Source organism: Paenibacillus sp. J45TS6, assembly GCF_018403285.1.
Classification (GTDB): domain Bacteria; phylum Bacillota; class Bacilli; order Paenibacillales; family Paenibacillaceae; genus Paenibacillus.
The window spans coordinates 1-102,708 of the sequence record NZ_BOSJ01000016.1; the positions used below are offsets into that span (position 1 = coordinate 1).

95 protein-coding genes, 1 pseudogene and 1 riboswitch are annotated in these 102,708 nt (G+C 39.9%); of the genes and pseudogenes, 20 read left to right on the forward strand and 76 right to left on the reverse strand.

Going from position 1 to position 102,708, the window contains the following annotated elements:
* Positions 1-118 (forward strand): annotated as a pseudogene (locus KJS58_RS19310) (IS30 family transposase); the annotation flags it as partial.
* A 294-nt stretch (positions 119-412) separates the two neighbouring features.
* On the opposite strand, the gene KJS58_RS19315 reads toward KJS58_RS19310, so the two are convergent.
* The 3 genes from KJS58_RS19315 to nhaC all read right to left on the reverse strand — a co-directional run bounded on the left by KJS58_RS19315 (position 413) and on the right by nhaC (position 3,615).
* Positions 413-1,420 carry a phosphotransferase gene (locus KJS58_RS19315; RefSeq protein WP_213535001.1) on the reverse strand — a complete coding sequence of 336 codons (1,008 nt, stop codon included), beginning with the start codon at positions 1,418-1,420 and terminating at the stop codon, positions 413-415.
* Positions 1,417-1,998, reverse strand: a complete 582-nt coding sequence (locus KJS58_RS19320; protein WP_213535003.1) for a GNAT family N-acetyltransferase — start codon at positions 1,996-1,998, stop codon at positions 1,417-1,419. Before KJS58_RS19320 ends, KJS58_RS19315 begins: the two co-directional genes overlap by 4 nt.
* Positions 1,999-2,247: 249 nt before the next feature.
* Complete coding sequence (gene nhaC / locus KJS58_RS19325) at positions 2,248-3,615, reverse strand: Na+/H+ antiporter NhaC (RefSeq protein ID WP_213535005.1); 1,368 nt, start codon at positions 3,613-3,615, stop codon at positions 2,248-2,250.
* Positions 3,616-4,016: 401 nt separating this feature from the next.
* Here nhaC and KJS58_RS19330 point away from each other — a divergent pair, with 401 nt between their 5' ends.
* A complete protein-coding gene (locus KJS58_RS19330) occupies positions 4,017-4,562 on the forward strand; it encodes an NADPH-dependent FMN reductase (protein WP_213535006.1) in 546 nt (181 codons plus the stop codon).
* Between the two features lie 395 nt (positions 4,563-4,957).
* Here the strand turns inward: KJS58_RS19330 and KJS58_RS19335 are convergent, their stop codons facing one another.
* The 7 genes from KJS58_RS19335 to KJS58_RS19365 all read right to left on the reverse strand — a co-directional run bounded on the left by KJS58_RS19335 (position 4,958) and on the right by KJS58_RS19365 (position 12,151).
* Positions 4,958-5,155 carry a hypothetical protein gene (locus KJS58_RS19335; RefSeq protein WP_160035332.1) on the reverse strand — a complete coding sequence of 66 codons (198 nt, stop codon included), beginning with the start codon at positions 5,153-5,155 and terminating at the stop codon, positions 4,958-4,960.
* A gap of 224 nt (positions 5,156-5,379) precedes the next feature.
* Entirely contained in the window at positions 5,380-5,751 is a 372-nt protein-coding gene (locus KJS58_RS19340) for a hypothetical protein (protein ID WP_213535008.1), read from the reverse strand.
* 137 nt (positions 5,752-5,888) lie between these two features.
* Positions 5,889-8,273 carry a polyprenyl synthetase family protein gene (locus KJS58_RS19345; RefSeq protein WP_213535010.1) on the reverse strand — a complete coding sequence of 795 codons (2,385 nt, stop codon included), beginning with the start codon at positions 8,271-8,273 and terminating at the stop codon, positions 5,889-5,891.
* Between the two features lie 252 nt (positions 8,274-8,525).
* Positions 8,526-8,957 carry an NUDIX domain-containing protein gene (locus tag KJS58_RS19350; protein WP_213535012.1) on the reverse strand — a complete coding sequence of 144 codons (432 nt, stop codon included), beginning with the start codon at positions 8,955-8,957 and terminating at the stop codon, positions 8,526-8,528.
* Position 8,958: 1 nt separating this feature from the next.
* On the reverse strand, positions 8,959-9,975 hold the full coding sequence (locus KJS58_RS19355; RefSeq protein WP_213535019.1) for a phosphotransferase enzyme family protein: 1,017 nt from the start codon (positions 9,973-9,975) through the stop codon (positions 8,959-8,961).
* 23 nt (positions 9,976-9,998) lie between these two features.
* On the reverse strand, positions 9,999-10,937 hold the full coding sequence (locus KJS58_RS19360) for an NAD-dependent epimerase/dehydratase family protein (RefSeq protein ID WP_213535021.1): 939 nt from the start codon (positions 10,935-10,937) through the stop codon (positions 9,999-10,001).
* Positions 10,938-11,248: 311 nt separating this feature from the next.
* On the reverse strand, positions 11,249-12,151 hold the full coding sequence (locus tag KJS58_RS19365) for an SDR family oxidoreductase (protein WP_213535023.1): 903 nt from the start codon (positions 12,149-12,151) through the stop codon (positions 11,249-11,251).
* A gap of 329 nt (positions 12,152-12,480) precedes the next feature.
* On the opposite strand from KJS58_RS19365, the gene KJS58_RS19370 reads away from it, so the two are divergent.
* The gene (locus KJS58_RS19370; RefSeq protein WP_213535025.1) at positions 12,481-13,467 is read left to right on the forward strand and encodes a diaminopimelate dehydrogenase; all 987 of its coding nucleotides are present in this window, start codon (positions 12,481-12,483) and stop codon (positions 13,465-13,467) included.
* Positions 13,468-13,548: 81 nt separating this feature from the next.
* On the opposite strand, the gene KJS58_RS19375 is transcribed toward KJS58_RS19370, so the two are convergent.
* Positions 13,549-14,610, reverse strand: coding sequence for a branched-chain amino acid aminotransferase (locus KJS58_RS19375; RefSeq protein WP_249717653.1), 1,062 nt, complete (start codon positions 14,608-14,610; stop codon positions 13,549-13,551).
* Positions 14,611-14,747: 137 nt separating this feature from the next.
* Between KJS58_RS19375 and KJS58_RS19380 the strand changes: the two genes are divergently transcribed.
* Entirely contained in the window at positions 14,748-15,641 is an 894-nt protein-coding gene (locus KJS58_RS19380; RefSeq protein WP_213535035.1) for a LysR family transcriptional regulator, read from the forward strand.
* A 5-nt stretch (positions 15,642-15,646) separates the two neighbouring features.
* Here the strand turns inward: KJS58_RS19380 and KJS58_RS19385 are convergent, their stop codons facing one another.
* The 5 genes from KJS58_RS19385 to KJS58_RS19405 all read right to left on the reverse strand — a co-directional run bounded on the left by KJS58_RS19385 (position 15,647) and on the right by KJS58_RS19405 (position 19,807).
* The gene (locus KJS58_RS19385; RefSeq protein WP_213535037.1) at positions 15,647-16,198 is read right to left on the reverse strand and encodes a histidine phosphatase family protein; all 552 of its coding nucleotides are present in this window, start codon (positions 16,196-16,198) and stop codon (positions 15,647-15,649) included.
* 213 nt (positions 16,199-16,411) lie between these two features.
* On the reverse strand, positions 16,412-17,212 hold the full coding sequence (locus KJS58_RS19390) for an SDR family NAD(P)-dependent oxidoreductase (RefSeq protein ID WP_213535039.1): 801 nt from the start codon (positions 17,210-17,212) through the stop codon (positions 16,412-16,414).
* 199 nt (positions 17,213-17,411) lie between these two features.
* Positions 17,412-17,930: an NUDIX domain-containing protein gene (locus tag KJS58_RS19395; protein WP_213535041.1), complete on the reverse strand. Its 519-nt coding sequence runs from the start codon at positions 17,928-17,930 to the stop codon at positions 17,412-17,414.
* An 84-nt stretch (positions 17,931-18,014) separates the two neighbouring features.
* Complete coding sequence (locus KJS58_RS19400) at positions 18,015-18,590, reverse strand: GNAT family N-acetyltransferase (protein WP_213535042.1); 576 nt, start codon at positions 18,588-18,590, stop codon at positions 18,015-18,017.
* 299 nt (positions 18,591-18,889) lie between these two features.
* Complete coding sequence (locus KJS58_RS19405; RefSeq protein ID WP_213535141.1) at positions 18,890-19,807, reverse strand: methyl-accepting chemotaxis protein; 918 nt, start codon at positions 19,805-19,807, stop codon at positions 18,890-18,892.
* A 324-nt stretch (positions 19,808-20,131) separates the two neighbouring features.
* On the opposite strand from KJS58_RS19405, the gene KJS58_RS19410 reads away from it, so the two are divergent.
* A complete protein-coding gene (locus KJS58_RS19410) occupies positions 20,132-21,781 on the forward strand; it encodes a sensor domain-containing diguanylate cyclase (protein ID WP_213535051.1) in 1,650 nt (549 codons plus the stop codon).
* A 117-nt stretch (positions 21,782-21,898) separates the two neighbouring features.
* Here KJS58_RS19410 and KJS58_RS19415 read toward each other — a convergent pair whose 3' ends face one another.
* Entirely contained in the window at positions 21,899-22,798 is a 900-nt protein-coding gene (locus KJS58_RS19415) for an alpha/beta fold hydrolase (protein ID WP_213535053.1), read from the reverse strand.
* Between the two features lie 128 nt (positions 22,799-22,926).
* Here KJS58_RS19415 and glsA point away from each other — a divergent pair, with 128 nt between their 5' ends.
* Positions 22,927-23,865, forward strand: coding sequence for a glutaminase A (glsA, locus tag KJS58_RS19420; protein WP_213535055.1), 939 nt, complete (start codon positions 22,927-22,929; stop codon positions 23,863-23,865).
* A 145-nt stretch (positions 23,866-24,010) separates the two neighbouring features.
* Here the strand turns inward: glsA and KJS58_RS19425 are convergent, their stop codons facing one another.
* From KJS58_RS19425 to KJS58_RS19465, 9 genes are all read right to left on the reverse strand, one after another.
* Positions 24,011-26,620 (reverse strand): ABC transporter permease, encoded by a 2,610-nt coding sequence (locus tag KJS58_RS19425; RefSeq protein WP_213535057.1) that lies wholly within the window; start codon positions 26,618-26,620, stop codon positions 24,011-24,013.
* A complete protein-coding gene (locus KJS58_RS19430; protein WP_160035389.1) occupies positions 26,617-27,300 on the reverse strand; it encodes an ABC transporter ATP-binding protein in 684 nt (227 codons plus the stop codon). The genes KJS58_RS19425 and KJS58_RS19430 overlap by 4 nt, the downstream gene beginning before the upstream one ends.
* A 191-nt stretch (positions 27,301-27,491) precedes the next feature.
* The gene (locus KJS58_RS19435) at positions 27,492-28,493 is read right to left on the reverse strand and encodes a sensor histidine kinase (RefSeq protein WP_213535059.1); all 1,002 of its coding nucleotides are present in this window, start codon (positions 28,491-28,493) and stop codon (positions 27,492-27,494) included.
* Between the two features lies 1 nt (position 28,494).
* Entirely contained in the window at positions 28,495-29,178 is a 684-nt protein-coding gene (locus tag KJS58_RS19440; RefSeq protein ID WP_213535061.1) for a response regulator transcription factor, read from the reverse strand.
* Between the two features lie 204 nt (positions 29,179-29,382).
* Entirely contained in the window at positions 29,383-30,492 is a 1,110-nt protein-coding gene (locus tag KJS58_RS19445) for a phosphotransferase (RefSeq protein WP_213535063.1), read from the reverse strand.
* A gap of 91 nt (positions 30,493-30,583) precedes the next feature.
* The gene (locus tag KJS58_RS19450) at positions 30,584-31,168 is read right to left on the reverse strand and encodes a hypothetical protein (protein ID WP_213535065.1); all 585 of its coding nucleotides are present in this window, start codon (positions 31,166-31,168) and stop codon (positions 30,584-30,586) included.
* Between the two features lie 124 nt (positions 31,169-31,292).
* A complete protein-coding gene (locus KJS58_RS19455) occupies positions 31,293-32,081 on the reverse strand; it encodes an ABC transporter permease subunit (RefSeq protein WP_213535066.1) in 789 nt (262 codons plus the stop codon).
* Positions 32,078-32,983, reverse strand: a complete 906-nt coding sequence (locus KJS58_RS19460) for an ABC transporter ATP-binding protein (protein WP_213535068.1) — start codon at positions 32,981-32,983, stop codon at positions 32,078-32,080. Before KJS58_RS19460 ends, KJS58_RS19455 begins: the two co-directional genes overlap by 4 nt.
* Positions 32,980-33,219, reverse strand: coding sequence for a PLD nuclease N-terminal domain-containing protein (locus KJS58_RS19465; RefSeq protein WP_213535142.1), 240 nt, complete (start codon positions 33,217-33,219; stop codon positions 32,980-32,982). Before KJS58_RS19465 ends, KJS58_RS19460 begins: the two co-directional genes overlap by 4 nt.
* Before the next feature lie 133 nt (positions 33,220-33,352).
* On the opposite strand from KJS58_RS19465, the gene KJS58_RS19470 reads away from it, so the two are divergent.
* Entirely contained in the window at positions 33,353-33,892 is a 540-nt protein-coding gene (locus KJS58_RS19470) for a helix-turn-helix domain-containing protein (RefSeq protein WP_213535070.1), read from the forward strand.
* A gap of 188 nt (positions 33,893-34,080) precedes the next feature.
* Here the strand turns inward: KJS58_RS19470 and KJS58_RS19475 are convergent, their stop codons facing one another.
* The 10 genes from KJS58_RS19475 to KJS58_RS19520 form a co-directional block, all read right to left on the reverse strand.
* Positions 34,081-35,295 carry an MFS transporter gene (locus KJS58_RS19475; RefSeq protein WP_213535072.1) on the reverse strand — a complete coding sequence of 405 codons (1,215 nt, stop codon included), beginning with the start codon at positions 35,293-35,295 and terminating at the stop codon, positions 34,081-34,083.
* Between the two features lie 49 nt (positions 35,296-35,344).
* A complete protein-coding gene (locus tag KJS58_RS19480; protein WP_249717657.1) occupies positions 35,345-35,785 on the reverse strand; it encodes a MarR family winged helix-turn-helix transcriptional regulator in 441 nt (146 codons plus the stop codon).
* Positions 35,786-36,197: 412 nt separating this feature from the next.
* Positions 36,198-36,401, reverse strand: coding sequence for an MbtH family protein (locus KJS58_RS19485; RefSeq protein ID WP_213535074.1), 204 nt, complete (start codon positions 36,399-36,401; stop codon positions 36,198-36,200).
* 35 nt (positions 36,402-36,436) lie between these two features.
* On the reverse strand, positions 36,437-43,642 hold the full coding sequence (locus tag KJS58_RS19490; protein WP_213535076.1) for an amino acid adenylation domain-containing protein: 7,206 nt from the start codon (positions 43,640-43,642) through the stop codon (positions 36,437-36,439).
* A gap of 13 nt (positions 43,643-43,655) precedes the next feature.
* Positions 43,656-44,636, reverse strand: a complete 981-nt coding sequence (locus KJS58_RS19495) for an isochorismatase family protein (protein ID WP_213535078.1) — start codon at positions 44,634-44,636, stop codon at positions 43,656-43,658.
* 29 nt (positions 44,637-44,665) lie between these two features.
* On the reverse strand, positions 44,666-46,309 hold the full coding sequence (locus tag KJS58_RS19500) for a (2,3-dihydroxybenzoyl)adenylate synthase (RefSeq protein ID WP_213535080.1): 1,644 nt from the start codon (positions 46,307-46,309) through the stop codon (positions 44,666-44,668).
* Complete coding sequence (gene dhbC / locus KJS58_RS19505) at positions 46,309-47,628, reverse strand: isochorismate synthase DhbC (protein WP_213535081.1); 1,320 nt, start codon at positions 47,626-47,628, stop codon at positions 46,309-46,311. Before dhbC ends, KJS58_RS19500 begins: the two co-directional genes overlap by 1 nt.
* A 38-nt stretch (positions 47,629-47,666) precedes the next feature.
* Positions 47,667-48,452 carry a 2,3-dihydro-2,3-dihydroxybenzoate dehydrogenase gene (locus KJS58_RS19510; protein ID WP_213535083.1) on the reverse strand — a complete coding sequence of 262 codons (786 nt, stop codon included), beginning with the start codon at positions 48,450-48,452 and terminating at the stop codon, positions 47,667-47,669.
* Positions 48,453-48,653: 201 nt separating this feature from the next.
* Positions 48,654-49,415 carry an AAA family ATPase gene (locus tag KJS58_RS19515; RefSeq protein ID WP_213535085.1) on the reverse strand — a complete coding sequence of 254 codons (762 nt, stop codon included), beginning with the start codon at positions 49,413-49,415 and terminating at the stop codon, positions 48,654-48,656.
* A gap of 157 nt (positions 49,416-49,572) precedes the next feature.
* Positions 49,573-50,016, reverse strand: coding sequence for an NUDIX hydrolase (locus tag KJS58_RS19520; RefSeq protein ID WP_249717658.1), 444 nt, complete (start codon positions 50,014-50,016; stop codon positions 49,573-49,575).
* A gap of 197 nt (positions 50,017-50,213) precedes the next feature.
* Between KJS58_RS19520 and KJS58_RS19525 the strand changes: the two genes are divergently transcribed.
* The gene (locus KJS58_RS19525; RefSeq protein ID WP_213535087.1) at positions 50,214-51,206 is read left to right on the forward strand and encodes an iron-hydroxamate ABC transporter substrate-binding protein; all 993 of its coding nucleotides are present in this window, start codon (positions 50,214-50,216) and stop codon (positions 51,204-51,206) included.
* A 123-nt stretch (positions 51,207-51,329) separates the two neighbouring features.
* Here the strand turns inward: KJS58_RS19525 and KJS58_RS19530 are convergent, their stop codons facing one another.
* The 8 genes from KJS58_RS19530 to KJS58_RS19565 form a co-directional block, all read right to left on the reverse strand.
* A complete protein-coding gene (locus KJS58_RS19530) occupies positions 51,330-52,262 on the reverse strand; it encodes an EamA family transporter (RefSeq protein ID WP_213535089.1) in 933 nt (310 codons plus the stop codon).
* Between the two features lie 259 nt (positions 52,263-52,521).
* Complete coding sequence (locus tag KJS58_RS19535) at positions 52,522-53,880, reverse strand: LLM class flavin-dependent oxidoreductase (RefSeq protein ID WP_213535091.1); 1,359 nt, start codon at positions 53,878-53,880, stop codon at positions 52,522-52,524.
* Positions 53,881-53,919: 39 nt separating this feature from the next.
* A complete protein-coding gene (locus tag KJS58_RS19540) occupies positions 53,920-54,765 on the reverse strand; it encodes an ABC transporter permease (protein WP_213535146.1) in 846 nt (281 codons plus the stop codon).
* Positions 54,732-55,586, reverse strand: a complete 855-nt coding sequence (locus tag KJS58_RS19545) for an ABC transporter permease (RefSeq protein WP_213535092.1) — start codon at positions 55,584-55,586, stop codon at positions 54,732-54,734. Before KJS58_RS19545 ends, KJS58_RS19540 begins: the two co-directional genes overlap by 34 nt.
* A gap of 31 nt (positions 55,587-55,617) precedes the next feature.
* Positions 55,618-56,619 (reverse strand): aliphatic sulfonate ABC transporter substrate-binding protein, encoded by a 1,002-nt coding sequence (locus tag KJS58_RS19550; RefSeq protein ID WP_213535093.1) that lies wholly within the window; start codon positions 56,617-56,619, stop codon positions 55,618-55,620.
* Between the two features lie 35 nt (positions 56,620-56,654).
* On the reverse strand, positions 56,655-57,431 hold the full coding sequence (locus KJS58_RS19555) for an ABC transporter ATP-binding protein (RefSeq protein WP_213535095.1): 777 nt from the start codon (positions 57,429-57,431) through the stop codon (positions 56,655-56,657).
* A gap of 305 nt (positions 57,432-57,736) precedes the next feature.
* On the reverse strand, positions 57,737-60,553 hold the full coding sequence (locus KJS58_RS19560; RefSeq protein WP_213535096.1) for a DUF5689 domain-containing protein: 2,817 nt from the start codon (positions 60,551-60,553) through the stop codon (positions 57,737-57,739).
* A gap of 159 nt (positions 60,554-60,712) precedes the next feature.
* Positions 60,713-62,449 carry an ABC transporter ATP-binding protein gene (locus KJS58_RS19565; protein WP_213535097.1) on the reverse strand — a complete coding sequence of 579 codons (1,737 nt, stop codon included), beginning with the start codon at positions 62,447-62,449 and terminating at the stop codon, positions 60,713-60,715.
* Between the two features lie 144 nt (positions 62,450-62,593).
* Here KJS58_RS19565 and KJS58_RS19570 point away from each other — a divergent pair, with 144 nt between their 5' ends.
* From KJS58_RS19570 to KJS58_RS19595, 6 genes are all read left to right on the forward strand, one after another.
* Positions 62,594-64,048 carry an ABC transporter permease gene (locus KJS58_RS19570; RefSeq protein WP_249717671.1) on the forward strand — a complete coding sequence of 485 codons (1,455 nt, stop codon included), beginning with the start codon at positions 62,594-62,596 and terminating at the stop codon, positions 64,046-64,048.
* A gap of 13 nt (positions 64,049-64,061) precedes the next feature.
* Entirely contained in the window at positions 64,062-65,579 is a 1,518-nt protein-coding gene (locus KJS58_RS19575) for an ABC transporter permease (protein ID WP_213535098.1), read from the forward strand.
* A 43-nt stretch (positions 65,580-65,622) separates the two neighbouring features.
* Complete coding sequence (locus KJS58_RS19580) at positions 65,623-67,443, forward strand: ABC transporter substrate-binding protein (protein ID WP_213535099.1); 1,821 nt, start codon at positions 65,623-65,625, stop codon at positions 67,441-67,443.
* 439 nt (positions 67,444-67,882) lie between these two features.
* Positions 67,883-68,479: a hypothetical protein gene (locus KJS58_RS19585; RefSeq protein WP_213535100.1), complete on the forward strand. Its 597-nt coding sequence runs from the start codon at positions 67,883-67,885 to the stop codon at positions 68,477-68,479.
* A gap of 45 nt (positions 68,480-68,524) precedes the next feature.
* Complete coding sequence (locus KJS58_RS19590) at positions 68,525-69,148, forward strand: DedA family protein (RefSeq protein WP_213535102.1); 624 nt, start codon at positions 68,525-68,527, stop codon at positions 69,146-69,148.
* A 3-nt stretch (positions 69,149-69,151) separates the two neighbouring features.
* Positions 69,152-70,390: a cytochrome P450 gene (locus tag KJS58_RS19595; protein ID WP_213535104.1), complete on the forward strand. Its 1,239-nt coding sequence runs from the start codon at positions 69,152-69,154 to the stop codon at positions 70,388-70,390.
* Between the two features lie 155 nt (positions 70,391-70,545).
* Here the strand turns inward: KJS58_RS19595 and thpD are convergent, their stop codons facing one another.
* The 12 genes from thpD to KJS58_RS19655 form a co-directional block, all read right to left on the reverse strand.
* Positions 70,546-71,454: an ectoine hydroxylase gene (gene thpD / locus KJS58_RS19600; RefSeq protein WP_213535105.1), complete on the reverse strand. Its 909-nt coding sequence runs from the start codon at positions 71,452-71,454 to the stop codon at positions 70,546-70,548.
* Positions 71,447-71,860, reverse strand: a complete 414-nt coding sequence (locus tag KJS58_RS19605; protein WP_213535107.1) for an ectoine synthase — start codon at positions 71,858-71,860, stop codon at positions 71,447-71,449. The genes thpD and KJS58_RS19605 overlap by 8 nt, the downstream gene beginning before the upstream one ends.
* 3 nt (positions 71,861-71,863) lie before the next feature.
* Entirely contained in the window at positions 71,864-73,150 is a 1,287-nt protein-coding gene (ectB, locus tag KJS58_RS19610; protein ID WP_213535108.1) for a diaminobutyrate--2-oxoglutarate transaminase, read from the reverse strand.
* Entirely contained in the window at positions 73,147-73,680 is a 534-nt protein-coding gene (gene ectA, locus KJS58_RS19615) for a diaminobutyrate acetyltransferase (RefSeq protein ID WP_213535109.1), read from the reverse strand. Before ectA ends, ectB begins: the two co-directional genes overlap by 4 nt.
* 43 nt (positions 73,681-73,723) lie before the next feature.
* Positions 73,724-74,572 (reverse strand): ectoine/hydroxyectoine ABC transporter ATP-binding protein EhuA, encoded by an 849-nt coding sequence (ehuA, locus tag KJS58_RS19620; protein ID WP_283771309.1) that lies wholly within the window; start codon positions 74,570-74,572, stop codon positions 73,724-73,726.
* 12 nt (positions 74,573-74,584) lie between these two features.
* Positions 74,585-75,247, reverse strand: a complete 663-nt coding sequence (gene ehuD / locus KJS58_RS19625) for an ectoine/hydroxyectoine ABC transporter permease subunit EhuD (protein ID WP_213535110.1) — start codon at positions 75,245-75,247, stop codon at positions 74,585-74,587.
* A 3-nt stretch (positions 75,248-75,250) separates the two neighbouring features.
* The gene (gene ehuC, locus KJS58_RS19630) at positions 75,251-75,904 is read right to left on the reverse strand and encodes an ectoine/hydroxyectoine ABC transporter permease subunit EhuC (RefSeq protein ID WP_213535112.1); all 654 of its coding nucleotides are present in this window, start codon (positions 75,902-75,904) and stop codon (positions 75,251-75,253) included.
* A gap of 1 nt (position 75,905) precedes the next feature.
* Positions 75,906-76,760, reverse strand: coding sequence for an ectoine/hydroxyectoine ABC transporter substrate-binding protein EhuB (gene ehuB, locus KJS58_RS19635; RefSeq protein ID WP_374705838.1), 855 nt, complete (start codon positions 76,758-76,760; stop codon positions 75,906-75,908).
* A 347-nt stretch (positions 76,761-77,107) separates the two neighbouring features.
* Positions 77,108-77,251, reverse strand: a riboswitch (cyclic di-AMP (ydaO/yuaA leader).
* Between the two features lie 677 nt (positions 77,252-77,928).
* Positions 77,929-78,570, reverse strand: a complete 642-nt coding sequence (locus tag KJS58_RS19640; RefSeq protein ID WP_213535113.1) for a hypothetical protein — start codon at positions 78,568-78,570, stop codon at positions 77,929-77,931.
* 195 nt (positions 78,571-78,765) lie between these two features.
* Positions 78,766-79,041, reverse strand: a complete 276-nt coding sequence (locus KJS58_RS19645) for an HIT domain-containing protein (protein WP_249717661.1) — start codon at positions 79,039-79,041, stop codon at positions 78,766-78,768.
* 197 nt (positions 79,042-79,238) lie between these two features.
* Positions 79,239-79,835 carry a PEP/pyruvate-binding domain-containing protein gene (locus tag KJS58_RS19650; RefSeq protein WP_213535114.1) on the reverse strand — a complete coding sequence of 199 codons (597 nt, stop codon included), beginning with the start codon at positions 79,833-79,835 and terminating at the stop codon, positions 79,239-79,241.
* 163 nt (positions 79,836-79,998) lie between these two features.
* Positions 79,999-80,757, reverse strand: a complete 759-nt coding sequence (locus KJS58_RS19655; protein WP_213535115.1) for a PEP-utilizing enzyme — start codon at positions 80,755-80,757, stop codon at positions 79,999-80,001.
* 596 nt (positions 80,758-81,353) lie between these two features.
* Between KJS58_RS19655 and KJS58_RS19660 the strand changes: the two genes are divergently transcribed.
* Positions 81,354-81,764: a GNAT family N-acetyltransferase gene (locus KJS58_RS19660; RefSeq protein WP_213535117.1), complete on the forward strand. Its 411-nt coding sequence runs from the start codon at positions 81,354-81,356 to the stop codon at positions 81,762-81,764.
* On the opposite strand, the gene KJS58_RS19665 is transcribed toward KJS58_RS19660, so the two are convergent.
* A complete protein-coding gene (locus tag KJS58_RS19665) occupies positions 81,761-82,309 on the reverse strand; it encodes a hypothetical protein (protein ID WP_213535118.1) in 549 nt (182 codons plus the stop codon). The genes KJS58_RS19660 and KJS58_RS19665 overlap by 4 nt on opposite strands.
* 290 nt (positions 82,310-82,599) lie before the next feature.
* A complete protein-coding gene (locus KJS58_RS19670) occupies positions 82,600-83,145 on the reverse strand; it encodes a TetR/AcrR family transcriptional regulator (RefSeq protein WP_213535119.1) in 546 nt (181 codons plus the stop codon).
* Between the two features lie 81 nt (positions 83,146-83,226).
* On the opposite strand from KJS58_RS19670, the gene KJS58_RS19675 reads away from it, so the two are divergent.
* From KJS58_RS19675 to KJS58_RS19685, 3 genes are all read left to right on the forward strand, one after another.
* On the forward strand, positions 83,227-83,400 hold the full coding sequence (locus KJS58_RS19675) for a hypothetical protein (RefSeq protein WP_213535153.1): 174 nt from the start codon (positions 83,227-83,229) through the stop codon (positions 83,398-83,400).
* The gene (locus tag KJS58_RS19680; protein WP_213535121.1) at positions 83,397-84,368 is read left to right on the forward strand and encodes an alpha/beta hydrolase; all 972 of its coding nucleotides are present in this window, start codon (positions 83,397-83,399) and stop codon (positions 84,366-84,368) included. Before KJS58_RS19675 ends, KJS58_RS19680 begins: the two co-directional genes overlap by 4 nt.
* 313 nt (positions 84,369-84,681) lie before the next feature.
* Positions 84,682-84,924: a hypothetical protein gene (locus tag KJS58_RS19685; RefSeq protein WP_213535122.1), complete on the forward strand. Its 243-nt coding sequence runs from the start codon at positions 84,682-84,684 to the stop codon at positions 84,922-84,924.
* A gap of 556 nt (positions 84,925-85,480) precedes the next feature.
* On the opposite strand, the gene KJS58_RS19690 is transcribed toward KJS58_RS19685, so the two are convergent.
* The 3 genes from KJS58_RS19690 to KJS58_RS19700 all read right to left on the reverse strand — a co-directional run bounded on the left by KJS58_RS19690 (position 85,481) and on the right by KJS58_RS19700 (position 88,485).
* Complete coding sequence (locus KJS58_RS19690; RefSeq protein ID WP_213535123.1) at positions 85,481-86,125, reverse strand: DUF2711 family protein; 645 nt, start codon at positions 86,123-86,125, stop codon at positions 85,481-85,483.
* Positions 86,126-86,839: 714 nt separating this feature from the next.
* Positions 86,840-87,397: a hypothetical protein gene (locus KJS58_RS19695; protein ID WP_213535125.1), complete on the reverse strand. Its 558-nt coding sequence runs from the start codon at positions 87,395-87,397 to the stop codon at positions 86,840-86,842.
* A 173-nt stretch (positions 87,398-87,570) separates the two neighbouring features.
* Positions 87,571-88,485, reverse strand: a complete 915-nt coding sequence (locus KJS58_RS19700; RefSeq protein WP_213535126.1) for a phosphotransferase — start codon at positions 88,483-88,485, stop codon at positions 87,571-87,573.
* 152 nt (positions 88,486-88,637) lie between these two features.
* Between KJS58_RS19700 and KJS58_RS19705 the strand changes: the two genes are divergently transcribed.
* Entirely contained in the window at positions 88,638-88,856 is a 219-nt protein-coding gene (locus tag KJS58_RS19705; RefSeq protein ID WP_213535128.1) for a hypothetical protein, read from the forward strand.
* A gap of 462 nt (positions 88,857-89,318) precedes the next feature.
* Here KJS58_RS19705 and KJS58_RS19710 read toward each other — a convergent pair whose 3' ends face one another.
* The 8 genes from KJS58_RS19710 to KJS58_RS19745 all read right to left on the reverse strand — a co-directional run bounded on the left by KJS58_RS19710 (position 89,319) and on the right by KJS58_RS19745 (position 98,152).
* On the reverse strand, positions 89,319-90,098 hold the full coding sequence (locus tag KJS58_RS19710; protein ID WP_213535129.1) for a class I SAM-dependent methyltransferase: 780 nt from the start codon (positions 90,096-90,098) through the stop codon (positions 89,319-89,321).
* Between the two features lie 420 nt (positions 90,099-90,518).
* The gene (ltrA, locus tag KJS58_RS19715) at positions 90,519-91,919 is read right to left on the reverse strand and encodes a group II intron reverse transcriptase/maturase (protein ID WP_213535130.1); all 1,401 of its coding nucleotides are present in this window, start codon (positions 91,917-91,919) and stop codon (positions 90,519-90,521) included.
* Positions 91,920-93,312: 1,393 nt separating this feature from the next.
* A complete protein-coding gene (locus KJS58_RS19720) occupies positions 93,313-93,738 on the reverse strand; it encodes a DUF3139 domain-containing protein (protein ID WP_213535131.1) in 426 nt (141 codons plus the stop codon).
* A gap of 318 nt (positions 93,739-94,056) precedes the next feature.
* Positions 94,057-94,587, reverse strand: coding sequence for a phosphotransferase-like protein (locus tag KJS58_RS19725; protein ID WP_213535132.1), 531 nt, complete (start codon positions 94,585-94,587; stop codon positions 94,057-94,059).
* Between the two features lie 180 nt (positions 94,588-94,767).
* Positions 94,768-95,223: a GNAT family N-acetyltransferase gene (locus tag KJS58_RS19730; protein ID WP_213535133.1), complete on the reverse strand. Its 456-nt coding sequence runs from the start codon at positions 95,221-95,223 to the stop codon at positions 94,768-94,770.
* A gap of 414 nt (positions 95,224-95,637) precedes the next feature.
* Positions 95,638-96,132 carry a hypothetical protein gene (locus KJS58_RS19735; RefSeq protein ID WP_213535134.1) on the reverse strand — a complete coding sequence of 165 codons (495 nt, stop codon included), beginning with the start codon at positions 96,130-96,132 and terminating at the stop codon, positions 95,638-95,640.
* A 207-nt stretch (positions 96,133-96,339) separates the two neighbouring features.
* Positions 96,340-96,813, reverse strand: coding sequence for an HIT family protein (locus KJS58_RS19740; RefSeq protein WP_213535135.1), 474 nt, complete (start codon positions 96,811-96,813; stop codon positions 96,340-96,342).
* A 79-nt stretch (positions 96,814-96,892) separates the two neighbouring features.
* On the reverse strand, positions 96,893-98,152 hold the full coding sequence (locus KJS58_RS19745; RefSeq protein ID WP_213535136.1) for a serine hydrolase domain-containing protein: 1,260 nt from the start codon (positions 98,150-98,152) through the stop codon (positions 96,893-96,895).
* A 217-nt stretch (positions 98,153-98,369) separates the two neighbouring features.
* On the opposite strand from KJS58_RS19745, the gene KJS58_RS19750 reads away from it, so the two are divergent.
* A complete protein-coding gene (locus KJS58_RS19750; RefSeq protein WP_213535137.1) occupies positions 98,370-98,879 on the forward strand; it encodes an AAA family ATPase in 510 nt (169 codons plus the stop codon).
* A gap of 133 nt (positions 98,880-99,012) precedes the next feature.
* Here KJS58_RS19750 and KJS58_RS19755 read toward each other — a convergent pair whose 3' ends face one another.
* The 7 genes from KJS58_RS19755 to KJS58_RS25830 form a co-directional block, all read right to left on the reverse strand.
* The gene (locus KJS58_RS19755; protein WP_213535138.1) at positions 99,013-99,828 is read right to left on the reverse strand and encodes an undecaprenyl-diphosphate phosphatase; all 816 of its coding nucleotides are present in this window, start codon (positions 99,826-99,828) and stop codon (positions 99,013-99,015) included.
* A 252-nt stretch (positions 99,829-100,080) separates the two neighbouring features.
* Positions 100,081-100,566 (reverse strand): hypothetical protein, encoded by a 486-nt coding sequence (locus KJS58_RS19760; RefSeq protein ID WP_213535139.1) that lies wholly within the window; start codon positions 100,564-100,566, stop codon positions 100,081-100,083.
* A gap of 179 nt (positions 100,567-100,745) precedes the next feature.
* Positions 100,746-101,021, reverse strand: coding sequence for a GNAT family N-acetyltransferase (locus KJS58_RS25545; RefSeq protein ID WP_306433104.1), 276 nt, complete (start codon positions 101,019-101,021; stop codon positions 100,746-100,748).
* 198 nt (positions 101,022-101,219) lie between these two features.
* Positions 101,220-101,429 carry a hypothetical protein gene (locus KJS58_RS19770; protein ID WP_213535140.1) on the reverse strand — a complete coding sequence of 70 codons (210 nt, stop codon included), beginning with the start codon at positions 101,427-101,429 and terminating at the stop codon, positions 101,220-101,222.
* A 213-nt stretch (positions 101,430-101,642) separates the two neighbouring features.
* On the reverse strand, positions 101,643-101,846 hold the full coding sequence (locus KJS58_RS19775; protein ID WP_160037193.1) for a hypothetical protein: 204 nt from the start codon (positions 101,844-101,846) through the stop codon (positions 101,643-101,645).
* A gap of 156 nt (positions 101,847-102,002) precedes the next feature.
* Entirely contained in the window at positions 102,003-102,326 is a 324-nt protein-coding gene (locus KJS58_RS19780; RefSeq protein WP_160037194.1) for a hypothetical protein, read from the reverse strand.
* Positions 102,327-102,612: 286 nt separating this feature from the next.
* Positions 102,613-102,705, reverse strand: coding sequence for a DUF2691 family protein (locus KJS58_RS25830; protein ID WP_374705839.1), 93 nt, complete (start codon positions 102,703-102,705; stop codon positions 102,613-102,615).
* Positions 102,706-102,708: the final 3 nt, after the last annotated feature.

Below are 102,708 nucleotides of genomic sequence, written 5' to 3' on the forward strand. Positions count from 1 at the left end.
GGTATGTGATGAAGAATTGGAACATGCCCTCCATCTCATTAACAACAGACCAAGAAAATGTTTAGGATGGAAAACAGCCCACGAATCTTTTGAGTATGAAGTGTCGCACTTGGATTGACAATCCGTCGTAACATATAGATTTGTAAAATTGCGCGCAAGCGAATCCTACGGGTACATTATTCATTAAAGCTAATGCAACAAGCTCATTAGAATAAGATAAGTTTTCAATAACTTCTTCTTCTGTAATTCCCACTCCATTAAATTCGTTATTAAGTTTAACAAGGTCTAGTGCATCTTTTGCGGTTGCCCATCGAAGATGAATATTTGATTCCATCAAGTTTTTCACTCCTTAAGTAAAATGAATATTGCTGCTCCTTTAATTGCATTTGATGTAATCGCATTCAACTTTATTTTAAACTTGCAATTTTTTAAAAAAGTCTAGTTTCTCGCTAATAAAATCATCGTCAAAATCAATACTCCCATGAATATGAGAATCTCCTAGACATAATCCCATTAACCATAGCTGCCTTATTCCCACAAAGATTGGCACGGCTTGCAAATCCTTTTCGCTGAGTCTTCTTACCGATTCATAGCCCTCAATAAATGCATTCCATAGTCGCTCTAATTTGTCCGGATCATGACGAAGTCGTACTTCCCTGGCTAGACGAAATTCTGCAATATCGTATGCTCTCCATCCAAATCCACATAGATCGAAATCATAATGAGTGTATGACATATCTTCTTTGAAGCTAATATTTGTATTTCCGTGAAGATCACCATGACAGATTCCCCAGTCCAACTCTTCTAGTGGGAATTCAAGTAGTCTTTCTTCTAATTGTTTTGCAAACGTTCTAAGCCATTCAAAATCCACACTTCGATGAGTCATATAGGGTTCGATCGAGACGAGTGATTGGTGGATAAGATACTCCAAGTCTAATGGCTGTCTTGTAAATTCAGACTGAAAACCATCTGTTTTCATGTGAATATTAGCTACTGCTTTACCAAAAAGATGACTTATTTCTTCATCATCAATAGACCGCTCGGTCCCTTCTGCAAATGAAAAGAGCACGCCGAATCTGTTGCCTTCTGGAGCGTTCAGCGTTTGAATGAAATTCCCGCTCTGATCAGCTATGGGTAGAGATACCGGGATCTCTTTCCCATCTAAGTAGGTTAACAATTCAATTTCAAAAGCAACTTCGGAATACTCAGATCTTCGATCCGCTCTGTAAACTCTAAACACATAGTTATTTTTTGTTGTTTTAATATGATAGGTATCATTCATCCCGCGAAGCAAATAACGGAACTCCGTTATATCATTCAGACCATAAGTCATTCCTATAAATTCTCGTAGTGCCTTATGAGATAAGGTTGAATAAGAAACTGGAAAATACACCTGAGATTTCTCCCTCCTGTTATTCATGCTCCATCTTCCTTTAGTTTTTCAATAAATTCATCTTTCGTTAACCCGAACAATATAAAGTCTAAGTATTTACCATTTACATATACCACCTGGCGGCGGACCCCTTCTTGAATACAATCGAGTTTCCTCATCATCTGCGCCGAACCGACATTTCCTTCAAGAACATAATCATTAAATTTATTAAGTCTTCGTTCTAGGAATGCATATTTCAAAAGAATTTTCATGGCACTTGTTCCGTAACCCTTACCTCTATACTCTTTATCGATTACAATACCGATACTAAATGTTCCATTTCTCTCGTTGATGCTGTTTAGATTAATACCGCCAATACTATCGCCATCCAGGTTTTCAATAGTGAACATAATTCGTCCATTTGTGGATGTAAAGTTTGCATTATCTTCTACGAATTTTTTTGCCCCTAAAATGGTAGGCGGTAACTCCACAGCACATTCAAGTAAAATACGAGCAGGCGTGTCGAAATCACTGATATAACAACTCTCCCAGTCTTCTTCCTGTATTGCACGCAGCCTCACCTTTTCATCCTGCCAAAAGTAATCCGTGTAATCTATTTCTCTCATGATAACCTCCAAGATTTTATGTATTTAATAGATATCTCTAACTAATCTACTTATCTCAACGCTTCGCAAAAGTATTTCATCGTATTAACGAGCATACCGAATTATACTATATCCTTTATTTTTATGTAATATTTTACAAAATACTATTTGATTTAAACTCATTCTTTCCCACCAGTTATACGAAAAAAAAGCCGCGATCTACACGGCTTCTCAGAGTTGTTATTTAATTTAAAAACTTTTTTACTTTTACTATTCTAACGATTGTTTCTGCAACTTGGGAATCAGAACATAAGCAAACGTAATCATCGGACTTAACCATAGAAATGTTGCATATGGAATATATTCGATAACAGGAACCCCTAAGGTTGCTGCGAAAAAGGCCCCGCTTACCCCCCAAGGAATCAGTGGGTTAACAAGTGTCCCACAATCCTCAAGTGTTCGCGACAAGGTTCTGGCAGGAATCCCCCTGCGTGTATATTCATCCTTGAACATCTGACCTGGTAAGAGAATAGATAAATACTGTTCTCCTGTCATTCCGTTTACAGCGATGGATGAGGCACCCGTCATAAGAACGATATTGCTCTTACGTTTCAGCGGCTGAATCAACTTACGGAAAAAGGCTTCAATTACACCGCAATACTGCAATAATCCACCGAGCGATAAAGCGATTAAGATAAGGGATACAGATCCCATCATCGACTGAAGTCCACCCCTATTCACGATAGAAGCTACCGTCTCATTCGTAATCGAGCTGGTGTAACCACTCTGCATCACGCTGAACCAAAAACTAACAGACGCCTGCTGTTGAATAAGTGCAGTAATGAGTAATCCGCTGACGATCCCAACAACAAGTGTTGGAAGAATCGGCACCCGCTTGACTGAGCATACAATAACGGAAATCGGGGACAACAGGGTTAACCAATGAATATGAAATCCATCTTGTAATGCGAACTTGATTGCTTGAATGGACGATAAATCAATCGTGCTCGGCATTGGCAGAAATAGAAAAAATACGGTTGTAAGGATCAGTGCCGGCAGTGTGGTAAACATCATATTACGAATGTGAGTAAAAATAGAAATTCCCGCTACCGCTGGAGCAAAATTCGTCGTATCCGAGAGCGGTGACATTTTATCTCCAAAACACGCGCCGCAAATAACGGCTCCTGCAGCAATGGTTGGTGCAATACCAGTTGTTAAAGCAATTCCCATCAGAGCGACACCTACCGTGCTCACCGTAGTAAAAGAACTGCCGGTAAACATCGAGACAATGATTGTGATATATAATGCGCTCACTGCAAAAAAATGAGGTTTAATATAATCCATACCATAGTATAAAATAGTCGGCACGGTGCCGCTCATCATCCATACGGCAATCAGAATACCAATGAGTGAGAGTATGAGAATGGGCATAATCGCCGTTTGAATCCCCTGGATTATTGCGGACTCAAGTTTTTTCCAAGAAACTCCGAATATACGCAGCAATACAGCTGTACCTACTGTGGTGAAGAGAAGCGGGATATGCGGCTCTGCTTTTAATAGAAATATGGATACAAATAATAATGCTAGAATAAAAATAATAAGCGTCAAACTTTTTGAAAAACTAAGCTGTCTGTCCATGATGAAAGCTCCTTACATGTTCGGATATGATTTCATATCTTCTCGTTTTCAATATTTATAATACGTAAATCAAATTCACTTTTTTACTTTTAAGCTTTTTGGCTTTTGTGCATTGAAGTACTATCGTACTATAAACGAAAATAACGTATTACGTCAACGTAATAAACATACATATAAGGTTTATATAGTAAATACAATTAATCTTCATGTGATAATGAACATTTCATCAAACACGCTCCCCAAAAAAAATGTCCAGATCGAGTTAATATTTCCATTCATAAATATATAAACTTACTTTTATATATTACCTTGACATTAGTAATTAAAAGGAGTTATTATAAATACATAAAGAGTTACATACAACAAACAAAAAAATGATTAACCATTAGGAGGAAATCACAATGTCAAAACTAAACATCGGAATTATTTTAGGAAGCACTCGTCAAGGTCGTTTAAGTCCACAAGTTGGAGAATGGGTGAAAAGTATTGCTGATCAGCGCGGGGATGCTAATTATGAAATTATCGATATAGCTGATTACAAACTTCCACTACTCGGAGAAGAAGATGCTACGGAACAAGCAACTGCTTGGAATACGAAACTTGCAAGTTTAGATGGATTTATCTTTATCGTTCAAGAATACAACCACAGTATCTCCGCTTCATTAAAGAATGCGCTCGATTATGCACGCGAAGCTTGGAACAATAAAGCTGCTGGTATCGTAAGTTATGGTTCGGTTGGTGGCGCTCGTGCTGCTGAGCATTTACGTGGAATTTTGGGAGAGTTATCTGTGGCAGATGTTCGTGTACACCCAGCCCTTTCCCTCTTCACTGATTTTGAGAATGGAGCAGTATTTAAACCAGCAGACCTGCATCTTGTCAATGTGAACGGTATGCTTGATCAGGTAATCGCATGGAGCGGAGCACTGAAACCTCTGCGCCAAAATTAATTAAAAAGGTTAGATTCGCATCTAAGAAACGCCATCCATACGATTTATATAATAAAATACAGCCTTTGTTCGTATGACCGGACAAAGGCTGTATTTTATTCCAAACAAAAAACCGCGTTATCCGCGGCTCCTTATGTATTTGTTAAACCCAATATTTTGTTGTTATTACGTTCATGAGTGTTGATTTATTAATGGTCATCTTTTGCAAGTCTGAAGAACAAAGCTGATGCCCACCAACAACATAACAGTATAACTACAGCCATCATCGTAATGAATTCCATGTGATTGCTCCTTTCATCTGCCAATTCATTTATTGTAAAGTAAAAAGAGCACTAAATGGCGCTATAATCTTGACAACTATATGTCATTTTATAAATCCATACAATGTCGGTTTGCTAATCCATTAACAGCACCCACAAAATAATAAAAGCAATAATCGCAACTAGATAAAACAATACAATTTTGCCTATATTTTCTTTAGCTTTACTTTCATATTCGTGGTTTTGCTTTGCATTCTCTTTCGATAAACCTACAAGTACGGTACCCACTCCTCCAATTAATGCTACGACAATCACAATGATATACATAGCCATACAATCCCACCTTCCTCCGTCTTTTTTACATTAGCTTCTTAGTTTTGATTATATAGATGTTATCATAATTGTAAATGTTTTCATTTTTATTAACCTATCCCAGAATTCATTCACTTGAAATTCCACCACGCATTGGTATTTGCTTAAACAGGCTTTGATGTGACAACAAAAAAAACACCCGCGCTTCTTGTTACTTCAACAAGAAAAGCGTGGATGCTATCGTTTTACCAGAAGAGCAGCAAGATTCCTAATATAACGGAAATAGCAGCCAAAATCCTGGCAAGGACGTTCTTTCCCATTACTTTACAAATAACTGCAACAAAGGCCATTGCTCCAACAGCACCTACAGTGATTTTCTCTGTAGTTTCATTGCTTGGGAGTGCGGTAACATTTATTAATCCAATCACTAAACCAAGAATTACTGTAATAGAAAAAGCAATATTATTTACCTTTCTATCTTTTACTATAAACATTTGTGCGATACTAACGAGACTCAGTATTGATATAATAACAAACATAATAAATAATACGCCAAGCGCCATAGTCTCATACCTCTCGTTGTTTAATTTCTGTAAGCTTCCTTCATGATTCTTCATTGTGTGGTTATTTCTATATCATTACCACTTGCGAGTGATTTCTAAAACAAATTATGTTTTGTTTGATTTATGCAAAGAGAAAAAGTGTTGACATGAATGCCAACACTTTTGTTCATATGATAGGTTTTACGAGCATGCTAATGATCTCGATGGATGATATAGTCCAGTATATGCTTTAGAAAAACACTATTCCGAGGCATCTCTTTTAGAGCATCTACAGCAAGACAATAGTGTTCCCACATCGCTTGCGCTGCACCGTCCGCTCCAAGTACAGTTACGAATGTTGAGTTATTATTCTGAACATCTTTCCCTGTAGGTTTCCCAAGCAATTTCAAATCTCCTTGCAGATCCAGCAGATCGTCCTTAATCTGAAAAGCAATACCCGCATGATAAGCAAATTTTTTCAAAGTTGCGATTTCCTTTTCTTCCACGTTAGCAAGAATAGCCGGCATGATCAGGGAAGCTTCAAATGCAATTCCCGTTTTGTAAAAGCAAATGGTATTCAGTTCATCTAGCGTGAGCTCTTTTCCTTTGGACTCTAGATCCATCGCCTGACCCATGCACATCTCTCCTGCTTTTTGAGAAGAATATTGCATCAAAGCCAGGACAGATTTTGGGTCAAATGCATCTAGTGAAGATTGCTCCTGCGTTGCCTTTTGAATCAGAAAAAGCCCTGTTAATTCTGCAGTTGCACTATTGTACACTTCATGTAAAGTAGCGTGTCCTCTGCGGGTTGCCGCATTATCCTGTGTGGGCAGATCATCGAAGATCAGGGATGCCGTATGCATATATTCCAGGGAACGCAACAGCGGTGCAATAGCGGAAGAATGCAAGCCATATTCCTTCACTGCCATAACCCAAGCCATGACGGGACGGATTCGTTTGCCTCCGCCTGCAAGACTATAGTTGGCAGCATCCGTGAGCGGTTCTTTCAGCGATGAAGCCTGAGCCGGTTTTGATATTTTCAGCAGGCGGTTAATCTCTATTTGCGCTGTGTTTATCGTGTTTAAGAATTCTTCCTTTTCAAGACGCTCTTTTTTCATCACGGTCAGCAGCTGATCACGAAGCAGTTTATCAAAGAAATCCACATCTTCTGCTTTTCCAACCATCTGCTGAATTAGCCGGTTAAATTCAGGTATGCTAGATGTGAAAATATCCATAATCTCATTGTATTTGCTCGAACCTACACGTTTTTTGCAGCGTTTTAATCCATTAATAGCACGATCGAGGATTACTTCACGAGTCTTCGCATCCGAATGGTATACGTTACGAATTAGATTGGAGATAACGGCCCAGTACAGCTCAAAAGGATTAATTAAATCCGGCCGCTGGTGTCGGTATGTTAAATAATAAGTATAAGGCGTGACTGCTCCATCCCGCAGATCATCAAACATATCTGCAAAATCATCTGCCAACTGATTGTAGATTCCATAAGCAAAGGTTCGATTTTCAAATCCTTCATCCATAGGTTCACTAATAACGGATCTAACGATAAGACGCGACGATGATGATTTGATAATGATCGGTAGATAGATTTCTTCGTTCGTATAACTCCCATTGGATAGATCCTTGATACGATCTTGATCTTGAGATTGAAAAAACACATACGATTGTTCTAAGAATGTAGCCTGCGTATCTGCTCGCTGATAATCCCTAATGAATTCAAAAGCTTCTCGAAGCTCAGAATGAACATACTGAATCATTTCCAAGTTTGTTCCAGTCCATTCTTCCAGATCAGGAACAGATCCGGTAAGAAGCGAGATTCGTATCATCTCCGAATATTGCTCTTTCTCCTCGTTACTCAGTACATCCGAATCTAAAAGGTCGTCTATAAATGGATAAGTGAGTCCATAAGAATAACCCAAACGAATGGCTGCATCTAAACTCTCAGCTCGTTCTTCAGGCGATACCTCATCATCCATCTCTTCCATCACGTGAAGAACAACCCCGATAATGATCTTCATAAGTTTACGCTGTGCTTGTTCAGCGTCCATCTCTTTAGGGATATGAGCAGAGACACGCTTCAGTTTGTTCATCACCCAAATGGTTGCATTCTCTACTCTTTCTTTCTGTGCCCATCTATAAAATGAAGCGAAGTTAATGAAATCAGGCTCTTCACGATCACTCGCTGTTCCAGGAGTAAGCAGATACTTTTTAATATCTGTAATCAGACGCTGAATACGAATCTGCGTATGCGGATCATCGAGCGCTTTACCAAGATCCCTCATATAAATATAGGAGACGCTGCGATCTAAATAATCATCTAATTTCCCCGTATAATTCAGCCATTTCATGTACTGATAATAGTCATTCGAATTTGGAGTTTTCTTTCTTCGCTTTAGAAACTGAATAATAGAATTTTCACGAACATGATCTTTTTTCCATAACAAAATGTCTTCTGTTAACAAAGATACATAAGTTTTATCTATAAACTGCTTATAAAGTGTTTCATAATACGCTGCTGCTTTTCGCTCTGCTTCCTGATACCAATGATCCGCACGAACTGTCATTTCTTTATTCATCTAATGGATTACCTCAACTTCTTTATTGTTCATCATGTCTACGTATGCTTTGTAAGAGATTTCTCCATAAACATCAACAGATCTACATCATACCCAGTCCTGCCATTAAGACATGTTCATAGCATTAATACGGAATAAGGGCGTTTAGGTTACGGAAATGTGATAAATCTTCGTTTATCAAAAATCCCCATAAGAAAACCGCCTGTAATAAGGCGGCCATCTATATTTATTATACTGTTGTTAGACGAAGAATTATTCAATCCACTGTCTCGGTCCGATGGTATGGAATAATTGTTTGCGTTCGGTTCGGATTGCATCCTGGATACGTCTGTAGGTAAAATCACTAATGGGTTTCGGCAAGTCCGTAATATCGTAATATCCGCATTCTAGAATTTCGGGCGAAGATGGCTCAGGTTTTTGATCAGAAGAATGATCTGCGATAAATACAAAATGATGCATGTCAAAGTTAGGATCATAATAAACACCGGTTAACTGCTCCGTATGTACCGTAAGTCCAACTTCTTCTTGCACTTCTCTTATCGCTGTTTCCTCTGCTGACTCCTTCTCTTCGGACTTTCCTCCAGGAAGATCCCAATTGTTCTTGCCATAGCTGTGTTTTACTAACAAAATATGTCCTTCAGAATTCAAAATAACAGACGCTGCACCCATGTACTTCGTAGTCATATCAATTCCCCCATATATTCACAATTGGCTTCCCTGTTTCTAAACGGATCTTGCTTTCTCTAATCCAATCTTTAAACCACTGGTTATCCGAATGACTGAAGGTTTCATCGCCCTCAAAATTTCGAAAGGCTCCAATGTATACAATAAGTTCTCTGAGCCTTAAGAACAAAGGCATTTGTTTTAACCATTGATCTTCAAGCTGATTCTCTTCGCGGTACCCCTTTAGAAAAGGTTCCATAAATCTACTCGCTTGATCTTCTCTGAGTTTCTTTCCTTCCTCCCCGCCATATACATATACAAGATAATACAGCTGTATAGCGATGTCTTCCACAAACCAACTATACTGGGCTTCATCAAAATCAAACAATGTTATCTCGCCTTGTTCACTGACTAAATAATTTGCATTATTAATATCCCCATGAATCAATCCGTAAGCATCTTCACTGATTGGCAGCTTCTGAATCGAACGTACCAATTCTAAATATTGCTCCTTTACGCCTGTGTGCGAATCCGGCAGAATGCTGATATTCTTTATATAATAATTTTCAGACCAGTGATGTCTTCTGATCTTAACATCTGCAGGTTTATACGATTTCGATAATGCATGCATTCTACCCGTTAATCTCCCTAATCTCTCGTACAGTTCATGATCATTAAGACACTCAGGGTAATCTATTTTCTTTCCCTTGGCTTTGTCAAAGACTGCTGCTGTAAAATACATCTCTTCTAATTCTGCAGTTTCAGTCCACCTTCCGTGAATGGAGGGTACTGGTGCAGATACAGATATTCCATGATCAACCAAGTAAAGAATCCACTCTAGCTCTGCTTGCACTTCACTAAGGGTACGATGCGCACTTGGGGTGAATCTCATTATGTACTCTTTGTTATCAACATGGTATTCATAAATGAAGTTTTGAAAACCGCCGATATAATGTAAGTCTTCTGTTTTTATACCATAACGGCTCAAAATCTCTTCCCTGTTTACGTGATCAAAAACCGCTGCGATTTCATTTTCCATATTAATCGTTGTCCTCCTTATCATTATTTTTGTTGCTTTATGTACCAATCACTTGTCTCTCTGATCGCCTGTTCATGTGAGGTCGTATCAAAAGCAAAATGATTACTAAATTTGCTGGAATCGACAATAAAATTCTGATCTTGCTGATACATTAACTCTTTAAAATCTCTCATGAACGGATTAAATAAGCCTGTTACATTGACAATAAACTTATTTGCAATTCGATATTTCGGCACCTTAGATAAACGAGATGATATTTGTTCAACTAACTGCCGAGTAGTCATTGGTGCTGCATGAGGAATGTGCCATACTTCACCAACCGCTTGATCCTCATTACCTAGAATGGTTAAACCTCTCGCAAAATCTTTAACAAAGATGTGGGAATGCAAGGTGTCAGGGTTGCCGATCAGTTCAACTGGCTTTCCTTCTAGCAAATGTAGAAAAACTCTCTGACCCAGCATAGCGTTTAAGGCATAGGGACCATAGAAATCAGATCCTCTTCCAATGGTTGCTCTAAGTTTTCCCTGCTTTACAGCATCCATTAAAGTGGTAGCCAGTTGAGCGCGGACCCTCGTTTTTTCCCCAACAGGCTGGTAAGCCATGTTCTCGTGAAAGGGCTCTTTCTGAGGACCGTATGCGTATAGATTATCAGCGTATACTAACTTCACATCATTCTCAGCAGATGCTTGTATTAAATTATTCATGATGATAGGCAATACCGTCGGCCACTCCCGATATGGAAGACCCGTGGCATTATAGATAACCGATGCATTTTTCAGGATATTTCGGGTATTTTCCAGATCTGTCATATCTCTTTTGATGCATGGTACACTTTTAGGCACGAATGCTTTCCCGCTTCGATTTACAGCTTTTACTGACTTGCCTTGCTTTAATAATTCATTGATTAATGCTAGTCCCAAAGGACCTGTCCCTACGACAACGTGTTCGTTTTTCGATAACATTAATTTCCTCCTTACCACCTTCTAATTTTTAAAAATTTCATATAATTGAATTTATTTACATTATATAATACATTTTGACATCACCTACAGGGAAATTGCAACGATAAAAATATATCCATATTGGTTGCCATTCGATTACGAATTTCGTTTGCTTATATCGCGATATTATTCTCATTTTTCTCTAGCGCAGAATTCGAGAAATTCATCATAATAGTTACATAAAAGAACAAGAAAGCGACCTTAGAACGACTAAAAAGGAGCTAATTTCCACTTTGGAAACTAGCTCCTTTTTCTATAATCACTTATATAAATCAAGGTGAAGGAACGCCGCCATTTGCATTGAGGGTCTCGCCTGTCACATAACTTGATTCATGACTTGCCAAGAATACATAGGCTGGTGCCATTTCAGCAGGTTGACCAGGACGACCCATCGGTACATCCGCACCGAACTCTGCTAATTTCTCTGTAGGCTGTCCTCCTACCACTTGAAGCGGTGTCCATACCGGACCTGGAGCCACCACGTTCACCCGAATTCCTTTGCTAGCGACTTGCTGCGCAAGAGCTTTACTGAACGTATTAATGGCCGCTTTCGTTGTCGCATAATCTAGTAAGATGGGTGCTGGGGTATAGGCCTGAATAGAAGACGTATTGATAATCGAACTTCCCGGTTTCATGTGTTTAATCGCCGCTTTACACAACCAGAACGTGGAATATACATTTGTTTTAAAAGTCGCATCAAACTGTTCGGTTGTAAGATCTGCGATCTCTTCTACAAATTGCTGTTTACCGGCAACGTTCGCCAGTATATCAATACCGCCAAGTTCTTTGACTGCATCTTCTATTAACTGTTCGCAGTATCTCTCCTCTTTTAGATCACCCGGAATTGCAATTGCCTTTCTTCCTGCTTCTTCGATCCGCTGAACCACCTCTTTGGCATCAGCTTCTTCTTCAGGTAAGTATGACAATACAACATCCGCACCCTCAAGAGCAAAAGCAATGGCTGCAGCACGTCCAATCCCGCTGTCTGCTCCGGTTACGACTGCTTTACGCCCAGCTAAACGTCCGGTTCCGCGATAACTAGTCTCCCCAGCATCCGGCACGGGGGTCATTTCCTTCTGTAATCCAGGTTCAGGTTGTTTTTGTTTCCACTCACTCGTTGCTTTCGGATACTGAGTAGTTGGGTCCTGCACTTTGTATTGATCTTGTTCAGACATCGTTAATCCCTCCATTATCTTCTATGTGTGTTACATTAAGTGTGTTGGATATCTATTAACTCTTCTTTTTCTAGTAACCGGGATTGACCAAATTCAAACGGGTACTAAGTCGAATTTCTTTAAATGGGATATACTTATCAAGTTCAAAGTCTTTGTATAATTCAACATAGGTTTGCATTAATCGTACATAAGTTTACACTAAATGTTATATTTCTCGTTATATTTCGTGAAGATCTAATTAGGATTCGAAGTTTTAGTTTACATTTGATATCTGATCTTTATACTTATAAATATGCATTTGCTATTTTCAACTAGAGGAGGACTTTTTCTTGAGTAAAACTATTCAAATAGGTATCGTAGGATACGGAAATTTGGGCCGTGGTGTGGAACTTGCCATCAAGCAAAATCCAGACATGGAGCTTGTAGCTATCTTCACTCGTCGCCAGCCGGATCAATTAACATCTGCTAATGGCAGTGCGAAATTCGAACATATTTCTACCGTAGAACAGTATAAAGGTAAAATCGATGTGATGATTTTGTGCGGAGGTTCCGCAACCGATCTTCCTGAACAAACCCCTGCTATTGCAAGTATGTTCAACACAGTGGACAGCTATGATACTCATGCGAAAATTCCTGAGTTCTATGACAAAGTGAACGAAGCAGCAGTGAAAGGAAATAACCTTAGTGTCATCTCTACAGGATGGGATCCTGGTTTATTCTCACTAAATCGTTTGCTGGCTGAATCTATCCTTCCTGAAGGTAAAGATTTTACTTTCTGGGGTAAAGGCGTAAGCCAAGGTCATTCCGATGCTATTCGCCGTGTTCCGGGTGTAAAAGCAGGTGTGCAATACACAGTTCCTGTTGAAGAAGTCATTGAGAGCATTCGTTCCGGTGAAACACCAGAACTTACGACAAGAGATAAACATCTTCGTGAATGTTTTATTGTCCCTGAAGAAGGAGCTAATCTTGAAGCAATTAAAGAAGCAATCGTAACTATGCCGAACTATTTCGCTGATTACAACACGAATGTTCATTTCATTACGGAAGAAGAGTTGAAAGCAGAACATCAAGGCATGCCTCACGGTGGATTCGTTATTCGCAGCGGTGTAACAGGCAAAGGCACAAAACAAATCATGGAATTCAGTCTGAAACTTGAGAGCAATCCAGAGTTTACTGCGAGCGTTCTTGTCGCTTATGCAAGAGCTGCATATCGCCTCAGCAGTGAAGGACAAAATGGAGCTAAAACCGTTCTTGATATTCCACTGTCTTACTTGTCTCCTAAATCAGGAGCAGATCTTCGTCGTGAATTGTTATAATATACGAAATAAAAAAGAACCTTCATCTGCAGATGAAGGTTCTTTTATTTAGATTACAAGTTATTTTGAAAAGCTTACGAATTATTTGACTTCAACCATCCAATCAAGTACATCCTCTTGCTCACCATTCTGGATACCCGTAAGTGTATCATATAATCTAGCTGATAATTCACCGGTATTTCCCTCGTTAATGACCATCTTCTTATCTTGCCATTGCAGTTCACCAATTGGAGAGATCACCGCTGCTGTTCCTGTACCGAAGGATTCTTCCAAAGTACCGTTAGTGTACGCTTCATACAACTCATCGATAGAAATCAAGCGCTCTTCTGTCGGAATATTCCAGTGTTTTAGTAACTGAAGAATAGAGTTCCGAGTAACCCCATCCAAAATACTTCCCGTTAAAGCAGGTGTCACTACCTTCCCGTCAATCTTGAAGAAAACGTTCATGCTGCCTACTTCTTCAATATACTTCCGCTCAATACCATCTAACCATAGTACCTGAGCAAAACCGTTGCCAGCAACTCCGGAATGAGCTTTTAATCCGGAAGCATAATTACCCGCCGTTTTCGCCATACCTGTTCCGCCTTTTACAGCACGAACATATTCAGATTCAACATAGATTCTGACTGGCTTAATTCCTTCAGGGTAATAGGAACCGACAGGAGATAGAATGATAATAAATTGGTACGATGTTGAAGTGGATGCTCCCAGCGAAGCTTCCGTTGCAATGATAAATGGACGGATATATAAAGATGTTCCTTTTTCGGTAGGAATCCAATCCTGATCAATTTGAATTAATTGCTTCAATGCTTCCAGGGCGAATTCTTCATCAATTTGCGGAATATCAATACGATCATTCGACAAATTCAGGCGTTTAAAGTTTTTATGCGGACGGAATAATAGGATTCTTTCATCAGAAGTACGATATGCCTTCATTCCTTCAAATACGGTTTGTCCATAGTGAAACACTTTGGCCGCAGGATCTAGAGAGATCGGTTGATAAGGGATGATCCGCGGGTTATGCCAGCCTTCTTCCGGATTATCATAGTCCATCATGAACATATGGTCTGTATAATACTTACCGAAACCAAGCTCATTTGCAGCCGGCTTCTGTTTTTTTGTCTTCGTAAGTTCAATTTCCATTGATAATGACACGATTACCACCATACTTTCTCCAAACTATTATTGTGTTGAATTGTAGCACCTCTTAAAGTATATTGTAAATATCTTTTTTATAGATTATGCATACCTTTTAGGTATGATTGTTGGGAGAGAGAATCATGGACATTCGGCAATTGCGCTACTTTTTGGCCATAGCAAACGAAGGGCAAATCACTCGCGCTGCCAAAGTGTTAAATATGGAACAGCCCCCCTTAAGTCGTCAACTCAGACAAATGGAGCAAGAGTTAGAGGTTACCTTATTTGATCGCAGCGGACACAAACTCTACCTTACCCCTGCAGGAGAGATTTTGCGGCAAAAAGCAGAACTCCTCATTCAACAGTTCCATGAAACGATTCAGGAAGTGAAAGAGGTGGATGAAGGCGTTTTAGGGATTCTTTCCATCGGCGCAGTTGTATCATGTATTTCCCTTCTGCCACCAAAAATCAAGATGTTTCGTGAGCAATATCCTGAAGTAACCTTTAAAATCAGTGAAGGCGATCATTTTCTGTTAGCTAAACAATTAGAGCAAAGAACGATTGAACTCATTGTGGCTAGATTGCCATTTGAAGCGACTTCCGAAATGAGTCCCTATTCTGTTTTACATCTGCCTTCCGATCCATTTGTTGCCGTACTCCCAAGTGATTGGAGACTGGCTTCATCTCATGATTCAATAAGGATGCACGAACTAGCCGATATTCCCTTTCTAACATTAAAGACAGATGAAACGACTGCCATGCATAACCGGGTGATGAATGAATGTAAACGACACGGCTTTGAACCTGCTGTCATTTGCGAGTGTTCGAGTGTAGCCATCATTATTGCGCTTGTAGCATCAGGGATTGGAGGAACGATTCTCCCAAGATCGGTAATGGCCTCTTTCCCGTTACCTGTTATCAAAATGCTCCCCATCGCGGACATTAACTCTGAATCTGATGTAGGGATTGTCTGGTTAAAAGATCGCTATCTTTCTAAAAGTGCCCGGCATTTTATTGCCATGTTTCAAGAGGCTTAGCTACATCAACTATTATATATAGTTTCCTTCGATGCGAATTGATATGTTTTATATTTTCCATTCGCCGAAGCAAATTTTAATAAATTTCCGTCCTCTGGAGTACCCAAGAAGTATGCTCCAATACATCCTGTTGTACATCTGTGACCTGACAACAAAATATTCACTGGAGTGTTACCATACATCGATTCAAGTTCATTCATAAATTGAAATACTCTCTTGATATAACTGTTTACGTCTTCCACACCTTGATAAATCGCCGGATCAGGCGTTGACCCGCTCATTATCACTTCTTCTCTATGTAGTAGATCAGCATCTCCTAGATCAAACACATCTAGTCTTGCATCTATGGTTGCTTTCATTCCACTCACGATCTCAGCGGTTTGGATTGCTCTGATCTGCGGGGAAGAAAACACGTAGTCGAATTTCACACTATTCATTTCTTCTTTTGATATTTCTGCCTGTTTGATTCCATATTCGTTAAGCGGTAATCCTTTTCTTCCTTGGAGCCTGCCTTCTTTATTCAAATCGGTTTGTCCATGTCTAATCACGTATATCATATAAGCATCCCCTATCCCGTAATATATATATTTAGACTACCATATATCAAATATCAATTCACTTTTCCAGTTGTTAGATGCAATCTTATTTGATTCTAACTTAAAGTCAAAATAACATCATACTACTAAAAATGTTGAACTCATCAGGGTCAAAAAGCACTCCTCCACAGAAGTGGAAGAGTGCTATTAACCAGATATAAATAACTATATTTATTATTGATTTTTACTCATTGCAACGAAGTCCGGAACGGTTGGGTTAGCAAGATAATGTCCGCCTTCTACTTGAATCGTTTGTCCTGTGATGAATTTAGATTCATCTGAAGCAAGGAAAAGAACCGTATTAGCGATATCTTCTGGCTCTCCGTGGTAAGGAAGCGCATTATATTTCATAAAAGTATCTAATAGTTCAGGAGACAAGTTGTTTTTAGCTGCTGGCGTAAGGATAAGACCTGGTGCAACACCATTACAACGAATATTTTGTTTACCGTATTGTGTTGCTACATATTTAGTCAAATGTACGACAGCTGCTTTCGTTGTACCATATGCTGTACGAATAATATCAGATGCGAATCCAGCCATCGAAGCTGTGTTAATGATCGCTCCTCCACCAGCTTTAACCATATGAGGAATCGCATATTTACATCCAGCAAGTACACTCTTCAGATTTACGTTAACTAGGTGATCCCACTCTTCTAGATCCATGTTTACAACATCCAGATCTTTTCTCAAGTTTGTCAAACCAACATTATTGAAAAGAATGTTTATTGTACCGTATTTTTCAACTGTTTTATCAACTGTTTCTTTAATGGATTCTAATTTGGAAGCATCCAAGAATATTCCGTATGCTTCGCCGCCTTGATTTACGATTTCTTGAGCTGCCTCTTCTGCACCTTTTTGATTGAAGTCAGCAATAACAACTTTAGCACCTTCTTTAGCAAGAATCTGTGCAGTTGCAAGCCCGATTCCTGAAGCTCCACCCGTGATAATAGCTACTTTACCTTGTACGCGTTCCATGATTTATGTTCCTCCTGTATGTAAAATGATCTGTCACACGAGCTTCTGGGAACAAGTTTACTTATATGTTAGTAATCTCTCACATTAAATCTCGTAAACAGTGATTTTTAGCACAGAGAAGTATAACATTATGAGAATCATAAAATCAAGTCTCTCTTATATTTTAAAATTAAGATTTATTGTTTAGATATAAATGAATTTACATATCCTTGCAATACATCTTCACTTCCTGTAAAAAAAGAAAATCCCTTTTTTGAATAAACCGACCGACATAATCTTTTGGTTTATCATGTTTTATTAATGAAACAGCTTGCTCATAATCCATCCATTTCAATTGAAATCCATTTGCTTGTTCTTCTTTTGTAAAAGTTGGCGTATGGCTAATTTCTACCGCTCTAGCCAGAAAACAGTAGGATTGTTGTATTAAACGATGCTGACCTCGATGTTCAATAATGAATCCAAGATTAGAGATCATTTCTATCTTCGCCCCAACCTCTTCTTTTACTTCACGCAGTAAAGCTTCTGACCATGTTTCATTAGTCTCCACACCACCCCCGGGTAATTTATGATAGTTATTTTCCGACACATAAAGTAGAGCGATTTGATTAGATTCATTTAAGATGATTGCTCTTGCAGCCTTTCGTATGTGAACCTGATCAGGTAAGTTACTTCTCATTAAACCTATATCTATGTCAGAAATTTCAGCGATTAATTCCACTCTTACAGCTCCTTTAATCTATTTATCCCCTCTAACCATGGAAAGGGCTGCCTTATGGCAACCCTTAATCCTTTCGTCTTTCTCTTATTCTTTTTTCATTGTGTAATAGTGATACTTCTTTTCCTCAATCTCTATATCACGTTCAAACACAAATCCGGATTTATTGATCACCCGATTAGATGAAAAATTGCATATCTGTGCAATAGCAACGAGTTGCTCGGTATTTGTATTACAGAACAAGTAATGAATGAGTCCCTTCACTGCTTGCGTAGTATACCCGTTATTTCTATATTCGCTTGAAATCCCGTAGTAAATTTCTCTCATGGGTGGAGTAATTTTGTCTAGTACTCCTGTACCGCAGACACCAATGAACTTACCTGTCGCTTTCGAGATGATTCCCAGACGCAAACGAATTTCTCCTATATCACCATCTGTAAATACAGCTTGTAAGAATCGCTTATTCTCCGGGATTTCGTAATTATGAAACCATTCTTCTCTCTGCTCCTTAGACACATTCCAATCTACTAGAAACTCATGAAAATGTGGTTGCCAAGTAAGATCGTGAAGGGCATCTAAGTCCTCTGCCATATACTCTCTCAGCATAATATCTTTGCAATCTATCGTTAATATCTCATCACTTGTATTGATGACATGCTTCATGTGAACCTCCTCAAAATAGCAGGAGTACAAAGCAGATGACCTGGAAAGACATATCCGATAATACAGAAACTCCTCAAGGATTTACTGCATTATGCGATAAAATCAACACTTTGCTCTGCATCCTTGTAATGGTAATAATCCTTATTAGATAACCTATTACAAAGTTACTGGCATCGCGCTTTCCTCCTTCCATTTATATCCATAAAATTATAACAAGGTTTTCGTTCAACTTCAATCTCTTAAACTGGGATTCCACACTAAAAAGAGCATGAGAAATTCCTCATGCCCTTCATCTACATTTATACAATCGTTATCACTTGTCTTGCTTTGGAATCCAGCTCCTGTGCGGAGGAGAGTACCACTGTAAAATCCTTCATGGCAACCTCAATCTGCTGTTGACTTTGATCAATATAATTCTGAATTTCCATTGTCCCTTGAGATATATTTGAAATCTCTTTCGTTATGCCCTGTACACTGTCTCGTATCTCAACAATCGAATTCTCTACCATCGAAGACAGTTTCTTCACTTCTTTCGCCACAACATCAAACCCTCTGCCATATTCACCTGCATGGGCAGCTTCGATTGCAGCATTAAGTGCAAGGAGCTGCGTCTGGGAGGAAATGTTACGAATCGTTTTCACTACGTTTTGTATGGATTTAGCTTCCTGCTGTAAATCTGTAAGCGTTTGCGTATTTATGGCAGATACATTCGCAATGGAGAAGATACTTTTCAACAATTCTTCGCTGCGTTCAATACCCATTTCAGCTCGTTTGTTTAGGACCGTAGACATTTCCTTGAGCTCATCTACAACAGCCGTAAGATTATTTTGGCGATTCGTTATGTTGGTGGCTACCTTAGTTACAGCGAGAATTTTCTCGCCCTTCTCATCAAAAATTGGCATATAGGTAGCTTCGAGCCACATTTGATTCCCTTTAGCATCTTTACGTTCAATCTTATCCTGATAACTTTTCCCACAAAGGATATTGCTCCAGAACTCTTCGTATTCTGGACTATTAACAAATTTGGTAAAGCATAATTCCTTATGTGACATTCCATACATTTCTTCTCTCGAATAACCCATGCTTCTTGCAAATCCTTCATTCACATACGTTACACGGCGTTCAAGATCAAATCGAATAATTGCTAAGTTCTTCTCCATCGCCGAAATCACGGATTGATATGTCACGCCATCCTCCGTGCTGTTATTACTTATCATGTTCAATTACATTCCTCCGTACTCTTTACTCGAGCTTAACTAAAATAAGAAATAAAAATCGCACAGTACCAATGGGTCAACAAAGAAATATACAGGCTAAATGGTTGTCTGTCTGTATTAATACACACATCTTAACTCTACAGCTCATTTCTTGTGTTATCAATTAATTAATTACAATAGTAATACAAAATATAACAAATAGCGATAAAAACCGACAAATTCTATGGATTATTTTTCCTTTTCGTGTTATATTCACACTGTTCACTTTATATGAAAAAGCCTCGTTCTGTGAGTCTTAAAACATATTAGACGTGGGAGGCTATCATGATTAAATTACGTACGATTCTTGTTCTTACATTCACATCTTTTGTCATTTTATTAACTGCAATCATTGGGACACTCCTAAGCAATCGTTCAGCAGTGAGATTACAAAATGAGATCGGTCAATCCCTTTCGAGTATCGCTTATCAAATGTCGGACAAACTCGATAGTTTCATGTGGTCTCGTGCAGGTGAGGTTGAGATTTTGGCATCTATGATGGAAATGGAACAAACTCAAGAAGTAGATAAAACCCAAAAGTTACTTAATCAATTAAAAGCGAGCTTTCCCTCTTTCTCCTGGGTTGGATTTATGGACGACCACGGTGAAGTGCTAGCTGCAACTGACGGAATATTAGTAGGAAACAACATAGCTGAACGTCCTGTTTTTAAAGAAGGAATCAAAGGAAAGTTTATCGGAGATGTACATGAAGGTGTATTACTCTCGAAACTTCTTCCAAATCCCACGGGAGAACCCTTACAGTTCGTCGATATCAGTTTACCCGTCCAAGGTAAATCCGGAACTACAATTGGTGTACTTGCTGCTCACTTAAGCTGGGAATGGTCAAAGGAAGTTCAGAGAACGATTCTCGAACCTCAGAAGGACCATATAAAAGACTTAGAATTATTCATTATCAGTAAAGCAGACAGCACGGTACTGCTTGGCCCGAAGAATATGGTGGGTGAGAAACTTAATATTAGCAGCGTTACAAAAAGTCAAAAAGGAGAGAACGACTGGGAAGTTGAGGAATGGCCCAATGGAAAAAGCTACCTCACGGGTTATGCTTATGGGGATGGTTATCTGAATTATGAAGGCCTCGGCTGGACTGTACTGGTTAGACAACCTACCGATGTCGCATTTTCTTCTATGAGCCAAATGATGAACAATTTTATTTTTATTGGTATTATAGCATCCATCGTATTTGCCACCATCGGTTGGTTTCTTGCGGAGACGATTTCCAGACCCATTCGCGGAATAACAGCAGCAGCGAATCAGCTTCGTTCAGGTAGTAATGTTACCATTCCTGAATACAAGAGATTTGCTGAGATCCACAGTCTTTCTACATCGCTGCGAAGTTTAGTTGAATCGTTAAGTCGTTCTGAATCTGCACTCGGAGATATGAAACTTCTCGCTGAAAAAGATCAATTGACCGGACTTCCGAACCGTATCGCACTTGAACGTTATTTAGAAGAAACGATTGAACATCTCGATCTCCTCTTCGAGACACTTGCATTTATGTACATCGACTTGGATGGCTTCAAAAAAGTAAATGACACACTGGGCCATCAAGTAGGCGACTTGCTCTTACAGAAAGTTGCGCAAAGACTTCTAGTGGTTACGAAACCCGGTAACATTACCGTTCGATTGGGAGGAGATGAGTTTCTGCTTATTCTTCGATCATCACAAGCTGTTTCTTATCAAGAGTCTCTTGATTTAGCTGAGGAAATCATCACTTTCATGAACAAGCCATTTATTGTTGATTTCAATCATGTTTCCATTGGCTGCAGTATTGGTGTGGCATTCTATCCTTTGCATGATCCGAATGTCGGTAACATTATTCGAATAGCGGATGAATGTTTATATCGATCGAAGCAGTCTGGAAAAAATCGAGTTACATTTTATGAAGAGCATCAAGAAGAACAACACGATTCATAAAAGTATAGAATGCGGCAATAGCAGCCATTTCTGCTATTGCCGCATTTTTTAATATCAATGAGATTAGTGAGCAGAACATCGTTCCTATATCGTGGTCCATCCGTTCCTCAAAATGTTCTAGTTTTGTTTAATGAAACTTATGATCGCTTGCTTATATTTCTTCGGTTCTTCAAGTCTTGGAAAGTGAGCACTTTTATCAAAAGATACGATGGAATGATTAGGTATTTGTTGTCTATATGTTTCCTGTTGTTCTACCGTACATACGGGATCGAATACACCTGTAATTAACAGTGAAGACTGAGTAAGTTTGTGGAGCTTTGGAAGTAAACTTTTAAAAAATTCGCCCTCCTCCTGCAGTTTATTGATATGTATCTGACCCCTTTCCCAGAGTTCACCCGGTGGAACCAATCGATCTACCAATTCATTATATACTTCTGGGTTCATGCCTTTAAAGTAAAGACGATCACGATGCTCGCCTAATTGTTGCCCAATCTCCCCCCAAGCATTCCAAAGATCACTTGCTGAGAAATCTCCATCTACATACTGATTACACTTCTGGATGCCTTCTTGATGGTTCAAAGATTGAAAAATAGGTAATGCACTTTGAATAAAATTTCTCATTGAGCTTTTTATATCAAAAGAAGGGGTTTCAAATATTACTCTTTTTACGGTATTCGGATACTGAACCGCATAGTTAAATGCCACATATCCACCAAATGAATGACCTAACACAGTCCACTTACGAATCCCTAAATGAATCCGTAAAGCCTCACAATCTTCTATGATATCTTGTATGCCAAACGTTTCTCCTACTGATATAGGGTCAGATTTCAATACTCCTCTTTGATCAAAGGCAATCACCCTTACGGTTTCTGATAACTCCAATGCCTGATGATAACAAAAATCTAAGCAACTGGCTCCAGGTCCTCCATGTAAATATAATAATGCCTCTTCGCATGTGTTGTTGTATTCCTCAACATATAGCCGAGTACCACGAATGGGTAGTAAGGATTTCATTGTCTCCTCCTTTTTTCTTTACTCCTACTTAATTATCCCTCCTTCACTTATAATCCTTCCGATATGTGGGAAAAGTAAGATGATTCATATTCCTCCCCTAATTGTTTGATGAAAAGGAGCACCCGATGATGAATATCGAGATTGAAAAGTTACGAAAGCAACTTCCTGAATGGGTCAAGTCAAGTGTGCCCCACTCTTCTACTGGGAAAGTCGCTTCTTATATACCTGAATTAGCGAAAGCATCTCATGATGCCTTAGGGATCACTCTTTTAAACACAAAGGGAGAATTTGCTTCCGCTGGAAACTTTGAAATGTGCTTTACGATGCAAAGTATCTCTAAAGTGTACACACTGATTTTAGCTCTTATGGATAATGGAGAAGATATCGTATTTAGTAAAGTTGGTATGGAGCCGACAGGTGATAACTTTAATTCCATGCTTAAGCTTGAACTAGTTAGACCGGGTATTCCTTTCAATCCGTTTATTAATGCAGGAGCTATTATGGTCTCTTCTTTAATTCACGGGAACAGTCAAAAAGAGAAATCAGAACGGATTCTTCAATTTTTCAAAGAACTTGCGAATAATCATAACCTAAAACACGATGAGGATGTTTTTCACTCGGAACTTGAATCAGGACATTTAAATCGTTCCATAGCTTACTTTTTAAAAGGAAATGGTGTCCTTGATGGAGATGTCGAAGAGGTACTGAAAATTTACTTTTGTCACTGTTCTATTCTCGTCAATTGCGCTGACTTAGCACGAATGGCTTTAGTTCTTGCTTGCGATGGTACAGATCCTTTGACTGGAAAAGAACTGATTCCGCAAAGGGTTGTTCAAATAGCCAAGACATTCATGACAACTTGTGGAATGTATAATGCGTCTGGGGAATTTGCAATACAAGTAGGTTTACCTGCCAAGAGCGGGGTGTCTGGCGGTATTTTAGCACTGGTTCCAGGCCGCTATGGAATTGGTGTAATTGGACCATCACTGAATGACAAGGGTAATAGTCAAGCCGGAATTGAATTACTTGAGACGATCTCACAAGAGATGAAATGGAGCATCTTCTAACACACTTCTGCTTAAAGCAGCTAAAGGTGTTATGAAATTGATTCACATAAATATAGAAAAATGAAGCTCTGCCTATTCATTAGAACTAAATTTGAATAAGCAGAGCTTCTTTTATGGATTGAATGTCATGAGCAGCGTAACTGAATTAAATATTTTCTTGTTTTAATGCATCAATGATATTTTCTTTTTTCACTTTGGAGCTGGAATAGAGCATAGCAGCACTTACAATCAAAAACACAGCTAAGATAACATACAGTATACTAAGCCAAGGTAGTGAAAATCCGAACGTGAAGCTGTTCATCATAGATCGGTAAATGAGGTACATCGCCAGGATACTTATAGGAAGACCATATAGCAGGGACTTGATCCCGTAGAATATACTCTCATAATTGATCATTTTTCTAAAACCTTTTGGCGTCATTCCCATTGATTTCAGCATCGCAAATTCACGTTTCCGAAGCGAAATGCTGGTTGAGATGGTATTAAAAATATTAGCAACAGATATTAGGGTAATTAACGCGATAAAACCATACGTGAATACGGACATAAGTAAAACCATCTGTTCTTCACCTTGCCGGTTCTTATACACATTATAAATATAGATATTGTTCTCTTTCAATTCTTCAATAGAATATTGCAGTGCTAATGGATCTGAACTCGATAGGTAAAGTGAGTTTCTCATATTCTTTTTCATATTCTCACTGACCAGCTCTTTAAAAACCTGATCTGAAACAATGATATTCAGGTTACCCAGATAGGAAGGAGTAATACCTAAAGGTAACTCTTCTGTTAATGCAGCAATTTTCATAGGCTCCATGCTTGTTTCTTCTTCTGTATCCCAATCGGTATAAAATAGATCGATCTGATCTCCTTTTTCCAAATAGATGGCCTTTGTCTCCACATATTTTCTTGTTTCTTGATCTTCATATCTATTTTTGTTGATTACAATCGCAGCCGGTTCATCAAGATCAATTAACTGATCGTAATCGGCTCCTGCCTTTTCAGCGTATGCCTTTAGATTGATATCATCCAGGGCAGAAATTTGAATATAATATGGATATTTTCCATCTTTCAGAATACTATCGTCTTCCTTTAGAGTCTCTTTTAGTTCATCAGCAATGAAAGCTTTATCAACCAAAGAATTTACTTCTAACGATTGAATATAATTAGCATCTGTGACATTTGGAAGAGCAGTAATCGAGTTAACCAGCTCAGCAACTTCTTCCTCAGAATCAAGATAATCCATCTGAACTAAAATATCATAATTCACCCCGCTGGATGATAGTTCAATCGACTTTTGCATCATGGAAGTAAAAAAGGCAATGCTTAGAAACAAAATAATACTGATCACTAGTGAAAAGACAGTCGCTTGGTACCTGCGTTTATTTCTTTTTAAGTTCTTTAGACCAATCTCTGCTTCCATGCCAAATACCTTACGAACAAACTTTGAGGTTTTCACCGCTTTGCGAGTCAGCTTTACATCCTGGGTCTGACGAATCGCATCTATGGCAGAAATCTTAGAAGCTTTCCTGGCAGGTATATACGTTGAGATAAAGATCGTCAGCATCGAAACAAGACAAGTGATAAGAATAGTAGATGGTGTTACAACTACCGTCAATTTTGCTGTGACATCTAATACGCCTTGAATTAACGGATTAATACACATAAAGGTAATCGCGATACCAGCAAGTCCAAAAATGATACCAAGAGGGATACTAATGATTCCAATCACGAATCCTTCAAAGTACACCGAATTTCTTTTTTGTCTTTTTGTCGCCCCTACACTTGCTAACATTCCTAAATGTCTAGCTCGTTCAGAAACTGAAATTGCAAATGCATTGTATATTAAAGCAATCGAACCGACCATAATAATCGTCATGATGATGGCGGATAATGAAAGAAGCATAGTTCTCAAATCGCTGTTACTTGTAACGCCAGAATAACGCAGCAGAGAATTATTATAAACGATTTTTTCAATATGATTGTTCTTAGCTAATTCTTCGGCATGCGCGTACAGCGAATTATCCACCTTGTTTAGAACAACGGTCGCCGTAACCTTATCTCCTGCTGACATTAGATTTTCATCAAAATAACTTATCACCGTATATCCAGGCGCTTGGGCGGGTTCCCATTCAGGACGTTTTATAATCCCTACCACCGTATACTCCTGGGTTGTCTGGTTTTGAAGACGCTCTTCAATACGATCATTCATTCTACGTAATGATTCATTCTGATTCAGGACGTAGTTTTCAATTTCTTGACCATCAGCAGCAGCACGTTCCCCCACCTGTAAGGTTAAGGAATCTCCAATCTTATAATCCACTTTTGCATTTGAAGCTATTTCTTCAGAGATAACAAGTTCATTCTTTGCTTTCGGAAAGCGTCCTTCCATTAGTTCAATAGGAAACTGTTCAAAACCTTTCTCATTATATGACTTGATATATAGATAAGGCTTATTGTCATTCTGGCTTCCCTCTAAAGGAGCATATCCCAGATCTTTTGAGATGACTAGTTTTTTGGTAGCCTCATCTGCTTCAATCACATTAAGCTGAGCTTTATTTACATTGTGGTATTGTACATGCCATTCTCCTTCAGTTGCGATACTCTGTCTCTTCATGAGATCAATAAAAGAAACACCGAGAGACGCTACCGCAATAATCATGGCGACTGAAATAATGACGCCCAAAATCGTAACCAACGTTCTACGCTTGTTTAATCTTAAATGCCGTAATGTTAATTTATTGACGATATTCACGGACGGATCACCTCATCTTTAGCGATCCTTCCATCTTCTATCGTAATAATTCGATCTGCTTGCAGAGCGATCCGTTCATCATGAGTAATGACAATAAGTGTTTGATTGTAGGTTTTATTAAACATTTTTAGAAGATCAACGATTTCAGCGCTGTTCTTGCTATCTAGATTACCTGTTGGTTCATCTGCTAACATAATGGAAGGGTTACTGATGAGCGCTCTGCCAATGGACACGCGCTGCTGTTGTCCTCCTGACAACTGATTAGGTAAATGCCCTAGACGCTTTTCTAAATTTAACAGCTTCACCGTATCCGCAAACTGTTTCTTATCCACCTTATGTCCATCCAGCAGGAGAGGAAGCGTAATATTCTCTTCCACGGTCAATACCGGTATGAGATTATAGAACTGATAAATCAGTCCAATTTGTCTGCGCCGAAATATCGCAAGCTGTGTTTCGTTCAAAGCATAAATATCTGTATTATCCACATATACTTTACCGCTGGTTGGCTGATCTACACCTCCCAGCAGATGAAGAATGGTTGATTTCCCGGAGCCTGACGGCCCAATGATGGCGACGAACTCGCCTCTTTTCACCGAAAAAGAAACATCATCCAGCGCCTTCACTGCTGTATCGCCTTTTCCGTATATTTTAGTTAGATTTTCTACTTTTAAAATCTCCATATGGATGACCCCCTTTGTTCATGAGATCAGTATATCTACCTTCCATGACTTTCAGGTGACTCTTAAGTGACTTTTTAGTCACTTAAGGATACCTAGCAGAAGAAATGTTATGTTTGAGCTCAATGGTATAGCTCATACATTGTTGAATTTGAACTCTTAACTCATGTAACTATCGTTATTACGGAATTAATTCAAATGACATGTTTATAAAATTTGATGTGAAACTCGGTTCCCGCTCCAGGCTCGCTTTTTACATCAATCGTTCCATTTTGACTCGTAATAATACTTTGCGCGAGTGCAAGGCCAATTCCTACACTGTCTTCACTTGCCTGTTTTCCTTTAAAGAACCGCTTAAATAGATGAGGGATCTCATCCTTTGGTATTCCTTTTCCGTTATCCGAGATGATAATCTCCGTGAAAAGTACGTTTTCAGCGTATGATATGGTGATTTCTCCGCCTGCTTGCGTATGTTCAACACCATTTTTCAAAATGTTAACAATCGCTTCCGAGCTCCAGTTCAGGTCACCAAGAAAGAAAGTGGAGTCTTCTCCATGGATATTGAGTTTTTGTTCCTTAATATCCATCGGAACGAGTACAGGCTCAATTGACTTCTGAATTAGTTCGCTTACCTTAACACGTTCCTTCTTAAACTGAGCTGTACCTGCATCTATTTTCGAAAATTTCAGTAACGCAGAAATAAGCCAACCGATTCGATCAAGTTGGGTACTGATATTCCGTACGAACTCTATTCGTTTGCTTCGATCCAGATCTGGATCACTTAATAAATCGGTCATGACCGTCATGGAGGTAAGCGGTGTTTTGAGCTGATGAGATATGTCGGAGATCGCATTGGTCAGTTTTATTTTATCTTCTTGTAAAAGAGACCGTTGCTCCGATAACATGAGTGTTACTTTATAGATATCGTTCTTAAGAATACTGAGCTCGCCCTCCTCGTTATCACGTACATCCAGTGAATAGTTGCCGCTCGTAATTTCACGGAGATATCTTGATAACTTAGCAATCTCTCGGTACCGGTACCGAGTATATAATATACTGCAAGTGATGAGTACTGCTGCAGTAACGATGGTGATCCATGCGGTTTCCCTTGAAATCACTAGTGAAGTGATAACAGCAATTAGACTGAACGAAGACATGGTCAGTAGTAACATTCGAATTTCTTTATTTCGGAACATCCTAATCACCAACCTTATATCCTAAACCGCGCACGGTTTTAATCAGCTTCGGTTCTTGTGGATTATCCTCTAACTTTTCTCGCAACCTTTTAATATATACGGATAACGTATTATCGTTTACGAAATCCCCTGCTACATCCCATATCCGTTCTAGGAGCTGAGTTCTAGATAGAACTTGTCCAATATGATTCGTAAATATAAGTAATAAACGATATTCCAGTGCGGTCAGCAGAACCTCTTCTCCATTTTTATACACCTTTCCTTCAAGCGTATTAATTCTCACATTACCTAGTTCAATATAGGTTTGCGGCTTCGTTTGTTTTTGATAACGCCGTAAGACAGATTTAATCCGCGAGAGTAATTCCCGAATTCGGAAAGGTTTTGTTATGTAATCATCGGCTCCCATATCTAGACCCATTACAACATTGACTTCATCATCAATGGCTGTTAAAAAGATGACAGGAATATCACTTCGCTCTTTGACGATCTTGCACAGATCATATCCGCTGCCGTCGGGAAGGGATAGGTCAAAAATACATAACGTTAGCTCAGATAACTGATGCTGTAATACCTGCACTGCAGATGCCGCATCATAACAGAGTACTGTCTCATACTGATCCTGCTGCAAGGAATATTCTAGCCCAGATGCTATTGTTCTATCGTCCTCAACAAGTAAAATCTTCATTAGCGTTCATCCTAACTTCAATATAATTAGCCTTTTTCGATGTTTATTCTCTCATAATCAGCGCATATACCAAACTCAATTTTGTTACAAACTCGTTAAAACTGTGCTTCGTCACTTTAGCTTTTTTAGTAAAAAAATCAGACTCATAAAAAAAGCCGCGAGCTGCGCGGCATACGTATGTAGTCATCAGGCTTAGCATACCATTTATAGACTTCCAAGTCGCTCTGCTTGTTCTGCCGAGTCCATCTGAAGCTTAGTAATATATATCAAGCGCTTGCTCTCTGGTGAATCCTTATCTTGCTGGAGCTGTCTTAACATAAGAGGAATTTCCCATACAGAGCGGAAAGCAAAAGAAAGTAAGTAACCGAGTCTAGCAGTTTCCTCGTTCCCATTCCATCCATTCTTCCTAAGTCCACCTATGTATGATGTGAAAATTAGATCTCGATATTCGCTGAGCCTGTCAATCGGCACATTCCCTCGGCTCATCGATAGACCTAGAAAACGGCCTAGATCTTCTCCAACACCTGAAATACTGATAAATTGCCAATCAATAACAGCGAGCTTGTCTTCTTCTTGATACTTATCAGGATACAAGACATTAAACTCATCAAAATCTTGGTGTGATAATGTTCTCGGAAGACTTTCCAAAGCAATTAAGTATTCATTGCGTTTTCTTTCGAACTGCTCATATTTATCAATAATGTTCATTACTTCGTTGCTTAGATTCATCTGATTCATTTCTTGCCTTGAAGGCATATTACGGTATTTATCACATTCCTTAGTCCAGGAACGCATCCAATGTCTATTGATCCAAGCTTCCTGAGGCAGTGATCTCCCATTTAAATATGCAGCATGAAATGCCCCTAGTTTGGCAGCTGCGTAAGCATAATTCTCTTTCTCCCATATTCCCCTTTCACCTACCATATCTTCTAACCACAGCCAAACCGAACCATCGTCTTTTTCTTCCATCTCATAACACTCAGGTGCTATTAAATTACCGGGTAACTGATCCAGTAAACCCGATTCATATGCCAAAATTTCACGTTTCCAATAGTTATAATGACTTGGTTCATCTCGCGTAGAATCAGCAATAACGATTTTAATAATCAAAGACCATTGCCGCATATTTCCACTGCCTATTTCCGTTTCCCCTGCTACAAGGTAGACACCGCCAGTAACGAAATTAAGCTGATCTATCGTAATAGGCGTACATGTCCATTCTTTAAGTTCTCCTTGTTCCGTTTGAAGAATATGGTTTGTTATCTTATGGATCTTGTCCTGATCGATGCGAATCGGAGTCTCTACTGGAATCATCTTTATGTATTACCTCCCAAAAGAATAGGATAAAGTCATAACCTAATATATTCGTTTCGAGAGCTACTTCACCCTGCTATCTCTTCATTTCTTACGCCTGATCTATAAACAACAGATTTCGGTAAATGAATTTGGAAGATTTATATTTAAAATTAAGGGATATTCCGGGTCCGTCCAAATCCATTTTCACAGAAATGAGTGCCGGTGTACGTACGAAAGAGCGAATTAAACATCGAACAACTTTCTCATTCCCACTCCGTACTGCGTTCGATAAGCTCACTGCAAATGAACGATCCTTCGCAAGTTTATAATAAAAAGGGAGTACAGCGCGTGCGATGGCCTGGTGAATTCTTGGGTCAAATGTAAACTGGGCAGTTCCGGGAATGACCGTCGTACCATTAGAAAATTCGAGATAAGGATTTTTGACAGGGAATCCAATGAAATAACCGATGCCATTGGACCCAAGCGAAAGCCCTTTTGCTCTAGGCGAGACTTTGGTGAGCAGCCGAACCATTTTATCCAAATCTGGTGAAATCACTGCTTTACTCCACCCATCCGCATATCTCTTATGGAATGCAATCGCTCTGTAAAATGGATACATCACTTTTGCTGTATTTTGCAATACTCGTGCCGGTACAAATCCTTGCGCTCGTTTGGGGAGTTTCTTCTTTACCATAGATGTAACCCTCCTAAAAATACTAGGTTGATTCTTATCTATAGTTTATGTTTCCATATGTAAGCGGATTGGGCAGCAGTATACATAAATCAACCGAATAAAAGTTTCAAAGGCTTCCTTCACTTTATTTCGGATGATATCTTTTGCTAACAATCCAATAATGCATAACGTAGATCATCAATACAATCCAACATAGAGCGCCTATAGTGGCGGCAATTGCTTTCAGATTTATGGACCCTGTAATTAGAACCTCCATCGCATGCTTACTCATGCTGGCTGAATTCACAAATTCGGTAAGGGGACTAAACCCAACCATGATTCTGCAACCAATCAGAAAAACAATCGAAATGAGTCCAATTATACTCTGACTGTTACCTATCGTACTCACCACTGCAATAAAGGTAACAATAAAGAGCACCCACACAAGATAATAAAATAAAGCGATACACAAGTGTAAAAACGGAACATCCGTAAAAAGATAGCTGACATATAGGTAAGATGCAAAATAACCAATAGTTATGCTAACCACTGCTAATAAGTAATGAGATATTATTTTACCAGATAGGTATGAAACGACACTAACAGGTCTTGTAAGTATAAAAGCCAGCATCCCATTTGCTTTGTCTGCTTGAATCATTCCCATCATCGAAATGGCTAGTATGATAATTCCCAGCTGATCAAATTGAGATCCTAAGGTACTAGCTAATACTTCTCCGCCTTGCTGAAGAGTCATACTTGGATCAATCGTGATTCCCTTACCACTGCCTAATGACCCTATAATAGAAGGTAAATAAAAAGTTACGATAGGCTGAGTGATCCCTAAAAGGATAAACGCGATCGGCAGCCATATAATTTTATAATCACGTATCATTTGAACAAATTCTTTGTTAATAAGCACAATAAACGGTTTCATTTCTTCACCACCAACTTTAAAAAAATCTCTTCCAAAGTATCATGATCCTCTTGGAACGTAACAAGGTCCACATCATTCGTAAGTGCACTTTTTAATAACTCTTTTTTGTCCTTTTCCATGTTTTCTACTTCTATGTATAATCGATTGCCAGTCACCTCGATCTCTTTGACACTGGAGAGATTTTTCACCTTATTTATCCATGAATGATCTTTCGCTGTGATTTCTAGGACCAGCTTATTTTTCTGATTCTGTTTTACTAATTCAGTGATCGTTGTATCTACCATTTTTGTACCATCCTTGATGATGACAAACCGTTCACATATTTCTTCCGCATCACTGAGGATGTGAGTAGATAACAGAATCGTTGTATCTTCTTTTATTTCTTTAATTAGGTTTAACACTTCTCTTCGGCCGATCGAATCCAGTGCGGATACCGGTTCATCCATGATAATAAGTGAAGGTTTATGAAGTAAAGCTTGCGCAATACCAAGCCTTTGTTTCATTCCTCCTGAAAAGGTCCCTACTTTTGTATCCTCCTCGCCTAATAACCCTACTTTGGCCAAAATTTCAGGGATTTCCGTTGTTAAATCTCGTTTTTCCAGTCCAGAAAGCTGCCCCATAAAAGTAAGTGTTTCTTTGGCCGTCATCCAAGGAAAAAAGTTAGGATACTGTGGTAAATAACCAATCTCCTGCTTCACCCTAGATATCTTTTTCCCATTCAGCAACACCATGCCATCATCTGGGTCGATCATATCCGAAATCACATTGATTAACGTCGATTTCCCAGCTCCATTGGGTCCGATCAAACCTACACATTCTCCTGTCTGCAATTCCATTGAAAAATGGTTCACAGCCGTTTTGTTTTTGAATGTTTTCGTCACATTCTTCACTTCTAACCTCATGATTTTTCACGATCCTTTCTTCCAATTACAAAATAAAGTATGGGCCCAATTGTGTTAACAAAGATGATGACCAGGGCCCAAATAAGAATGTTTTTTCTCGTACTTTTGTGTCTGAATAAGTCAAATAAAGCAAGGAGGACTAATAAAGAACCTACGAGAATAAACGGTAAAATAATGGGGATAAAAGCCATAAAATCGATATCTTTCAGTTCATCAAAGCCATAGTGTAGTTTCATATTTAAATTCACCTCATTCATTTCATTATCGTTATTGATAATGATAATATAACTTTGTTGGTCATCAATTGCAATACCTATTCTCATTATTTATAATAAGAATAATATCCATGACAAAGTGAAGGAGAACACGATGGTCAATAAAGTAGAAATTCTGATGCATCCCGTTCGCATAAAAATCTTGCAGGTATTAGCGAGATATAAAGATACAGGTTTAACCCCTTTAGAAATGGTGAAGGTAATCAAAGACGTACCCCAAGCTACCCTGTATCGTCACATTCAAATTATGTTTGATGCCGGAATTATTCGTGTGATTAGAGAAAAGAAGGTCAAGTCTGTTTCCGAAAAATATTACGCTCTGAATGAAACGGAAGCTAGCTTAAATTCAGAAGAATGGAAAAAAGCTTCTGATGAGATGAAACTTGATTATGTATCCAATTATCAATTATCTCTACTGACTCAATATCAAAGCTATCTTAAGAAATTGAAAGAATTAGATCGACAGGATGATGGCTCCACTTTTTCTTTAATTGAGTTAAAAATCGATGATAAACAATTCGCGGAATTTCAAAATGAGTTAAATGAATTGGTGACAAAATATTACCATAGCGCGCATAATGAAACCGATGCTCCCGTACGAACCATTGCGGTTACTATTATTCCGGATGCGTAGCACTGAAAATGCAGTAGTTATTCTTAATACAAAAAGGCACCACATATATAAATGCGGTGCCCCAGACTGCAGGCAAACTAGCTTAAACTAGTTTGCCTGCAGTCTTTTTTCATTTTATATTATCACAAGCTTAGCTTAGATCTTAAGATTCTATATTAATATTTTATAATTTAATGATCGTTTCCTTTTTAAACTTCTGACTCTTTAAGCCCGGGAATCCGCTCATCTTTCCTTGCTTTCAGTGAAAGAAGGAAACATAAGAACAATACGATTCCAGCAGAAACGTAAGGGAAGTTCAGATTAACGTCAAACAGAACTCCGGCAATAACAGGTCCTAAAATATTACCCATACTTGTAAACGCAGAGTTAAGACCTGCCACATAACCTTGCTGTTCCATTGCCATCTTAGACATCTGTGTACTGATGGTTGGTCTAAGGATATCAATAGCCAGGAATACGATAAAGGTAACGAGCAGAATCATCCAATACTGATGAACAAACAAGGTAAGAACAATAAAGAGTGCTGCCATTAATAGACAGAATGAGACGACATTCTTTTCACCAAATTTATTCAAAATCCATCCAAATACAGTCACCTGAACGACAGCACCAGCGATCGAACCAAAAGTGATAATAACCGCAATATCTTTTGCAGTGAAGCCAAATTTCTGATCTACGAATAGACCAAATACGGTCTCATAATTGGCAAGGCCAAAAGATGCGACAAGCACAATAACAAGTGCTAGGAAATACGGTTCACGGTAAGAATTAGCGAGCTGAGTGAGCAGATTTTGTTTTGGAAGTTTCACGATTTCTTTCACCTGATCATCAACAACTTGAGGTTTTGATTCTGGCAATACGATCAGGGTCACAATAGCTGCAATGGTTCCTGCAACAGCTGCTGCATAAAACGGAACCCTGATTCCATATTCAGCAATGAATCCGCCGATTCCAGGTCCAATAATGAAACCTGTGGTAATCGCAGCGTTGATGAGTCCCATTCCCTTGCCGCGTTCTTCTCCTGATGTTACATCTGCCGTATAAGCCATAACGGCTGGCATAATGAGTGCTGCCCCGATTCCCCCGAGCATACGTGCAGCAAATAGGAAAAATGCAGTACTGCTAAGACCGAAGATAAGCTCCGATACCGCAAATATAACCATACCGATAATAATTATTTTTTTGCGTCCCCAGTTGTCTGATAATCTTCCCGCAAGCGGTGAGAATATCAGTTGTGTAAATGAAAATGCTGCTACCAGAAGCCCAACGATACTTCCGCTGATTTGCAGTAAGTCCATATAAGTCGGCATAATTGGAACAACAAGTCCAATTCCCGTAAATATTAAGAAGATGTTTATCATTAGAAGCAGGATAGCGCCTCTATTCCTTAACATTAAAGACATAATTCTTCCTCCATCATGTAGTAACCTATGTTGTTATTATCTACTTCTTTTACTTCTTGTTTCTTTTAATCACTTGATTGATTTCTTCCATCGTATTTGTCATATGAATTAAATCATCAATTTTAACCTTGGAGTAATACTTTTCAATCATTTGATCATCGATCTCTTCTAACGTATCCATAAATCTCTTACCTTGTTTACCTAACACAATAAATGACTCTCGTCTGTTGTCAGGATTCACAATCTTCGCAATCAAATCTTGCTGTTCTAACTTCGTAAGTACTTGGCTCACCGCGCTTTTCGTAATATCAAATTCTTGAGCAATCTGTGCTGCAGTCACCCGATCACGGCGAGATATATAAATCAGGACGACTTCTTGCTGTGAGGTGAGATGAAAATCATCTAATTCTTTAAACTCCTTGGTGATGAGTACATTAAATTCATCCAGTATAAGGTTCATACTCTTTATCACTTTACGATAATTCTCCAATCGCCTTCTCAACTCCCTTCGCCCATTAGTTTAGTTTACTTAACTAAACCATGATATATCGACATTATGTATGTTGTCAAACACTTTATTTCAGTGATATTTTCCCATCCTATTTTATGAATTCGAGTTGATTTTCGGTTGTTTTTCGATTGCTTTTCGATTGGTATTTCTGTATTTTTCTTTTGATACAAAAGGTTTGGAATAGATTCAGTGAAAGTTAACTATAAAGAGGTACGTAACATAGATACGGTAATTTGATTTTATTATTCTGAATTTTTCATATGTTGAAATAGTATAGTAATTATCATTTATCTTCTTATCTTCTCTTTCGTTTTTAGGTAAAAAACAGGCTTGCCACTATGGCAAACCTGTTGAGTTTCTTCTTTTGTGAATTTTTCATCATATTAATGTATCATTTATTTTCTCGTAGACTTTTTGGACGTAAATCGGTCCAGTTTTCCTCGATATACTGCTGACATGAGCTTCGACTTTCCGTACCATATACAATCATCCATCCCCCGGGCACATCAATCTCTTCTGGCCACATCGAATACTGCTCCTCATCATTCATTAAGACAATAAAATTACCATCGGGATGATCAAGTAGATTTGCCATCATGTTCACTCCTCTTTCACTATGATTCATAAGATTCAGTACACTTTACTAGGCTCAAGATGAAAACGAAGTTTTTCGGCAACAATCGGTCCCATCTCCGACAAAGGAATGGGCTGACACATATCTTTATGCCGGCAATGAATATCGTGCTTATCCATATTTCCTTTGATGTAAGGCTTCCACGTATCCGGGGAAATAGGATCAAACCAATCTGGCGTAATTGTGGATCTGAAAAATAACACATCTCCCTGATATTTACCTGGCTTGTACTCCCCAAGAATTCGCACAGAATTCACATAAGTTTCTTTCAGGTTCAAGATCGTTTCTTCCGTAAGACTAGCTAGTGCACTGCCGTCTCTTTGAAGAATCTCCATTGCTCCGGCCATTGTCAGCTTCTCATCGATCATGTCAGGGTCGTACCCGCCCAGTGCCAAAAGGGCGATTAGCGCTTCCTCCTCATCCGGGCCTTTCCCTAAAGGCAGGAAATGTCCTGGATATGCATCAAACATACACAATAAGTCGACTTCTTCCCCTTGTTCTTCCAGTAAGACTGCCATAGCGTGAGCCACATTTCCTCCGAGTGACCAACCAAGCAGATGATAAGGCCCGTGCGGTCTAACCTCCCGAATAAGCTGGATATATCCCTTTGCCATTTCTTCTAGTGTTGAAGGAAGTTTTGTTTTCTCCCCTATCCCTTTAGCTTGAAGTCCATAAAGAGGAACATCGGAAGGAAGTGATTTTATAAGCCCTGCGTAACACCAACTCAGTCCTCCTGCCGGATGAATGCAGAATAGTGGATTCCCTTCTCCTTTTTTTCGAAGCGGTAACAACGAATTCAGTGCATTTTGCTCTCCCCCGTCTTCCAGCCGTTCACACAAAGCTGCAACCGATGGTGCTTCAAATAAAATACCGATACTTAGCTCCACACCAAGGGAATCCCGAATACGACTCATGAGCTGAGCTGCGAGCAGTGAATGTCCTCCAAGATCGAAGAATCCATCATGGATACCCACTTTCTCGGCAGAGAGAATTTCAGCAAACAGATCACACAATACTTCTTCCTGTGGGCTTCTCGGCCCTTGGTAAAGATTCGATCTTCCATAGTCAGGTGCAGGAAGTTTGTTTCGATCCAGTTTACCGTTATTGGTTAGTGGAAATTCGTTCATAACCACGCAGGCTGATGGAATCATATAATCCGGAAGGGTACGCGCTGCGTGCCGTTTCAATTCAGCCAGTTCAGGATAAGTACCGGCGCTTGGAACTAGATAAGCAACAAGTCTTTTATCACCCGGATTATCTTCGCGAGCGATCACGGCAGCTTGTTCTATAAAAGGATGATGGATGAGAACATTCTCAATCTCACCAAGTTCAATTCGGAACCCGCGTATTTTTACCTGCTGATCTGCACGTCCCATATAATGAAGTGTTCCATTATTGGCCCATCTGGCAAGATCCCCGGTGCGGTACATTCTGCCTTCGGCATACGGATTTGCGATAAATCGCTCAGCTGTAAGCAGGGGTTTGCCCAAATACCCTCGTGCGAGTCCAGCACCGGCTACGTACATCTCTCCCGTAACTCCAATAGGTACTGGCTGTAAATAATCATCAAGAACGTATACCATGAGATCTCCAATTGCCTTACCAATGTTACTGGATACTTCTTTCTCTGTATCACTATGGCGTAGTTCCTTATAAGTGACATGAACAGTTGTTTCCGTGATGCCATACATGTTAACGAGTGTTGGAGCATTGTCCGGATGCCTTTCATACCAAGTATCCAATCTAGAAATTTCCAGTGCTTCTCCGCCAAAAATAACATATCGAAGCTGTAAACCAGCGGACAGCTCGGGCTTATCCTGATCTGCTTGCATCAATTGGTAAAAAGCAGAGGGTGTCTGATTGAGCACCGTCACTTTCTCACGAACGAGCAGTTCTAAGAAGGAGTCAGGCGAACGACGAACGAGATCTGGTACGATCACGAGTTTTCCACCATACAACAAAGCCCCCCATATTTCCCATACCGAAAAATCAAATGCATAGGAGTGAAATAGTGTCCATACGTCCGTATCACGGAACTGATAGTCTTTTTCCGTTGTTCGAAGCAGCCTCACTGCATTCTGATGAGGAATGATGACCCCTTTTGGCTGACCTGTGGACCCAGAAGTATAAATGATGTAGGCACCATTCTGTGGTTGAAGCATGTCCTTGTCGGCCATTTCAGAAATCCTGTCTATATTTAAGTTCGTCCTGGATTCATTGCATATCTCCTCAATTGTAGCCGGATCATCTAGTAGAAGAACCGATGTACCGCTGGCTACATTCCTAAACTTTGACAAATGCTCCTGCATTGTAACCAAGCATACGGGCTTCGCGTCTTGCATCATATAATCAATCCGCTCAGAAGGGTAGGCTGGATCAAGAGGAAGATAGACTCCGCCACATTTTAAGATCGCGAGAATAGAAACAATCATGTTAGTTGATCTGGATATTCCAAGCGCGACTACCTTTTCAGGACCTACACCAGCTCGATTCAGAAGACCTGCCAATTGATTAGCCTTTTCATTCAGTTCCTGATAAGTAACTTTATCTTCATCATATGATACTGCTATGTTTTGCGGTGTCTCACGCACCTGAGTTTCGAACCACCTAACAAGGGTTGACTCTTCCATATCCTCTTCAATTCTATCCCTTAGATGAAGCAGTGATTGTTTCTCCTCCTCATCCATAATAGGAAGATATTCAATGGACTGGTCAGGTTTTTCCGCAGCATGTTCTAACAGAAAAAGAAGTCGTTCCGCTATTTTTTGAACGGTTTCCTCTTGATAGAGGTCTTTACTGTATTCCAGGAATCCGCGAATACCGTCTAGCGAACCGGAATCCGTTCGATATTCTCTGAGTTCTAATGTCAGATCAAATTTTGCCGAATCCGTGTGAGCAAGTTCAAGCTTTGTCTCAATACCCGATAACGATAGTCCTGGTTCCGGTGTATTTTGAAAAGCAAACATGATTTGAAACAAGGGATGTCTTGATTTTAATCGTGGTGGATTCAATTGTTGTGTGAGCCGCTCAAACGGAATATCCTGATACTTGTAAGCCGCAAGGTCTGTCTCCCGAACTCGCTCAATCAGTTCCCGAAATGTTGGATTTCCCGATGTATTGGTGCGGACAACAAGCGTATTCACAAATAAGCCTATCATATCGCTAAGCTGATCATCATTTCGTCCCGCAACCGGTGTCCCTAGCGGAATATCATGCCCCGCCCCTAACCGGCTTAACAAAGCTGTAAACCCAGCTTGCAAGACCATAAATAGGCTGCTTCTGCAATCCTGTGCCAGTCTTTGAAGTCGTTCATGCAACTCTCTGCTGAATTCTAGCTGTACGGTTCCCCCTTTAAAGCTTGGATTAGCTGGTCTTGGAAAGTCTTTCATCATGGGAAGTTCTTCGGGCAGCTCAGCTAGTTGATGAGTCCAGTATTGTAACTGCTCTTCTAAATAACCGTCAGCTTGTTCAGACAATGCAAGCCATCTTTCCTGCCATAATGCATAATCCGTATATTGAATGGGAAGAGGTTTGTATTCAGGAACTGCGTCTCTACATCGAGCTTCATAAGCGAGTGACAAATCCTGAGTAAGCGGTGTTAATGACCATCCATCTCCGGCAATATGATGCAGTAATAGGACGAGAACATATTCTTCTGGATGAATGACGAATAAATCAGCACGTATAGCAGGTTCCTTGGATAGAGAAAAAGGATAACGAATGGCTTCCTTCACCTTGTTGTCCAGCTCAATCTGTGAAATCTCTGTCACGGCAAACGGAATTGAAACCTCGTTTGGACCAAGGATCAACTGCTCAGCTGTGCCACCATTCTCAGGGTATATTGTACGTAGTGACTCATGCCTAAGCGCCAAATCATTCAAGGCCATTTTCAGCGCATCTACCTGTAAAAGACCCTTCATTTCAATTACAAGGGGAATATTATAGGCACTGTTCGGTCCCTCCAAACGATCAAGAAACCATAGTCTTTTTTGTGCAAAAGATAACGGGATCTCACTTGGTCTTTCTTCTCGCTGTATAGCTGGGCGAGTATGCACAACATCATCTAATTTCTTAACGAGTTTTGCTACCGTTGGTGCCTCAAACAGATCTGCCAGTGACAAGTCCTTCGAAAAAATACCGCGTATGCGCATAGATAAACGTGCCGCGAGTAAGGAATGTCCACCTAGATCAAAGAAATTATCATCAATTCCTACTCTTGGCAGTTGCAAGATGTCGGCAAACAATTCACACAAAAGCTCTTCCTGCGGTGTCCGGGCTTGACGTAATGTTGTCAGAGAAGCGTAGTCTGGTTCAGGCAGCGCTTTACGATCCAGCTTCGCATTGGGTGTAAGCGGGAGTTCATCCATGAACATGATCGCTGCAGGAATCATATAGTCTGGCAGTCGTTCTCCAACATAACTGCGCAGCTCTGAGTTCGTTACTGAACGACATTCGGCTGGTTCTTGGTCCATGACAACATAAGCAACGAGCTTGCTCTCACCTGCTTCGTCTGTTTTTGATATAACAGCTGCCTGTACTAAAGATGGATGTTGCAAAAGAATGGACTCAATCTCCCCCAGCTCGATCCGGTATCCGCGAATTTTGACTTGGTGATCACTCCGTCCGACATATTGCAATGTTCCATCTGGAAGCCACCTTGCCAAATCTCCGGTATCATACATCCTCGATCCTTTTGTACAAAAGGGATTTGCTATAAACCGTTCTGCCGTAAGTGAATAACGGTTTAAATATCCTCTCGCAAGTCCTTTTCCAGCAATATATAGATTCCCAATCATGCCCACTGGGACCGGTTCGAACCGTTCATTTAATACATAAACTTCTGTGTTCCAGATCGGTCTGCCGATAACAGGTATCGCTTTTTGCGAGAAGGTAAGTGGTATTGCAGTAGACCAAATGGTGGTTTCCGTAGGTCCATACAAATTCACAACTTCACAATCCAGCCTGTCTAACTCCTGAAGCAACTCCGTCGATAACGCTTCTCCTCCGGTTAGTACTTTCAGTCCTCGCACCGCCGCTGAATTAAAACGCACTAAAGATTGCCACAAAGTCGGCGTTGCCTGTATCGTTGTTATATTTGAATATGACATCAGTTCATCAAACAATTCAGGATCTTGAACCGTTCTTCGTGGTGCGATTACAATACTTGCACCTTGCAACAAGGGAAGATAAAGCTCTAATGCTGCGATGTCAAAAGAAACGGTCGTGACGGCCAATAGCCGGTCGGTTTCCTTCATGGGCACAAGTTCCTGCATCGACATCAGAAAATTGGTGAGTGCTAGGTGATGAATCACCACTCCTTTGGGCTTTCCTGTAGAACCAGAAGTATAGATAACATAAGCGGGGTGAGACGTTGATATTGGCTCCGTTCTTTCTTGATCGGAGATGTCCCTGTCAGAATATTGTTTCAATACTCTTCCCAGATCAGGTCCATTTATCGTCATTTTGACAATAGGATCAGGAATAAATGCTTGTTCTTTCATGCCCTCTTCGGTCAGAACGATAATAGGCTTTGCATCCTCAAACATATACGTAAGTCGTTCCTCAGGAAAATCAGGATCGAGCGGTAAATAGGCAGCTCCCGATTTCATGACTGCAAGCAAGGCAATTAGAAGTTCCTCTGACCTCCCCATCATAATGGCAACAATCCGCTCCGGTCCGGCGCCGTATTTCATCAAATGTCTGGCGAGTCGGTTTGCTTTCTGGTTTAGCTCCGTATAGCTCATTTTCTCGTTGTTATAAGTAATCGCTGTTCGCTTATCACAGCGAACCACCTGTCTTTCCCACAAACTTGTTAGATGTATATCAGTCCCCTCTTTATATGTATCATTCCAAGAGGTTACTAGCTTTTCGCGCTCACCTGGAAGGAACAACGACACTTCTGAAATCAATTGCTCTGGTTCGATGGTCATTCGTCCAAGAAATGCAGCAAGTCTTTGTAAATGAATCTCTATTTCTTCTTCACTGTATAAATTAGGATTCGCATCTACATTCAGTGTAATATTTCTGCCATCTGCCGTTCCATAAATATGAAAAGAAAGATCTTCTGACGGTCCTGAGTTTATATTATGAATGGTGCCTGAGGCATCATTTCCCCAGGTTAGTACAGAAGAAAACGGCATAATATTAAGCAGCGGACCAAACAATTTTCTCTGATTAAATCCAAGACCGAGTTCTCTTCTTAGCTCTTCATGCCTGTAGGATTGATGTTTCTTGATTTCCTTCGTTTCTTCCGATACCTTTCGTACAATTTCACGCAAGCTTATTTTCGGGTGCAACCTTACTTGAAGAGGAATGATGTTCATCATCATTCCTGGATAATTGTACAGAGCTGAACCTGATCTATTCATTACTGGTAACCCAAAACTAACCTTTTCTATTCCCGTATAACGGTACATATACCCTGCTATTCCGGCGATGAGTACCTCAGCCCAGTTCGCCTTCATTTTCTTCGCACTAAGTATCAAATCATCACATAAAGATGCTTCGAAAGACAAGGATCTGCGGATCACGAAATTTGGCACACCTGAGGTACGATCAGCTAACGTAGGTATGTCCATGTCTTTCGTACAGCGATTCAGCCAAAAGGTACGATCTATCTCTTTACGTCCACTGCTTCGGTACAAATCTTCCGATAGAAGAACATCTTGGACGGAGCTGAATTTACAATTAGGAACTTGACCTCCCTTAGATAATGCCGTGTAAATCTCGGCAGCTCTTCTCATGAGAAGAGCAACACCATAACCATCTGTCACAATATGATGTATTCGCTGATACCAGTAATATCTGTCATGTCCCACTATGAATAAAGCTTCTTTATATAAGGGCCCCTCCTGAAGCTGAACGGGTGTACGGATGTCCATCTGCATCCAGTTTCGTGCAGATTCGTGCGGATTAGAAAGGCCTGATACATCGATAATTTCTATTTCCGAAAGCTGTGATATCTCATACTGGGTCTGGTACGGTCCTTCTTCTCTTTCTTCAAAGAGCGAATGGACCGTTTTTGCTTCTAAAAGCATTTGATAAATTGCTATTTTGAATAGATCCAAATCCAAATGCCCTCGAATATCAACATACTCAGCGGTATTATATATTGGATTTTTAGGATCCAGCTGTTGGGCATACCATAAGCCTGACTGGGCTTCAGTCAGGGGATTGCTTGATAATGATGAAAGATTCGTCATATACGTTGCCTCCTTACTTCAGCAAATAATCCAGATTAGGTGGATTCACAGCAGTAGACTGTATCATCACTTCGGAGCTATGTTTATACAGGTTCTTGCTTGCATTTAAGAGATCAGACCAATCTAGCAATGTAGGTTTCTCTAGCAAATCTATGAGCTGAATATCCATTCCTTGTCCACGCCATTTCTCTATTAAAGTCATGATTCTTATGGAATCAAGTCCTAACATAGTTACGTCTTCCTCTACCGATATCTCTACTTCCGGGATAAAAAGCAGGTTTGCTACAACAGTTCGAAGAGATTCTGGTGTCACGATTGGGTCCAGCTTTTTATTATCTATTTCAGTCGTCACGGTAGATGCGGAATTCAGCTGTGTTATAATTTCTTCCGTTGTTAACGTATAAGCACACCGCTCAGACGCATATTTTAATGCTTGTAAATGATGATCTTTAGAGAAATCAGCCAGTGCGTCTGCCACAAAAAAAGGCTGGATTTCCTGCATAAAAGCTTCGGCTGCCGTCAACATACAACCAATATGAGCGTATACGCCGCATACCATCATTTGATCTCTGCCTGTACTCCGAATGATGGACAGTAAATCCGTTTTCTGAAAAGCACTGTATCTCCATTTGGTGAGTAAAAGGTCCTCTTCTGCTGGAGCAAGCGAAGGGATAATACGCTGTTTCTCCGGATCATGCCCAATGCCATCTCCCCAGAAATCAAGAAGCAATCCTCTTTCTTCTCGGTTCTGTCCGCCCGGCTGTGCCGTATAAATAACAGGAATGGAGTGCTTATGAGCAGCTTCTCGAAGCTTATCAATATGTTCAATCAACTCACTCACAGGAGAAAGTCCTTGATAGGCGTCAATGAAATATTGCTGCATATCATGAATTAGCAATACCATTCTGGATGGATCTGCTTGCCAGTTTACTTTATTATCAGGTAAATCTGCCCGTAAAGGCATAGAGTAGGAACCGATTGTTGGGATTGTCATTTTTAAAACATCCTTTCTGGGTAAATCATCTATTTGGTTTGCAACTTTTTTTCTAGATTGAGCTTGTCAGCAATTTGTGCACGAAGTCCCTTTTTACTTACCTTCCCAACAGCTGTCACCTCAAAAGAGGATACATATTCGAATCGATCCGGGATCTTATAAGCCGCTAGCCCTCTCTCTTCTAAAAACCTGCGAAGTTCTCGTATACTTGGTCGCTCTTGCCGCTCTTCTCTTAAGATGATAAATGCACATACTCTCTCACCGAGGAAATCATCCGGCATGGATACCACCGCAACATCATAAAGATCTTCATGAGCAAGTAAGTGATTCTCGACTTCTTCTGCGGCTATCTTTTCTCCCCCGCGGTTAATCTGGTCTTTGGCTCGTCCCATAACGATCAAATTTCCGTCTGCTGTCATCCTAGCGAGGTCCCCCGTTCGATAAAATCCGTCAGGTGTAAACGACCTCCGATTATGTTCTTCGGCCTTGTAATATCCACGAATGGTATAAGGTCCCCTCGTCAGTAGATGTCCGGTCTCCCCCCTGTTTACAACTATATCTTCATCATCCACTATTTGAATTTCATCAGCAGGAGATATGGGCCTTCCTTGAGTACGAACAATAACCTCCTCAGGATCATCTAACCTTGTATAGTTCACTAGGCCTTCTGCCATGCCAAACACCTGCTGTAGAACACAATCAAAAGATTGGTTCAATTTGGATGCTGTTTCTTTCGAAAATGAGGCACCGCCTACCTGAAGCACCTGAAGAGATGATAGGTTCTCTTTGCGGGACTTTGCCGCTTCGATCCACACCATCGCCAGCGGCGGAACCAGTGCCGTAATGGTTACCTTTTCCTTCTCAATGAGAGCGAATGCCCTCTCCGGACTTCCTCCTTCAGCCATGACGACCGTTCCACCTGCATAAATCGTACCGAGCACCCCAGGCGAACTAAGCGGAAAATTATGAGCAGCAGGCAGAACAGCCATGTAGACACTCTTTTCACTTAAACCGCATATTTCAGCACTTCCATGCAGGCTATAGATGTAATCATCATGCGTTCTCGGGATCAGTTTCGGTAATCCTGTACTTCCTCCGCTGAGCTGGAGAAACGCAGCCTCTTCCGCCCGTGTTACCGGGAACGTAACCGAAGCGGGGTCGCTGTATAAACTCCGAAGAGATTGGAAATTCTCGTGATCGCCTACCACAAGAACATGCTGCACAGAAGAAACTGCATGCTGCAGTTCAGCAGCCATTTTACGATAGTCGTAACCTCCATATATGTCCTGAATGATGTAAGCTTTCGCTTCCGAGTACTCACTGATATAGAAGATCTCACTTTTCCGATGGGAAGGAAGCGCGAATACAGGCAAGGCACCTATGCGAAACAAGGCAAAGATAACAACCAACAACTCGCCAATGTTCGGGAGCTGCACCACAACCCGGTCTTCCTTGTGAATTCCTAGCTGAATCAGACCAGCCGCCAATTGATCTGCCTCTTGTTTAAGATCCTGATAGGTCCACCTTTTTTCACCGCTGATGATTGCTGTCTGTAACGGATGCACTTTTGTTCTCTCCGCAAGTAATTCACTAAAAGTCATACCCTGCCAGTAACCGAGATTTCGGTACCTTCTTGCTTCTTCCTCTGGCCACGGTGTGCAGCCTTCCATCATCATTGATCCCCCCTGCTCAAAGTCATCACTCTTTTATCTTCTTTTAATCCAATCGCTTGTAAAAATGTGGCCAGCTTCGCTGCTGTCTCCGCAAGTTCATCTTCCGGCTTGGAACCTGCCACTATACCCGCACCTGCATATAAACACAGTTCATTCTCTTCAATTTCTGCACAGCGGATCGTAACAACCCACTCTCCATCGCCTTCCTCATCACACCATCCAATCATTCCGGTATAGTAATCTCTATCAAACGCTTCTATACGATCAATAGTCTTTTTTGCCTCCTTTGTTGGCGTTCCACATACGGCAGGTGTCGGATGCATCGCCATAGCTAGTTCCAAAGATGTAGTAGATGAATCTTCCAACACCCCCGTCATTTCTGTAGATAAATGCCACATCGTTTCCGTAGCAATAAGCGAAGGTTTCTGCGGAACGTGCAGTTCTCTACATAATGGCCGAAGAGCCGTAGCAATTGCTTTAACTACCAACTCATGTTCATGAAGATCTTTAGATGAAATGAGGAGATTTTGCGCACGTTTCTGATCTTCTACCGGGTCTTCACTCCTCGGGATTGAGCCAGCAAGCGGATTGGCAGTAACTTCCATTCCCGTGCGCCGAATAAGCAGTTCAGGACTAGCTCCTAGTAGTGTTACAGTGGACTGTGTTTGTAAATCTATAGATGCAGACATGCTGTTATTGCCTGCTTTCTTCATCTTCGTAAGAGGAACACTGAACGTATATCCCTCTGGATTGAGACGGAGAAGGGCCGACAATATCGGTTCAGCTTGTACTGTTTTGCTCGATTTGATATGAAGTTTTCTAGCCAGCACTACCTTATCTAAATGGCCTCTATTAATGAGACGAACCGCCTCGCTTACATCCGCTTTGTATTGCTCTTCATTTGGTTCAGATCTCATTACAATTTCAGCTGGATCCAGTCCCCTGTTCGTCTCGTATGGAATCTCTTCCTTACGGAGAGAGGATGAAATATGAACATTTTCACATACATAGAGCTGAGTCTGAACATTCATATCAAAAGGAATCGCTCCAACAATTCGTCTCTTCCGATGATTTCTTTCTTCTGACGTACTCCCATAGTCACTCATCGGTTTCGCCCACTCCTTACGTATTAGAGAGAGAATCTCCTCTCTCTCAGTTACTCCCTCTAGGGTCTCTAGTCGAGTTAAGGGGCCTTGTGCAAGCATGGTATATTTTGGAGTTGCATAAAAGAAAGACGTAGACGGATGATATCTCTGCAGTAATTTCGCTGCTTGGTTTTGCAATTGGCGCACGTTTGTACTATCTATATCTATACTCATAATCTTCCTCCTTATCTCTTCTACGAACTGAACTTCGCTTATACACCGAGTGTTGCTCCGCCATCTACCCGCAGATCACACATTGTAATTTGTTTTGCCCGATCCGATACGAGGAACGAGACAGCTTCTGCCACGTCCTCTGCCTCACCAAGCCTGCCAAGAGGAATTCCAAGACGATAACTTTCTAGCGACCCGGATAGGATTGAATCTACCGTAAGGTCTTCTGTCCACATGTGGCGCTGCATCGCAGTATCCGTAGATCCTGGTGAAACCACATTACAACGAATGCCGTGCTGGGCAAGCTCTAGACCCAAACATTTAGTAAAATGGACTGCAGCTGCCTTGGATGCGGCATACGCGGACATATTCATCCGGGGCATCGCCGCTGCATTAGAACCGACAGTAATAATGACTCCTGCTTTACGGGGAATCATAATACGGGCTGCCGCCCTGCTCATATAAAAAACGCCATGTGTATTTACATCAAAAATGCGGTTCCAGTCTTCGTCGCTGAAAAAAGCAACCGGTCCGGTTTCAAGTACCCCTGCCACGTTCACCAAAATATCAGGATCTGATAGTTCCCCTTGGATCTGGCTAAGTACATGATCTACAGAACTACTTTTGCTTACATCTGCCGGAAATGCCGTAACGAGTAATCCTTCCTCTCGTAGTTCCTTCGTTACGGTGTACAGCAACCTTGCATTTTGATCAACCATAGCCACCTTTATTTGTTGTTTAGCGAGTTCTTTCGCCACTGCTTTCCCGATGCCTTGGGCAGCACCTGTAACAATTGCCACCCGTCCTCCCCAATCGGAAGTTTCCATATTTATTTCACCTCTAAATATTGATAATGATTATCATTTGATTGATAACGTTTCTCATTATAGAGAACGAAATACTCATTTACCATGGATGTTATCCGGTATTTACCAATAAAAAAAGACATCCCCCTTTGTAAATGAAAGGAATGTCTTGATTATTCTAAGCAGCAGAGTGATCCTTCTTGGATGTAAAGAAACTCTTCGTTACTCTTCGTCAAACAACTCACTCAGCATACTTTCTTTGTGATTCATAAACTGTTTCATCACGACATAATGATCTGTCTCTTCTAGCCTAACCTTGTAGGTACCCTGCTCGGTTAGTTGATAGATGATACTGTCTGGATAAGCCATTAGAATAGGAGAATGGGTGGAGATAATGAGCTGACTTCTGCTTTTTACAAGCTCATGAATACGGGCAAGCATGGACATTTGCCGGATTGGTGACAATGCTGCTTCTGGCTCGTCCAAAATATAAAGACCATGTCCACCAAATCGATTCAGAAAAGCAGAAAAAAACGATTCCCCATGCGACTGCTCATGTAATGATTTTCCGCCATACGAATTTTTGAGAGGAGGACCAAAGCTCCCCTCTTCGTCTAAAGTATCTATGTAAGAAGCCACATTATAGTAGCTTTCAGCTCGAAAGAAAAAACCATCTCTTGGTTTAGCCCCTCCTCTAATGAGTCTGATTCGTTCATGCAGATTAGAATGTGTTTCTCTTGTAGCAAACTGAAAATTACGGGTTCCGCCTTCGGGATTAAATCCAGATGCAATGGCGATGGCTTCAAGTAAAGTCGATTTTCCCATCCCATTTTCCCCTACGATATAAGTCACTTTAGGGTGGAATGTCAATGTTTTCAGGTTACGAATCGCTGCGATGTTAAACGGGTAAGTTAAACGATCGTGGTGACTTGCAGGCGATAGCTGGAGTTCTCTTAAAAAATATGTATTCAATAAATCATTCATATTCCTATTTATCCTCCTTTAGGGCAAGCAAGTAGTTTGGTTATCGCAAGTAGACGATGCTGTATGGAATAGATTCTATCGTTTAGATCCTTTCGTTTAGATCCTTTCGTTTAGATTCTATCACTCATTTCTCGAACATAGATCACCACTTATTTACTTATTCATGTACGATCGAAAGCGGATAAAAGTGCTCCTTGATTATATTTTGTGTAATTTGTTTCAAAATCTGCCCATTTCGTAACCGACTAAGATCCATCTCTAAAAGATGACTTGGTTCAATCCACTTATAATCTGTAATACACTCTTCTTCAAGTTTTAGCGAGCCACCAATGATCTCTCCCATAAAATGAAACACGATCACTTGGTCATTCGTTGGACTTATAAAGTTATAAACACCTGTTGTGGAAGTAAGTTTTACATCGATACCTGTTTCCTCTTTTACTTCACGCAGTGCAGCACCGAGTATAGATTCACCTTGTTCTGCTCTTCCCGATGGAAAGTTCCATTTTCCTACTTCACCTGGCTTTTTCTCTTCGATCATTAGCAATGAACCCTGACTTACAATCGACACACTTGCTACCAATACAAAATGAGGCATCATTCTTTTTCTTCCTTTCTATGTCTATCTCAAAATGGATCTGTATAATAAATGAGCGAACACGTAATCCTATAATTTATCACAGCTCTATTAATCGTCACCTTATATACAAAAATACTGCAAAAAAAGAATTGATTTTGATAATGAGAATTGTTATCATTCATATGTAAATAGATAGACAACTAGGGGGAACTACAATCATGAGAAAGAAAAAACTAATGACTTTACTGTCGAGCTTGCTCGTCGTATCCGCATTTTTATCAGCTTGCGGAACGAACGAAGATACTACTAATAATACTACATCGAATACGAATACAAATGCAGAAACTCCTGCAACCGATGCACAAAATACATCTCAAGAACGTACCGTAACGGATGGAGTGGGAAATGAAGTCGTTATTCCTGCTAACCCGCAGCGAATTATTGCTTCTTACCTTGAAGATCATCTCGTTGCGCTCGGTGTAAAACCAGTTGCACAATGGTCCGTTGCAAACGGAATCCAAGAATATCTCCAAACGGAACTTGAAGAGGTTCCAACCATCTCTTATGATCTGCCATTTGAAGAAGTGGCAAGCTTTGAACCAGACCTGATCATTATGGATTCTGCGGATCTGGCCGCTGGAGATAAATACGAACAGTACTCCAAGATTGCTCCCACTTATGTAATCGGTAGTGAAGAGAACAATGACTGGAGAGAAGAACTTCTGAAAATCGGAGAGGTTCTAGGTAAAGATAAAGAAGCACAGCAAGTACTCGATGATTATGATGCGAAAGCAGCTGAAGCTAAAGAGAAACTCGCAGAAGCTGTACCGGGTGAATCTGCTGCTGCAATCTGGCTTGTACAAAAACAGTTCTATATGGTTAGCCAAGATCTATCCAGCGGTACAGTAATGTATGATGACCTAGGACTTGCTGTTCCAGAAGTAGTAAAAGAGATTTCAACTACAGGTACAGGTAACTGGCTTCCGGTTTCCCTAGAGAAACTTGCAGAACTCGATGCTGACCACCTCTTCCTGATCAACAGTGACTCCGACACTGGTAGTGAAGCATTGAAAGATGATCTATGGAAGAATATTCCGGCTGTGAAAAACGGAAATGTATATGAATTTGGTAGAGATACCAGCTGGCTGTACACAGGCGCTGTTGCAAACTCCCAAATGATTGATGATATTCTTAACAGCCTTGTTAAGTAAGGTAGATCGATCTTTTAAATGAATTGTTTATATGAAAAGGACCCTCATCTATGAAGGGTCCTTTTTCATATGATGTATTTTCAGATCAATACCGTATTCAATCCACGTCGCTTCTCATCTTATCTATTGGACTGCCGTATGTTCTTTCTGATTCTGATTCTGATTCTGATTCTGATTCTGATTCTGATTTCTTCCGAAAATTTGAGGATAAATAATTCCAAATAATATAATGATAATTCCAATCCACTGAACAATGGATACATACTCCTGCAATACCCAGACGGAGGCAATAACAGCAACGGGCAATTCTCCTGCTCCTAGAATGGTGGCAAGCCCCGTACTAATTTTCGGTGCTCCGAGTGCAAACAGCAATACAGGTAACACCACCCCAAAGGTTCCCAATATAAGCCCAAATAACCAATACCCATCAGCAAACGACACTTCGAGTACTACTTTGGGTGTCAGAATCGTGAGAAGCAAAAGTAAGCTCCCTGTCGAAGTGTAAAAACTTCTTGTGATCGGTGACATTTGAACCTCTATTCTACCGCTAAAGAAGACAAATAGTGCCATCATCACAGCAGCTGCTAAACCAAATAACGTACCCTTTAGATTTAACTCAAGTGATTCAACGCCAATGATTCCTCCTGCCAAGATGGTTCCTATAAATAATAGAATGACAGACACCATGGTAGCCGTTGATGGCCGTTTCCTAGTTACGATCGCCTCAATGAGGACACCAATCCATGTAAATTGAAATAGTAGTACGACCGCAATCGACGCGGGTATGCTTTGCAGTGACAAATAATAAGTGATCCCTGTCAGACAGGTGCAGGCACCAACCCCAGCTAGACGGATAAACTGCTTGAAACTCACTTTCTGCCTAGCAAATAAAAGCATCAGTATAAGCAGTAAAATCCATCCGGTCCCAAATTGTCCAAGTGTCAATTGTTGAAACGTGAATCCTTTCTCATATCCCAGTTTAATGACGGTGGACAAGATCCCAAATGAACACGCTCCTAAAAATACATACATTGAATTCTTCAATAACTGAAACAAACCTTTCCCCCCACGCAAAAACCCCACTTTTAATGTTTTAGGAACACGAAAACATTAAAAGTGGGGTCTTAAATTTAATATATAAAATTGATAAATCAATTTCATAACTCATTAAACGATAAATTTGTAACTATATATAGACAAACAGAACCATTTTGATCTATATATACTCCTGATTAAAGCAACTAAAGGTATTATGAAATTGATTTCATTTTAAGGGAAATTGCACAAAAAGTAAACTACGAATGAAGATCTTCTTTTAATTCACACCTGCACTCAGCTCTTGCTTTGGCTTAAAATGTCCAAGTTCAGGGCGTTCAAGACCAAGATGGTCTCTCAGCGTAGAACCTGTATATTCTTCTCTAAATAAACCTCGTTTTTGCAGAACCGGAATAGCCAGATTAACGAAATCTTCTAGATCTCCTGGAAGTACTGGCGGCATAATATTAAAGCCATCGCAAGCATAGGAATCAAACCATTCTTCCATCAGATCTGCTAGCTGTTCAGGAGTTCCTACAAATTGCATGTGTCCGCGAGTACTCAGTATCTTTCTTCCCAAATCAAGGATTGATAAATTGTCTTCATAAGCCATTTCCAAGAACAATTTCACTCGGCTCTTCATTCCATTTGAAGCAGCTACCGGATCAGGAATATCAGTGGGTAGTGGACCATCTGCTGGATAGCCGCTCAGATCATGTTGAAGGAAACCAGATAGCGCCATAATCGCTGTTTCTGCAGGGATCAGGTTTTGAAGTTCCTGATATTTTCTTTGAGCTTCTTCTTCTGTTGCTCCTAGAATAGGTGAAAGGCCCGGCATAATTTTCAGCGTACCTTTTTTACGTCCGCTCTGCACCAATTTCTCATTTAATTGCTCATAGAAACGCCTTGCTGCCTTAATTGATTGCTGCGCTGTAAAGATCACTTCTCCATACTGAGCAGCAAATTCTTGTCCTGGTTCTGAAGAACCTGCCTGAATGAGTACTGGATAACCTTGCGGTGGACGAGGTACATTGAGCGGTCCTTTGGTCGAATAGAATTTCCCTTTAAAATCAGCTTCTTTCACTTTTGATCCATCAGCAAATTTTCCATTCTCACGGTCGAGCACAAGCGCTTCATCTTCCCATGTGTCCCACAGCGAAGTAACTGCACCCGTAAATTCACTTGCCATCTCATACCGAAGTGCATGCTCTGGATGTTCAGGTCTGCCATAGTTATGAGCTTCTAAATCTAATTGAGAGGTTACAATATTCCACCCTGCTCTTCCTCCGCTGATATAATCAAGGGAAGCAAATTTACGTGCTACATTATAAGGTTCATTATAAGTCGTTGATACGGTTGCCGTGAGACCTATGCGTTCTGTAACCATGGATAACGCAGACAGTAAAGTAATCGGATCGAGCATACCTGAAGCGGCATACTCCACTTCCCGTACGTAGAGTAAATCAGCAAAAAACATCATATCAAACTTTCCTCTTTCGGCTGTCTGTGCTATTTTTTTGTACATTTCAATATCAAACAGTTGTTCGACACCAGAATCTGGATGTCTCCAGCCTGCATGATGATGTCCTGTATAATAAATAAAAGCGCCTAGATGCATCTGTTCATTTCTTTGTCCCATGTGTTAAACAACCCTTCTGCTATTTATTTGGAATGTTACTTAGCCTTTATAAGTCTCTCTCCAGCGAAGAAGTCTTGACTCCAGCATACGGACGATGGAATCAGAGAGTTTTCCGATAATGGCGAAAATGATAATGCCTACAAAAACGATATCTGTTTGCGAGTACGCTCTTGCATCCTGAATCATATATCCGATCCCGCTGCTCGTTCCCATCATCTCTGCAACCACCAGCACCAGCCACGCTACGCCAAGTGCTAATCGAACACCTAACAGAATGTTAGGAAGTGCTGCCGGCAGGATTAATCTAGTCAGCAATTGAATTTTAGAGTATTGAAAAATTCGGGATACATCATACAGCTTTACATCAACACTGCGAATCCCAAGAAACGTATTCACATACACCGGGAAAAAAGCGCCTAAAGAAATCATTAATATTTTTGAAAACTCCCCAATCCCAAACCACAGGATGAATAGTGGAATGAGTGATAACAGCGGGATGGTCCGCAGCATCTGAACGGTAGGGTCTAATGTTCGTTCTGCCATTTTTCCGAGTCCCGTAAATAGTCCAAGAAATAACCCCGTAAGTCCTCCTAATAAGAAGCCTGACAACGCACGAAATGTACTGATTGCAAAATGTTCCCACAGCGTACCGCTTTGTACTAGGCTGAAGAACTGTTTACAAATAGCAACCGGAGTCGGAAGCAGATTGGGAGCAATGAGTTGGAGACTTCCCGCAGCCTGCCATACCGCTACAAGCAGGATGGGAAGCACCCATGCATGAAGTGGAGCGGGAATGTACTCGAGCCAGTCCTTAGAGCGGATCTGTTTACTCGGAGTGGAATCAGCTTTCACTAGCGCCCACCTCCCTTGTAACTGTCTTGCCATGAAAGCATGCGATGTTCCAGCCATCTGATTAAAGAATCAGACAATTTCCCAACGACTGCAAATACGATAATACCGACGAACACAACCGATGTTAAAGAAAATGACCGAGCATCAATGATGATGTATCCAATACCGGAACTCGAACCCATGAGTTCGGCCACAACGAGTCCAAGCCATGCAACCCCAATGGATAAACGGATACCGAGAAAAATATTAGGCAGTGCCGCCGGCACAATTAACTTCCAGATCAGCTCCCATCTACTGAACTCCAGGACTCGGGCAACATCAAAGAGTTTGTTATCTACCGAACGGATTCCAAGAAACGTATTAACGTAAAGCGGGAAAAAGGCTCCCTTTGCGATCAATAAAATTTTGGAAGTTTCCCCAAAACCAAACCATAAAATAAACAAAGGGGCGATCGCTAAATGGGGCAACGTCCGCAGCATCTGCAGAGAAGGATCAACAAGCCGCTCTGCCCGGTAGGAAAAACCGACCCATACTCCTGCTGCAAGTCCTAGCCCTCCTCCAAGAATAAATCCAAGAAAGGCTCTCCCTGCTGAAATGCCGAGGTTTGAAGCCAATTCACCGGAAAGAATCATGGCAACCAGTTCATTCCAGATAACACTTGGTGTAGGGAGAAGCACGGGATTAAGTAAGCCTAGTGAACCCGCAATCTGCCATATTGCAATCAGAAGTAAGGGTACAGACCAACCCAAAGCAATATTAATCCACCTTATTTTCCACCTTTGGTCTTTCTTCTGAAACCATTCGCGGGGGCCTTCCCGCTTCTTCGCTAATTTACTAACACTATTTTGAAGCATGAAAAACGCCCCATTTCTTCACATCTGCCTTTTATGGCTGAAGTGCTTTTTCGATATACTGATTATCAAATACGCTTTTTACCTCAATTTTTTTACGAATTGTTTTTAGCTCATATTGGAAGTCCGCTGTTTTCTGCTGTTCTTCTATAATCGCATCACTGACCGGAATATTAATCTGTCTAGCTCGATCAAAAGTACCTTTAATCACATCGACAGGAATGCCCCGTTCATCCGCATATCTTTGAATCGCCTCGTCTTCATGTTCGTTCTCCCAAGCGAGTGCATCATTCAGCACTTTTAAGTAAAGGGTGACGAGATCTGGATTTTTGTCAGCAAATTCTTTGCGTACGATATTAAAAGAAGGAGAAAAAATTCCAAGCTTTTCACCATCGGTTAGAATTTTCGCTTTGCCCGTCAGTGTGTTCAGCGTGATATAAGGATCCCAAGTTGCCCAAGCGTCAACGCTTCCCGATTCAAAAGCGGGCTGAGTCTCATCTGGCTGAAGCTGAATGACCTCCACATCAGAGGCGGCGATTCCTTCTGCATTCAGACCTCTATATAGAAAGTTAAATGCATTGCTTCCTTTGGTAACTGCCACTTTCTTACCTTTGAGGTCACTGATCGACTGCGCCGGACTATCTGCTGGTACAATAATAGCCACGTTGTTTTTTCCTTCCAGGCTTTGAGAGATTACTTTAAAAGAAATATCGGCTGCTTGTGCTGCAATAATCGGCATATTCCCAAGTCCCGCAAAATCAAGTCGATTCGAGGCCATTGCCTCTGTCATCGGGGGACCGCTTTGAAATTCAGCCCATTCTACGGTAACTCCATGCTTAGCAAATTCTTTCTCAAACCACTGTTCTTCGCGTGCCTTTCCAAATAAACCTCCGCTGCCTTGAACTCCGATCCGAACGACCGAATCTTGTGTTCCTCCTGCTCCGCTGCTCTGTTTTGTATCTTTTGCACAGCCCGCAATCACGAGTAAAGCCACCAAGAATAATGTAAAAGTCCAGACTCTCTTTTTCATGTTCATTCCTCTCCCCTAGGTTCAATAGTGACTTTACCGGTTTATATCCCTGCTCCCGCATCGAGTTCAGGTTCTTCCCCTTTTTCAAATTCTCGCAGCACTTTTGCTCTAAGCTCTTGAAATGAAGACCCGGTTCTTTTCCGAGGGAAAGGTAAATCAATCGGCTGAATGGACCGGATCTGACCCGGTCTCGGATTCATAATGACAACTCTTTCTCCCAGGAAAACAGCTTCATCGAGATCATGAGTAACGAATATCATGGTTGTGCGATTTCTCTGCCAGATATCTAAAAGTACTTCCTGCATATGAGATCTTGTAAATGCATCTAGTGCTCCAAAAGGTTCATCGAGCAAAAGCACGTCTGGCTCACGAAGCAGTGCTCTTGCAATCGCCACACGTTGCGCCATGCCTCCGGATAGCTCCCTAGGGTAAGATTGTTCAAAACCTTCCAAACGAACCAGTTCAATTAGTTCAGATACCTTCTTGCGAACATCCGGTTTTTTCAGTGATAAATTTCCGGCAATGTTCTTCTCTACATTCAGCCACGGAAATAAGCGCGGCTCCTGAAAAATAAATCCTTTTTGAATACTTGGTCCCTTAATGGGCTCTTCATTCAGCAAGACTTTTCCTTCATATGAAGTGTCGAGTCCTGCAATGATTTTGAGCAGTGTACTTTTACCGCATCCGCTTGGGCCGATCATGGTTAGGAATTCTCCTTTCCGAACTTGTAGATCAATCTGATGGAGCGCTACTACATCTCCTGCTGGTGCACGAAAGACCTTATTCAGCTGCTCGATCCGCAGTGTACTGGTTGTCATCGAAGAACCCCCTAACTCGAGTATATAAATTAATCTTACCTGTTTAGTAGGATAAAAGGGTAAAAAAAAGAGAGACACAACGCATTATAGGTGCATGACGAAAAAAGCACCTCAAAAAAATAAAAAAAGCGTGATATCTCCAGTTGTCTGGTCGATTCGCTATTCTATTGTCATTTCACAAAATGAAACATCCTTCATTCTGTCTGATCTGTCGTTTATTTTATCAACAGTAAAAATGGTTGTCAATCCTTTTTTTTACATATAAAAGGTGCTGATACCTCGATCAGGGCATCAGCACCTTTCTTTTATTTTACAACAACAATCACTTTATCCGTTACCGTATTTCCGGACTCGTTACTAAGCTCTGCATAATACTCATATGTTCCTTCCGGACGATTCGTAATAGCAGACACTGCACGCTGGGCATTCGGCGTCTGCACGCTTAATGATTGGGTATCGATAAGCTCGCCATTCTCATATAAACGGTAAGAAGTTGCATTTGTGCCCCACCATAGATTCATCTCTACCTTATAGTTACCGTCATGATCCCAGTTATCATGAGAAAGTACGGCCTTTCCTGGATTTGCATCGGTAACTATAACGACAATGGAAGTGGATGCCCTAGTACCGTAGCTGTTCGTCAGTTCGCTCGTATAGGTATAAGTTCCGTTTGATTTTCCAGTAATCGATGTTACAGCAGACTGTCTTTCTGGCGTACGATCACTGATTTTCTGTGTATCAATAAGGATGCCATTCTCGTATAATTTGTATTCTGTCCCGTTGTTTCCCCACCACAAATTCATCGTAATCTCATAACTTCCATCATTTAGTCCATTGTCATGTCCGTTATTGCTCGAAAGTATAGCTTGTCCTGGTACTCCTTCAGCGAGAACAGGTTCTTCCGGTTCTTCTGGTACTTCAGGTGTTTCAGGTTCCGTACTTTCCGCAAGTGTAATATCGCTGAGTCCTCTAGGTTTTAACTGATATACTCCGCGAAAAATAGCTGATACTCCTGTCAAGTTCACTTTATCTCCCGCTTGATACGGAAAGTTGTCCATCGTGATCCCCGTACGAGCGTCAATTCTCACATGATTCGTTTGCTCCCCTACCGCATCAAATTCAAATGATCCTGCAGGAGATGCACTAACCATGTTTTCAATCGTAACTCCATTCAGTTGTACTAACTGACCTTGTGTGTCTTCCCCTAAAGTAACCACCGGTTTCGCACTAGGAACATTACCGTCACCTATTTTTTCAATGGATTCAATTTCATCTAGTTCTAGCTCTGTATTATATAAGGTTAATTTCGCCTTTATCTTCACCTTATCCCCAATATTAAATCCGCTTTGCGTTTGATACACATATATACCAGCGGTATCATCCTGTAAATAAAAGGCTTGTCCTCCAAAGGTACCCGGCTGCGTCGTCACTACCCCTTCGACCATAACCTGAGTACCCTCGCTTTTCGTTCTCGCTTCACTAATCGTTAAGAGAGTAAGCTCAGGCGTTTGACCTCCGTCTTCAGGAAGAGCCTCTACAGGAACATTCGCAATCGTAACCGGCGTTGTCACCAGATTGGAACCGTTCAATCTGAGCCTCAAATTCGCTGCTCCGGTTGTACCTGGTTTGATCTGTACAGTAATGTCCTTTGTCGCTATGCCTTTACTATTCGCCGTCAAGCTGAATGTCTGACTATAACCATAAGCACTTGGCCAGGACAGGTCTGCATTTTGAACTTTCGCAACTTGTGTTCCGCCTGTCGTATAGATACCTGCACTATACCCAGATACCGTGCTGTTTGGCGCAAGATTATTCACCACTACACGGATTTGGAAAACTTCGCTGTTAGGAAGCTGACTTTGATGCACAAAACTATATAACGGGTTGGAAGGAGCTGCTACGTTACTTCCGTAAGACCCCGCTTTAAAAGTAGATGGATCCCACCATTTATATCCGGCAGCAGGCTGAGACCACGGTTCTGATTGTGGTTCTGTAGAAGCAGCGGGAACCTCAAACGGCAACACGGCTGTTGGCTGATCGAGTGCAAGACCGTCTACTTCCGTAAAATCAGAATAAGCCTCATCTTCGGAAAGCCAGTTTACTAGATTAACTAAGAGAGTCGCATCATCTTGCTCTTTAAAACCATCATATGTCGTTTTTTTACTCCCATTTTCCTCACGAACGTATTTAGGAGTGGCATCCTCGACTGGCGAAGAATCTCCAATGAAGGCTGCTTTACCAAGCCCTGCTTTAGATACAGCCACATAAGGTCCTTCTTCTATTCCGCCACCGTTATATACACCTTGGTCAACGGCATTGCCCCAAGCCGCATTTGTCTTCGGTAAATATACAATTCCTTTGGCTTTTGTTGGATCTATAATGGCTAGTGTCGAGCCTGCATGCATGGCTACTGTCGATACCCCTTCGGTTATCCCAAATGATTGACTTGGAGCAACGATATTGTTCGCCGTGACATCACCTAGCGCATTGTAACGGAATCTTACACCAAAGTTCTCAGCAAGCCAGTCCGAACTGACTACGCCCTGCATCGCTGCTGAATTTTTCTCCTCTATACTCATTCCTTTTGTTGGGTCTGTAAAGGCCCCCCTGCGGTATCCATTAATGGACTCAGAACCGTCCCAGCGGTTTTTGTTCCGATCCGCATTATAGTGATCACCAATGAAAAAGATACTTCCACCTTGATCCACATATTGTTCCATTGCAATTTGTTCGCTTTGTTTAAAGGGTATATTCGGCTCTGCAACGACAAAAACATCATAATCGGAGAGATCTGATAGCGTGATTGGAGTCGACTTACGGAGTTCTTTTACATAATAACCATCTGAAGCAAGCGCATTGCCGAAATCGGAGAATCCTCCATCAATGACCCAATCCGCTGCTCCTGCCGTCTGTGCATGGGTATTGTCAAACAATACCTTCTTACCCGCATTTTCATTAACTACTTTTGCATGAATATAAGGTGCGGGATCTTGTGCGCTCTCTGCTTGAACAATAGGCGTAATGTCAGCTGACCATCCTGTCTGAACAGATAGCGCTAATGCAGCTGCCACCACATATTTAAAAAAGCGACTTCCTCGAATCTTCTTCCGTATTGTCCCCATCTTTTCCCTCCTATAATGTTAATATTTGTATATACCCTATTATTCTAGCAACTATACATTAAAAATATTGCTACTTTATGTAAAATAAAAAAAACAGAAAGAGTGAGCGCTATTGCATGCTCATTCCTTCTGTTTTTTCTACAATTCGTTATAAGCTTCTTATCCCTTAGGAACTGCAACAAAATGACCTTTGGATACTTCCACAAGTTCCGACTGTAATAGATTATATTTATCGGCACTTGTTTGTTCTTCTAATAGTTTGCGAGTTTTTTTAGATTCAATTTTGGGGTCAGGCACCGGAATGGCTGCAAGTAGAGATTTCGTATATTCATGCTGCGGATTAGCATATAGTTCTTCACTTTCCGCAAGTTCCACAATTTTCCCTGCATACATCACAGCCACCCGGTCACTGATATGTTTAACCATCGACAGATCATGCGCGATAAATAAATAGGTGAGTCCCAGCTTATGCTGCAAATCTTCAAGCAGTTCCACGACTTGAGACTGAATGGATACATCGAGTGCAGATAAGGGTTCATCACATACTAGAAATTTAGGTTCCACAGCTAACGCACGGGCAATACCAATACGCTGTCTTTGTCCGCCAGAGAATTCATGAGGATAACGCTCTGCAAAAGAAGGCTCCAGACCTACAAGATCCAGCAGCTCTTCGACTCGCTTTTTACGAGCCTCTTTACTTCCGCTCATATGATGAACATCCATGGATTCACCAATAATGTCCATGATCTTGAATCTGGGGTTGAGTGAAGCATAGGGATCTTGGAATATCATCTGCATATGTCTGCGCATCATCTTCATTTCTTTCCCATTTAAACGATGGATCGGCATGCCTTGATATAATACTTCTCCTGCCGTAGGTTCATGCAGCCGTAAAATGGATCTTCCGGTCGTCGACTTACCAGAACCGGATTCACCTACTACGCCTAGTGTTTCCCCAGGTGCAATATGAAAACTAATATTATCTACAGCCTTAACGATCTGTCCTCTGCCCATATTAAAATATTGTTTGAGTCCCGTTACTTCGAGCAGCGGTTCCTTGCTTGTATTAAGAATAAGGGAAGCGGGCTTCGGTTTCTTCTTCTCATCTAGACGAGGGAGTGCATGTAAAAGTTTTTGAGTATAAGGATGCTTCGCTTCCTCGAAAATTTCTTCCGTCGTACCTGTCTCTACTACTTCCCCATTCTTCATGACCACAACGCGATCACACATCCCTGCTACGACTCCAAGATCGTGGGTGATGAGTATAATAGAGGTTCCAAATTTTTCTTGCATATGTTTCATGACATTCAGAATTTGAGCTTGAATCGTTACATCGAGAGCCGTAGTCGGTTCATCAGCAATCAGCAAAGTAGGACGGCACGCAAGCGCAATAGCAATCATCGCGCGCTGTCTCATCCCCCCAGAAAATTCATGCGGATACTGGTTATACCTAGTCTCACTATCCCTTATACCGACTAACTTCAACATTTCAATCGCTTCTTGCTTCGCTTCTTTTCTCGATAATTTGCGATGTTTTTTTAAACTTTCAGCAATTTGTTTTCCTACTTTTAAGGTAGGGTTAAGTGAAGTCATCGGATCCTGAAATATCATTCCTATATCTCTTCCCCGAATGGATTCCATCTCTTTTTCTGTTTTATGAGCCAAATTTTGACCCATAAATAGGATCTCGCCATCTTTCATCTGAGCAGGAGGTGTGGGAAGCAATCGCATAATGGAACGAGCAGTCACACTCTTACCGCTCCCTGACTCCCCAACAATGCCAAGTGTCTCTCCTTTTTTTAGTTCAAAACTAACCCCTTTAACGGCTTCAAACTCTCTTTCCTGATTCAAAAAAGAGACTCTTAAGTCTTTTACTTTTAAAATACTAGCATCCATAATGTTCACCTACCAATGATGTTTTCTTGAAGCTATGTAAAATTTATACTTGGAAAGATTGACTTTTTAAACAGTGGTAAATAAAATATACTATATTGATCGGAATTAATCAATTTAAACCGAAAGGAGGCCAAAACCGTGGAGATTGCGAGAAAAAAACAACCAAGTCCTTCAACAGAGCTTTTCCGTCTATCAGACATCATTAGTGAAACTTACAAGAAGATAAGGGTTCGTCCTGCCTATTCGTTCTTCCTCTTTGTTGTTGGATTTCCGGTTCATTTGTTTGTTTTGTTTTACTATTTATTCTATCGTAATCGATCTATCTCCACTGAAATCAGCACACAAGTGCAACAGGAATTGAATGAAGCCAATTTCTATAATGAGTTAGTAGAGCGGTACACTTTGCAATTAGCACGTAAACATGCCTTTTTCGATCAATCAGGGTCCGCTAAACAGATTCAAGAAACAGCAGAGAAGTGGGCGAACGATGCGCGTCTAGAGAAACAGGAAGAACTTATACGACTCCGCCTTGAGGAACGAGGACTTGAGAAACCTTCCTACGATCAAACTTTTCAAACACTAGTACATAACCCGCTGTTTCTTATCTTATCTTTTCTTCCCGGGATTCTAATGTATATGGTGATTCTGCTTTACAGTAATCCGTATACCAAATATGTAATGGAACGTTTCGTAATGACGATCTTCGTTATTATGGGTGTTGTCGTTATTGTCTTCACTCTCCTTTACATGTCACCTTTTGATCCAGCTGCCAACATTCTTGGAGAAGGTGCAACAAAAGAGCAGATAGCGAACTTCAACCATATTTATGGACTGGATCAAGGCTATCTTAGCCAGCTGTGGAGCAACATGAAAGGGATTGCTTTGTTTGATCTCGGAACTTCCTATACAGGGAATGAAGATGTTGCCGCAAGCATTGCACGTAAGTTTCCGATTACGCTGACACTTACGCTCATCTCGCTCTTCTTTTCTGTACTTATTGCGATACCTGTGGGTATCATCTCGGCAACAAAACCAAATTCATTTTTTGATTATACGTTCATGTTTATTGCACTGCTCGGACTATCCATTCCGAACTTCTGGCAAGGGCTCATCTTTATTCTGAACTTTTCCATTAAACTGGGCTGGCTGCCCGCCACCTATAGTCCAGAAAATGCGGCTTCCATCATTATGCCGGTCGTTGTACTCGGTACAGGACTTACGGCTGCTGTAGCACGGATGACGAGATCATCTACCCTCGAAGTCATTCATGAAGATTATATTATTACAGCCAAAGCAAAAGGTCTTAGTCGCCGAGTTGTCCTTTGGAGACATGCAGTAGGCAATGCCATTATTCCGATTATTACGGTGATTGGTCTTCAATTCGGCGGGATGCTTGGGGGAGCAGCGGTCACAGAGAAGGTATTCAACATTAGCGGGATTGGTAGTTACATTGTTGATAAACAGTTTATTCCCGATATTCCCGGTATACTGGGCGGTGTTGTATACACGGCGATTACCATCTCCATTGTCAATGTTTTCATCGACATCTTGTATGCTTTTTTCGATCCTCGAATCAGGTCCAAGATGAAACAATATTAAAGCAGGTGCTGACATGTCTACTCTTACTGAACAAAAGACTCCTAGAATCGAAAAGAGTCAGCAGTTAAAATGGTCACCCGAGTATATGCAGTCTCAATTTATATGGGTTGTCTCTTTATTGATAACTGTGGTTTTCCTTGGAAGCAGTTATGATTTTGCAAATAGAACCATTAAGCCTGCTCTATTCACTGTATTTGCCGTCTACGCGCTGTTTACGATAATTCAAGTTCTGATTACTTGGTTTATTCGGCGGGATGTACTGACGTATGGCGAGATTAGATCTGCGACAAGACGGCTCGGTTATGTGCAAGTGTTATCGATCGTCACCGGTAATCTCTTTACTGCAATTTTTGGCTTACATTTCATTAAAAAGAAAACAACAAGCGAGTATACGCTCGCGATCTACTTGCTTGTAACCCAGATTTGTGTCATCGCTGTATCCTCACTAAACTTGTTTAAACCTTATGTGACGGATACCTTTTTACCATCCATGTTTGTTTTGGTCGGCATTACCGTGTTTTATTTAATCACCTTAGTCCTTGTGGCTGTGTTTGTGGACCGCCGTCAGGCTCCTAAATGGATGATCTACATAGCGATTCCGCTAATGCTGACAAGTATTACAGGAAACCTGTTTGCTTTATTACTTGGTCTTGACTTGATCTTCAAAATACGCCAAACACTGAACCCAGGGTCTGGTAACTGGGAACGAATCTGGGGCAAAATTACGAGGAATTACAGCTCCATGTTCGGACTTTTTTTCATCGTATTTATGTTCGCCATATCCGTATCCAGCTACTTTACGTTTGACTACGATATGGCAGTCCAAAATAACTACAGTGTGATCCTCCAAACACCGAATCTTGCTTACCCGCTGGGTACAGATCATTTCGGTCGAGATCTATTTTCTCGTATTGTATTTGGAGCAAGGATCTCTCTCGTGGTTGGATTTATCTCTACCTTAATTCCGGTTATTATAGGCGAAATACTTGGAGCATTTGCCGGTTACTATGGGCGCTATACCGACAACATCATCATGCGACTGCTGGATGTGCTGTATGCCATCCCAGGTATACTGCTTGCGATTGCGATCATTGCTGCGTTTGGCGCAAATACAACCAATCTCATTCTTGCACTCAGCGTTGGCTCCATTCCTACTTATGCGAGAACGATGCGAGCGAATGTCCTCATGGTCTCTAATTATGAATACGTTGATGCGGCTCGGGCTTTCGGATCAAGTAATCTATCCATTATTTTCAGACACATTGTACCGAATTCCTTTGCACCGATGATTGTCAAATCAACCTTAACTATTGGCGGTGCCGTCATTGCGACCAGCAGTCTGAGTTATTTGGGGCTTGGGGTTGAACCGCATATTCCTGAATGGGGGAATATCCTCAAAGTCGGCAGCACCTATCTGGAATCGCATTCCTACCTGGCAATCTACCCAGGTCTTGCGATTGTAGCACTTGTATTATCTTTTAACTTTCTAGGTGATGGACTTCGAGATGCACTCGATCCAAAAATTGATTAATTCACAAAATACAACTTGATATCAAACTTAAGGAGGATTTCACTTGAAAAAAGCACTTTTACCCCTATTCCTTGTCCTGATCCTGGTTATATCCGGCTGCAATGTGAATACGAAATCGGATGTAGCAGGAGAAAGTGAACCTGCTGAGAATACGACTACCACTGATCTTAAGCCTGTCGATATTGAACTGTTAGCCATGAGCAGTAACGAATCCGATGTAAATATCATTCGAGATCAGCTCATTAAAAACGGTTTTAATGTGAAACTGAATCTCCAGCCGGATTACGGCAGTTTTAAAGCACAAGAAGATGCAGGCAACTATGATATTTCACTCTCAGGCTGGACTACTGTAACGGGTAACCCGGACTACGCGGTCCGTTCTCTTTTTAAAACGGGCGGTGATTACAGTAAACTAGCTGATCCTGAGGTCGACAAACTCATCGACCAGGCTGCGACAGAAACACCTGAAGAGTATACAGAAACGTATAAAAAACTCGAAGACTATCTTGTTTTTGATAAAGCTTATATCGCTCCACTCTATATTTCTCTAAAAAGCCAAGGATTTAACAAGGATGTACTGAATCCAGATACGATTCGCTTGTCTAAATCTCGTTCCCAAGTATGGGAATCTATAGAGTTTAACGATGCTTCCAAAAATACGACAGAACCGCTTCTTCTGACTCAGGCAGCTTCGACTCTAACTTCACTCGATCCGATTAAAGGTAATGATGGTTCGATCAACGCAATCAATACCAATATGTATGTTCGTCTTGTTAATCTAACGGATGATGACCAGATTACTTCTGAAGGATCTCTTTCATTGAATCATGGAATTGCTGCTGGCAATTCAGACTATTACTTTGTTCTGCGTGACGACATTAACTTTGCGAAAATTACTGATAAAAAAGCGGAAGACTCCGGTGAGCGTGTTGGTGCTGAGGATGTCATCTTCTCTTTAAACCGAGCTAAAGATCAAAACTCGGTACCCGATCACCGTACCTACTCCTTGCATGAACATATTAAAGATGCTGAAATCGTTACGGATCTAAGCTCACTTGAATCCATCAAACAAGCGGGATCAGGGAATCCCATTATTGATGTGCTGAATCAAGGTTTAGATCAAGGAATTACACAGCTCGTTAGTGATAAGACACAAGCAGATCATAAATCAGGTAAATATCAAGTTGTGAAAGTCACAACAACCGAACCTTTCCCGCAAGTATTGAACTATTTGGCTCACCAGTCTGCTGGAATTGTTTCTAAAAAGCAGGTAGAAAGCATTAATACGTATGATGTAGCAAACTTTGACGTGAATAAAGATATCCCTTACGGAGATCAAAATACAGTAACGGAAGGAAGTTCTTACAATAATACGCTGTATGCAAGCGGTCCTTACATTTTGTCTTCCAAAAATGATTATGAAGCTGTATTTTATAAAAACCCAGGTTATATGACGGGTACAGAGAATGAGCCGAAGATTTCTGAGATTAAAGTAAAATTCATTAAAGATGCTGACAATGCTTTATCTGCCCTGCGCAGCGGAGAAATCCATATGTACTACGGTGTTCCTGAAACCAAATATGATCTGGTTAAACAAGATAGTAAACTGCAATTGCAAACCCTCGAAAGCAATGGAGTCAGCTACTTATTGTTTAATACAAAAGGCCGAGATGTTGCAGAAAGCGAAGATTTAAGAAAAGCGATCCTTTACTCCATTAATCAAGATGAAATTTTGTCATTCTACAATAATAATAAATTTAAAGCTGTATCCACGGTTAGTCCTATCGTTAAAACGGGTAATGAACTCGTTTCTGATCCCGCAAAAGTAAAACAATATCTGGCTAAATACCAGGAAAGTAAGTAATACCTATGTTTTAATTCAAAAAAAGGCCCTGTTCATTATTGTAGATGAACTTACATCATTCACATGTTTAAAAAGCTGCGTCTTTCGTTGTTGACATAAGTCAAACACGGGAGGCGCTTTTTTGATAAGAAAATAGTACTAGTAATATTTCAATAAAGTAATTATTATTGATTGGTGAAAAGATACCCTCCGTCTGCTGAAAAATGTAAATTCCTGCCCAGCATATGATTGTTAACATTCACGTATACATGGTAGTAAGAATCAAAGCGATAAATATTACAGAATGTGGGATAAAAACACAATCTTGTCACCTTCCTAGTCCTAAGACCAGGTTTCATATAGACTATAGTCAAGATGTAGATTACTACCCTAGCATGTTTTATTTAGTTAGCTAGCAAGATAGAATAAGGTAACGTTGTTTTTGGAGGGGAAAAGAAACATGTCAGCGAATAGAGTTGTTTATATCGTTCTGACTTCGACAGGTACGTATTTATCGAAACTGATACAATTTTATACGAAAGCGTCTCTTAATCATGCATCCATTGCATTTGACCCAGAGCTAAAAGAGGTATATAGTTTTGGACGTAAAAATGCAGCGAATCCTTTTCTGGCAGGACTTGTCCGGGAAGATTACAGCTCACCATTTTTTCATTCATCTCACTGCGCTATATACACTTTAACCGTGACCTCTGAGCAGTATAATCAGATGCACCATCTTGTTCGGGACATGATGAAGAGACAGCATACATATAAATATCATCTTCTTGGCCTGATTGGGGTTATGCTCAACGTTGAACTCCGCAGGGAGAATGCTTATTTTTGCTCCCAATTTGTCTCTACTGTTCTAGGACACGGAGGAGCTCTGCCGGTACGTAAGCCGGCCCATCTCGTTACACCCGGTGATTTTGAGAAAACAGAAATTCTGAAAGAAGTGTATCGAGGCAGTTTATGGGATTATACATGCGAGTCCAGTGAACGATCTGTTCGAACGATGACAACATCGATGGATCGAGTAAAGGCGCATATTATTTCATAGCCGTGTTGTATTTTGCAATATGGGCGGATAGGATGTCAATTAACGATGGTTTATGATTTTTTACTAGAATTTATTGATCATTTCGGCTACATTGCTTTGTTTTTAGTATTGTGTTTGGGGCTGATCGGTCTTCCGATTCCTAATGAGGTTGTTCTCATGACGGCAGGTACATTATCTGCTGCAGGAATCCTCTATTACCCTTTCGCTTATCTCGCCGTGAGCCTCGGAATCTGTTCAGCCATGACCTTCAGTTATGTGGTAGGTCGTTTTTTTATCAAGACAAGATTATTCCGAAGTATGCAGAAGTCACCCAAAACCGAGCGTTATTTTACAATCTCGGAAAAATGGTTTGATAAATACGGTGGTTATGCCATTGGTATGAGTCTGTGTTTACCTTTTCTTCGGCATATTACGATGTACGTTGCAGGAATGAACAAGATGTCTTATCGAAAATTTGCTCTATACGCCTACCCTTCTGCTTTTTTATGGACACTGGTCTATTTTCTATTAGGTATTGTCGTGAAAGATCAGATTATGGAAATTGGCACGATGATTGAGCATTATGGAACGATTCTTGTTGTTGCCCTCATTGTATGCTTATTGCTTTATTTACTATACCGATCATCTCGCAGCAAACAGCATCATAAAACCATTTCTGGGAGGAAATAACGCTTGAAAAATTCCAGTCAAGATCTCACTGAACAGGAGATTACCGCTTTTTTCAATGCCTATGACCCATTAATTCATCAAGATCCGTACCCTTTTTACACGAAAATGCTTCAAGATCATCCGGCTTACTATATAAAAGAGCGAAACACTTGGATTATCTCAAAACATGAACATGTTCAGTTCATTCTAAAAAGTCCTACGTTTATTCGGGAGCGAAGCAGGATTGAAGCAGAACCGGTGGTTATGGATCCTCCTAGGTGGCGAAATATAAATGAGCTGGTGCAAGACTGGATGTTATTCCGTGATCCTCCGACCCATACCCGGCTTCGGAGTCACGTTGCTTACGCATTTACTCCAAAGACACTGGAACAGAGCAAACCTCGAATTCGATCTATTGCTGAAAACTTGGCAGCAGATATGCTGAAAGAAACGAATCCCGAATTTATTCATGATTTTGCTTTTCCTCTTCCCGTTATGGTCATTGCAGATATGCTGGGTGTTCCGCAAGAAGATCGGAATATTTTTAAAAGATGGTCCAATTCTTTAGCGAGACTCCTTGATGTTACCTTCATATCCGAAGAACAGCTTGATGAAGGCGATCTTGCTGCGGCAGAGATTCGAGACTATTTCCGTCAACAGGTAAGAGCGCGCGCGCGAAATCCAAAAGAAGATATCATAAGCGAACTCATTCATGTGGAAAATAAAGAACACTTGTTGTCGGAAGAGGAACTCATCAATAACTGTATTTTACTTCTTGTGGCTGGTCATGAAACAACGGTCAATCTCATCGGTAACGGAATGAAACTCTTTATCGAACACCCTGAATCTTACACGCTTTTGCATGATCAGCAAGAATTAATTCCATCTGCGGTAGAAGAAATCCTAAGATATGAAAGTCCTGTCCAGTTTACCAATCGAACAGCTGGTGAAGATATTCTGCTTGGCGATACGCTAATTAGACGGGGACAAGAAGTATTCGTATCCCTAAGTGCAGCTAACCGAGATCCTGCCATTTTTAGTGATCCGGATTATTTCGATATTACGCGAAAGAAAAATCGGCATCTGTCGTTTGCCACTGGGCCCCATTTCTGTATTGGTGCTCCGCTGGCAAGACTCGAAGCAATCACCGCTTTTCAGGTATTGTTGAAGCAGTACCCTGCCCTTAGGTTCTCCGGGCCTACGCCAATATGGCGAAATCAAATTTTGTTCCGCGGACTTGAAGCACTTCATGTGAAACTGTAATCGTAAAAAGCTGAAAGCCTATTTCATAAAGGCTCTCAGCTTTTTTGTTATTTGAAAACAACGATTGTTTTAGGCGATGATCAAGATATTCTGTTGATCACAATATATAAAAAAGATAGGTCCTATTATAAGGATACCTATCTTTTTAATGAAATCTATTTATTTTCTCGGTTAGCGATATAACTTGGTCTTGCCTGTTGACCAGAATATGGCTGAACCAGCTTATTCTCAACACTGTTATATACCATAAATATGTTGCTCCGAGGGAAAGGCGTGATATTACTATTCGAACCATGCATAATGTTGCAATCGAATAATACGATCGAACCCGCCCTACCGACAGGTGTATCAATTCCGCCTTCCTTTACCATACGAGCCAGGTTGTCATGGTCAGGGACTCCATATTCTTGCTTACGCAAGGAATCTTTGAAATGATTATCTGGCGTCTTACCTACACAAGCCACGAACTCTTTATGTGACCCCGGGACAACCATAAGAGGTCCATTGAAATGAAAGTTATCTTCGAGTGCAATAGAACAGCTTAATGCTCTCATTCGAGGCATACCATCCTCCACATGCCAAGTTTCAAAATCCGAATGCCAGTAAAATTCTTTGCCCGTAAAACCCGGCTTATAATTAATGCGCGATTGATGGATATACGTCTTGCTTCCAAGCAAGTACTCCACGATGCTAAGTAGTTTCGGGTCTTGAGATAGCTTCTGAAATACGGGCTTAGTCTCATGGATGGCAAAAACAGATCGCACTTCGTTGCCCTCAGGTTCCCGAATAATCTGATCGCTCTCCGATTGCCTAGCTGTAATCTGCAAATCTCGTGCTTCTTTTTGGTAATGGATTAGTTCTTCCTGATTTAAAAATCCTTCTAGAAACAGATATCCATGATGCTCATAAAAATCGGATTGTTCTTTCGTTACGGGTGAACTCGTATTCCATTCAGAGTGAACAACTGGGTCCTGTCTCTTCAAAATTCGAGGCTCGGAATGAATTCTTGAAGGATAGACGTCTACCTCTTTTTCTTGCAGTGTGGATATATGATTATTACTCATCGTTATCTCTCCTTTTCTTCGAAATTTGGGAAAGCAGCGGGTATGTTCCTTCTTCATCATGAACTTCCGCACCTGTTAGTGGCGGATTAAACACACATATCATTCGCATTTGAGTCCGAGCCCTCAAATAATGCTTCTCATGTCCATCAAGGGCATACATCATCCCTGGAGAGATTTGATATGTTTTCCCGCCGATGATTTCAATCTCACCTTCTCCTTCAATACAATACACAGCTTCAACATGGTTTTTGTACCAGATCAGTGTTTCAGTTCCCGCTTTAATAAGTGTGTCATTCAAGGAAAAACCCATCTCATCTTTGGTTAGGAGCAATCTTCTCGAGTTCCATGTCGTGGTATCAATATCATCCTTCGTATGAATAATCTCTTCTAAATGTTTAACAATCATGATTCATCTCTCCTCTACAGATAATTGTTCCAAACTACGCTCCAGTACTTTCAATCCTTCTTTTAATGTATCGAGTTCAATGGTCAGTGGTGGCATTAACTTCGCTACTTCACTATGCGGACCTGATGTTTCCATAATCAGCCCATGATCGAAAGCGATTTCAGAGAGTCTTCCAGCGAGCTCCTGTCTTTCAAATGCAAAACCTTGTATTAGACCTCTGCCTCGAGTTTCACCACGAAACTCCGGATACTTCACTGGAATATCCTCCAAAACTTTGCGAATAATCTTCGCTCTAATCTCTACATCAAGCTGAAAGTCCTTCGTCTTCCAATAATTAAGTGCTTCCGTAGCAGCAATGAATCCTAGATTATTACCTCGGAAAGTTCCGTTATGCTCACCTGGTTCCCACACATCGATCTCTGGTTTCAATAATGTAATAGCCATCGGAAGACCAAAGCCACCAATAGATTTCGATAGACATATAATATCCGGCTCGATACCGGCATCATCGAAGCTGAAGAACGGCCCCGTTCTACCACAGCCCATCTGAACATCATCAAGAATGAGTAAAATATCTCTTTCCTTACAGAGCTGCTCTAGACCCTTTAACCAATCTCGACTCGCAGAATTCAGGCCCCCCTCTCCTTGCAGAGCTTCTACAATAACAGCTGCTGGAATAGGAACACCGCTTCCAGGATCATCAAGTAGTTTCTTGATATATGCGAGTGTATCTACGTCATCTCCATAATAGCCGTCATAGGGCATAAATACTGAGTGAGTAAGAGCTATACCCGCTCCTTCCCGCTTGAATGAGTTTCCTGTCACAGCGAGCGATCCAAGCGTCATACCGTGAAACGCATTTGTAAACGAAAGAATAGTCGAACGTCCTGTAACTTTCCTTGCTATCTTCAGCGCAGCTTCTACAGCATTCGTTCCCGTTGGTCCTGGGAACATCACCTTATGATTCCAGCCACGCGGCTTCAGGATCACCTCCTGAAATTGAGTTAGAAATGTTTCTTTCGCGTTTGTTGCCATATCAAGACTATGTGTAATGCCATCCTGCATCATATAGTCAATCAGCTTTTCACGAATCTGCTCATTATTATGGCCGTAGTTCAAAGCACCTGCACCTGCAAAGAAATCAATATATTTATTTCCATTTCGATCCCACAATTGAGCGTTTTTTGCCTTCTCGAATACCGTTTGAAAGTTTCGGCAATAACTTCTCACTTCAGATTCAAGATCGTTAAACACATTAAGTTCTGGCAATTCTAAAAGTTGATTATTCATAATACCCCTCCAATTGTTTCCATTTCATTGATGATTGGTCCGATAACAAACAATGGCTCATCCTCATGATTCGAACGATCTGGGAACATATCTGCACCATACCCTGCAGTAACGGTACTCGGAATTGATCTCTCCTCAGCAAAGCTCAGGAATAACCGGTGCGATGCCTTATTCGAAGGTGAGATGGTCGCTTCAATAAAACGCACGCCGTGGCACGCTTTTTGTTTCAAAAGATAGGTCAGCATGTTCTTTGCTATCCCTTGCCTTTGGTGTGTCCGAGCTACTGCGACCTGCCATACAAACAGCCGATCTTGATTACGTGGTGATCGAAATGCTGAAATAAATCCGATGATGTCTCCCTCATGTTCCGCAATCATACAGGTATCATTAAAATAATCCCCGAGCAGCATGTAACAGTAGGGTGAGTTTAGATCGAGCGTTTCTGTATCTCGGATGAGTTCCCATACGCTGGCTCCGTCTTTTGCTACCGGATTACGGTATATGATCTCGGTTTCCGTGTTCACTGCCATCTTAATGATGTCCCCCCTTCTATAATCATTTTTTTGGTTCATGTTAATTTCCTGAAGAACGAAAACGCTGCAGAAAGCTCTGTAATCGATCACTTTGTGGGTTATCAAATATCTCTTCCGGTGTTCCTTGTTCCACGATTTTTCCATCAGCACCGAAAATCACTCGGTCTGCAATTTCTTTGGCAAATTCCATTTCGTGTGTAATCAACATCATCGCCATCTCTCCTTCTTCAGCGATTTCGCGGATTACCTCTAGCACCTCACCCACGAGCTCAGGATCAAGGGCTGAAGTTACCTCGTCAAACACCATCACTTTAGGTCGCATTACAAGAGCCCTTGCAATGGCAACACGTTGTTTCTGTCCACCGGATAACTTGGATGGATACATCTTGAACTTATCTTCCAGACCAACCTTAGTAAGCATCGTAACTGCGCGTTCCTCTGCTTCTTCTTTGCTTAAGCCAAGCACTTTACGTGGAGCCTCTGTCACATTGCGCATCACATTCATATGAGGAAATAGATTAAAATGCTGGAACACCATACCTACATTGCACCGCATTCGGTGCAGATGCTTTTCGTTTGCGCGAACAATTCCCCCCTTATGCTCCATATGCCACAGAAGTTCTCCATCTACTTCAATCGTTCCACTGGTCGGTTCTTCAAGTGTCATCAGCATGCGTCCCATGGTTGTTTTGCCTGATCCGCTTGGACCAATAACAGCGACCTTTTCTCCCGGCTGCATCTCCAAATCAATACCATTTAGCACTTCTACATTTCCAAATGATTTCGTCACACCTGTGTATTTCACAATAGGAGATGTATCCGGTATTACTTGATTCTTCTTTTCTTGTGCAGAAACTTCCGTTTCCTCACGTTCAAATACCGTGTTCATATCGATCCCTCCTTATCTTCCCCTTTGTAAATTCATGCGCTTCTCCAGCTGTTGCACGAGTAATGAAGCGATGTAACTAATAATGAAGAACAATACACCGACTAATGTATACGGCTCAAAAGCTCGGAAGGATAAAGACACGATATTCTTGGCTGTGAGCATAAGCTCAACCAACGTAATTGCACATAGAATGGGTGTCTCTTTGAACATAACAATTAGATAATTCCCAAGTACGGGTATGATTGGTGGAATCGCTTGAGGTAGAATAATTTTCTTCCAAGTTTGAGTTTTCGTATAATTCAGTGCTTTTGCCGCTTCCCATTGACCTTTTGGAACAGCCTCGATGCCAGAACGATATACCTCTGAGAGGTACGTGCTGTAATGAAGTCCGAGTGCTATGACCCCCGTATAAAAAGCCGGAATGGAAATACCCATAAGTAACGGCAGACTGTAATAAAGAAAGAACACTTGAACAAGCAGAGGTGTGTTACGTATGAACTCTATAACTCCTTTTGTCACTAACGATAGAGGTTTAAATCGACTTCGTGCCATAAATGCGAGAAGTAAACCTACGAATAATGCCAGTACAAAGGCACAGATCGTAATCAACACCGTCATTTTTAATGCCCCAAGTAACTGCGGCAAAATATCAAATACATAATCCCAATTCCACATTTGTTATAGCCTCCCCGTTGTCAATTTCCGTTCAAGTAACCGAACAGCAATAGAAACAAGTGTAGCTATAACAAAATACATCAACAGAAGCAGTACCAAGATCTCCGTTGTAAAGGAGATATAGTTATTACGAAGCACCATCGCCTGATAGGTGAGATCTGCCATCGTAATGAAATAGACGAGAGAGGTTGACTTAATCAATTCCACCATCTGGTTCCCGAAAGAAGGCAGCATTTGTAGTGAAGCTTGAGGAAGAATGACATGAGATAACCTTTGCCAGGGTTTCATATTTAGTGCTATAGCAGCCTCCGTCTGTCCTTTTGGAACTGCAAGCACTGCGCTTCGGACGATTTCTGATCCGTATGCTCCGAAGTTAAGTCCTATGGCAAGAATAGCTGCTAACATCTTCGGAAGCTCAATACCGATAAATGGAAGAGCAAAGTATAACCAGAATAATTGAACCAGCAGGGAAGTTCCGCGAAAGACCTCAACATAAATCGCTGAAATGGTACGTAGAATCCAAAGTTTCGATAGCCTGAGTAAACCGGCAATAAAGGACACGATGATTGCTAATATGGATGAGAAAAAAGCAACCAAGATCGTGATTTCCGCTCCTTTTAATAACGAAGGAAGAAAATCAATCCATGAATTCGGCATGTTATTCTCCGCAAAGCGCAGCAGCTGTCATATCGCCTGGAAGCTCATCCTCTGTGAATCCAAACTTTTGCAATATTTCGAGTAACTCGCCTGAGTCTTTCATTTTTTGAAGCTCTGCATTATATGCCTCTTGAAATTCAGTGTCTGCTTGACGAAAAGCTGTCGCCCCATATCCGCGAACACTCTCACCATCAACTGTAGGTTGGGTGAAGTCAGCAACACGCTCAATTTTATTATCATTGGCCGATTCGAGCATTGCCTGAAGTGATGGCCCCGTCATCGTTATAGCCTGCACCCGGTCAGCTTGAAGTGCGCTAATAGCTGAAGCTTGGTCAGGAACTTGAATAATGCGATCCGAGGGAATACCAGACTTTTCTAAATACTCGATTTCAACGGCACCAGTCATGACAGCGACTTTTGCTTCCCCGTTACTCGCGATACCTTCGTAACTTACAAGTTCTAGCGGATTCCCCTGCTTAACTGCAAGTGCTTCTCCAATGCTATACTCTGGGTCCGCGAATAAGACTGCAGAACAGCGATTAGGATTGATAAACATTCCCGCTGTAATAAGATCGAACCTTTTAGCTTGTAAGCCGGCTACTAATGAACCAAACTCTGTCAGCTCACCTCTCATCTCCTTCACGCCTAGCCGCTCTAGAATTACACGAGCTATTTCAACGGCTTCTCCTGTTAGTGTTCCATCAGCCTCTTTGTATGCGTATGGCTTTTCATTTGCAAATCCTACGGTGATATAACCTCTCTCGATCGCCTCGTCCAGCGGACTCCCACTTTTACTACATGCCGCTAGAGATATTACGAAGATCAAGGACATCACTAGAACTAAAACTTTTCTCAAGCATTCCACAACCTTTCTCCGTTTCTAGATTATAAAAAATGACACAACTAATACACCAAGTAAACATACATTTTTACTTGGATTTAATGCTCGAAAATGTCTTTATCTGCTTACTTGAAACAGAAAACTTGACCCAAGTGTGCTCCGTACCTCCCCTCCAACTCAAGCACATCTTCACTTGTCAAAATATGTACCCCTTAGAAAGCATTGCCTTAGTAAACGAAAAAAGACCTCCAAACAGGGGATGAAGACATAGCTCCGCCAGCAGGGGTCAGTAAACAAAGACAAAGGCCCCTATAATTAATGAATAAAGGGCCTTTGTTATGTGAATTTATTATGTATGTATTAAAGGACCCATCCACTGCTGACGAGGTTAGCTGACGGACTCGGGTAAGATGGTACCCTACACATGGATTCATGTGACTCGCCCCTGAAAACTGGTTCCCCCGCTCTCCAGAAAGTGCTTCCTGAAAACTAAGCGTGAGTCCATAATAAAGGGATATTTTGGAAATGTCAAACCAGTTATGAGTATTTTTGGTGATAATCAATTGTTTTAACTAGGTTTAAATATTGGATAATAACTGAATTTTTCATGTGCTTTTACGTCATTTTAAACGTTGTATTAGACAAACTATAAACAGAGAGAATTCAGCTATATAGCAAGCATTTATTGAAGGGGGAGAATAATAAAAGGAGACTCTACTTTACGTCTTTTTATTCACTTTAGAATTCGGGTCAAGAAGACGAAAATCCAGCCTAATAAATTTCTTTTTAAAAACTGTTTATTGCTGTTCAGAGGAACGTTTCCTCAATGAAAGAGGATGATGCTTTTTGGTGAACTGCTCATACAACGTGCATGTGAAGAAGCCGAGCAGCTGATCAGAAGTACATTTTCATCTCATCCGATCTGGGGTTCAAAACTAACTATGATTAAGCCTTCTCCATAATAAATAAAACTGCAGGGGGGAAACAGCTCTAAAAGCTGTCTATACCCTACCCCATACCTTTACATCAAAGGTTCATTATTGTGGTTTTTCTTTCTTGGCTGCGACGAGCATCAGATTTACACCGTTTCAGCTTGTCAAAAGGAAATAATACCGTACAATCAAAAAAAAACGGCATATGTCGGTGCTATCAATTCCATTTTAGCGTTAGGCGCATATTCAAGTTAATCTATCACATCTTTATTCTTAAGCGCTTTATTTTTGTATTCTTTTATTGAATGGTAGATATCAAGTTTCCATATCTGATCTTCTTTTTTGAGACCTAAAGCTAAGGAATACGTTGATGATTCTAAAACCACTGTTATAAGCACAGTAACTTGATTTTCCTCAGCCGTACTCTCCTCTACTTTTATAGAATCAAAATATCTGTATTGAATTGCTCTTTCTAAATCATGAATCATTACATAATCAAAATAATCCTCTCGAAATACATCTTTATTCGGAAGGTAACCACCATCATAAGTAATCTCATATATCAAGTCTGGATCGCCTATTGAAATGCAATAAAGGTAAACCAATACCATATCCTCAGGTGTAAACTTGTTAAGTTCTTGCAAATCTCTTTCAATTGTAAATCTATTAAAGGCTTCCTGCTTCTCTAACGACAGTTGCTTCAGATAAGAGAACCTTTCATTTGAATTCTGATAATCAGTTATGTTAGTCATTGTACTTGAGACTTCTGTTTGGCCCTTTGTTTGGTTTTCTAGTGAAGTTTCTATGGGCTTTTCTGAGTTATCACTCTTCCAACATGCTGATAACAATGACATCATCAAAAGTATTAATAGTATTAGTCTTATTTGTTTCAATATACTTCTCCTCTATACAAGAGTTGCATTTATCTATTTGTGCCTTCTTCAGATTATTATTTGATCATTCCTTTGTCCAAAAGCAACTGGTGTATGTCTACGTATTCATCTTCATCCAAATCCGTATGCGATATCAGATAAATGCTATAAAAGCGATCTACTTGCTTGATATTAATGGCTGTTCCTGGTAGCTAATCAACTCTTGGTCAATGGTTGACCGAATACAACATGGAAATGAAGATGTTTTGAGTCTTGATATTCCCATAAATTTGTTATCATTTTACAAGCTCCATGTTCTGAAACCACTTGGATTGCTATCTTCTTAACTACATCTATAAGTTCAATTAGCAGGGGATTATCCCTTTCTTCTAAAGTTATGAGTGATGAAATATGTCTTTTTGGAATCGTCACAATATGTACTGGATAATATGGACGTGTATGATAAAAAGCAAGTACATTATCGGTTTCCAATACCTTTTGTACAGGAGTACGACCACTTAATAAAAATCTTCCGACATATACACCTTACCTCCACGATTTTTTCCTTATTTTAACACACACCTAGTTTATATTACTGCCCGTTAGCTCACATAAAAACAGCCGGACTATTGGTCGGCTGCTTACTTTGTTTTATTCGTATGTCTTTGTGTACTACTCCGATAAGAGTATCAACAGGTTATTGGCCTGCACTGAAGCAAGTAGAGTTTATTTTGATCGATTGCCCACTCGATATCAAGCTTCCTGCCAAATACATTTTCACAACTTGTTGCTAACAGATGAAGCTTTTGAAGTTCTATTTCATCCAAACAAAGCCTGTCAGCACATGAATCGGATTTATTTCCTATCCTTTGTTCAAGGATTTGACCCGACCTGCTTAATCGAAAAAAGTCAGGTATAATGTGGCCGGATGCAATCGACTCACCAAGCCCCCAACTGGCTTCAATAATTCTCTCATCTGCTTTTGAAACAGGGTCTTGAGTGAAAAGGATCCCGGAAACCCTTGAAGATACCATTTTTTGAAGAAGGACTGCCATCTTGGGTGTTTCCGTTATCCCGAACCTTTCATTGTAAACCTTCACTCTATTAGAAAAGGCTGATTCTCGGACAGCAATTATCGCTTTTTCGATCGCTTCGACAGAAGCGACGTTTAAGCAAGAAATATATTGCCCTGCATAGCTTTGGTGCTCACTATCTTCGCCAACAGCGGACGATCTGACAGCAATAGGTCCCAGTTGCTTCAGAAGCTGATGCAGCTCTTTTTCCAAGGAGATTTCTCCGGATACAAATTGATTAAGGCGGGCATCGGAGAGCACAATCCTTTAGGTACAAGCAGCTTAAGCTTAATAGCAAAATTTAATTGCGCCGCTTTACCTCCAAATTCAAACGGATTAACGGCATCCTCTAATCGTACTAAGTATCGATAGCGATTCAATGGATCACCCTCAATACAATTCCAGAGACCGCATCCAAACGAATTTGATCCCCATCCTTGATGGTTTCCGTTGCAGTTAGACAACCTACGACACAAGGAATACCCAACTCTCTAGCTAAAATCGCCGCATGGCAAACGACTCCGCCACGGTCTGTAATGAGACCTGATATCAGATGTGCTACCTCAATGAATTCGGGAGTTGTCATCGTTGTAATAAGAATATCCCCTTTTTTTATTTTATGAAAATGTTCTTTATCAAAAGCGACACATGCCCTTCCTTGAGCACTTCCCCTACATGCTGGGGTGCCGCTTATTAGGAATTCTTCTTCAACATTCAAGTTGTTATCTTTTTGGTGAACTTCTTGACGTTCATTTAATAAATCGCGAAGCTCCTTGCTCCAAGTGTTTTCTTTGGCCCATTGCCCTCTTTTGATCCCCAGTTCTGATAGTGTATCCCACACATGCATTTCAAAGATCGCTTGATCAAAACACATAATTAGGTCAAATGGAGCCATTTCATCCAATCTTTTCAGGGCTAATATATATTTGGCCTTTGAATAAGGCAAATAGTTTGCAAAGAACTCTAATATCTCCCTTGTTGCGTTAATGGCTTCACGCATTAGTGACTCATTTAACGTTGTACGATCCATCTGGTAGTTGTATATGCTCTGATAAGCATTCCGTAATTTCGGTTTGAAACTCTCAAGCACCTCACCGTAAGCGTTTCTAATTGTATTGAAGATCATCTTCCCCATTTCATTGTTTTATGGAATGCAAAAAAACCATGGCAACACCTAACCATGGTCTTGGCTTTTCACTGATAACATGTATCAGTTATTATGAAAAGCATTCGCCGATAGGATGAGCACAATGAAACAACTTTTTAATTGTTTGTTTATTGATCATAGTTAGAGTTGTTTTCATTGCACTTCACCCCCTTTACCTTTTTGATAATTCAAAATTACCATAATATACATTTTATAGTCAATAATTCTTTTATGATATTTCTCGATTTAAATCATTTATTATCAATTTTTATTCCCCACCACATGTTTAAATTGAATAAAATTACTAGAAAAAAGAAAGATTTTGATTGAGTTGCTTAATTGTTCATATTGAACTAACGTTTTTCCGTTAGTTGAACAAGTACGCTTTCTTTTAATACACAATATCTTCGTACTGTGCATCATCTAACGGAACACTTTCTGTCAAAAGAAAAAAGGTCTAGACTGTCGAGGGTACTAAGTTAACGGTAGTAGAGTTTAATAAAAGACGTTCTTTATTGTCCATGCTTAATTGTGTTCTGTTAGAATAATATTAGATTTTAATGTGGCCTAAAGGAGGAATAAAGTTGAGGATCGATTTTGCGACTGACTCAGACTATGAATACATACGAAACCGTGACCCTCATATTTCTGAGAGCTTAATACTGTCAAAAATAAAGGGAAATGAGATATACATTCTGCGAAATCACGATGAAAGTAATATCGGATGGATGCGGTATGGTTACTTTTGGGACAACACCCCTTTCATGAACATGATTTGGGTCGATGAACAATATCGAGACAAGGGGACAGGAAAGCAAGTTGTCCTCTTCTGGGAAAAACAAATGAAACAAAAGGGGTTCAATCTGATTATGACATCCACTCAGGCTGATGAAGGAGCCCAACATTTTTATAGAAAACTAGGCTACCAAGATGCTGGATGCTTAATAATTGATACACAACCTTTGGAAATACTCCTCACAAAAAACTTAAGCTAACCTAATGCATTATCACCTATAAACAGAACAGTGTATTCAGGTCTCTTTTCAAAGTGAAATTCATTGTGGGGTCCTTGATTGTTGAATAAAACAAGAAAAGAACTTAAATCTTCTCCTTTTAGTTCTCGTAGTAATTCACTACCGCTAAATATTTTGATCTGTTTAGGTTGTTGATCTTGAGTCTTGGGATAATGAGATTTGCCATCCTTCTCATGCAGAACATAGACGAGATAACCAGATGTATTGGTTACTAAACCAGCATAATTACTGTCGGCTTTTACTGCGACTACATTATGTTCAGGATACCCTGAAATTTCAAATACAGGAGTACCTTCTAGTATTATTGATCCGCGCTCCACTTTACCAATTTCTGAAATTCCTGTTGTATCGACCAATGCCAGTTCCCAAGCATTGAGATAATGTTTATCTCCAACATTGATATAATCCGCCTCCGAATTAGGTTCGGTCTCAGGTGACTTAGAAATTGATTGCGTACAGCCCACAATCAATATTGTCAAAAAGAAAATGTAAACAGCTTTCTTCATATCACCTCGATTCTTAGACACTTAACAGGTAATAATAGTTACGCTAATCTGCTGAATAGCCTAACGAAAAAGCAACCGGTCTATTGATCGGTTGCTTACTTTTTCTAATTAAACTATCGTTTTTCCGTTAGCATAATGAGATTTTAAAGAGAACAATTGTTTTTTACATGTTCTATCAGTAATCGGCGCAGTTTCTTGCCTTTGAATCCGAAAACACTTTTGTATCGATAAAAACCAAAATCACGCTAAAGATAGCGATTTTCAATGGAAATATGTTCTTGTCCTTTTACTTATTTCTGATCTAAATCCCGATTTTTCAAAAGTATAGTCATTTCTTCTGATGTTTCTTGCATACCTCTAGCAAACCATTCTTCAATCCATCCAAACAGCCCATAAGAAAAATAAGCTGCCACATAAGCGCCGAAGTTAGGATATTCTGGTTTCGGTCCAAAGAGTTCTTTAAGTATCTCCTTTAGAAGATATAATAATTTCCTCTGACTAAGTAACAGATAGAAGTCTTTATTTTTACTAAAGTGACCAAACAAACTCCCCAGAAGTTCATCTTCTGATGTGCTACCACTCTCTTGAAATTCCTTATACCATTTTTCTATTAATTTAAAGAGATATTCTTTGAGAACAGTTTCTTTTTCATCATAATTCCTGTAAAAAGAAACGCGGCTCACTTGTGCCGCAGAAGTAAGATCACTGATTGTGATGGACTTCAGTTCTTTTGTTTTCAACAAATCCAGTAGTGTATTTGTAATTTGATTCTTTACATAAGTGTTTTTCACATTTTTATCCACGTTACATTTTATCCTTTCTGTATCATTTTCCATCGAAATATTGATCCTATTATCAACCTTTGATACATTTGATTACACAAAAAAAGATACATCTGTTACATTAATTTTGTCAAAATGGATGTTCTAAAAATTAAGGGGAAAGGAATTAAGCAGATGACACTCATACAAAAACGCATCTTCATTCTAATTGTAGTTATCATCATAGCAGCTGTTTTGGGCCGGCTTGCAGTGCGGGCAGTTTTAAATTTTATGCTCGGCGGTACACTGTTCGGAGGTAATTTCCTATGAAAAATAAAGAAAAAGGCAGGAAAAAAGTATTGTGGGGATTTATTTATGTAATTGCTTTCTTTGTTGTTTTTACTGCTTCGGCACTCATTAAACTGACATACAATCCACTGTCTGGGGAAATGAAGGTGAATTGGAATGACTCCGTTGGTCATGTATACACAGATATCGCATACGGCGAAAAGGAGCAGAACAAATTTGATCTATATGTTCCAGCAGATAATACAAAGGAAACCTATGGTCTTGTGGTATATCTCCATGCGGGAGGTTTTACAACCGGTGACAAAAGCGGTGACGCAGATATGCTGAAATGGCTCTGTTCAAAAGGTTATGTTGCCGCAGGTATTAATTACACGGTACGTGATGAGAATAACCCTGAAGCCAGTGTGTATAACATGTCCCAGGAAATCAAAAACAGTATTCCTGTTGTAAAAGCGGAAGCGGGAAAGTTAGGCTACAATCTCGATAGAATGGCTATTTCCGGTGGCTCGGCGGGCGGGACTCTGGCACTATTGTATGCTTACCGTGATGCAGACACCTCTCCTATTCCAGTTAAAATGGTCTTTGAGATGGTTGGTCCACCGAGCTTTCATCCAGAGGACTGGACTCCCTATGGTTTGGATCAGAATCCAGAGGCAGCAGCGAACTTATTCAGCATAATGTCTGGCAACACCATTACAACAGATATGATAGGAACAGCAAGCTATGATGAAGCAGTCAAAGGTATTTCACCGTATATGTGGATTGATGAAAATTCTGTACCAACGCTCGTTGCCCATGGAAAATATGATAGGGTAGCTCCATTCGGAACAGTAAAACATCTGATTAATGCATTGGAGGAAAACAATGTTCCTTATGATTATATCGAGTTTCCCCATTCGGGACACGGTCTACAAAATGACAATAAGCTTTATGCAAAATATATAGAAAAGTTGAATGAGTATCTGGAAAGGTATTTGGGAAGCGAATAAAAAAATTAAATACTACCTCTACGAGATGATCCTTCTCTTTCGGGTACAGACTTGCGGAAAGACGCATTCTTCACAAAGAATGCTGACGAGAAGATGATGCTTATATCTTAAACTCAACTTCCCTCCGAAGGATGCAGATAACATGCTAGGGTATTGGGGACATTTCTGGCGGGAAATGGTGATGTTGTCGTAAAAACAAAATGGCATAACATATGGGGACAATTTACATCGACTTGTCCTTAGTGAAGTTTTCAAAATAGCGAGAATTTGATTAACAAGTGTAGGAGGATGAAAAAGTGAAAACGAAAAGGTGGTGGATAACGGTATTCAAAGTGATTGGAATAGTTTTGCTTTTTCTTGTTGTTTCTCTTGTAATTTTGCTTTTGTAATCAACTTAAGTCCTGTCGTGCCAAAAGAATATGTGGAAAAGGTATTGGCCGGAGGCAAAATCGAAACAACATATCAGGCCATGGGCAAGTATGAAATGAAACATTCTACAGTGAAGAATTCAAGTGAGGTTAAAAAAGTTCCATATCTACTACCCGGCCGATCTTGAAGAAAATAGCAAATCCTATCCAGTTGTGGTTCTGGTAAAATACCGGGGTCCAAGCATCTAGATATCCGGCTGTATTCCTTCGAACATGAGGCATCGTGGGTATTCATAGTGCTGGGTAACCATAAAATGACTCAATCCGGCAAATCTACCGACATGACTCTGGCTTATATTTGGAACAGAATAAAGACAAGAATAGCATTTTTTACAACAAGGTAGATTTAGACAACATCGGAATCGTCCGCTACTCTCGAGGTGGCCCGGGGATGTTCAACCTTCACAGGATTGACTTAAAAAAAGAAACTCCGAAAACCCTTGAGTGGGTTTCCGGAGTTTCTTCCTTTTCCCTTTTAGAATCATCATCAGCACCTTGCTCCTTATGTTGTAGAAGACGTAAAGCATTCCTTTCAGTGAGTTGACAAACGTTAATGGCATCACCACAGATGTCCCGAATAACTGATGTTAGACAGAAGGCTAACTGTATATTATTTTCAAATATTCTGATTCCACTATCCTGCCGGTTAGCCGAACTGGCTGCAGAAGATCCGGCAGCCTGTTATCATGGTGCTATCGTTTTTTCAGTTAGCTTAATGATGTGTTTGTAAACTCCAATAAATTTCAGTTTTATCGTTGCAGAAAAAAACTTCCAAATCAGCAAACTCAACAATTTATTGATTGTATTTTTATCTGAACAAAGTATTGAAAAGTGGCTATCCCAATGGGTTGTAAGTAAAATTTCATTTTCGTGGGTAAATAGATTCAAGCGTTGATTTCTAAAAGCTGTGTTATCTTTGATTAAATCATCAATATATTCTAACTTTCGCTCTGTGCAAAATTCATCACCAGACCATATCCAGTCATGTCCTTCTTGTTTTATTGACAAAAGCACCTTATTCATTAGAAACTCTGGAAATAAACCTTCCATTGGTTCGATTAACTGTAGCTTCTCACAAGTGTCTTGAATTCTTTTTGAGGTCTCTTCGTTTGCAAATTGTTTTTTCAATCCCATGATTCGGGTTCTTAATCCAATGTCTAACTTGTTGTAACTTTCGGTTTCTGATAATGATAAAAACTGTTTCCAAGTAATCATTTCGCACTTTTCTATAAAGTCATTTTTACCCGGATACGTCCCAGGCTCAAATAAATCGCAGCTAATTGATATTGGTTTTATGAATGGATGAAAAAAAAACAAATACTTCATCATATATTCCCTTGTAAAAATCCTTTATAGGAGCATCTTCGGGTGCACAAACATATTTATGAGATTCAGGTAACACTCTTGTTTCACTCATTAAAGCACCAACTTCCCCACACTTCACAACTATATAACATTGCTAAACCTAAGCAATCCTGCCCAGTAGCTTAAAGAAAAAGCAACCGGTCTATTGATCGGTTGCTTACTTTTCCTTCTTGAACTAACGTTAGTACTATTATAAAGGTATTTATCAAGCAGTGACGAATAGTATAGGTCAATAATTACATTGGGGACTTTCAGGAGGAGCGCATGCTTAGAAAATATTTATTGAAGTATCCATTATGGTTTACAGTTATATGGTGTTTTGCTGCCTTAACTGTACTTTTAAATTTGATGTTTTGGAGAAATATCTTAATAATTCTCTTTTCTATGATTGTTTTATATGTGGCTAACGGATTTCGAACATGGAATAGTGATCGAAAATTATCTCTTGTATCGTTTGTTTAGACATTCGTTTTCTCTTACATCTTATATCGGTTTTTCACTTTGATGATGCTGTGAAAAAGAAATATGACTTCCTGCCAGAAATCCCCTGTAACTTCCGATTTACATAACTATAAGGGGGGAACTGCCAACTGGCAAGCTGCTCCCTGCTGTGTTCGACTATCGTTTCTCGTTAGCTTAATGGAAGGGGCGGTTAATTGAGCTATCTTCTTCGATAGCTTAATTAATGGATTGCTCAGCTTCATAATGAAATATACTTTTACCGTCTTTATCAAAACCATTCAAGATAAATCCAGGTTGATCGTTACTGTATTTGTCTTGTAATGCAAACCATAGTTTAGTTCCATCACTTAGTTCGACTATTTCAGCATATTTATCAATATTTTGACTCATTCCTAAATTTTTGATATGGAGTTTAGAAATCGACTGTTCTTTTACTATTCCAATGTAAAACTGATACTGCTTTTCCTCTTCCTTTGTATTAATGTTAACCCAACTCCAAGTAACATCTGTTTCATTAGAAAGGAACGACACGCCTCCTCCAAAGCTCCATTTATATTTGTTCCCGACTTTATAAACAATTCCAGCATCTGCCCCTCCATTAGGATTTTCATAAATCAAAATAATGCTATTATTCAGTTCTTCCTTATACAAAATCTGTTCATTTTGAATTCCTTCACTTCGTATAGTTGCCTCAATTGATTTGTATCCGTTATCTATACAACCAGATAATAAGAGGAATAAACTCAAACCCAACAAAGAAATCACTTTTTTCATAAGTATCCACCTTCATTGAAACGACGTTATTAACACTATATATTGAACGCTAAAATCAAATGAATGTTCTGCTAATCTGCCGGTTTGCATAACTAAAAGGGAGCAGTTGCCAACTGGCAAGCTGCTCCCTGCTGTGTTCGACTAACGTTTTTTCGTTAGCGGAATGACATTTCTTAATCAGCGAGAGCACGTTTTATGTTCGCTTTTGCTTCATCAACTAATCTATCATCATTATCATCAATTGCCTGCATCATTATTAAAATGGGAATATATATGGCAATTAATCGAGCTAATATCTTCGTTTCTTCATCAACTTCCCCATATTCTTCGAAAAAATTTGAACGCGCATTCGGGGGTAAAAAGCTATACACAATATTCAAGTCACAAGCAGGATGTCCTATATTGATATCTCCCCAGTCGATAATCCCTGAAACTCTTCCACTCTCATCTACTAGCATATTTTTAAAATGAAGGTCACCATGTAGGAATACGTACTTTTGCTTCACTTTTTCAATTCTAAGCTGTTCTAAATAATTCGATAATGCACGATACTCTTCTTCTCTAAAATGAAGGGCAATGTAGGAAAGAAATTTATGCATCTTTTCCTTACGCATCGCAATATCAGTCAGATTTCTATGGTCATGTTGAACTCCATTTTCTTGGGCAATTTGCACAGGGAATGCATGTAAGCTTTTTAAAAATTGCGCGAGCGTTGTTGCTGATAACGCACGTTGCTTGTCATTTAATCCGATTGGAAACTCTCCGGGTAAATAGGGGTAGCCTAGGAAGGGTGCTGGATAACCATAATCCCCTACCCCAAAAAATAACGGTATCGAGTATGCAATGGAAAAATAATCTTTAAGCTTAGGTAGTATTTTTCCTTCCATCCTTAAAGAATTAATTGCAACTTCTCTTCTTGGAAAGCGAAATACATATTCGTTCCCGACAAGATAAACAGTGTTATCCCAGCCATGACCTAGTTTTTGTACGCTTTTTGAAGCTAACTGCGGGAACTGACTGCTTATTAATTTATGAGCTAATTCTTCTGATACTTCCCATTCTGCATCCCATTGATTCGAACTTCCCATATTTATCGACTCCATCGCCAAAATAGATAATCTACTCACCTGATATATTACCATAAATTGGTTTGTTAATTAGGGTCTTAAAAGGTATTATTACAGTTTACTGATAGTAATTTATAGTATGATACGATCCTAGTAAGGAGGAGCTTGAAACGATGAGAAAAAGATTGCTTGTAGTAACTTCATTAATACTTCTTTTTGGAGCAACAGCCTCTATTGCATGGGCCAACTCAGGAAAAACCATTAATTATCTAGTAGATTTACCTAAACAAGAAGCAGAGAAAGTATATAATGATGTCTACACTGAAACACCATTTATCATTGACCCAGATACAGGAGAACATCTTGTGAACCCTGTAACTGGTGAGAAGTAAATGAAGAATAACAAACCCCAAATTTGGGGTCCTTTTTTAGTTTAAAAAACATGCTTAAGCAATAAATTGACACTAAAGTGAGACCAACAAGGAACTAGAATTGAACAATAAATATTTTAATGTACATATCTATGGTAATTATCCGGGTGTCTATGCTATCTAATCGTTGCAGGACTCGACTATGCTGCAGAAAGCCTTATCAGCGAAAGACAAACTGCCAATTTAAGGAGTGATTTTCCAAGTATAGTTCGAAGATCATCGCAGTTTTATTAAGGCGGATTTAAACCGTGTTAATCATCGCTGTTTGATTAACTACACTTAATACTCATAAAGAATTTCCATGAAATGCTACGGTTCGCTGTAATGTATATAAACACAGAGTTTATTCTGATTACAAAATCTACATCACCATATAAAACAAGCCACTCCAAACAATAGAGTGGCTTGTGGCATGTTAGTTAATTATGATCTTGTAGCTTCATAAACGAAAGTTTGATTTCCATTGGTGGGTATCTTCCCAAACTCATAATCAGCTGATACAGTTACACCGGTAAAACCGATACTTTCTAGAATGAACTTAAATTCTTCAACTCCGTACCACCGCTTAGCAAAACGTTGTAATTCAGTTTGGATGAGTTTTCCGTTACGCCACTTTTCATACTTGATATGGTCTACTCTGCATTGGTTAAAGAATAAATCAGCTTCGACACACTTACCTTCCATAGTAATAATGTCACCATTGGGTAAATGAAATGTCGATGATCCGTTCCAGCTTCCATTATCAGAACTGTTGTAATTATTGCTTGGTAAATGTAGGTCTAGTATAAGACGCCCACCTAATTCCAGATGATCGTACAGTCGTTTTAAGACTTCCTTTGCTTCAGCCCGTTGTTCAATCAACAAGAATGATCCCCCAGGAATAATGATTGCTTCATATTTGCTAGGCAATGCAAGTTCCTTTAAGTCAGCTTGATACAAATTGGTTTTAAGACAATGAGCCTCACAACGTTGTCGGCATGAATCCAACATCACTGAAGAGTAGTCTACTCCGTCGACAAGAAGACCTGATTTAAGAAGCGGAATGATGACACGACCAGAACCCACCATTGCTTCTAAAACTCGTTCCTCACAATGTTTAAGTCTTTCTTGATAATATTCAATATCACCATTAAAGGAATGCCCAATTTGCTTGGTCAGATCATAAACCTCCGTGCAAAGTTCACCGTAATAACTAAAAGACATATAATTTTTACCCTCCGTGGTTTTGGTTTATTGCACGGAAGGAGATAGTTTTAACGATTACCCCTTCCGCACCTCAAAAATAACTGCTTCGTCAACGAATTGAATTGTTCTCACCATAATCACTCGCTTTCTTAGTAGGATAAAATGAATATAATATACAAAGAAATTTTTGGCAATAACTGGAACGCATATCGATAACAGACAATTCATATTCGTGCGACGGATGTACATACGGCACTTCTAACCCCAAGAACTACTAAAATGATATAACTCTTCATCCTAACACCACCAGACTACCTAAGAAGTGGCTTATGGACGTATACGTTGTACTGCCCGTTAGCATAATCGAGTAGGAGGCTACCCATTAGAGGAGTAGCCGACCTCTCACACCACCGTACGTACCGTTCGGTATACGGCGGTTCAACCGCATAAGTGCATTTTACGTAGACGCTCGTACTGCGCAGGAAAGTCATAATATCCTGCCTGTGCGAGCTTTTCGTTTGTTATGGAACAAGACAGCACCGGGCTTCTGGCGATGCGCCAGTACCCAAGACGGGAGTTTCCCCATTGGTACGCCTTCCCCTCCGGTATCCCCAGTCTGCGTAGGTTTTGTACCTTTGTTCTCGGTTTCTTCCATTGCTTCCAGATGTACATACGAAGTCGCCTCCGCAGCCATTCACTCCAGCTTTGCAATATCCGTTTCATATCAGCTGCATAATAGTAGCCAATCCATCCGCGAATGTAGATCTTCACTTTCTCCATGACTTGGCGAACGTTCCTGCCCTGACTTCGGCTCGTTAGTTCTTTCAACTTCTTCTTTGCTTTTGTGAGGGACTGACCATGTACTCGAATATACACGCCACTTCTGTTCTTTCCCAAAGTAAAGCCAAGAAATTTAAAGTGCTTCCGGGCCATTACACTGACTACCTTGCTTTTCTGCATATTCATTTGCAGTCTCAGCTTGTTCTCCAGGTATTTCCGGCAGGATTCCAAGAGACGCATTGCTGCCCGTTTGCTTTTAGCTAGCACTACGATGTCATCTGCATAGCGGAGGACCTTCACTCCCCGGCCGTTCATCTCCTGGTCGAATTCGTTCAGGTAGATGTTTGCAAGTAACGGCGATAAGGGGCCTCCCTGCGGAGCGCCTTCCTCCGTTTTGCATTGCACCCCGTTCTCCATGACTCCACTCTTCAGATATTTCTTAATCAAATCGGTTACGCGCTTATCCCCGATTTGTTTGCGCAAAAGGTTCATCAGTAGCTCATGGTTCAGCGTGTCAAAGTATTTGGATAGGTCAATTTCTACCGCGTAGCCGTAGCCCTGCTGCGCATACTCTTTTACCTTGCGAATGGCTTGCTGTGCACTCCGCCCTGGGCGGTAGCCGTAGCTTCCCTCCGAAAAGAGCGGCTCAAACAGTGGCTGCAACTGCTGGGCAATCGCCTGCTGGATTACTCGGTCCACTACCGTGGGTATGCCCAGCTTCCGTACTCCACTTCCATCTGGTTTGGGAATTTCTTTGCGCCGTACGGGGCTTGGCTTGTACCTGCCTTCCCGGATACTTTGCAAGAGCTCATCTTTATGTTCCTGCAGCCATGGCAGAGCATCTTCTACGGTCATCCCGTCGATCCCTGGCGCTCCATGGTTGCGTTTGACCTGCTTGTAGGCTCTGTTCAGATTGTCTCTGTCCAGTATCTGCTCCAGCAGGTCTGTTGCACCGTCCCTTTCTTCACATTCCCGAATGTCGACACTCCGCGCTCCCACATACTCTTTGCGTTCCACGCTATCCCTTTGCGGGCAGCCCTTTCGGTATTCTGCTTTCATTGCATCGACTCTCCTTCCTGTTTATACTCAAGACTTACGATTGTTCGGCCCTTCCCGAAAAAAAAAACTTCTCGGTACTATGGCTTCTGCTGACTTCTCACAGCAAGCTTTACTCCGTCTTTCGGATTTTTTTTCCTACTTCACGTCTGTGAGATCTCCCCGGGTAAGAGCGATAACTTTCCCCTCATCTATCTGCCACATTTACATGATAGGATTCGGGCAGTATTGGACTTCGCTTTGTAGTGCAAGCTCGTCCGTCCCACCATGCCTTGTATGTGATTTCTGTTCGTCAGACCGAGGGTTTGCCTCCGGCTTCCTTCAGATTCCGCCTCGCGGCGGACACCCTTGCCCTTGGCTAACAGTTCCTACTGCCAAGCCTGTAGCGGACTTTCACCGCCGAGTTATCGCCCATGCCGGGCGCACACTAAAAGGGAGCACTTGCCAACTGGCAATCTGCTCCCTTTTATTGAACTCACGCTTCTACATTAGTTTAATGAAATGACTTAACGAAATTATAAATTGAACCTCGTTCTAGTGTGTTTAACCTTACTTCACCATACTTTTTTCAGTGATATATACTATGAAAGTGATCAAAATGGACCCCACTATTTTCAACTACATGGCTAAGCCTAAAGCCATAAGATTGTATTTCATCGATTATTCGTATTAAGCTATTGTACTGATTAATAGACTCATTATTTGAAAGAATGATGGTACATATATCTACATCAAATAATACGGAATATAGTTATCCCAAGGTGATCTCCTCCATGGGAATATCTCTATATAGTCCTGATTAAAGAAGCTAAAGGTATTATGAAATTGATTCATTTCAGAATAAAAAAAGGGTGTAGTAATGAACAAAAAACTTTGACTTATATAATTGGTCTTCCAGGTGTTTAGTCACAAAAGATAGGGCTACATAGTATGTAGGAATCGCAAAATATTTCATGAAGTATACGTAGTCGCTGTTTGAGGTAAGACCAGAGGAGGAAAGTAAATATTTATTAGGCTATAGTAAAATACCCTTAAGTAGCATTCAAGAGTAGACTAGATTACAAAAAACTACAAAAAGGTCATTACACAAAATTGATCAACCTATGTTAATTATACATTCTATTAAAGATAACTCTGTACATGAAAAGCGGCTTCTTACTTGGTTTTATTGCTCCATATTAATCGTGTTCTGTCTGTCCAATAAACTCATTATGTTAATTCATTTTTAAAGGTCTTATACACCTATTTATTCACTGCTCTAATTGGGGTACCGTCAGGAAAATGCGGATTCACAAAAAGTCTCACAGTTTGTTCGGATCAGTATAATTAATGCCATAAATTAAAGTTATTAATCATATAAAGAACAGGCAAATGCCCCCATTAGTTAAATAAAAATTCAATTTCTGTTGTCTAAATATCCCATACATTTACTTTCACTATGATTGGTTTTCTCAATTGTATCCTCTTCATAATAATTTCTCTTTCTTTTCTCACAGAATTGCACAACGTTTTTTCCCTTTTTTGTTAAACCATATAAATATTCTGATTGAGGTTCATCCTTAAAAATCACCATATAATGCTCATGATAGACACTGTGATTGACCCCATGTTTTGGCGCGATCATGTGTTGGTCTACTATGTCTTCATCCGTATATCCCAATTGCTCCAAATGAGCTGGAATATACTTATTAACTAGATACTTATGATAAGGATTTCCATTATTAATAAGATATAATGTAACAAAGATAAACAAGAATATTCCTATGATTCCTATGAGAATAATACATGAAATGATACGTAAAACACTTTTTTTGGTTAACAAACCTATTACACTTCCTTCTTTCAGTCTATCGGTACATACACAAAGACTACTAAATTATGGTTTCATTATGTCTCATAAGACCTCGTATCAAATACTTAACGTTGTAAACCCGCATTTTCCTGACGGTACCCCTAATTAATTTATTTTCGTATAAGAGTCCATTTGCTTCTGTTCTAATTAAGGATATGAGCGCTTCCAAGCTCCGCATTCATTTTTTATTCTCCAAAGGCTTAAATATGGTCTTAATATCCTTCACCACCAACATACTACCATACATTGGGACAATTCTGCCTTTCGTTTACATTTAACGTAATGCGATTAACCTTCAGACCTAACAATCAAACTCAAACAATTAAGAATCGAATCTGCACATTCTTCTGGAGAATTTATGTGTGTGTTGACAGTACAGTCGTACTGTATATCTTTTGCCATAATTTTGTTTTGCCAGTCTGATTGATCTTCAGTTCTATCTCCACGTTCCATATTTCTTTGGCGACAGATCTCCAAAGGACAAAACACTTCCACCATATAAAAGGGGTAACCCGCATATATGTCTTTAACTTTTTCATAATGCGGTTTTAACTCAGGTCTTTCTACCAAAATACCATCGATAAGCACATTTTTACCATGGTCAGAAAATAGTTTGGCGGTATGATACATCATAATTATTGCATCACTTAGATATTTCCAATAATCTTCTCGTAGATAGTTTTCGCCAATTGTATTTTCAAAAAGATCGTTTGCAACAACATAAAAAAACTCATCCGATTTTAACTGAATAGCATCTACTATAGATGTTTTTCCTGAACTGGTTACTCCATTCAAAAACACGATTTTTCCTTTGTTCATCTCTTGTTCCCCTATTCGTTCAATATAAATACACTTTAACAGTTTCATTCTATAAATAGGATTGAGAAAACAATTATAATTGAACTATCCTGAACATTAGCTTAAAGAAAAAGCAACCGGTCGTTTGAGCGGCTGCTTACTTGTTATTATTAAACTTACGTTTCCCGTTAGATGAATGCACTATTTACTGAGTATAAGCTTCATACCATCATGACCAGCAACAAATCCAAGTCGTTCATAGAACCTATGGGCATCTTTACGTTTTTTATCTGTTGTCAGTTGAATCATCTCACAACCCATTATTTTAGCCTCATTAATTGCATAACGAAATAGAGACTCACCCACACCTTTGCCTCGATAATCCTTGTCAATACGAACACCCTCAATTTGGCCTCTTGTTGCACCTAATCTTGAAATCCCGGGAATAATAGTAAGCTGAAGGCAACCTACAACTTCGTCCTGATCCATAGCAACGATTATGGAATTACCTATCTGTTGTTCAATCTTTGCGAACGCCAGAAAGTATTCTTTTGGCAGTGGTTTTTCATAACGTTCTCGGCTAGCACCTAATTTATCGTCCGCTAATAACCGAACAATTGCAGGAAGATGCTCCACAGTTGCTGTTATAAATTCCATATATACCTCCAATTCTAAATTGAATTTCTATAATTTTCTGTCTTGTATATCCTCATGTAAACATTGGACTAGTTTCTTTGAAAAAAATCATTAAACCAACTGAGATAGTAGTGAGTATTCAAACTTAATTACCTCCATATGTACTATTTAGATTCATCCATTCTTAACGATAAAACATATTACTCACGCTAGAAAGGTGAACGGTTCTTCGGCCAGTTCGTACCTATACTCTAACCAAACAGTTAATCGACCATTTATTGATCTAAAGTTTCCTTTAGTTCAAAGCTTGAGCCAGCAGTTAATCTTCAAATCGTAAAGTAAACACTAAAGCCCACTCCGTTTCTGCTAATGATTCCTCTGAGAGATCTGCAGTAGATATTTGGTTTGATCTGGTAGCCTGCATTCCAAAAACATTTACAGGTAGCTCCACAGAAAAGGAGTGGGGTTCAGTATGCTGCAGCACCCCCGTAAGGTTAACTCTTTGTTCCAAGGAAGAGTAACGGTAGATAGACTTGAACCAGAATTCCGAACTTTATTAACTTTTATTATGCTGTATTCATTTTGTCCCTCAAAGTTCACTGTATCAATCGATATGATTATTTCTACTTCGTTACTCCTCTTTTGCTCATCCAAACTATAAAATAAATCCCCTATCGATCCTGCGGTATCTACTTTCTTTCCATTCTCCCAGATGTCTATATCCAAGCTAGCATTAGGTTTACTTCCCTCGTATTCTAATTTAATACCACCAGACATTGACCCAAGAAAATTTTTAAACTTACCTGCTTCACCGTCGAACAAATCGATTGGTGTTAGCTTGATACTAGTAGGTTCCAGATTCTCAGGTGGTACATTTGTTTCTTCACTTTCTATATTACATCCGGACAAGATAAATAAAAAAATCAGCATACAAATTTTTAACCGCAATTTTTCAGCTCCTTTTTGCTAAATTCTCCTATATTACATTACTACCTTGCCATACTAGCTTATACCTTAATTATCCCTGATATATTGAATTGATGTTTCCCGTTAACTTGTGCCGAGGTAATCAAATCATTTCGAGGGAGCTTAATGCAGGTTTCTCCTACTAGGGTCATCATGCGCGCTTCCTAGATCTTATATGTTTTCCTGTATCCAAGAACGCAACTTATCAGCATAGAAAGAACGTTCATCTGGATCGGACTCAGAACCCTTTGACAGATATAGTTGATCATTCACATATCTAGGGTAAACATGGAGATGATAATGCCACACGTCTTGATTTCCTGCAGGCTCATTATGTTGCCGCGTAGAAATCCCATCACATCCATATGTACTTTTCATTGCAAATGCTGTAAGCTGAGCCGCGCGGTGAATTTCGGCAGCGTAATCCGCAGGGAGTTCAAAGATGTTCTCGAAATGTTGATTAGGAACAACCAGAACATGTCCTTTATTGTTTGGCCACCACTTTCTGGCTATAAATGCCGTTACCTTTTCATTTTGATAGATGATATCCCTTTGTTTTGTCCCTTGATTAGGTTGCTCGATACCCCAAATACGACAAAATGGACATTCGTATCCTTCGGGCTTATGTGAAAATAATGCTGTCATCTTTCTCATTCAACTCCTCATCTACCATTTCTCGGTAGTTCGATCACAAATATAAAACCTGAACTACTTGTATACGAGTTCAATTTTTTATATACCCGAAAAATGACATCTTTCCCTCTTCATTCTCGGCAATACGGTAAGGATGGATCTGGTCACAGTATCTGCGTGCAAACAATCCTTCGCCAACGGGATAAATTTCAATATGAAGATTACCGGCGAATCTCGTAAAATATAATTTTCCGTTAATCAATTCAACTTGGATCTTATCTTTCAAGTAAGTTCCGCAATACCCTCTAAGCTTGCTTTCCTCAATGGGAAACTCCTCATGTTTTATCGGATCCTCTACATTAACATGATGCAGAGTATCTGACAGATCATTGCCCAGTTTGTACTGATTAATAGACTCATTATTTGAAAGAATGATGATACATATATCTTCATCAAAATAATACTGAATATAGGTACTTATCCCAAGGTGATCTCCTCCATGGGAGTATCGATCGGTGCCATAAACATGATGATGTTCCAACCCATAGGAGTAGTTGTTTTTGTTCACGTTGAAAAATCGAGTGTATGTTTCCTTCGACAAGAGTTTCCCATCCCGCAAACAAACATACCATTTGTACAAATCTTCGCACGTTGAGATAATGGCGCCTGCGCCGATGCTAAATTTCTCGTTATAATACGGACATTTAATAATTTCACCAAAATCATATACATAGTTGTTTGCTCTGTTCTTAATCGTTTTGCATCCATCATCAACATCGCTACTCATCATATTCAGAGGTAGAAATATGTTATTTCGAATATATTCTTCATATTTCTCTCCAGAAACATGTTCAATAACCCAGGCAAGCAAATTATAATTTGAGTTATTGTAATCATACGCCGTCCCTGGTGGTTTAACAGGCTTCTTATCAACATACCGCCGGAAGAAATCGTTTCGTGAATAATCCGTTTTGTTGTATCCAGCAAAAAAATCATCTTCAAAATTATAAAAATTGTATAACCCAGAAGTATGCGACAGTAAATGATGTATCGTGATCGAATCGTCAATCTTCAAATCGTTAGGGAGATATAATCGTGCGGATTTATCGATGTCTAGCATGTGCTTTTCATGTAGAGTCATAATCGCAAAGGCAGTAAACTGTTTTGATATGGAAGCGGTGGAGAAGCGTGAATTCATATCGTTCTTCATTCCAAATTCAATATTGGCATAGCCGTATGAGTTTTCAAAAAGCACCTTGTCTTTTTGGATAACTTGAACAACTCCATAAAAATTCCATAAATCCATATATTTGTTGATATATGTTTCTACTTTCGAGTCTATTGCTTGCATCAGTTCTCACTCCTCTAAATCCACTTCTAACCCTCTAATGATAACACCCAAAGTTTAGTTAATCTATAATTTTACATTTATATAAAATTTCTGTTAACTTAATAGAAAACAGCCGATCGCATCGATCGACTGCCTTCTTATTTTTATTACCTATCGTTCCCCGTTGGCTTAAATAAACTACTAGATTGAGACTATTCAAAATAGAAAAATGGGAGCGATGAGCGTTTTGAATTCAACTATATTATCTAAAGCGATTATTTTGGTTACAGGAATGTCAGGTACAGGGAAATCTTCGGTTCTTGCTGAACTGGCTCGTAGGGGGCATCAAACGATAGACACTGATTACGACGGGTGGAGCGAACTATTAGAAGATTTAGGTCAAGTATGGCGTGAGGATCGCATAGATGCGCTAATTAATGAACATAACCTAGGTGCACTATTTATTTCTGGCACTGTATCAAATCAATGGAAGTTTTATCCGCGATTCAATGCAATCGTGCTGTTAAGTGCTCCACTGGAAGTAATCCTTGAACGTGTTGCTACTCGTAAGACGAATGATTACGGAAAAACTACTGAACAGCGTGAAGAAATAATAAATTACTTTAAAACAGTCGAGCCACTCCTACGTTCCGGAGCAACTTTTGAGATTGATACCAGGAAACCAATAGAACAAGTCGCTACTGAGCTTGAATTAATCATTACGCACCCTGGCATAGAGACTATTTAAGTTGACAACATCTACATAGAAATAGCCTCTAATGTCACAGATGCATCGTTACACCTGAAAAAGGGCAGCCAGTCATTATGATTGCCGTCTTTTCTTGTCTATTCAACTAACCTTTTCCGTTAACCAATATCCATTAGAAAAAAACCAGAAGCAACACCCCAACAATGAAACAATAATATGTAAAATAAATCAATTTTCCACTTTTCATAATTCCCATAAACCATTTCAATGCAAAGAAGGTCATAAATAGTGTTGTAATAAATGCAGCTAAGTATGGAATGGCTAAGTCTACTTTATTCGGTTCATTTAAAAAATCGGTTAAGCCTAATATTACTCCACCGATGCTGACAGGTATATATAACATAAATGAGAATCGCAGTGCAGTATCTTGTTTCATACCAACGGCAATTGCTGAAATAATCGTTGCACCTGAACGGCTAATCCCTGGTGTTAAGGCAACAGCCTGTCCTAAACCAACAAGGAATGCATCCTTGAAAGTGAGATCACCTTCACCTTTCATTCCCTTCATATTACGAACCAACCACAGTGCTCCCCCTGTGACAAAAAGCATTATCGCAATCGTGACCATATTAACATTTTCCGTTATATAATCATTTATCAAAAATCCTAGAACACCTGCTGGAATCGTACCAATGATTATAAAACATACAAAGCGAAAGTCATTTTTATAGCGATCGTTTCTCGTTTTCAAATAAAGAATAGAATTAAGGGTAAGTCTTACGATATCTTGTCTATAAAAATAAAGGATAGCAAGAAGCGAAGCTGTATTTGTTAATATTGCAAAGGTAAAACCTTGTTCACCCAATCCTAAAATTTCACTGGCGATCATTACATGACCACTAGAAGATACAGGTATCGGTTCCGTAAATCCTTGAGCGAGCCCTATAATGATCATTTTGAGTACGAAAATAATATCTATGTCTCCCATTTTACACCCCCTAATTCTTTTGCGTTCTTATATTGTAATATTATAGAAAACTCCGCTTGAAGGTGCCATTACTCAAACTTACAATTAACTTACATATTTGAAAGATAAAAATCATAATCAAATTTTATATTCTGTATTCAGCATTTTTGACTCCTTTCACGAGTAAAAGACACAATCCTAATCATATTTCCTTTTTCCAACTCAATTAAAGATGGGATTAGATCAAATTAATGAGTAGCATAAGGGCTATTTTCATTCAATCCAATGTCGAAGTATGAAATCTAAACTCGGTCTTGATACCATATACAAATAAGTTGAATCGGTTGTTTGAATATAAGCGGCACCGTCCCATTTTTTATCTATAGGAAAGAGAATGGAATTGAATTTAATTCTTTCTATTTTTTCATCGCCATCATTTATTTGTATGGATATGGGTTCATCATAGACATATTCTACAGCCCCTGATTTTCTCATCTCATTAACAACTTCTGCTTTTAATGGTGGATTGCCTCCTGACATCATATCTCCTTTTTCAAACACAATTATAGATTGGATCAGACCAAATGCTTGCGGTTGCTCTAACTTTGTCATCTGACTCTGTTTTTGATTATAGTAAAGATTAATTTTATCTGGAGTCCACTTCTCATTTTCACCATTCATCATCAAGTACCTACCAAGTATGAAACCTAAAGCAAGTGCAATGAGTAGCATAAGGGGGAAGAACTTATTGATTTTCATTCAGTAATTCACCTCTCTCCCAAACTTTCAACGAACCGTACTCGAAAGATAATTTAAGCCAAAAGCCGAGGATAAGATCCCCGGCTTTTTATATGAAGTAAGAGTTCAATACATCAATATTATTTAGATGTTGTGTATAAGCGGATGATTACTTTTCATATTGAGCTAACATTTTTCCATTAGCTTAACGACTCGTGTAATGATCGGAATTCATCTTCGAGAATAGCCATCGTGATCTTATCATGAAACTCTCCATCTAAATACAAGGTATCTCGATGCACCCATTCTCGTTTGAACCCTATCTTTTCGTACACATGGATCGCTTGGGGGTTAAAAGTGAAACTAGTTAAATCAATTCGATGCAAGTTTATACTATTAAATCCATACCGTAGCATTTGAATGATAGCTTCCTTACTATAGCCTTTTCTACGATGCTGAGTCCCTTGAATTCTGATTCAAATATTCGCACACCAGTTTATAGAATCTATTTTGTTTAACACGACCTCACCCAATAGCTTAAAGAAAAGCAACCAGTCTATTGATCGGTTGCTTACTTTTTCTTCTTGAACTATCGTTTTTCCGTTAGTTTAATCAGTCCAACGCCTGTTAACAAAAAGCTAAGCTACCGAAGCACATGCTCAGCTAATTAATGATTAATTATTATTCTGTCTTGCTTTAACGACTTTCGGTATTCGTTTCTCGTAAATTAATAATACATGTGAAATCAATTTTTCGCTCGGGATCTCGTTATCTTTCAAAATCGCATATATAAGGTTCAAGAAAGTTTTCGCTTCATTCCCTGTTAAACTTCCGATTGATTCCATGCTGTTATCATTCGGAAATTTTTCTTCTTTCGGCTCCATAGATATTCCTCCCTATCGAAGATTATTTATTCTCCCTACACGAAATTATATAGGCGTTCTTGACAAGCTAAGCCCTTTGAGTATAACGCTTTTAGTGATTGAATAGTTGCATTATCCTGCCGAGTAGCTTAAAGAAAAAGCAACCGGTCTATTGATCGGTTGCTTACATTTTCTTCTTGAACTATCGTTTTTTCGTTAGTTCAAATGAGTAGTTCATTTTTTTAATTGAGTAATTTTTCTTAGAATTACTACTGTACAGACAGATATAACACTAGCTAAGTATAAAAGAGCGTATGCTATAGCAGCATAATATGTCAGTTCAGCTTCAATACCGGATCTTGTAAGAACTAAAATAATGGCAAAGCCAATAACAAAAACGACAAAACCCAATAGAGCATTTTTAATAACTTCTTTCACAAATTCACCTCCTAGGTTTATACCAGTTCCCAGCTACCTATACTAACCCGAACAGCCTAATCGACTGTAATCTTATTTATCTAAAGTTTTACGTACGCTTATAGTCCAACGGATTTATGTAGAAGATCCCATCATCCGACAAACTTTTTCTTTAATTTATTTTCTAAGTGGCTCAGTAATTTTGAGATTTTTAATATAATTACCTCTTATAAAGTTATGGTAATACGTAATGAAGTAAGTTTGATTAGTCTCTACCAAACTATATGTAGATTCAGGCACAGATATTTTTTCTCGTTCGCCATTCCCACTAGTAATTGTGATATAGTTCTTGAATTTCCCAACTTCCTTACCTTCTACCTTTGTAATAGTAGTTATACTTGAGCTATAGAAAAACAAATAAAGTAAAAAAAATATTATAAAACATGTAAATAAAATTTTTTTCGCATCTCTCTGATAATGAACCTTTACTAATTTAAACATAAGCATCTCCTTTATTTTATTAAACTTTCTTTTGTAATTGTGAACTAATGAATTTTCCCTTCCAATTTTTACTTAATCGTAAATTCTAACATATCGTCTGTTTATAACTATAGGTTAAAATATGGAAATACGATTAAAATTGTAGGTTTCATTATTAATCCATGCAATGTGAATATGGGTCCTAAACTGTCCAGGAGCTTAAAGAAAAAGCAACCGGTCTATTGATCGGTTGCTTACTTTTTCTAATTAAACTATCGTTTTCTCATTAATTGAATAAGAACAGCTTTTACCATGCGGAGAGCTTTGTCCTTGTGTCATTTTCGTTGGTTATATACTTAACTTTCTCATATCTTTTTTCTACCGCGTTTTGATATATCAGGTT

What these genes read in the sequence shown, in the direction of transcription:
- ectB (WP_213535108.1), bottom strand. Translation starts at nt 73,150, where the DNA reads ATGAATAATCAACTTTTAGAATTGCCAGAACTTAATGTGTTTAACGAT.
- KJS58_RS19320 (WP_213535003.1), bottom strand. Translation starts at nt 1,998, where the DNA reads ATGAGAGAAATAGATTACACGGATTACTTTTGGCAGGATGAAAAGGTG.
- KJS58_RS19750 (WP_213535137.1), top strand. Translation starts at nt 98,370, where the DNA reads ATGAGCGTTTTGAATTCAACTATATTATCTAAAGCGATTATTTTGGTT.
- KJS58_RS19695 (WP_213535125.1), bottom strand. Translation starts at nt 87,397, where the DNA reads ATGAAAAAAGTGATTTCTTTGTTGGGTTTGAGTTTATTCCTCTTATTA.
- ehuA (WP_283771309.1), bottom strand. Translation starts at nt 74,572, where the DNA reads ATGAACACGGTATTTGAACGTGAGGAAACGGAAGTTTCTGCACAAGAA.
- KJS58_RS19485 (WP_213535074.1), bottom strand. Translation starts at nt 36,401, where the DNA reads ATGGCAAATCTACTTGATCATCCCGATGGTAATTTTATTGTCTTAATG.
- ltrA (WP_213535130.1), bottom strand. Translation starts at nt 91,919, where the DNA reads ATGAAAGCAGAATACCGAAAGGGCTGCCCGCAAAGGGATAGCGTGGAA.
- KJS58_RS19355 (WP_213535019.1), bottom strand. Translation starts at nt 9,975, where the DNA reads ATGGAAAATGAAATCGCAGCGGTTTTTGATCACGTAAACAGGGAAGAG.
- KJS58_RS19380 (WP_213535035.1), top strand. Translation starts at nt 14,748, where the DNA reads ATGGACATTCGGCAATTGCGCTACTTTTTGGCCATAGCAAACGAAGGG.
- KJS58_RS19450 (WP_213535065.1), bottom strand. Translation starts at nt 31,168, where the DNA reads ATGGTAAAGAAGAAACTCCCCAAACGAGCGCAAGGATTTGTACCGGCA.
- KJS58_RS19340 (WP_213535008.1), bottom strand. Translation starts at nt 5,751, where the DNA reads ATGAAGAATCATGAAGGAAGCTTACAGAAATTAAACAACGAGAGGTAT.
- KJS58_RS19545 (WP_213535092.1), bottom strand. Translation starts at nt 55,586, where the DNA reads ATGCTTCAAAATAGTGTTAGTAAATTAGCGAAGAAGCGGGAAGGCCCC.
- ehuD (WP_213535110.1), bottom strand. Translation starts at nt 75,247, where the DNA reads ATGTGGAATTGGGATTATGTATTTGATATTTTGCCGCAGTTACTTGGG.
- KJS58_RS19590 (WP_213535102.1), top strand. Translation starts at nt 68,525, where the DNA reads ATGGTTTATGATTTTTTACTAGAATTTATTGATCATTTCGGCTACATT.
- KJS58_RS19690 (WP_213535123.1), bottom strand. Translation starts at nt 86,125, where the DNA reads ATGATGAAGTATTTGTTTTTTTTTCATCCATTCATAAAACCAATATCA.
- KJS58_RS19415 (WP_213535053.1), bottom strand. Translation starts at nt 22,798, where the DNA reads ATGAAATCCTTACTACCCATTCGTGGTACTCGGCTATATGTTGAGGAA.
- KJS58_RS19555 (WP_213535095.1), bottom strand. Translation starts at nt 57,431, where the DNA reads ATGACAACCAGTACACTGCGGATCGAGCAGCTGAATAAGGTCTTTCGT.
- nhaC (WP_213535005.1), bottom strand. Translation starts at nt 3,615, where the DNA reads ATGGACAGACAGCTTAGTTTTTCAAAAAGTTTGACGCTTATTATTTTT.
- KJS58_RS19350 (WP_213535012.1), bottom strand. Translation starts at nt 8,957, where the DNA reads ATGACTACGAAGTACATGGGTGCAGCGTCTGTTATTTTGAATTCTGAA.
- KJS58_RS19760 (WP_213535139.1), bottom strand. Translation starts at nt 100,566, where the DNA reads ATGAAAATCAATAAGTTCTTCCCCCTTATGCTACTCATTGCACTTGCT.
- KJS58_RS19400 (WP_213535042.1), bottom strand. Translation starts at nt 18,590, where the DNA reads ATGAAGCATGTCATCAATACAAGTGATGAGATATTAACGATAGATTGC.
- KJS58_RS19515 (WP_213535085.1), bottom strand. Translation starts at nt 49,415, where the DNA reads ATGAATGATTTATTGAATACATATTTTTTAAGAGAACTCCAGCTATCG.
- KJS58_RS19405 (WP_213535141.1), bottom strand. Translation starts at nt 19,807, where the DNA reads ATGATAAGTAATAACAGCACGGAGGATGGCGTGACATATCAATCCGTG.
- KJS58_RS19535 (WP_213535091.1), bottom strand. Translation starts at nt 53,880, where the DNA reads ATGGGACAAAGAAATGAACAGATGCATCTAGGCGCTTTTATTTATTAT.
- KJS58_RS19335 (WP_160035332.1), bottom strand. Translation starts at nt 5,155, where the DNA reads ATGGCTATGTATATCATTGTGATTGTCGTAGCATTAATTGGAGGAGTG.
- KJS58_RS19360 (WP_213535021.1), bottom strand. Translation starts at nt 10,937, where the DNA reads ATGTTATCGAAAAACGAACACGTTGTCGTAGGGACAGGTCCTTTGGGA.
- KJS58_RS19510 (WP_213535083.1), bottom strand. Translation starts at nt 48,452, where the DNA reads ATGGAAACTTCCGATTGGGGAGGACGGGTGGCAATTGTTACAGGTGCT.
- KJS58_RS19465 (WP_213535142.1), bottom strand. Translation starts at nt 33,219, where the DNA reads ATGAAACTACACTATGGCTTTGATGAACTGAAAGATATCGATTTTATG.
- KJS58_RS19445 (WP_213535063.1), bottom strand. Translation starts at nt 30,492, where the DNA reads ATGATTCCAGTAGAGACTCCGATTCGCATCGATCAGGACAAGATCCAT.
- KJS58_RS19520 (WP_249717658.1), bottom strand. Translation starts at nt 50,016, where the DNA reads ATGATGCCTCATTTTGTATTGGTAGCAAGTGTGTCGATTGTAAGTCAG.
- dhbC (WP_213535081.1), bottom strand. Translation starts at nt 47,628, where the DNA reads ATGAGTATAGATATAGATAGTACAAACGTGCGCCAATTGCAAAACCAA.
- KJS58_RS19525 (WP_213535087.1), top strand. Translation starts at nt 50,214, where the DNA reads ATGAGAAAGAAAAAACTAATGACTTTACTGTCGAGCTTGCTCGTCGTA.
- KJS58_RS19550 (WP_213535093.1), bottom strand. Translation starts at nt 56,619, where the DNA reads ATGAACATGAAAAAGAGAGTCTGGACTTTTACATTATTCTTGGTGGCT.
- KJS58_RS19675 (WP_213535153.1), top strand. Translation starts at nt 83,227, where the DNA reads ATGGATGTTCTAAAAATTAAGGGGAAAGGAATTAAGCAGATGACACTC.
- KJS58_RS19710 (WP_213535129.1), bottom strand. Translation starts at nt 90,098, where the DNA reads ATGTCTTTTAGTTATTACGGTGAACTTTGCACGGAGGTTTATGATCTG.
- KJS58_RS19440 (WP_213535061.1), bottom strand. Translation starts at nt 29,178, where the DNA reads ATGAAGATTTTACTTGTTGAGGACGATAGAACAATAGCATCTGGGCTA.
- KJS58_RS19780 (WP_160037194.1), bottom strand. Translation starts at nt 102,326, where the DNA reads ATGTTTAAATTAGTAAAGGTTCATTATCAGAGAGATGCGAAAAAAATT.
- thpD (WP_213535105.1), bottom strand. Translation starts at nt 71,454, where the DNA reads ATGAGTAATAATCATATATCCACACTGCAAGAAAAAGAGGTAGACGTC.
- KJS58_RS19470 (WP_213535070.1), top strand. Translation starts at nt 33,353, where the DNA reads ATGGTCAATAAAGTAGAAATTCTGATGCATCCCGTTCGCATAAAAATC.
- KJS58_RS19315 (WP_213535001.1), bottom strand. Translation starts at nt 1,420, where the DNA reads ATGAATAACAGGAGGGAGAAATCTCAGGTGTATTTTCCAGTTTCTTAT.
- KJS58_RS19410 (WP_213535051.1), top strand. Translation starts at nt 20,132, where the DNA reads ATGATTAAATTACGTACGATTCTTGTTCTTACATTCACATCTTTTGTC.
- KJS58_RS19500 (WP_213535080.1), bottom strand. Translation starts at nt 46,309, where the DNA reads ATGATGGAAGGCTGCACACCGTGGCCAGAGGAAGAAGCAAGAAGGTAC.
- KJS58_RS19575 (WP_213535098.1), top strand. Translation starts at nt 64,062, where the DNA reads ATGTCTACTCTTACTGAACAAAAGACTCCTAGAATCGAAAAGAGTCAG.
- KJS58_RS19745 (WP_213535136.1), bottom strand. Translation starts at nt 98,152, where the DNA reads ATGCAAGCAATAGACTCGAAAGTAGAAACATATATCAACAAATATATG.
- KJS58_RS19770 (WP_213535140.1), bottom strand. Translation starts at nt 101,429, where the DNA reads ATGGAGCCGAAAGAAGAAAAATTTCCGAATGATAACAGCATGGAATCA.
- ehuC (WP_213535112.1), bottom strand. Translation starts at nt 75,904, where the DNA reads ATGCCGAATTCATGGATTGATTTTCTTCCTTCGTTATTAAAAGGAGCG.
- KJS58_RS19455 (WP_213535066.1), bottom strand. Translation starts at nt 32,081, where the DNA reads ATGAAACCGTTTATTGTGCTTATTAACAAAGAATTTGTTCAAATGATA.
- KJS58_RS19560 (WP_213535096.1), bottom strand. Translation starts at nt 60,553, where the DNA reads ATGGGGACAATACGGAAGAAGATTCGAGGAAGTCGCTTTTTTAAATAT.
- KJS58_RS19365 (WP_213535023.1), bottom strand. Translation starts at nt 12,151, where the DNA reads ATGTCTGAACAAGATCAATACAAAGTGCAGGACCCAACTACTCAGTAT.
- KJS58_RS19345 (WP_213535010.1), bottom strand. Translation starts at nt 8,273, where the DNA reads ATGAATAAAGAAATGACAGTTCGTGCGGATCATTGGTATCAGGAAGCA.
- KJS58_RS19435 (WP_213535059.1), bottom strand. Translation starts at nt 28,493, where the DNA reads ATGTTCCGAAATAAAGAAATTCGAATGTTACTACTGACCATGTCTTCG.
- KJS58_RS19475 (WP_213535072.1), bottom strand. Translation starts at nt 35,295, where the DNA reads ATGTCTTTAATGTTAAGGAATAGAGGCGCTATCCTGCTTCTAATGATA.
- KJS58_RS19585 (WP_213535100.1), top strand. Translation starts at nt 67,883, where the DNA reads ATGTCAGCGAATAGAGTTGTTTATATCGTTCTGACTTCGACAGGTACG.
- KJS58_RS19730 (WP_213535133.1), bottom strand. Translation starts at nt 95,223, where the DNA reads ATGGAATTTATAACAGCAACTGTGGAGCATCTTCCTGCAATTGTTCGG.
- KJS58_RS19385 (WP_213535037.1), bottom strand. Translation starts at nt 16,198, where the DNA reads ATGATATACGTGATTAGACATGGACAAACCGATTTGAATAAAGAAGGC.
- KJS58_RS19755 (WP_213535138.1), bottom strand. Translation starts at nt 99,828, where the DNA reads ATGGGAGACATAGATATTATTTTCGTACTCAAAATGATCATTATAGGG.
- KJS58_RS19605 (WP_213535107.1), bottom strand. Translation starts at nt 71,860, where the DNA reads ATGATTGTTAAACATTTAGAAGAGATTATTCATACGAAGGATGATATT.
- KJS58_RS19705 (WP_213535128.1), top strand. Translation starts at nt 88,638, where the DNA reads ATGAGAAAAAGATTGCTTGTAGTAACTTCATTAATACTTCTTTTTGGA.
- KJS58_RS19330 (WP_213535006.1), top strand. Translation starts at nt 4,017, where the DNA reads ATGTCAAAACTAAACATCGGAATTATTTTAGGAAGCACTCGTCAAGGT.
- KJS58_RS19725 (WP_213535132.1), bottom strand. Translation starts at nt 94,587, where the DNA reads ATGAACAAAGGAAAAATCGTGTTTTTGAATGGAGTAACCAGTTCAGGA.
- KJS58_RS19390 (WP_213535039.1), bottom strand. Translation starts at nt 17,212, where the DNA reads ATGGAACGCGTACAAGGTAAAGTAGCTATTATCACGGGTGGAGCTTCA.
- KJS58_RS19735 (WP_213535134.1), bottom strand. Translation starts at nt 96,132, where the DNA reads ATGCTGATTTTTTTATTTATCTTGTCCGGATGTAATATAGAAAGTGAA.
- KJS58_RS19740 (WP_213535135.1), bottom strand. Translation starts at nt 96,813, where the DNA reads ATGACAGCATTATTTTCACATAAGCCCGAAGGATACGAATGTCCATTT.
- KJS58_RS19495 (WP_213535078.1), bottom strand. Translation starts at nt 44,636, where the DNA reads ATGACAATCCCAACAATCGGTTCCTACTCTATGCCTTTACGGGCAGAT.
- KJS58_RS19700 (WP_213535126.1), bottom strand. Translation starts at nt 88,485, where the DNA reads ATGGGAAGTTCGAATCAATGGGATGCAGAATGGGAAGTATCAGAAGAA.
- KJS58_RS19665 (WP_213535118.1), bottom strand. Translation starts at nt 82,309, where the DNA reads ATGAAGAAAGCTGTTTACATTTTCTTTTTGACAATATTGATTGTGGGC.
- KJS58_RS19540 (WP_213535146.1), bottom strand. Translation starts at nt 54,765, where the DNA reads ATGGCAAGACAGTTACAAGGGAGGTGGGCGCTAGTGAAAGCTGATTCC.
- KJS58_RS19680 (WP_213535121.1), top strand. Translation starts at nt 83,397, where the DNA reads ATGAAAAATAAAGAAAAAGGCAGGAAAAAAGTATTGTGGGGATTTATT.
- KJS58_RS19670 (WP_213535119.1), bottom strand. Translation starts at nt 83,145, where the DNA reads ATGGAAAATGATACAGAAAGGATAAAATGTAACGTGGATAAAAATGTG.
- KJS58_RS19460 (WP_213535068.1), bottom strand. Translation starts at nt 32,983, where the DNA reads ATGAGGTTAGAAGTGAAGAATGTGACGAAAACATTCAAAAACAAAACG.
- KJS58_RS19655 (WP_213535115.1), bottom strand. Translation starts at nt 80,757, where the DNA reads ATGGGGAAGATGATCTTCAATACAATTAGAAACGCTTACGGTGAGGTG.
- KJS58_RS19565 (WP_213535097.1), bottom strand. Translation starts at nt 62,449, where the DNA reads ATGGATGCTAGTATTTTAAAAGTAAAAGACTTAAGAGTCTCTTTTTTG.
- KJS58_RS19375 (WP_249717653.1), bottom strand. Translation starts at nt 14,610, where the DNA reads ATGGAAATTGAACTTACGAAGACAAAAAAACAGAAGCCGGCTGCAAAT.
- glsA (WP_213535055.1), top strand. Translation starts at nt 22,927, where the DNA reads ATGAATATCGAGATTGAAAAGTTACGAAAGCAACTTCCTGAATGGGTC.
- KJS58_RS19430 (WP_160035389.1), bottom strand. Translation starts at nt 27,300, where the DNA reads ATGGAGATTTTAAAAGTAGAAAATCTAACTAAAATATACGGAAAAGGC.
- ectA (WP_213535109.1), bottom strand. Translation starts at nt 73,680, where the DNA reads ATGGCAGTGAACACGGAAACCGAGATCATATACCGTAATCCGGTAGCA.
- KJS58_RS19490 (WP_213535076.1), bottom strand. Translation starts at nt 43,642, where the DNA reads ATGACGAATCTTTCATCATTATCAAGCAATCCCCTGACTGAAGCCCAG.